The following is a 113,181-nucleotide window of genomic DNA, read 5'->3' on the forward strand; positions in this document are numbered from 1 at the left end:
TTCTGGAAGCTGGATGCGGCGCGCACCACCGCCTCCCGGCTCGCGGTCGCCGAGGAGCGGCTGCGGTTCGGCCGCGATCTGCACGATGTGATGGGACGGAACCTGGCGGTGATCGCGCTGAAGAGCGAGCTGGCCGTCCAGCTGGCGCGGCGGGAGCGACCGGAGGCGGTGGCGCAGATGACGGAGGTGCAGCGGATCGCCCAGGAGTCGCAGCGCGAGATACGAGAGGTGGTGCGCGGCTACCGGAAGGCCGATCTTCAGGCGGAGTTGGCCGGTGCCCGCTCGATACTGCGCGCGGCCGGGGTCGACTGCCGTTTCGAGGGCGAGGAGGGCGTACCGCTGTCGGCGGAGGTGGAGTCGGCGCTCGGCTGGGTCGTCCGCGAAGGCACCACCAACGTCCTCCGGCACGCCGCGGACGTCCGGACCTGTGCGCTGCGGACACGTATCGACCCGGAGCGCTCGGTGCTCGTCATGACCATGGAGAACGACGGAGTGGGCGGCACGGAAGCCGGGGAGGAAGGGACCGCGGCCGGCACCGCCGCCGGCAGCGGCCTGAAGGGCCTGCGGGAACGGCTCCAGCCGCTGGGCGGGACCCTGGCCTCGGGCCCGGTCCGCAAGGGCTCGTACCGGCTGACGGTCGAGCTGCCGATGACCACGGCGGGGGTGACGGGGTGAGCAACGCAGGAGGTGACGGAGTGATCCGGGTGCTGCTGGCGGACGACGAGCATCTGATCCGGGGAGCGCTGGCGGCGCTGCTCTCCCTGGAGGGCGATCTGCTGGTGGTCGCGGAGGCGGCGTCGGGGCCCGAGGCGCTGGCGATGGCCCGGGCTCACCGCCCGGATGTGGCGGTGCTGGATCTGCAGATGCCGGGCGCGGACGGTGTGGCGGTGGCCACATCCCTGCGGAAGGAGTTGCCCGAGTGCCGGGCCATGATCGTCACCAGTCATGGCCGGCCGGGGCATCTGAAAAGGGCGTTGGAGGCCGGGGTCCGGGGGTTTGTGCCGAAGACCGTGTCGGCGCAGCGGCTGGCGGAGATCATCCGTACCGTCCAGGCCGGAAACCGCTATGTGGACCAGGAGTTGGCGGCGGACGCGATCAGCGCCGGGGAGTCGCCGCTGACGGTCCGGGAGGCAGAGGTGCTGGAATTCGCCGAGGCCGGGGCACCGGTCACGGAGATCGCCGAGCGGGCCGCACTGTCGCCGGGGACAGTACGGAACTACCTCTCGTCGGCGACCGCGAAGCTGGGCGCGGAGAACCGTCATGCCGCGGCGCGTCTCGCACGCGAGCGAGGTTGGCTATAGTGGACCCCGCACCGCGCGGTGGCGCCTGATTCCAGGAGCCCGGAGCGGGGCAATGCGGACGTAGCTCAGTTGGTAGAGCGCAACCTTGCCAAGGTTGAGGTCGCGAGTTCGAGCCTCGTCGTCCGCTCAAGGTGAGAGGGACCCCGGTCGTCGACCGGGGTCCCTCTCGTTTCGCGGCCGGCTACGACCAGCTGATGCCGGTGAGGCGTTCATAGGCCTCGATGTACTTGGCACGGGTGCGCTCGACGATCTCCTGCGGGAGCGCGGGCGGCGGCAGCTCGCCCGTACGGTCCCAGGCGGCGGCCGGCGAGGTGAGCCAGTCGCGGACGAACTGCTTGTCGAAGGACGGCTGGGCGCGGCCCGGCTCCCACTGGTCGGCGGGCCAGAAGCGCGAGGAGTCCGGGGTGAGGACCTCGTCCGCCAGGGTCAGCACCTGGCCGTCGAAGCCGAACTCGAACTTGGTGTCCGCCAGGATGAGGCCGCGCTCCCGCGCGATGTCGCGGGCCCGCCCGTAGAGGGCGAGAGTGGTCTCCCGCAACTGTCCGGCGACATCGGCGCCGACCTGACGCGCGGCCTCCTCGTAGGAGACGTTCTCGTCATGGTCGCCGACGGCGGCCTTGGTGGCCGGGGTGAAGATCGGCGCGGGGAGTTCGGAACCGTCGGTGAGGCCCTCCGGGAGCGCCAGCCCGCAGACCGTACGGGACCGCCGGTACTCGACGAGGCCGGAGCCGGCGAGGTAGCCACGGGCCACGCACTCGACCGGCACCATCCGCAGCGACTTGCAGACCAGCGTGCGGCCCGCCCAGTCGGCGGGCGCCCCGGCCGGCACGTCGGTGGACAGGACGTGGTGGGGCGCGAGGTCGGCGAGCTGCTCGAACCACCACAGGGACAGCTGGGTGAGGACCCGCCCCTTGTCGGGGATCTCGGTGGGGAGCACCCAGTCGTACGCGGACATGCGGTCGCTGGCGACCATGATCAGGTCACCGGCGGCGTTCCGGTAGAGGTCGCGCACCTTGCCGGTGTGAAGGTGGGCGAGCCCCGGGACCTCCACAGGTTCAGGCTTTTCTACAAAACCAGACACGCTTCCTCCGCGTAGTTTGATCCAGGAGTTCCCCCGATTCTCCCCCATCCGGAATCCCCTTCACTTCGTGGGTCCTGCCGCAACGGCGATCAGCCACGACGACGAGGGTCCGGCAGCATCAACGACGGCAGGAGCGACGACTCCACCCACCACCCACGGGAGGGGCCGGACCGCAGGACGCCAGGCCAAACGGCGAGCAACCACCACGGCGGGAAAGCCAACAACGTGGGAGGCAAGCCAAGCGCAGCTAGGGCCTGTCCGATGGGTCCGCGTGGGCCCGCGGCGACCCATCGGACAGGCCCTAATCCCGCTTACAGATCCGGTCCAGCAGGTTCGCGGTAGCCCGCTGGATCCGCCCGTCGACATGTCCCGGCCGGTCCAGGGCCGGGGACCAGGCGAAGGTGCCGGAGGCGAAGACCAGGGCGCCGCTGGGGGCGCGGTAGAGAGAGGTCTCCTGATGGCGGAGGGAGCCCTCGCTGTCGCGGTACGGGGAGTGGGCGAGCAGGATGCGGCGGGTGTGCTCGGGAAGGCTGGTGCGCGGGAAGTAGCGGTCGGCCTCGCCGGCGACCAGGCCGGGGAGTTCATCGCCTTCGTGTGCGCCGGTGGCCTCCCACAGCCAGTGGCCGCCGTTGCGGACAACCATGGGGGCCGGCTCGGGGACGCGGCCGGCGTACTGGATGCCCATCAGGCGCTGCTCGGGATTGCCGAGCTCGCGCCAGAGCACGGGGCGGCCGGGGCCTTGGCGTTTACGGCAGTTGAGCAGGGAGTCCGGCCCCGAGGGCGAGGGGGAGAGCTCGACCTGCCAGTACATGGTGTTGGCGGAGAGGAAGACCAGGGAGGTGCCGGTGTCGCGGGCGAGCTCGACCGTCCGGCGCATGGGCACCGACCAGTACTCGTCGTGGCCGGGGAAGACCAGGCCCCGGTAGCGGGACGGATCGACCCGGCCGGCGTGCAGATCGCGGGCGTCGGCGTAGGCGAGGTCGTAGCCATAGCGTTCGGCCCAGCGGATGAAGTCGTAGGCGTGGCCGACGTGGAGGGGCAGGCCGGCTCCGGCGTAGGGGCGGTCGAAGGAGACCGTCGTGGCCGCGTCCTGTTCGCCGAGCAGGGCGCCCTTCTCGTCCCAGGCGTGGTAGAGGCTGGCGCCGGTGCGGCCGTCCTCCGGGTAGAGGTTGTAGGCCTGCCAGGTGATGTCGGGCAGCAGCAGGAGCAGGTCGGCGGGGTGGTCGTCGCGGACCGTGAAGGGGATGTGGGAGCGGTGGCCGTCGGCCGTGGTCAGGACCGCGACATAGGCGCCGAGTTGCCAGTACGTCGGGACCTGGAGGCGCCAGGACAGCCACCAGTGGTGGCAGGAGACCGTGCGGTCGACGGCCAGTGGCGGCGGCTGGACGATGCCGGACAGCCGCGGACTGGTGGTGATCTTGGCAGCTCCGGCGCCGGCGTAGTGGCCGATGCGGTAGATGTCGATGCTGAACGGCTGCGGCGGGTCGACCGATACCCGGAAGTCGATGGCGTCGCCGGGGGCCACCGCGCCGGTGCCGGCGAAGCCCTTGATCTGGCGGCGGACGTCATCGGCGGTGCGCGGGCCGTTGTGCTTGCGGGGGACGGGCGGCCGCGGATCTCCCTGCGCCGCCACGCCATCGACGTACCAGGGGACGACGCGGCCGGAGTCGAAGTAGCCCTCGCTGCCGCGCAGCCAGGGCAGCGGGCCCTGCCCGAACGGGTCCGTGACCGCGTGGGCGAGGGCGCCCGACTCCCAGCGCCTGATCCGTTCCGTCGCCACCTTCCGCTCCCCTCCCGCGTCCCCCATTGGTCGCGGCCGATCGGGCCGGTATCGCATCCGGCCGAGTGAACCCGGCCATCCCCCAGCACATCACATTACGCACTCAATCCGTCACCCTTCGTTGTGAATTTAGGCACCTCGACCCCCGAAAAGCGAACTGGAAGAGAACATTCAGCCGGGGAATCCAAGGGCGGCGGGTGGCCTGGCCGCACTTCTGTTCGCGCACCGGCGACGGCACCGGCGCTCCGCCGGGCGCGTGCCCCAGCGCGCGGCCCGGGCCATCACCCGGGTCATACCAGCCGGACCGGCTTCTCGGGGCGTACCCCGACCGTGGTCAGCCAGCCGCGGAGCGGTTCCGCGTCACCGTCGTCGACCAGGCTGAGCACAGGACTGCCCAGGTCGGCCCGGCGGGCGCCGTCGACCAGCAGTGCCGGGCCGTCCAGCCAGTCGAGACCGGGAACGGCGCCGGCGGTGTCGACGGCGGCGCAGCAGACCATGGCCGTGACATGGTCGGCGAGGAGTTCACGGCCCGTACGGGGCGGCTGCAGCGGGAACAGCGGGAGGCCGCCCTCGACCATGCCGTCACCCCAGGCCACGCCCAGCGCGGCGTCCTGCGCCGCGCGGCCGCCGCGGGCGGCCTGGCGCGCCGCCTCCTCCCGCTCGACCTCGGCGCCCAGCCGGGCGGCGACCAGGTCACCGGCGCTCTCGTCATGGGCGAGCCGGTCGATGACCCTGGCCAGGGTCGGACCCTGGGGCGACGCCAGGGGCTCGTCGGCGCGATGGTGGTCGGCGGGGGCGGCCGCGGGGCTCGCGGGGGCGGGGCTCGCGGGGGCGGCCGAAGGGCCGGTGGGGTGGCCGTCGCCGGGCGGACGGGCCACGGGCCGGCGGCCTGCGGGCGTCCCGGCCGCGCTGCCCGCGTACGAAAGGGGTGGGGCGGCCGGAGCGGGGTCCGGGGCCGCGGCGGGGGCGGCCTTGAGGGGCATCGCCGGAAGCTCGTCGAGAACGCGGTGGAGGCGGGCGGCCTCCAGGCGCCACTTGCGGTCCACGACCTCTTCCGGGTACTGGTGCCAGCCGACCGGCGACCATTCGGGACCCGGTTCGGCCGGGCCGCCGTGGAAGAGGCGGGCGGCCAGCAGGGAGGCCGCACGGTCGACGGCGCCCGGCTCCTCCAGGAGGTCGCAGGCGGGGCGCTCGCCCAGACGGGCGGTGAAGCCGTCGGCGAGGCGGTCGCGGCGGGAGAGCTCGGTGAGCGCGGAGACCACGCCGGCGTCCAGCCGGGACGGCCAGCGGCCCATCCGCCAGGCGGGCAGCGCGACCCGGGTCAGCAGCCGGTCCCAGCCCGCGTAGGCGAGGCCGACCTGCTCCTGGGCGACGATCCGCAGGCCGTAGTCGACGGTCTGAGCGCGCTCGGAGGCGGCGGCCGCAACACCCCGCTCCATGATCGTGGCGTGCTCGCGGCAGGCCCGCAGCAGCATCCGGGCGACCCGTCCGGCAAGGCGGAGCGCCGGGCCGCGCAGCAGGCCCCGGGCGCGGGCGGCGTCCGCAACGGCGGCGTCCAGGCCACGGATGAAGCGGCGGGCGGCGGCTATGTCGGGGTGGGCGGAGGGGCCGGTGCCGGCGACGACCGGGGCCAGCAGGGCGCGCAGTTCGGCGACCCGCATCCACCACAGGAACGGCGAGCCGATGACCAGGACCGGGGCCTCGCAGGCCGCCCGCCCGCCCCCGGCGGCCGGACCGCTCCGGCGGGCCTCGTCCGGGGTGCGCCGGTCGCGGTGGGGCGGGCGGTGGGCGCGGTGCGTACGGTCCTCCAGCCAGCTGTCGCAGTCCGGCGTGAGGGCTATCGCGGACGGCGCGGGCACCTCCAGCCGCTCGGCGAGATCACGTACCAGGCGGTAGAGGCCGGGGGCCGACTTCTCGGAGATCGGCACCGAGGGACTGAGCGCGGGCCGGGCGCGCGCGACGACGCCGGTGACCAGCGCCGCCAGCAGCAGGCTGACCACCGCGACCCCGCTGACGGCCCAACGGGCGAGGTCCCAGCCGCCGCCCGCGCCGAGATGGCCGGTCACCCGGCCGGCGTACAGCACCACCGCCGCGGCGGCGGGCAGCAGCGCCACCGCCAGCGCGGCACCGCGGATCCGCAGCACGGCGAGGGCGCGGGCGCGCGCCGCCAGGACGCCTGTTTCCGGACTTGCCACGAGCCTGTACACCCCCTGCTGTCCTGCTGGAGCCGGACGGAGAGAACACGGGACGGACGCCTTCGAACATTGCGCGGTGTGGCATCGCGCGTTGTTCTTCGCGCGTTGTGCGGTGCGAGCGAGCTCGCCCACCACCACTGTGGCACTGGCCACTGACATCGCAATGCCGGTGAGCCACTTGCCGGACGTCCCCGCGGCAGACGTGCCGCAGAACGGCACGGCGACCGCAGGACGCTTGCGCCGCACCCTAGTTGGGGGTGTTGGTCTCGTCAGCCGGAATCTGGTGTGGTCACTCGATGGAATGGCTTTGGGCAAAGCCGGGAACCCGTGTGCCCCGGAACCCGTTTGCCCGGGCCCCGGGAACCGTCTGCCCGGGCTTCCCGGCGGAGGGCCGGACAGCTGGGGGCGTGTGCCGGACCTCGCGACGGCCACGGAGATCCGCCGGAAGCGCCCCGGTACTACTCCAGCCGCATCAGGCGCCCGCCGCCACGTCCGCGACCTTGGCGGCGATGTCCGTACGGTGCTGGGACCCGTCCAGGGAGATCCGCTCCACCGCGCGGTAGGCGCGCCGGCGGGCGAGGGTGAGATCGGCACCGGTGGCGGTGACCGACAGCACCCGGCCGCCCGCACTGCGTACCGCCCCCGCCTCGTCCCGCTTGGTGCCGGCGTGCAGGACGTACGCCTCGGGCGCGTCCTGCGCGGCGACCTCGGCCAGGCCCTCGATGACATCGCCGGTACGCGGCGTCCCCGGGTAGTTGTGGGAGGCGATGACGACCGTCACGGCGGCGTCGTCGCTCCAGCGCAGCGGCGGCAGAGCGGCGAGGTCACCGGTGGCGGCGGCGCGCAGCAGACCGCCGAGCGGGGTCCTGAGCCGGGCGAGCACGACCTGGGTCTCCGGGTCGCCGAAGCGGGCGTTGAACTCGATCACCCGCACCCCGCGCGAGGTGATCGCCAGGCCCGCGTAGAGCAGCCCGGAGAACGGGGTGCCGCGGCGGCGCAGCTCGTCCACCGTAGGCTGCAGGACCTTGGCCATGACCTCCTCGACCAGGTGGGGGTCGGCCCAGGGCAGCGGGCTGTACGCGCCCATACCGCCGGTGTTCGGCCCCTCGTCGCCGTCGTAGGCGCGCTTGAAGTCCTGGGCCGGCTGCAGCGGGACGACGGTCTCCCCGTCGGTGACCGCGAAGAGCGAGACCTCCGGGCCGTCGAGGAACTCCTCGATCACCACGCGGTCGCAGGCCAGCGCATGGGCCCGGGCGGCCTCGAGGTCCTCGGTGACCACGACGCCCTTGCCGGCCGCCAGGCCGTCGTCCTTGACGACGTACGGCGCCCCGAAGGCGTCCAGGGCGCGGTCGATCTCCTCCGGGGTGGCACAGACGTAGCTACGCGCCGTGGGAACCGCCGCGGCGGCCATCACGTCCTTGGCGAAAGCCTTGGAGCCCTCCAGCTGGGCGGCCTGGGCCGAGGGGCCGAAGACCGGGATGCCACGTGCGCGTACCGCGTCCGCGACACCCGCCACCAGCGGAGCCTCGGGGCCGACGACGACCAGATCGGCCTCCAGGCCGGCGGCGAGGTCGGCGACGGCCTGGCCGTCGAGGGCGTCGACCCCATGCAATTCGGCCACCTCGCCGATGCCGGCGTTGCCGGGGGCGCAGTGCAGCGCGGTGACGTGGGGGTCGAGGGACAGAGAGCGGCACAGGGCGTGTTCGCGGGCGCCGCCGCCGATGACGAGGACCTTCACGGTGGCAGCCTAGACGAACGCACCAAGCGGCCGGACGTCGGCCGTACCCGGATCGCACAAAGGCGGCACGGAGGGGGCGTGGTGGCGGCACGAAGGCGGCATGGTGGCCGGAAATCCCCCGCCGGTGCCGCGCCGGGCCTTTCGGGCGCCCCTTCGGGGCAACTCTTTCGAGTGAGAGGGCGGGGTGCCCGCTACCGGATCCCGCACCGCCTATGGGCGCCTACGTCCACCTCACGCCCGCCCCTGCCGCGCACGCGCACGTACACGTACACGTACACGCATATCCATACCGCTTCATACCCCTGCACATCCGCGCATCCATGCGCATCTATATGTAACTGCGTGTATTCATACCCATGACCGGAAAGCCCAGAAAGCGCAGACGGCACAGAGAGGGAGTGCACGGGTGAATCAGCCGGAAATGCAGCCCGACGGGCCCCCTCGGGAGGGCTCCCGCCCCGCCCGGCGGTACGAGAGCCGACGCCGCGGCCGCCCGGATCTCGCGGGGCGGGCGTTCCCGCCCGGCGGCTGGGGGGAACCGGCCGACCGGCTGGACGCGCTGTACCTGTGGACCGAGCAGGGGGCCCTGCGCACCGCCGACTGGTACCTGCACGACCGGATCGGCAAACGACGCGGCGCACGGGCGCTGCGGCTGGGCGCCGCGGCCGGGGTCACGGTGGGCGGGGTGCTGCCGCTGCTGGATCTGGCCGGGGCCTGGGCGGGCGGGGCGCCCTGGGGCTGTCTGTCGCTGCTGCTGGCGGCGGTGTGCGTGGGCTGCGACCGGTACTTCGGGCTGACGACCGGCTGGATGCGGGATCTGGCGACCGCCCAGGCGATCCACCGGCGGCTCGAGGCGCTGCAGTTCGACTGGGCCGCGGAGAGCGTCCGCGAGGTGCTCGGGCCGGCCGAGGGCACGGCGAGCGAGGCGGCGGAGCGCTGCCTGGGGGCACTGCGGCTATTCAACGAGGATCTCGGGGAGCTGGTACGGGCCGAAACGGCCGACTGGATGGCGGAGTTCGGGGCCGCTCCGGCGCCGCCGGCCGCCCGGGCGGCGGCGCCCTCCGCGGCACCGCGGCCGGAGAACGCGGGCGCGCCGGGGCGGTTCGCGGTCCCGCACCGTCCCCGGCCGCACATGCCGCGGCAGCGGCCGCCGGAGCACGGACGATAGGCCGCTCCGGACCGGCCGCCGCGCCGAGCTCAGCTCACCAGCTCACCAGCTCTCCTGGAGCCGGGCTCAGCTGAAGACGATCATGGAGCCCTGCCCCAGACTCCTGGTGGCGGCCGCGTGCAGCCCGAGCCACACATGACGCTCCCGGGCGAACGGACCGCCGTCCAGCGGCACCGCGCCCACCCGCTCCTCCAGAGAGGTGGGGCCGGCCGGCGGCGCGGGGGCGGCCGGCGGATTGGCCGGATCGATGCCCAGGGACGGCGCGACCAGTTCGAGCTCGCGGAGCAGACCGTGCGAGGACCCCAGCGGGCCGCCGCCCTCCAGCAGTTCGTCGTTGCCGAGCGGATGCGGGAAGTCGACCGGGACGTAGGCGCCCGCGTGGTCGTAGTGCCACACCAGGTGGGACTGCCGCGCGGTGGCCTCGAACATCTCCAGCAACTGCTCGTAGTCGCCGCCCAGTTCGTCGACCGGGGTCACCTCCAGACCGCAGAGCCGCAGCAGGTAGGCGCGGCGCAGGAAGTGCAGCGCGTCGTAGTCGAAGCCGGCGACGGGGGCCACGTCGCCGGACAGCCCCGGCATATAGCTGAAGACCGGGACCGTGGGCAGTCCCGCCTCCGTCAGGGCCTTGTCGTAGGCGGCGATCTCTTCGGAGAACGGGTTGTCGGGGCTGTGGCACAGCACATCGACGAGGGGTACCAGCCACAGGTCACATGCCACGAGTGAAGACTCGCTTCCGGTCGGGGACGGGGGACACCGCGCACGTACGGTTACGGATACGGCCCGTTACGGCCGAGGCGGACAGCGTAGTGGCAGCCACGCCGCCCGACGAGAGCCAGTCGAACGCTGTCCGACACTGGCCGACACTGGCCGCCGCCCCCGTGCCGCTATTCCAAGATCGCGAGGGCGTGCTCGTTGTACTCGGCGATCAGCCGCTGGGCCGCATCGAGATCGTGCCGGAGCAGGGCGTCCGCCAGCGCGCTGTGGCCCTGCCACAGGTGGCCCCGCAGATCGGCTTCGCGGCGCAGCAGCGGGACCGCGAACATCCAGGTCTGGACGCGGATCCGGTCGAGGAAGTCGCTGATGTACGGGTTGTTCACGATGCTGCTCAGCTCGCGCCAGAACCGCAGGTCGTAGCCGATCAGTACGTCCAGGTCCCCGGCCCGCGCGGCCCGCTCGGCCTCCTCGGCGCGGCGCCGGATGGAGACCAGCACCGGTCCGGGGGCGGTACGCAGCGCCCCTTCGGCGTCACTGCGGAAGATCCCCTCGACGATCAGGGTGCGGGCCTGGACCATGGCCCGGAAGTCGTCCGCGGTGAAGGCGCGCACCTTGAAGCCACGGTGCTGTTCGACCTCGAGCAGTCCCTGGGCGCACAGGTCGAGCAGCGCCTCGCGCACCGGCGTCGCGGAGACGCCGTACTGGTCGGCGATCTCCTTGACGGTGAAGGGGTGACCGGACGGCAGCCGGGCGGCCAGCACCTCGTCGCGCAGCGCGTCGGCGATCTGCTCACGCAGGGTGCTGCGACGTATGACTGGGCGGTCTCCGCCGGCGGCCATTGTGTGCTGCGTCTCCTTCGACGTCCGACATCCTTGGCCGCGACGGTGGGCGCGGCACCCGCCCACGATAGGCGAGAGCCGCGAGGTGCTGCCGCCCCTGGGTGCCGCCGGGCCGGTGCTGCCGCCCCTGGTGCCGCCAGGCCGGTGGTGCCGCCCCCGTGGCACCGGGCGGTGGCACCGGGCGGTGGCACCGGGCGGGCTCAGCCGGTGTGCTCGTCCGCCGCCGTCAGTGCCTTGTCGAGCGCGGCCAGGCCCTCCTCCGCCTCGGCCGCGGTGACCGTGCAGGGCGGGACGGCGTGCGTCCGGTTCATGTTGACGAACGGCCACAGGCCGCCGCGCTTGCAGGCCGCGGCGAATTCCGCCATCGGAGCGTTGGCGGCGCCGGCGGCGTTGTAGGGCACCAGCGGCTCGCGGGTCTCCTGGCTCTTGACCAGCTCCAGCGCCCAGAAGACGCCCAGTCCGCGGACCTCTCCGACGGACGGATGCCGCTCGGCGATCGCCCGCAGCCCCGGCCCGAGGACCTTCTCGCCGATCTGCGCGGCGTTCTCCACGATCCGTTCCTCGGCCATCGCCCGGATCGTCGCGATGGCGGAGGCGCAGGCCAGCGGGTGCCCGGAGTACGTCAGACCGCCCGGGTACGGGCGCTGGTCGAAGGTCGCGGCGATCTCGGCACTGATCGCCACACCGCCGAGCGGGACATAGCCGGAGTTGACGCCCTTGGCGAAGGTCAGCAGGTCGGGCGTGACCCCGAAGTGGTCGGCGGCGAACCACGCGCCCGTCCGTCCGAAGCCCGCCATCACCTCGTCCAGGATGAAGACGATGCCGTACCGGTCGCAGATCTCGCGGACGCCGGCGAGGTAGCCCGGCGGCGGCACCATGATCCCGGCGGTGCCGGGGACGGTTTCGAGGATGAGAGCCGCGATGAACTGCGGTCCCTCGAAGGCGATGGTCTGCTCCAGGTGGGCCAGCGCACGCTCGCACTCCTCCTGCTCGCTCTCGGCGTGGAACGGCGAGCGGTACAGGAACGGGCCCCAGAAGTGGACGACACCCGCCGAGGCGGTGTCGGAGGGCCAGCGGCGGGGGTCGCCGGTCAGGTTGATCGCGGCGGCGGTGGCGCCGTGGTACGAGCGGTAGGCGGACAGCACCTTGGGACGGCCGGTGTGCAGCCGCGCCATCCGGACCGCGTTCTCCACGGCCTCCGCACCGCCGTTGGTGAAGAAGATCTTGTTCAGGTCGCCGGGTGTCCGCTCGGCGATCAGCCGCGCGGCCTCGGACCGTACGTCCACGGCGAAACCGGGCGCGACGGTGCAGAGCTTCGCCGCCTGCTCCTGGATCGCGGCGACGACCTTGGGGTGCTGGTGGCCGATGTTGGTGTTGACCAGCTGGGAGGAGAAGTCGAGGTAGCGGTTGCCGTCGTAGTCCCAGAAGTACGAGCCCTCGGCGCCGGCGACCGCCAGCGGATCGATCAGGCCCTGTGCGGACCAGGAGTGGAAGACATGCTCACGGTCGACGGCCTTCACGGCCGCGCCGGCCTGCGAATCAGCGTGCTGAGGGGTCATACAGCCAGCGTACGAAGCCACCGCCCGCCCGTGACACCGCCACTCTGTACGAGTTCCGCCACATCGCCCGGCAGTCTGTCGGGGCTCCGGCCCGGGGGTGAGCTGGTGCCGTCGTCGCGGCGCGGCCTTCATCGGCTCCGCCTCTCCCGGCGGCGGCGCTCGGCGGCCTCGATGATCTCCAGCGGATCCGGCGCCGACGGAACCAACGGCGCGCACCTCCAGCAGGCGTACACATTCCACCCCGGCCCGCTATTCGTATGCACCTCACCGACCAGTACAGGGTCATCAATGATCCGCTGACAACGCACACACATACGCAACGGCTTGGGCGTACGCGTTCCCTCGGAGCTCATCACGCCACCTCCACGCCGTGGATCACGTACGGGCCCGGGGCATCGACCCCGAACGTCGCCGGCAACAGCTCGTCGCGCCGCCGGCACTGCTCGTACGCAACGACGTACGGCCGTACGAGAGGAGACCGATCCCCGTCGATCATCTCCTCGCTCCACCGGCGACGCCCCATCGAGCAGCGCCTCGTTCGCGGATTGAGCAGAAACCTCACCCAAGCGAGGCAGCGAGCAATAGGCTCTGCCATGTCGGCGCTCCTTGTCAGCGTTGGCCACGCCCCCGGGCCGCCTGGATCGGCTGCGGGGGTCTTTGGCGTTCGGATACACAATTCCTTGCGCATTTCCAGCATTACGCTGCGAACAGGGGCGGCAACAGAGGAAGGTGTCCAACAACAACCACGAAAGAAGGGGGAGTTAATCCATGGCCAAAGGCGACAGCAATCGGAGCTACGGCCGACACAAGAATGGATGAGGTGGCCGTCCGGAAGCCACAGCTCGACATGGCCAAGCGACTGGACACGGAGCTCACAACAGACGGTCTGCTTGCTCGAATTTGCCAGGATCTGATCAATAACTCTCCGCTCCCCCACTACTTCACGGAGACGGTATCCCTCGAAGGTCTGGCCACCAGCTTGAGGGAATACGCACCGGTGTTCGTGCCCGGCTTGATCCAGACGCCCGCCTACGCCCGCGCCGTCATTCTGGCCGCCCAGCCCTTTGCCCCGGAGGAGGAGATCGAGGCACTGGCAACCGCCCGTCTGGACCGTGCTCGCATCCTTGCCCATCCAACAGAGCCCATGTTGTGGGTTGTTCTGGCCGAGAACATCCTGCGGTGCGTCGTCGGAAGCGCAGCAGTGATGCGGGAACAGCTCCAGCACATCGCCGACTTGACCAGGCGGCGGCGCATCGGTGTCCAGGTCCTCCCCTTCAGCGCCGGCGCTCCCGCGATGTGCGGCCTTCTGCGGCTCATGACGTTTGCCGACGCCCCACCTGTGGCGTATAGCGAAGGGCCCTACACGGATGGATTGTTGGACGATCCGGCCCTGGTCGCCCAGTGCGAGCGGGCCTACGATCTCGTCAGGGCCGCCGCATTGTCGCCGGAAGCGTCTCTGGCACTGATCGAGTCGGTGGCGGAGGAGTACACACATGAAGGCTGAGCCCGACCTGAGCGCCGCCGCCTGGCGCAAGAGCACGTACAGCGGTGGCGAGGGAGCCGAGTGCATCGAGGTCGCCGACGACCTCCCCGGCATCGTCCCCGTCCGGGACTCCAAGCCCCCCCACGGCCCCACCCTCACCTTCCGTCCAGGGTCCTGGGCCTCGTTCGTCGCAAACGTAAAGACCGACGGCTTCCCCACCGCCTGAGCAGCGGCGCCCACCCACACGTACAGCCCCGGAAGGAACGACCGCCCGGGGCTGCCGCATAGACCGCCACCAGCAGCGGAAACAGCGAGTGCGGCAAGGACGACTTTTCATCGAGAGCGGGAAGAGCACGCCGACGCTCGTTGACGTGGAGCTGATTCTTAGTTCCATCGATGCGCCGCCGTAGCTGGTATCCGAAGCGATGGCCTTGACCAAGCTGGCGAACAATGAGTGGCTGGATGTATGGTCATCGCGGCGTCGTGGACTGGAGAAGCGTCAAAATGAGCTAGCAGGGTTCGAGAAGTCGTCCACACAGTCCCGCTACTTTCTGCCCACGATGATTACGGGACTACTGGCTACGCCGGAATACGTGAGAGCCAGCATTGCCGACGTACCGGACGACCAGAGACGAAAGACTGCCGCGAATAAATTGGAGCGACAGGCCGTCCTGTACGACAGGGCCAAGCGGTTCACGTTCATTCTGACCGAGCAGGCGGTCCGCTGGCCGCTGATCTCGCCGGATGCCCTGTCCGTCCAGATCGAACACCTAGCGGCGTTGACGCGTCTACCCAACGTCCGGATCGGCATCATTCCCATCGGGCCACGTGTGATGCCAGGCTCTTTGAATGTCTTCACAGTCTACGACGCCCGTATCACGACCGTGGAAACGACAACCGAAATGATGGTATTCCGCGACCATCGGGATGTGTCGGCGTATCTGGATGAGTTCGCGAAGCACGAGGAACACGCACTTTTCGATGATGCGGCCAGAGACAAACTTGGCGAGTGGTCGACAGTCTGCCGATCGTGATCTTTACCCAACAACGGGAAGTGCGGGCGGAGTTCCCGGTCGTGGACCTGCCGCCGCTGGAAACGGCGTACTGGCTGATCAAGCCCAGGAATCTGGTGCGCGGGACCTGGGAAGAGCCGAAGGAAGCGGCGGAGTGGCTCGGGGAGCAACTGGTCGAGTATGCGCCCCGGTTCGCCTCCGGTTGTGATCGCGACAGTACTCATCTGACGTTACTCGTCACCTCCGCTGCCGGACGGCTCGGTTGGGGTGGGGACGTGTCGCACGGCTTCTATCTCGAACGGCCGTCATTCCTGTCCCTGGCCTTGGTGTGCTGTTCCCCGAATCGTGCCGTGCCGGAACTGGAGTGTCCGTTGCGGTAGACCCTCAGCAATGTCCGCGGTACTGCTCTCTCCGGACGCCGGGCTGCTGCGAAGGCCGGCCCCATAGGACCAATGCCCCCTGGTCGCCCTCGGAGCCGGACTCAACAGCACCAGGCACCCAGATGGCATACGCCAGCTGGTATCCACCGCACGCCGACGCATGATGTGGATATGGCTTCTCCCCAGCCGCACGCGGCTTGAGATGGTTCCGCCCCGTTCACAGGACGGACGAGAGCAACAGGCAGGCCCGCATGGCTCGGAGGGTTTTCGGTCCCGGCATGGAATGCCTGGGCTCTACGGAAGACCGAAGCCTAGCTCACCCCCGAAACAACCCAGAGGAAAGAGCACGCCATGATGCGTATCAAACTGGCCGTCGGAACAGTTGCCGCCGCAGCGCTGCTGACAATCTTCGGCGGAGGCATCGCCAGCGCCCAGGCAGCAGCACCCGCAGCACCCGCAGACAACTACGGCTCCAAGTTCGGGCACCAGCAGCCGGACAACGGGAACCTCTTCACAATGAACTACGGCACCCTCGCCTGATCTGCCCGGCAGACGCGTAGCCAAGCCGCTCGTGGTCGTCTTCACTTGCCGGTCTTGGCAGGTGAAGACGACCGTGCCGGGTGGGTACCACCCGGCGAGGACTTGAAGGACTACGTCCGCTGACGGCGCCCGTCAGGGGACGTAGTCCTTCAAGTCCTCGGTGTCGAGGGCGATCCCGACCACGTCGGGGAGGATGACTTCCTTGCCGAATGTGGCCTCGTGGATATCGAGATAGCGGCCCTGCTCTGGGGCGGGCTCCTTTCCGAGTGAAGGCCGGCGTTGCCCGGCGCAGGCCGACCCGTACGACGATCCGCAGCGGGCCACCCGTACGTGTGACCGACCACCCCTCGGTATCCTCGGCGCGGAGCATGGGGATAGCGGGAATAGCGGGGATAGCGGGAAAATCGGGGCAAAGGGCGACGGATCGTGGAACAGGCGGGGCAGGCAGGCCAGGCAGGTCGGGCGGGTCAGGTAGGGCAGGTAGGACACGTAGGAGGGGCGGCGGGGCTGAGGCCGTTGGGGCCCGGGGACCCGCAGCGGATCGGTGAGTACCGTCTGGTCGGGCGGCTGGGCGAGGGCGGGATGGGGCGGGTGTTCCTGGCTCGTTCCGACCGGGGGCGGACGGTCGCGGTCAAGCTCGTACGGGCGGAGCTGGCCGGCGAGGAGGAGTTCCGGGCGCGCTTCCGTCGGGAGGTGCGGGCCGCACAGCAGGTCGGCGGGGAGTGGACCGCGCCCGTCCTGGACGCGGACACCGAGGCCGAGACGCCCTGGCTCGCCACGGGCTATATCGCCGGGCCGTCCCTCCAGCAGGTCGTCGGCGGCAATGTCGGCAATGGCGACAGCAGTGGCAACAGCGGCGGTGGTGGTACGCCGTTGCCCGAGCGTTCGGTGCGGATACTGGCGGCCGGGCTGGCGCGTGCGCTGCGGTCGATCCACGCCGCGGGGATCATCCACCGCGATCTCAAGCCGTCCAATGTGCTGATCACCCTCGATGGGCCCCGGGTCATCGACTTCGGGATCGCGCGGGCCCTGGAGGGGATGACCGGCGCCGGGGTGACCCATACGGGCGCGGCGGTGGGCTCACCCGGCTTCATGGCGCCCGAGCAGGTACGCGGCGAACCCCTCACCCCGGCCTGCGACGTCTTCTCCCTCGGTTCGGTGCTGATGTACGCGGCGACCGGGCGGCAGCCGTTCGGGACGGCGGACAGTGCGGCGCATGCGCTGATGTACCGCGTGGCCCAGGAGGAGCCCGATCTCGCCGGGCTGCCCGAGGGGCTGCACGAGCTGATAGCCCGGTGCCTGGCCAAGGATCCCCGGCAGCGGCCCACCCCGGATGAACTGGTGGCGATGGCGGAGGGCGTGGACGGCCGGTGGGCCGGGGCCGGGTCCGGGGCCGGAGCCGGAGCCGGAGCGGCAGAAGCCGGGGCGGCGGGGCCGGATGACGAGCCGTGGCTGCCGGGAGCGCTGGTCGCCCGGCTGGGGCGGCACGCCGTCGAGCTGCTGGAGGCGGAGCAACCCGCCGCGCCCTCCGCCGAGGAGCCCGCTCCGTACGGTCCGGGTGCTGCATCCGGTCCCCCCGGTCCGCCCGCTCCACCCGGCGCGTACGGTCCGCCCGGTCCGTACGCACCGTCCACCGCCGCCGTCTCCGCCACCGGCCCCGCCCCGGTCCCCGCCCGCCGGCCGCCCGTCGCTCCGGCGGCCGGTCGCGTACCGCGCTCCCGCCGTCGGCGAGTCGGCACCAGGCTCCTGACCGTGGTCGCCCTCGCGCTCGCCGGGGCCGGTGCGGTCACCGCGTACACGCTGCTGGCCGACGGCAGCGGCGTGCGGACGGCGGGGGACGGCTCGGACGGCGGGGCGGGCGGCACGGGTGGCCAGGCGTCGGCCCAACCGGCCGCGGACGGCGGGATTCCGGCGGGCTACCTGGGGACCTGGGAGACGACCGTCGGCGACGACGGTACCGACGTACGGCGCCTCACCCTCACCCAGGGGAAGGCCGGGGACACCGTCCTCACGATGACGGCCACCGGCTCCACCTACCGCTGCGAATTCGCGGCCGCCCTGAAGAGCGCCGGTCCCCCGATCCGGCTCGGCCCGTCCACCGTCCTCTCCGGCCCGGCCGACACCTGCCGCCCCGGCGAGCCCAGCACCCTGGAGCTGATCGGCGGCACACTGCGCCGCACCACCGACGGCGGGAACGCACTGTCGTACCGCAAGGCGGAGTGAGGGAAGTAGTGAGGGGGAGTGGAGTGAGGAAGGCGGAGTGAAGAAGGCCCGCACACCGTGGGGTACCTACGGTGTGCGGGCCTCCGGGCCGTGGCCGACGTTCCCGGCCACGAACGGTCCTACGAGAGGAACGAGTTGATCTCGATCGTCTCGTCGCGGCCGGGGCCGACGCCGATCGCGGAGATCGGGGCGCCGGACATCTCCTCCAGTGCCTTGACGTACGCCTGGGCGTTCTTCGGCAGGTCGGAGAAGGACTTGGCCTGGGTGATGTCCTCGGACCAGCCGGGCAGCATCTCGTAGACCGGCTTCGCGTGGTGGAAGTCGGACTGCGAGTACGGCAGCTCCTCGACGCGCCGGCCGTCGATCTCGTAGGCGACGCAGACGGGGATCTGCTCCCAGCCGGTGAGGACGTCGAGCTTGGTGAGGAAGAAGTCGGTCAGGCCGTTCACGCGGGTGGCGTAACGGGCGATGACCGCGTCGAACCAGCCGCAGCGGCGGTCACGGCCGGTGGTGACACCGCGCTCGCCGCCGATGGTGCGCAGCGCCTCGCCGTCCGCGTCGAACAGCTCGGTCGGGAACGGGCCCGCGCCGACGCGCGTCGTGTAGGCCTTGAGGATGCCGATGACGCGGCTGATCTTCGTCGGACCGACGCCCGTGCCGGTGCAGGCGCCGCCGGCGGTCGGGTTCGAGGAGGTGACGAAGGGGTACGTGCCGTGGTCGATGTCGAGCAGGGTGCCCTGCCCGCCCTCGAAGAGCACGACCTTGTCGTCGTCGAGCGCGTTGTTGAGGATCAGGGTCGTGTCGGCGACGAACGGCTTGATCTTCTCGGCGTAGCCCAGCAGCTCCTCGATCACCTGGCCGGCCTCGATGGCACGGCGGTTGTAGAGCTTGGTGAGCAGCTGGTTCTTGACGTCGAGGGCCGCTTCGACCTTCTGGGCGAGGATCGACTCGTCGTAGAGGTCCTGGACGCGGATACCGACGCGGTTGATCTTGTCGGCGTAGGTCGGGCCGATGCCGCGTCCCGTGGTACCGATCTTCCGCTTGCCCAGGAAGCGTTCCGTCACCTTGTCGACGGTCGTGTGGTACGAGGTGATCAGGTGCGCGTTACCGCTGACCAGCAGCTTGGACGTGTCGACACCGCGTTCGTTGAGTCCGCTCAGCTCGGAGAGCAGGACCGCGGGGTCGACGACGACGCCGTTGCCGATGACCGGGGTGCACCCCGGCGAGAGGATTCCGGAAGGGAGGAGGTGGAGGGCGTACTTCTGATCGCCCACGACCACCGTGTGGCCGGCGTTGTTGCCGCCCTGGTAGCGCACCACGTAGTCCACGGATCCACCGAGCAGGTCGGTGGCCTTTCCCTTGCCCTCATCACCCCACTGAGCACCGAGCAGCACAAGTGCGGGCACAGGCGTACACCCCTTCCGGGCGGGGCATGTCCAACGTGCGTGGATGGCGTCGGCGTGCGTGTCCACGCGTCCGTCATCGTCAGATCCGTTGAACCGGTGCCCCGGAATAGACGAAGCCCCTGGCGCAATAGCGCAAGGGGCTCTTGCACCGAGATGCTACCTGAGGAAGGACCGAGGTGTCGGCGCAGCATTCTGGGCGCTCCCCCGTGGACTCCGCTGCGGGGTACCCCCTGCTTGTGGTCATCGATCCGCTGGCCCGCAGTACGGACGGCGAGTCCGTACGGATCGCGAAGGATGTCCTGTGTGCGGGCGCGGGGGCGAAAATCTGCCTCCCGGAGGGGCCCGAGGAATTCGCGCGGATCCTGGCACGGCGGGGGCAGCGGCGGCCGGTGGTGATCGGTGATGACCGGGCGCTGCTGCGGGTCGTGGGGCTGCTGCACAAGCAGCGGGAGCTGGCGGAGGTGCCGGTATCGGTGGTTCCGGTGGGCGCGCCGGCGTCGGTGGCGCTGAGCCGGGCGCTGGGGGTGCCGACGGACACCGTGGCCGCCGCGCGGGCCGTGCTGGACGGCGGGGCGCGGCCGATGGATCTGCTGGTGGACGACAGTGGCGGGATCGTGCTGGGCGGGCTGCGGATTCCGTGCGGGAGCGACGGGCGTGTCAGCGACGGCCGTGGCGGCGACGACCGTGGCAGCGGTCACGGAAGCGGCCGGAGCAACCGGGGCGGGGGGCGGCGGCCGCGGAACGGGGCGGTGGTGCCCGGGGCCGCGGGGCCGGCGGATGATCTGGACCCGGCGGGCCCGGTGGACCCAATGGACCCCGTGGGCCCGGCGGGCGGGGACGGCTCGGGATCCGCAGGGGGCGCGGGGAGCGCGGGGGATGTGTTCGCCGGGCGGGGTGGCCGCGAGGGAGCGGCGGCCGGTCTCGGCGGCGGGCATCAGCCGTGGTGGCGGCCGGCCGCACGGACCGCCCGTACGGCGCTGTCGCTGCTGGCCCCGGCGGCCGGGCGGTGGGGGTCTCCCCGCCAGAGCGGAGCCGAGGGCGGGGGCGGCCGGCGCGCGCGGGTGCGGGACCAGCGGCTGCGGATCGAGGCGGACGGAGTGGTGCTGGCGGATCTGGACCGGCCGGTGCGCGGGGTGTCGGTGGTCCCGGCCGGGGCCGACCGGGGCGGACGTGAGGGGCCGGAGGGACGCCATGGGCCGCAGGACGGACGTGATGGGCCGCCGGATGGGCAGGACGGACTGGACGGGCGGCTGGCCGAGGTCGTGGTGCACTGGCCGGGTGAGGGGCAGCCGGTACGGACCCGGGCGCGGGCGGTCACGGTCTCCGGCGCGGACTTCCACTACCGGGCGGACGCGGTGGTCGGCGGGCCGGTCAGGACCCGCACCTGGACCGTGCAGCCGGGGGCCTGGCACCTCCAGCTGCCTCGGGATCAGGGCTGAGACCGTGCGAGGCCGGGAGCCTCAGGTCGCCGCGGGGCCGTCGGCGTTCTCGTAACCGGCGCGCAGCCGGTCGCGGTGGTCGCGCCAGCGGTCGAGCAGCGCGGGCAGCTCCTCCTGGAGGAATTCGAGGAAGACCACGGTCTCGTTGAGCCTGCGCCCGGCCGGGGAGTCCTTGCCGAGGCTCTCCACACCCTCGCGCAGGGTGCTCTCCCAGCGGCTGATCACCATCTCGCGGCGGGTCAGGGCCTCGCACCACTGATCGCTGTGGACGCGGTAGCGGTCGCGGCGGGAGCCGGGCTCGCGCTCCCGGCTGACCATGTCGACCTGGGAGAGGTAGCGGATCGCGCCGGAGACCGCGGCGGGGCTGATCCGGAGGCGTTCCCCCAGCTCGGCCGAGGTCAGCACGCCGGAGTCGGAGGAGAGCAGACAGGCGAAGACCCGGGCCGGCATCCGGGCCATCCCGCCCTCGACCAGATGGGCGGCGAAGCGCTCGACGAAGGTCGAGACCGCCTCGGGATCGGGGTCGGTCGTGCCGTCCCGGCCGCGGGTGTTGTCGCCGCCGTGCTGTCGCTGCTCGTCCATAGCCGCCCAACTTCACAAATTTGTGAAACTAACGTACCGACAACAGCGTGACCGCGGCAAACACTCCGGAACTCCACTCCTGCCCCCCAAAAAACCCATCCACAGGCTGTGGACAACCATGCTCTCGGCAGCCCCGGAACCCCCGACCCCCTCACCCGCCGGGCGTCACCAGCCGCGCCTCGTAGGCGAACACCGCCGCCTGGGTCCGGTCCCGCAGGCCCAGCTTCACCAGGATGCGGCTGACATGCGTCTTCACCGTGGATTCGGCGACGACGAGATGCTCCGCGATCTCACCGTTCGACAGCCCCTGGGCCACCAGGACCAGGACCTCGGTCTCGCGTTCCGTGAGGTCGGCGATGCGTTCCTGGGCGGGCGCCCGAGGCGTGCCCAGCCGGGAGAACTCGACGATCAGCCGCTTGGTCACGGCCGGCGCGAGCAGCGCCTCCCCGGAGGCGACGACCCGGACGCCCTCGGCGAGCTGGCCCGCCGAGGCGTCCTTGAGCAGGAAGCCGCTGGCTCCGGCGCGCAGCGCCTGGTACACGTACTCGTCGAGATCGAAGGTGGTCAGCACCAGGACCTTGGCGTCCGCATCGGCCGCGACGATCTCCCGGGTCGCCTCCAGACCGTTCATCTCCGGCATCCGGATGTCCATCAGGACGACATCGGGCTTGAGCTCCGCGACCCTGCGTACCGCCTGGAGGCCGTCGACGGCCTCACCGACGACCTCGATGTCCGGCATGGCGTTGAGCAGGACGGAGAAGCCTTCACGGACCATGACCTGGTCGTCGACGATCAGTACCCGGATCACGGCCGGCTCCCCTTGGTAGTGGTCTCCCCGGCCGCGGACGACACGGGAATGAACGCGGCGACCTCGAAGCCGCCGTCCTCGGTGTGGTCGGCGGTGATCTCGCCGCCCAGCATCTGCACCCGCTCGCGCATCCCCAGCACACCGTGCCCCGCGCCCGGGGACGGCTTGGCCAGGCGGCTCGGCGCGCCGTTGACGATCCGCAGGCCGAGCCCGCCCAGCACATAGGAGACCTCCACGCGGGCGTCGGCGCCCGGCGCGTGCCGCAGCGTATTGCTCAGCGCCTCCTGGATGATCCGGTACGCGGAGAGCTCGACGCCCTGCGGCAGGGGCCGGGGCGAACCGGTGACCACGGCCTCGACGGTCAGTCCGGCCCCGCGGACGCTGCCCAGCAGCGAGTCGAGGCTGGCGAGCGTCGGCTGCGGCGCCTCCGGGTCGCCGTCGGCGAACGCGTCCGGGTCCTCGGAGCGGACCACGCCGAGGATGCGGCGCAGCTCGGTGAGCGCGGCGACGGCGTTCTCACGGATCGTCGCGAAGGACGTGGCGAGCTCGGGCGGGGTGTCCTTCACCCGGTACGGGGCGGCCTCGGCCTGGATGGCGATCACGGACATGTGGTGGGCGACCACATCGTGCAGTTCCCGGGCGATGGTGGCGCGCTCCTCCAGGAGCGTGCGCCGGGAACGCTCCTCGGCGGTGACGGTCTGCGTCTCGACGACGTGCTGACGCTCCTGGCGCCAGGCACGGACCGCGGCGGCGGAGATGAGCACGACGCCGGAGAAGAACGACACCGGCGCCAGATCGCCCGCGTCGCGCCCGGTGAGCCCGGTGAGCCCGGCCGCCACGGCGAAGGTGACCAGCCACATCTCCACCGCCAGCCGTGGCCGGGTGCGCAGCACCACCAGCGTCATCACGGCGAGAAGGGTGAGGAAGCCGGGTCCCCCGAAGATCGTGCCGTACCTGGAGAAGACCACGCTGACGGCGGCCGACGCCACGAACCCGGCCATCGACAGCCAGTAGGCGCCCACGGGGCGGAAGAGCGTGGCCATCGGCCCCGCGGCGACCAGCAGCGCGAAACCGGTGGTCAGGATGCCGAGCACCGGCCCCGGGCTGCTCATGGTGACCGTCGCCAGGAAAACGCACACCGAGAAGAAGCCGACGATGAAGTGCGGCAGCCACCGCGCCCAGTGCCGTAGCCGCTCCGGCAGCCAGGGCACCAACCGGGACACCTTGGCGTCCTCCAGCGGTGGCATCGGGCGGAAGGCGAAGGCGTCGACGAACAGGTCCTGGCGCAGCCGGTGCAGCGCGCCACGGGCCATCCGCGCCTCTTCTGTGCGCTGGGTGCTCCGCGTCTGGGTCGTCTGGTTCACGCCGTCAACGGTAAGCAGGGACCGGACCTCCGGCGTCCACACCAGTGAGGATCTGCCGGGGTCCGTCTCAAGTACTACTCGGCGGTATCGGGGGCACCCCTGCCGGACACAACAGGTCAAACAGGACATCACAGCTGGCCGTGCCAGGGGTGACCGGTGCGAAATGCCCCACTCCGGGCAGCTCCCGCAGCTCCGTCGTGGCGGGGCTCACAGCGGCGTAGCGGCGGGAGAGGTCGAGGGGGACGTCGGGGTCGGCGGTGCCATGCAGGATCGTGACGGGGACGCCGGCGGGCGGCGGGCGGCGGGCCGGGTCGGCCGCGGCGAGGCGTTCCGGCAGGCCGGGGGCGTCACCCAGGAGGTCGGCGACCGCGCCGTTGCCCAGGCCCAGTTCATGGGCCCGGGCCAGGTCGGCGACCGGCGAGACGGCGATCACCCGGGTCACGGGGGTGCCGGGACGGGCCGCGGCCAGCAGCGCGAGCTGACCGCCCGCCGAGTGGCCGACCAGGACCGGTCCCCCGGCGTCCGGCACCTCGCGCACCGCCGTGGCCGTCACGATCGCCGCCGCCACATCCTCGAAGGTCTGCGGTGCGCCCCCGCCCGCCCCGACCCTGCGGTACTCGGCGAGCGCCACCGGCAGCCCCCGCCCGGCCAGCAGGGCGGCCAGCGGCGACAGGTGCCGGCGGTCGTACGCGGCCCGCCAGAATCCGCCGTGCACCAGCACGACCAGCGGGGCAGGTGCCCCCGCCGACGGTCCGCATGGCCGGCACGGCCCGTGTGGCCCGTACAGATCGACGATCTGGTCCGGATGCGGCCCGTACGCCACCGTGCGGTCCGGTGCCACCGGGGGCAGCCCCAGCAGCGCCGTCTCCTCGTCCGCGGCGCTCATCCCCCGGCCCCCGATGCCCCCGGTGCTCCCAGCACCTCACCGAGCATCCATGCCGCGCGCTCGACGTCCGCGAAGGAGGTGTAGAGCGGGGTGAAGCCGAAGCGCAGCACGTCCGGGTGGCGGAAGTCGCCGACCACGCCGCGCCGGATCAGCTCGTCCATCACCTCCCCGGCGCCGGAGCACACCAGGGACACCTGGCTGCCCCGCCGCCGGTGATCCAGCGGCGTGACCGGCCGGACCCGCCCGGCGGGCACGTACGCGGCCACACACTCCAGGAAGAGGTCGGTCAGGGCCAGGCTCTTGGCCCGCACGTCCTCGACGGCGACCCCGTCCCAGGCCTCCAGCGCCGCCTCCAGCGCGAGGAGCGACAGGATGTCCGGGGTGCCGACGCGGCCGCGCAGTATGCCGTCCGCGGGGGCGTAGGCGGCGTCCATCGCGAACGGATCGGTGTGCGAGTTCCAGCCGGGCAGCGGCGATTCGAACCGCTCCTGGAGGCTCTCGCGGACGTACAGGTACGCGGGCGCCCCCGGGCCGCCGTTGAGGTACTTGTACGTGCAGCCGACGGCGAGGTCGACGTGGTGCGCGTCGAGGCCGACCGGCAGGGCGCCCGCGCTGTGGCACAGGTCCCAGACGGCGAGCGCCCCCGCGGAGTGCAGCGCCGTGGTGATACCGGGCAGGTCGTTGAGCTCGCCCGTGCGGTAGTCGACGTGGTTGACCAGCGCCAGCGCGGTGCGCTCGGTGACCTCCTCGGCGATCCCGGCCGGCTCCACCGGCCGCACCGCCAGGCCGGTCATCCGGGCCGCCGAGCGGGCGATATAGCCGTCGGTGGGGAAGGTCGCGGCGTCGACCAGGATCTCCGTGCAGCCCTTGCCGGCCATCCGTACGCCGCCGACCACGGCCTTGAAGATGTTGACGCTGGTCGAATCGCCGACCACCACCCGGCCGGGGGCCGCCCCGATCAGGGGGGCGATCTTGTCGCCGACCCGCTCGGGCGCGGTCCACCAGCCGGACTCGGTCCAGGAGCGGATCCGCAGCTCGCCCCACTCCCGGGCGATCACGTCGGCTATCCGGCCGGGGACCGCGCGGGGCAGCGCACCCAGCGAATTGCCGTCGAGGTAGACCGTGTCGTCGAGGACGAAGCGGTCCCGGAGCACGCCCAGCACATCCTCGGCGTCCAACTGCCGTGCACGCGCTGCCAGTTCGCGCCCCTCGCCACCCGGGGCGCCCTCGCGCGGGCCGGAGGGCCCCTGGTTCTCAGACATGGCTGCGCGCCGTCCACAGCTCCGGGAAAACGTTCTTGCGGGCCCGCTTCTCCAGCCAGGCCACACCGGCAGAACCGCCCGTTCCCATTTTCGCCCCCATGGCCCGCCGGGTCGCGACCAGATGGTCGTTCCGCCAGCGCCACACCAGCTCGGCGACGTCCGTCAGCGCCTCGCCCAGCCGGACCAGTTCGGACTCCCGCGGGCCGGCGTAGATCTCGGCCCAGGCCTCCTCCACGGCCGGATGCGGCTCGTAACGCAGTGACGGGTCCCGCCGGAGCACCTCCTCGGGGACGGCATGGCCGCGCCGCGCCAGCAGCCGCAGCACCTCGTCCCACAGGCTCGGCTCCTGAAGGGCCTTCTCCAGCTCGGCGTGCTCCCGGGGGGCGCCACGGTGCGGCACCAGCATCGACGCGGACTTCTCACCGAGCAGGAACTCCAGCCGCCGGTACATCGCGGACTGGAACCCGGAGCCCTCGCCGAGCGCACTTCGGTACGCGTTGAACTGCGCCGGCGTCAGCTTGGCCAGCGGCTTCCAGGCCGCGTTCAGCGCCTCCAGCTCGTACGTGGAGCGGTGCAGCGCCTCCATCGTCACCGTCAGGTCGTCGCGGCGCAGCGCCTCCGCGGCGGTACGCCACTCATGGACGATGACCGTGAACCACAGCTCCATCACCTGGGTGGTGACCAGGAAGACCATCTCGCCGGGGTCGTCGGAGAGCGGGTGCTGGAGGTGGGTGAGGACCTCGGCCTGGACATAGTCCTCGTACGGGGTCGTACCCGCGAAGTCGAGGTTCGGGGTCTCAGGGTCGTGCGCCCCGCCGGTTACCTCGTGGGACATCGCTGTCTCCTCGAAACGTACTCCGGGTAGCGGTCCGCCCCTGCCATGCCGGCACGGGGGCCCCGGTCCCCAACCGCATCTTCCGCAATGGTCCCCGAACAAGGCAAGGCCCGCCTGACCGGTGGGCCAGGCGGGCCAGAACCCGCATCCGGGCGCGAGCCGTCCGCTCACTCAGGAGAGGGTGTCCGCCGCGGTCGGCGAGGAGTCCCGCAGGAAGGTTGTGCAGCGCTCGTACTCGTCCTGCTCCCCGATCGCCTGGGCGGCGCGGGCGAGCGCGTGCAGCGCCCGCAGGAAACCGCGGTTGGGCTCGTGCTCCCACGGCACCGGGCCGTGTCCCTTCCAGCCGGCCCGGCGCAGCGAGTCCAGGCCCCGGTGATAGCCGGTACGGGCGTACGCGTAAGACTCGACGACCCGGCCCTGCGCGAACGCGTCGTCCGCGAGCTGCGCCCAGGCCAGGGAGGACGTCGGGTTCTTCGCGGCGACGTCGGACGGCGCGGTACCGGCGGCGAGCAGCTCACGCGGCTCCGGGTCGTCGGGGAGGTGGGTGGGGGGCGGTCCCCCCAGGAGGTTCTCGTGAATGGACATGCCGCAAGTATTCCTTCCGAAAAGCCGGTGGGGGTGTACGTAAGCGACCACCTACACGCAGTGGACCACTTACGCACACCCCCACCGAGGGGCTTCGCGCCGGGGATTACTTGATCTTGGTGCCCGTGGAACGGAGGTTGGCGCAGGCCTGCGTGACCCGCTCGGCCATACCGGCCTCGGCCAGCTTGCCCCAGCTGCGCGGGTCGTAGGTCTTCTTGTTGCCGACCTCGCCGTCGACCTTCAGGACACCGTCGTAGTTGCGGAACATGTGGTCCGCGACCGGCCGGGTGAAGGCGTACTGGGTGTCGGTGTCCAGGTTCATCTTGACCACGCCGTTCTCCAGCGCGGTGGCGATCTCCTGCTCGGTGGAGCCGGAGCCGCCGTGGAAGACGAAGTCGAACGGAGCGGCCTTGCCGTACTTGGCGCCGACGCCCTCCTGGAGGTCCTTCAGCAGCTCGGGGCGGAGCACGACGTTGCCCGGCTTGTAGACGCCGTGGACGTTGCCGAAGGAGGCGGCGAGCAGGTAGCGGCCCTTCTCGCCCAGGCCCAGCGCCTCGGCGGTACGGATCGCGTCGTCGACCGTGGTGTACAGCTCGTCGTTGATCTCGTGGGTGACACCGTCCTCCTCGCCGCCGGTCGGGGTGATCTCGACCTCGAGGATGATCTTGGCGGCGCGGGCCTTCTCGAGGAGTTCCTGGCCGATGGCGAGGTTGTCCGCGAGGGTCTCGGCGGAGCCGTCCCACATGTGGGACTGGAAGAGCGGGTTCTGGCCCTTGGCCACGCGCTCGGCGGAGATGTCGAGCAGCGGGCGGACGTAGCCGTCGAGCTTGTCCTTGGGGCAGTGGTCGGTGTGCAGCGCGACGGTGATGTCGTACTTCGCGGCGACGACGTGCGCGAACTCGGCGAGCGCGACCGCGCCGGTCACCATGTCCTTGTTGTACTGGCCGCCCAGGAACTCCGCACCACCGGTGGAGATCTGGATGATGCCGTCGCTCTCGGCCTCGGCGAAGCCCCGCAGCGCGGCGTGCAGCGTCTGCGTCGACGTGACGTTGATGGCCGGGTAGGCGAACTTGCCTGCCTTCGCCCGGTCCAGCATCTCGTTGTAGACGTCGGGGGTTGCGATGGGCATCTGTCCGCTCCTTGTGTATGCGGGTGTGCGTTCTTGGCCCTGACCAGGGGGCGAGGACTTCGCCGGGCCCATCTTCCCAGACTCGGCCTCCAGCTCCACATCGCCCGTGCGCCATACCGCGCCGAGGGGCGGCTGTTTCACGTGAAACCAGCCACCCCTCGACGAAGGAGCAGGTCAGGGCATTCCGTACGGACCGCCCCGGCCGCCGGGCAAGGCTCAGGCGAGGCCGAGGTCGCCGAGCTGGTAGCCCGTGATATAGGGCAGACCGGCCTCGGCGATCGCCGAGGCGGCGCCCCGGTCGACGATCGTCGCGACCGCGACGACCTCGGCACCCGCCTCACGCGCCGCCTCGACGGCGGTCAGCGGCGAGCCGCCGGTGGTGGAGGTGTCCTCGACGACCAGCACCCGGCGGCCCTTGATGTCCGCGCCCTCGATACGGCGCTGCATACCGTGGGCCTTCTGCGCCTTGCGGACGACGAAAGCGTCCAGCCGCCGACCGCGCGCGGCGGAGGCGTGCAGCATCGAGGTCGCGACCGGGTCGGCACCCAGCGTCAGGCCGCCCACCGCGTCGTAGTCCAGGTCGGCGGTGATGTCCAGCATCAGCTGCCCGACCAGCGGCGCGGCCACGCCGTCCAGGGTGATCCGGCGCAGGTCGATGTAGTAGTCGGCCTCCTTGCCGGAGGAAAGCGTCACCTTGCCGTGCACCACGGCCTTGTCCTTGATCTGCTGCAGCAGCTCGCCGCGCACGTCGTCACTCATGCCCCTGAGCTTAGGCGGTGGCTACGAGAGGCTCCGCCAGCTCCAGGTCGTGGAGATCTCCAGGGGGTCGATGGGGGTAACCAGACGCGGCAGGGTATTGAGGCCGTTCGGCGGGCCGGACTGCGGCTCGACACAGACCGCCGCCTCCTGCTCGTCGTAGACCACGACCCACTCGGCGCGGCTGGTGACCCTCAGCTCCAGGCGGCCCGGCCAGGTGAGGGTGACATCCACCCCGCGCGGCATACCGAAGCAGTCGTCCCAGGGGCCGGACTTCGGCGTGATCCGCCGGCCCGTCGGGAGGTGGTCGTCGCCCCGCTCCTCCTGCCACTCCGGTGCGAAGTCGATCTGTACGTCCGCACCGCCCTCGCCCAGGTTCCGCAGGAACCAGGGGTGCCAGCCGGCCTGCGCCGGGAACGAGTCGGTGAGGGTCTCCACGCCCATCGTGAGAGTGAGCGACCCGCCGTCCTCGGCCAGCTCGACGAGCTGGGTGACCCGTCCCGGATACGGCCACGGGGCCGCCGCCGGGTCGGTGAGGTCATAGGTGAACACCGCTTCCCTGGCGCCCGTACGCGCCGTGCGCCAGCGGAGGTCACGTCCGGTGCCGTGGATGGCGTGCGGTGGGGCGTTGACCGGCATCCGGTGCACTTCCCCGCCGTTGCGGAACTGCCCGTGTTCGATCCGGCCGCACCACGGGACCATCGGGAAACAGCCGTACCGGTCGCCCTGCCGGAGGACTTCCGTACCGCCGATCCGGAGGCTGCCGATCCGGCAGCCGTTGTCCGGCTCGACGGTCAATTCGGCGGGGCCTGCGGCGAGCCTTACGGCCTTGGTCGCCTGGGTGTCTCTGTGGGTGCTCACGGCCACGACGCTATCGCCCGTCCGCTGCGCTTGGCTGGCTTCCCACGTTGTCGGCCGTCCCGCCGTGCGGGTTCTCGCCGTTGCGCCCGTCGCGCCCCGTTTGTTTTGGCGTTTCTCGCCGTCCGCCTGCGGCGGGCTGTTGCCGCTGCGCGGGGCTCTACGTCACGGGGGCGGGTGGGAGGGAGGCTGGTGGGGGTGCGCGTAATCCCCTGACTACAGGTGATCCCCCAGCTAGCGGCGACGGCGGAGGACGCGTCCGACGACCACTGCGGACGCCAGGACCACCGCCGCTGCCGGGGCGGCCCAGCGGAGGGTGGCGGAGGTGGAGGCCGTCTGGGGAGCCGGGACCGGTGCGTAGCGGCCCCGGGGCGGGGCGTGGTCGACCTCCTCCGCGCTGCGGCCGATCATCGTCCGCCGGGCGTGGGCCGCCTCCGCGGGGGCGTCGCCGTCGGTGTCGTCCCCGTAGGCGGCGGACCCGTAGGCGTCCTCGTCGCTGAGCGGGTCCAGGGACGGCGGGGGGACGGAGGTGTCGTGGGCGGTGGACTCCCCGGGTGCCACGGTTTTCGCCGAGTCCTCGGACTCCCCGTGACGGTCCGGCTCCCCCGGGAGCACGGAGTCGTCGGCCGGTGGCTGCTCGCGGAGGTCGTCGGCCAGGTTCTCCGCGAAGCGGTCCAGCAGGCGGCGGCCCGCGGTCTCGGCGGACTGGTGTGGGGCCTCGGCGAGCCGGCCGTCGCTGAGGACCGTGCCGGCGCACGCCAGGGTCGTACCGGGGCCGGGCTCGGTGGCCGGGGAGAGGCGGACGGTGAGGGTCAGCGCGACCGATCCGTCGCCGCGCGACTCGGTGCCCTTCGCCTCGACGGTCACCGCGGCGTCCGCGGCGTCACTGACGGTCAGCGAGCCGCGGTAGGTGATGGTGGAGCTTCCGATGCGCAGCCGCAGCCGGCCCTCGGGGCAGTGCGGGGCCGCGTCGGCGTCGAGCTGGACTCCCGGGACACAGCGCGCCACCCGCTCCGGCTCGGCGAGCGCCTGCCGCACGGTCCCTACGGGGAACGGGACGTACACCTCATGCTCCATGGCATGGGAGCCTACCTAGCCGCCCCCGGGGCCGTGACGGTGCACGCACGACTTTCTGCGGGCGGGTCGGGAGCGTCAGTCCTGATAGCGCGGGTGCATGAGGGTGGACACCGGCAGTCCGGTCATCCGGGTGCGGGCCGCTCCGCGTCGGCCGGCCTGGAGTTCGTCGGCGGTGAGGGCGCTCAGCGGGGGTGTGTCGGGTGCCAGCCCGAAGCGCGGGCGGTGCCGGGCGGCCAGGACGAAACCCCCGTAGTGGCCCGGCAGCCGGTAGGGGACGGTGGTCAGGCCGACCGACCGCACCGTCGCGTCCACCGTCCAGTACGTCCGCGCCGCCGGTGGTTCGGCGTCCACCACCAGCCGCCCGCCGTCGGCCAGCAGCCGTGCCGCCAGGCCGTAGAACTCGTGCGAGTAGAGCTTGGTACTGGCGGTCAGGAACGGGCCGGGGAGGTCGCAGACGATGACGTCGTAGCGGGCCGGGGGCCGGTCCCGGCGGGCCTGCCGCCGCAGCCAGTCGAAGGCGTCGGCGGCGGTCACCCGCACCCGTGGATCGCCGAGCGAGTGACGGTTGAGGCGGGACAGGCCGGGGTCGGTGCGGGCCAACTGCACGATGCCGGGGTCGAGTTCGACGACCGTGACGGCGCGGACGGCGGGGTAGCGGAGGATCTCGCGTACGGCGAGGCCGTCGCCGCCGCCGAGGACCAGCACGCGTGCACGCGGGCGGTCGGCCATCGCCGGGTGCACGAGCGCCTCGTGGTAGCGGGATTCGGTGTCCGCGCTGACCCGCAGCCGGCCATCCAGGTAGAGCTCCAGCGGACGGCCGGAACCTTTCCTCCCGCGCTCCGCGCCACCGGTCATCACCACTTCCTGGACGCCGGTCTGCACCGCGACCCGCGCCGGCGAGCCGTACACCGCGCGCCGGGCGGCCCGTTCGAAGGGGGTGGCCAGCAGGACGCCCAGGGCCAGCAGGACGAGGACCAGGATGTTGACGGTGAGGAGGCAGCGGCGGGTGCGGACGGTCAGGTCGCGACGGAAGAGCCAGAGCACCAGGGCGCCGCCGGCGGTCGCGTTGACCGCGCCGGTGACCAGCGCGCCGGTCAGCTGGCCGAGGGCGGGGAGGAGAAGGAAGGGGAAGGCCAGGCCGCCGACGAGCGCGCCGACGTAGTCGGCGGCGAAGAGGTCGGCGACCGCGCCGCCCGCGTCCTGCCGGCGGACCCGCTGGATCAGTGTCATCAGGAGCGGCACCTCGGCGCCGATCAGCATGCCGATGGTCAGCGAGAAACCGACGAGCGCGGCGCGGGTCTGGCCGAACCAGGCGAAGCAGGCGTAGAGCGCCATCGCCGAGCAGCCGCCGACCAGCGCGAGTCCGGCCTCGACCACGCCGAAGCCGACCGCCGCCCGGCAGCGCAGCCGTTTGGCGAGCAGCGCGCCGACGCCCATCGCGAAGACCATCACGGACAGCACGACGGACGCCTGGGTGACCGAGTCGCCGACCAGGTACGTGGCCAGCGCGACCAGCTCGAGCTCGTACACCAGGCCGCAGGCGGCGCAGACGAAGACCACGGCGAGGACCAGCAGCCGGCCGAGCCCGGCCGGTACGGGCAGCCGCGCCGGCGTGCCGGCCTCCGGCGGCCCGAGGGCTCCGGTGAGAGCGGGCTCTGGCGGATCGATCATGCGAAGGAACGCTACGTGACGCTTCCGTTCCGCTTCGTCACCCACACGAGTGCACTCTGCTGGCTACACGCGTCAGTTGGAGCGATGTCGATGCGCATGGGGCGATGGTGACGGCCGCGCCGAGCGACCGGCGCGTAATCCGGTACGCGCGCGCCCCCACGTCCACCCGCCCCCCAGGCGCGCACTCTTCGCGCCCGCCACACCCCACGGCTCCCGCGCCCCTCCCTCCGGCCGGCACCACCGACCGGTCCGGCCTTTTCGGCCGGTTATCCCCTAGACGGCCGCGACCGCCGCGCGTACGCCCACTCGCGTACGGGTGGCCACCAGGCGGCCCTCCTGCGGATACGCATGCCAGGTCCGCCAGCGCACCTGCCCCTGCTGGCACTGGGCCAGCATCGCGGTGAACGCGTGCGGCGAGCCGGGGAAGGTTCCGGCCAGGCCGTACGGATGCTCGGCGACCAGGGCCAGCAACTCCTGCGCACGACCTGCGAACGAGCCGCGCGACAGGGTCTCGACATGCGCGGCGAACTCGTACTCCCAGTCGCCCAGCCGCTTCGCCACACCGAGCGGCAGCGGGGTGCTGCTGCCCGGCATGCAGGCGACCGTCTCGGAGCACGTGCCGTGCTCCTCCTCCAGAAGCACCTGATGGGAGGCGCCGAGCAGTCTCAACTGCACCTGTGCGCCGTGGAGTTGGAGATCGAGCACGGCCAGGGCCGGCAGGGGTTCCCTGCCCAGCGCCCAGGCCAGGTCGGATGCACGGGTATCGGTGTACGCCGTTTTCAGAGTGGTGAGCATGGGTCGGCTCCGCAAGCACGCAGTGGAATGGTGGGCCGGCCCGCCCGTAAAGGATCAGAAATGTTCGTCTGCCTGCCGGCTCGTGCCCACGTGGGATCGGAGAACGTGGGGGAATTCTCTGTTAAGAGGGAATCATGAAAGCCCGCTCACCAACAGCGTTTTTACCCAACTTCTCCGGGTTTCCTCCGCTAGAGGGCCGTGCAGCTCATCTGTTCAACCACCTTACGCCCGGCGGCTGTTGGCGATTCCGACCGGCCCGCCGGGCGCATATGCGGAGCGGCAAGAGCCAACCGCATGTGTGCAGTTGAGGAGGGTTACGGACGGACCTCGGGCCGGTTCCCGGCCCCGTTCGTCAGCTCCCGCCGCCGCAGCCCCCGCCGCCACCGCCACCACCACCGCAGCCCCCGCCACCGCCGCACGAGTGACCGCCGCCGCACGAGTGGCCCCCGTGGTGCCCGCCGTGGTGGCCGTCGCTCCCACCGGAGTCACCGCCACCACCGGCCCACCAACTGCCGCCACCGGAACCGGAACTGGAGCCGCGGTACTTGCTGCCGCCCCGTCCACGGCCCCCGCCGGAGCCGCCGCGCAAGGCCAGGGCCACCAGCCCGAGCACGCCCCCGCAGATCACCAGGAACACCACAATCCCCATCTGCCTCACACTCCTTCTCGTCCCCCGAAGCGTCCCCCCGAGAGGCACCGCCCCGTCCGGCGCCGCTGAAACCATGCGGCTCCGCCCTGTGTGCGGGGCTGATGCCCGAGCCCCCGAGTCTCAAAGCACAGTTGAGGAACTCCAGAGGTTCGGCGGAGGATGACAGGTATGGACCGACCGCTGCTCAATCGCCGCCTCGCCGAATTCGGCACCACGATCTTCGCCGAGATGTCGGCACTCGCCGTCCGCACCGGCGCCATCAACCTCGGCCAGGGCTTCCCCGACGCCGACGGTCCGGAGGAGGTCAGAGAGGCAGCGGTGCGCGCGCTGCGCGACGGCCGCGGCAACCAGTACCCGCCCGGCCCGGGCATCCCCGAACTGCGCACCGCCGTCGCCGCCCACCAGGAGCGTCACTACGGCCACCTCGGCCTCTCCTGCGACCCCGATACCGAGGTCCTGGTCACCGCGGGCGCCACCGAGGCCATCGCCGCCTCGATGCTGGCGCTGCTGGAGCCGGGCGACGAGGTCATCGCGCTGGAGCCGTACTACGACTCGTACGCCGCGACCATCGCGATGGCGGGCGGCCGCCGCGTCCCGGTGACCCTGCGCGCCCACCCGGAGTCCGGCAGCTACTGTCTCGACCTCGACGAACTGCGCGACGCCGTCACCGACGACACCCGGCTGATCCTCCTCAACACCCCGCACAACCCCACCGGCACCGTCCTCACCCGCGACGAACTGGCGGCCGTCGCCGAGCTGGCGGTGGAGCGCGACCTCCTCGTCATCACCGACGAGGTCTACGAACACCTGGTCTTCGAGGGCGAGCACCTGCCCCTCGCGTCCTTCCCGGGGATGCGCGAGCGCACCGTCACCATCAGCTCGGCGGGCAAGACGTTCTCCTTCACCGGCTGGAAGGTCGGCTGGGTCACCGGGCCGGCCGAGCTGGTCGGCGCCGTCCGCTCGGCCAAGCAGTTCCTGACCTATGTCTCCGCCGGCCCCTTCCAGTACGCCGTCGCCGAGGCGCTCGCCCTCCCCGACGCCTACTACGCCGGTCTCCGTGACGATCTGCGCACCAAGCGCGACGTCCTGGCCGCCGGGCTGACCGACGCCGGTCTGCGGGTCTTCCGCCCTTCCGGCACGTACTTCATCACCACCGACATCCGCCCCCTCGGGGAGAGCGACGGCTTCGCCTTCTGCCGCGCTCTGCCCGAGCGCGCCGGCGTCGTCGCCATCCCCAACGCGGTGTTCTACGACCACAAGGAGCAGGGCGCGCCCTTCGTCCGCTTCGCCTTCTGCAAGAGCGTGGCGGTGCTGGAGGAGGCGGCGGGACGGCTCAAGGCACTGACGGCGTGACGACAGGAGAACGCGGGCCCGCGGAGCCATCGCTCCAGGGGCCCGCGCAGCCGGGTGGGTGTGGGACGACCGGCCTCAGGCCTCGCCGTCACCCGGCTTCTCGTCGGAGTCGCCGTCGATCTCGGCCTCCAGACCGAGCTGCTCGACGATCCAGTTGTCGAATTCGATCGAGGCACGAACCCAGCTGACCGTGCTCGACACGAAGTGCTCGAGCGCGACACCGGTGCCGATCAGCATCGATGCCTCACCGATCAGACGGACCGTACCGTCGTCATGGGTGTGGGTGTAGGCCTTGGGCCACAGCGTCCGGCGGTTCCAGTCGTCGATCGCCTCCAGCAGCTTCGGCTTGTCGTCGATGCCGTGGGCGCGGTCGTAGAACGTGCGGACGGAGAAGATCTGCTGCTCCTCCTCGCCGCGGAACATGAAGTACGTGCGGAACTTCTCCCACGGGGCGGCGAGGTCACCCTCCTCGTCGACTACGTACTTCAGCTCCATCTGTTCGAGAAGCTGCTTGACCAGGTCCTGGTCGGGCAGGACGGGACCCTCAGGCCCCGACGGCTCGGGTTCGGGCTGGCCCCCGAAATTCGGAATCGAGGACGGGTCGATGCTCACCGTGGAATTCCCTTCGTATGGTCCCTGCCATCCTCCCCCACATCCGCCCCGTCCTGGCAAGCCCGGGGCGTCCCGCCCGCCGCCGCTCAGGCCGCCGCGCCCTCCCGGACCGCCTGTACGGACAGCCCTTCGCCGTCCCCGTCGACATCCACCCGTACGGTGTCCCCGTCCAGCACCGAGCCCGCCAGGATGGCGCGGGCGAGCTGGTCGCCGATGGCCGTCTGGACCAGGCGGCGCAGCGGGCGGGCACCGTAGGACAGGTCGGGCGCCGGGGCATCGGCGGCCGGCTCCTGACCGAGCCAGGCGAGCCAGGTCAGCGCGCGGTCGGTGACGTCCAGCGTCAGCCGGCGGTCGGCGAGGCGGCGCTGGAGGTGGTCCAGCTGGATACGGGCGATCCGCTGGAGCTGGTCGGTGCCGAGCGGGTGGAAGACCACCACGTCGTCGAGCCGGTTGAGGAACTCGGGCCGGAAGGACGCGCGGACCGTCTCCAGCACCTTCTCCCGCTTCTGGTCCTCCTTGAGGAGCGGGTCCATCAGGAAGGCCGAGCCGAGGTTGGAGGTCAGGATGAGGATGGTGTTGCGGAAGTCCACCGTCCGGCCCTGGCCGTCGGTGAGCCGGCCGTCGTCGAGGACCTGGAGAAGGATGTCGAAGACCTCGGTGTGCGCCTTCTCCACCTCGTCGAGCAGCACCACGCTGTACGGGCGGCGGCGGACCGCCTCCGTCAGCTGGCCGCCCTCCTCGTAGCCGACGTAGCCGGGCGGGGCGCCGACCAGCCGGGCGACGCTGTGCTTCTCGCCGTACTCCGACATGTCGATCCGGACCATGGCCCGCTCGTCGTCGAAGAGGAAGTCCGCCAGCGCCTTGGCCAGCTCGGTCTTGCCGACACCGGTCGGGCCGAGGAAGAGGAACGAGCCGGTGGGCCGGTCGGGGTCGGCGATCCCGGCGCGGGTACGCCGTACCGCGTCCGACACCGACCGCACGGCCTCGGTCTGGCCGATCAGCCGCTTGCCGAGCTCCTCCTCCATCCGCAGCAGCTTCTGGGTCTCCCCCTCCAGCAGCCGCCCGGCCGGGATCCCGGTCCAGGAGCCGACCACATCCGCGATGTCGTCCGGACCGACCTCCTCCTTGACCATCGACTCCTTCGACGCCTCCTGCTCGGCCTCGGCGGCGGCCGCCTCCTCGAGCTCCCGCTCGACGCCGGGGATCTCGCCGTAGAGCAGCTTGGAGGCGGCGTCGAAGTCGCCGTCGCGCTGGGCCCGCTCGGCCTGCCCGCGCAGCTCGTCGAGCCGCTCCTTCAGCTCGCCGACCCGGTTGAGGCCCTGCTTCTCCTTCTCCCACCGGGCGGTCAGGCCGCGCAGCTCCTCCTCCTTGTCGGCGAGGTCCTTGCGCAGCTTCTCCAGGCGCGCCACGGAGCCGGCGTCCGTCTCGTTCTTCAGCGCCAGCTCCTCCATCTTCAGACGGTCCACCGCCCGCTGGAGCTCGTCGATCTCGACGGGCGAGGAGTCGATCTCCATCCGCAGCCGGGACGCGGCCTCGTCGACCAGGTCGATGGCCTTGTCGGGCAGGAAGCGGGAGGTGATGTACCGGTCGGAGAGGGTGGCCGCGGCGACCAGCGCGGAGTCCGCGATCTGCACCTTGTGGTGGGCCTCGTAGCGGCCCTTGAGCCCGCGCAGGATCGCCACCGTGTCCTCCACGGTCGGCTCGGCGACCAGCACCTGCTGGAAGCGCCGCTCCAGCGCCGGGTCCTTCTCGATCCGCTCGCGGTACTCGTCCAGCGTCGTCGCGCCGACCATCCGCAGCTCACCGCGCGCCAGCATCGGCTTGAGCATGTTGCCCGCGTCCATGGCCGAGTCCCCGCCGGCGCCCGCGCCCACGACCGTGTGCAGCTCGTCGATGAACGTGATGATCTGGCCCTCGCTGGCCTTGATCTCCGCCAGGACGGTCTTCAGCCGCTCCTCGAACTCACCGCGGTACTTGGCGCCCGCGACCATCGCGCCCAGGTCGAGCGCGACCAGCCGCTTGTTCCGCAGCGACTCCGGGACGTCCCCCTTCACGATCCGCTGCGCGAGCCCTTCGACGACGGCCGTCTTGCCGACGCCCGGCTCGCCGATCAGCACCGGGTTGTTCTTCGTACGGCGGGACAGCACCTGCACCACCCGCCGGATCTCCTGGTCCCGCCCGATGACCGGGTCGAGCTTGCCCTCGCGGGCGGCCGCGGTGAAGTCCGTACCGAACTTCTCCAGCGCCTTGTACGTGCCTTCCGGGTCGGGGTTGGTCACCCGCTGCCCGCCGCGGCTCGCCTCGAAGGCGGCCAGCAGCTTCTTGGCGGAGGCGCCCTGCTCCGCCAGCAGCTCACCGGTGCGCCCGCCCTTGGCGGCGATCCCGATCAGCAGATGCTCGGTGGAGACGTAGGCGTCACCCAGCTCCTTGGCGCGCTGGGCGGCCTCCGCGATCGCGGCGAGCAGCTCGCGGTCCGGCTGGGGCGGGGCGACCGTGGAGCCCTGCACGCTGGGCAGCCCGGCGAGCTGGCGCTCGGCGCCGCTGCGCAGCGCGGCGGCGTCCGCCTCCACGGCGGCCAACAGGTCCATGATGTTCTCGTTGTCCTGCCCGGCCAGCAGGGCGAGCAGCAGATGCGCGGACGTCATGTCCGCGTGCCCGGCGGCGATCGCCCGCTCATTGGCGGCGCTGAGCGCCTCCCGGCTCTTGTTGGTCAGCTCGGCGTCCACGTCCTCGCGATCCTCCTCGTACCCGGCTCCTGTGCCTGGTGCTCGTGCCTGCGATCAGTCTGGCAAAACCTGCTCAAACCCTGCTCATGCCAACGTGCGATAAGTTGAGTCTATTCCACTCAAGCTGACTCGTTCGGGTGACCGACGCCGAACGGGGCTTCGCCCGCTTCGCCACCTGGTGACACTGGCCTTCGACCACAAGGAGGTGCAGCATGACGGCTATGGCACAAGAGCCCGTAGTGACGAACGAAGAGACCCTCCTGAACGGCTTCTTCGCGCTGGAGACCCCCGAGGGCTTCAAGGCGGAGCTGATCGAGGGGGAGATCGTCGTGACACCACCGCCGGACAACAACCATGAGCGGTTCTTCAGCAGGATCGTCAAGCAGGTTCTGACCAGGTCCTGTACCGACATGGACGTTTCCGGCAACAAGGGAATCGTGCTGTCACCTGGCGGCCTGTATCCCAAGAACTACGTAATCCCGGACGCCACCTTCGTGCCCAGCGACGCAGACCTCTTCGGTCTACCAGGCAACTGGATTCCCAGCGACGCTGTCGCCCTGGTCGTCGAGGTGACTTCAAGCAAGCCTTACCGGGACCGCGTCATCAAGCGCGACGCCTATGCCCGTGCGAACATCCCGCTCTACCTCCTCGTCGATCGTGAGAAGTCCACGGTCACGCTTTTCAGCGAGCCGGTGGACGGTGACTACCAAACAATCCGCACCGTCCCCATCGGCAAGCCGATCGCCCTCCCCGATCCCTTCTCCTTCGACCTCGACACCAGCGACTTCCTCTGACCAGCGGGGCCGGTCTCCGGCCCCGTCTACCCTTGCCCCCATGGCCCACGACCTCTCCGCCCTCGCCCCCGAGTACCTCGCCTTCTGGGGCGAGTACCTGATGCCGACGTTCACCACCCTGCGCGCGGACGGGACGCCGCACGTCGTGCCCGTGGGCGTCACGTACGACGCCGGGCAGCGGATCGCGCGGATCATCACCCGCAAGGACAGCGTCAAGGTCAAGAACATCCTCGCCGCCGGGGCGGACGGCGCCACCGTGGCCGTGTGCCAGGTCGACAAGGGGCGCTGGGCGACGCTGGAGGGCATCGCCCGGGTGCGTACGGACGCGGAGTCGGTGGCCGACGCGGTGCGGCGCTACGCCGAGCGCTACGGGCGGACGCCGTCGCCCAACCCCGACCGGGTCATGATCGAGATCGCGGTGACCAGGGCCCTGGGACGGGCCTGAAGCAGCTCTCCCCACAGCCGTCCCCACAGCCCTCCATTCAGCCCCTCCACCCGGGCCGTCCTCGGCGGTATCGTCGCCCCCACCGTCGCCACGCCCCGGAGGGCACGATGAACTCGGTCCGAGTGACGGCGATCGCCTGCCTGATGCCGCTGTCCGAGCTGGACGAGGATCCGTTCCTGGTAGATGACCGCAGCCAGCACGACATGTGCCAGCAGTGGGCGGCAGCCCGTGACTACCGCCTGACCTGCCGGCTCAGCCTGCACCGGCTGCCCGCCGGCCACGGCGCGCTGTGGGGTGATGTGGCGCGGGGCCTGGTGGATGTGTTCGTGGCGCCCAACCGCCGGGCGCTGGAGACCGCCATCGACGGCGCCGACGAGTTCACCGAGCGGTGCACGGCGGCCGGCGTCCGGCTGGCGACCGCCGACCTCGACGAACCGGTCTACACACTCGCGATGAAGTCCCAGGTGCACCGCCGGCTGTCGATGCCCACGGCCGGGTACAGCGGCCGCTGAGCGGGGTGCGCGCGGCCGCGGCCGCCGAGCCGGACGTACGGCGAAGGGCCGGGGTGCGTCACCCCGGCCCTTCGCCGTATGCCGTATGCCGTATGGCCACCGCGTACCGCTACTCCGGCCGCTTCGGCCGCCACACCACCAGCGCACTGCTCTGCTGGACGTCCTGATACGGCACCAGATCGCGCCGGTACGAGGCGTGCACCGCCGCCTCGCGCTGCCGCATCGTGCTGGCCGCGCCCTCCAGGGCGCCCTGGAGCTCGGCGATCCGCTGCTGTAGCGCCGCGACCTGGTTCTCCAGCTCGATGATGCGCTTGATGCCGGCGAGGTTGATGCCCTCTTCCTGCGACAACTGCTGCACCGTACGGAGCAGTTCGATGTCACGGGCCGAGTAGCGGCGGCCCCGGCCGGCCGTGCGGTCCGGGGAGACCAGGCCCAGGCGGTCGTACTGCCGCAGGGTCTGCGGATGCAGGCCGGAGAGCTGGGCCGCTACGGAGATGACGTACACCGGCGACTCATCGGTCAGTTCATATGGGTTACGACGCTGCCCGCCCCGGCTGTCCATCTCAAGCTCCCTTCGCGGCCTGGAACAGCTCCGCCCGCGGGTCCGGGCCCGCGGTCGCCTCGCGATAGGACTCCAGCGCCTGCTTCGCCTGGTCGCCGAGGTCCTTGGGAACGATCACCTCTATGGTGACCAGCAGGTCACCCCGGGTGCCGTCCTTACGGGCCGCGCCCTTGCCCCGGGCCCGCATCGTGCGTCCGTTGGGGGTACCGGCCGGCAGCTTCAGCGTCACCGGCGGACCGCCCAGCGTCGGCACCTTCACCTCGCCGCCCAGCGCGGCCTCCGGGAAGGTGACCGGCACCGTGATGGTGAGGTTGTCGCCCTTGCGGCCGAAGACCGGGTGGGCGTCGACGTGCACGACGACGTACAGATCACCGGCCGGGCCGCCCTGCTCGCCCGGAGCGCCCTTGCCGCGCAGCCGGATCCGCTGCCCGTCGGAGACGCCCGCGGGGATGCGGACCTGCATCGTGCGGGCGCTCGTCGCGCGGCCGCTGCCCTTGCAGACGTCGCACGGGTCCTGGGCGATCAGACCCCGGCCCTTGCAGTCCGCGCACGGGTCGGTCAGCGAGAAGCCGCCGCCCCCGCCCCGGCTGACCTGGCCGGTGCCGACGCAGGTCGGGCAGACCCGCGGCGTGCCGTTCTTGTCGCCGGTGCCCGAGCACGACTTGCACGGGGCCTGGCTGGACATCCGCAGCGGGACCGTGGCCCCGTCGACCGCCTCGGTGAAGCTGAGCGTCACCTCGGACTCGATGTCCTGGCCGCGGCGCGGGTGGGTACGCGTCCCGCCGCCGCGGTTGAACAGGCCGCCGAAGACGTCCCCGAGGCCGCCGCCGAAGCCGCCGCCACCCTGCCCGGCGCCCCCTCCGAAGAGGTCGCCGAGGTCGAAGTTGAAGCTCCCGCCCCCACCGGGGCCGGGCCGGAAGCCGCCGTTGCCGAACAGCGCCCGGGCCTCGTCGTACTCCTTGCGGCGCTTGGGGTCGCCCAGGACGTCATTGGCCTCGGAGATCTCCTTGAAGCGCTCCTCGGCCTTGGCGTCGCCCTTGTTGGCGTCGGGGTGGTTCTCCCGGGCCAGCTTGCGGTACGCCTTCTTGATCTCCGCTTCGGTGGCGTCCTTCGGGACGCCGAGGACCTTGTAGTAGTCCTTCTCGACGAAGTCCTTGGTGCTCATCCCCGACGTCCCTCCTTCCGTGCGGTCTTCCCGTTCGTGCTCACGTCAGCCCTCGTCCGGGCCACCGCTCTCCTCGTCGGACGCCTTGGCGCCCTTGGCACCCTTGGCGTCCTCGTCGGATGCGGACTTGGCTCCGGGCGCGCCCGGCTGCGGCTCGGCGACGGCGACCCGCGCGGGGCGGATCGTTCGCTCACCGATGCGATACCCGGGCTGCAGGATCGCGACGCACGTGGTCTCCGTGACGTCCGGCGCGTACGAGTGCATCAGCGCTTCGTGGATCGTCGGGTCGAAGGGCTCGCCCTCCTTGCCGAACTGCTGCAGACCGAGCTTGGCGACCACGGTCTCCAGCGACTCGGCCACCGACTTGAAGCCGCCGACCAGTTCGTCGTGCTCGCGCGCCCGGCCGATGTCGTCGAGGGTCGGCAGGAGCTCGGACAGGAGGTTCGCCGCGGCGATCTCCTTGACCTGGACCCGGTCCCGTTCCACCCGACGGCGGTAGTTCTGGTACTCCGCCTGGAGCCGCTGGAGGTCCGCGGTGCGCTCGTTGAGCGCCTTCTGCACCTGGTCCAGCTGCGCCTGGAGTCCTACGTCGGTCATGTCGTCCCCGGCCGGGGCCGGGCCCGCCTTGTCGGCGGGCCCGGCGCCCTGCGCCGCATCGTCTGCGGGCTTTGCGGCGTCAGAGGGGACGTCGGGCCTCTCCTCGAAGCCCGGGGTCTCCTCCGTCACGCGGCACCACCCTTGGCGTCCTTCGGCTTCTCGTCGTCGACGATCTCGGCGTCCACCACGTCGTCGGCGGCGTCGGCCTTGCCCTGCGCACCGGCGGCGGCACCCTCGGCACCACCCGCGGCGGCCTGCGCGCCCTGGGCGTCGGCGTACATGGCCTGGCCCAGCTTCTGGGAGATCGCGGCGACCTTCTCAGCGGCGGTGCGGATCTCGGCCGTGTCGTCGCCCTTGAGCTTCTCCTTCAGCTCGCCGACGGCGGTCTCGACCTCGGTCTTCACCTCGCCCGGGACCTTGTCCTCGTTGTCCTTGAGGAACTTCTCGGTCTGGTAGACGAGCTGCTCGCCCTGGTTACGGGCCTCGGCGGCCTCGCGGCGCTGGTGGTCCTCCTCCGCGTACTTCTCGGCCTCCTCGCGCATCCGGTTGACCTCGTCCTGCGGCAGCGAGGAGCCGCCGGTGACGGTCATCTTCTGCTCCTTGCCCGTGCCCAGGTCCTTGGCGGTCACGTGCATGATGCCGTTGGCGTCGATGTCGAAGGAGACCTCGATCTGCGGGACACCGCGCGGGGCCGGCGGCAGACCCGTCAGCTCGAACATCCCGAGCTTCTTGTTGTACGCCGCGATCTCGCGCTCGCCCTGGTAGACCTGGATCTGCACGGACGGCTGGTTGTCCTCGGCCGTGGTGAAGATCTCCGAGCGCTTGGTCGGGATGGTCGTGTTGCGCTCGATCAGCTTGGTCATGATGCCGCCCTTGGTCTCGATACCGAGGGACAGCGGGGTGACGTCCAGCAGGAGGACGTCCTTGACCTCGCCCTTGAGGACACCGGCCTGGAGGGTGGCGCCGATGGCGACGACCTCGTCCGGGTTGACGCCCTTGTTGGCGTCCTTGCCGCCGGTCAGCTCCTTGACGAGCTCGGCGACGGCCGGCATACGGGTCGAACCGCCGACCAGGACCACGTGGTCGATCTCGGACAGCTGGATGCCGGCGTCCTTGATGACGTTGTGGAACGGGGTCTTGCAGCGCTCCAGGAGGTCCGCGGTCAGCTGCTGGAACTGCGAGCGGGTGAGCTTCTCGTCCAGGTGCAGCGGGCCCTCGGCCGAGGCGGTGATGTACGGCAGGTTGATCGTGGTCTCGGTGGACGACGAGAGCTCGATCTTCGCCTTCTCCGCGGCCTCGCGCAGACGCTGCAGCGCCATCTTGTCCTTGGACAGGTCGACGCCGTGGCCGTTCTGGAACTGCTTGACCAGGTAGTCGACGACACGCTGGTCCCAGTCGTCACCACCGAGGTGGTTGTCACCGTTGGTGGCCTTCACCTCGACGACACCGTCGCCGATCTCCAGCAGCGAGACGTCGAAGGTGCCGCCACCGAGGTCGAAGACCAGGATGGTCTGGTCGTCCTTCTCCAGGCCGTAGGCCAGGGCGGCCGCGGTGGGCTCGTTGACGATGCGCAGGACGTTGAGGCCCGCGATCTCACCGGCCTCCTTGGTGGCCTGCCGCTCGGAGTCGTTGAAGTAGGCCGGGACGGTGATGACCGCGTCCGTGACCTTCTCGCCCAGGTACGCCTCGGCGTCCCGCTTCAGCTTCTGCAGGATGAACGCCGAGATCTGCTGCGGGTTGAAGTTCTTGTCGTCGATCCCCACCTTCCAGTCGGTGCCCATGTGGCGCTTGACCGACCGGATGGTCCTGTCGACGTTGGTGACCGCCTGACGCTTCGCGACCTCGCCGACGAGCACCTCACCGTTCTTGGCGAAGGCGACGACGGACGGCGTGGTCCTGGCGCCCTCGGCGTTGGTGATGACGGTGGGCTCGCCGCCCTCCAGAACGCTGACGACGGAGTTTGTCGTGCCCAGGTCGATGCCGACCGCACGTGCCATTTCGATTCCTCCAGCTGACTTGAGTGGAACAGGCTCAAGAGTGCAGTACCGAGGGAAACCTGTCAACAGACCTGAGTCATCCCCACTCAACTTTTATATCGCCCTTACCGTCACCCGGGCACAGCCGTAGACGTACAGGGGGCACTCAGGGTTGCCTTCGCGACACAGATCACCGGCCGCGCGGCTTCATGGCGCGGAGGAGAATGGGTAACCTCAGCGGCAGACCCAAAAGTTACTGCCTAGTAGTCTTGATAGTTCCGCTCTTCCCTCTCATTCCTTACCTCTCAGAATTCCCGCTCTCGCAGGTTCGAGGAGCCCCCAATGCAACTCGCCGCGATCATCGTGTCGCTGGTCCTCATGGCGGTCGGCATCGCGCTGTTCGGCCGTGCCATCCTGCAGATCTACCGCTTCATGCGGCTCGGCCAGTCCGTACCTGCCGGAACGCGGACCGACGAACCCGCGCAGCGCACCGTCACCGTGGTCAAGGAGTTCCTCGGCCACACGCGGATGAACCGCTGGGGCGTGGTCGGTGTGGCGCACTGGTTCGTGGCGGTGGGCTTCTTCTCCCTGCTGCTGACGATCGTCAACGCCATCGGGCAGCTCTTCAAGGCCGACTGGCTCCTGCCGGTCATCGGCGACTGGGCACCGTACAACGTCTTCGTCGAGTTCCTCGGCACGATGACGGCGCTCGGCATCCTGACCCTCATCGTCATCCGGCAGCTGAACCGCCCGGGCAAGCCGGGCCGCAAGTCCCGTTTCGCGGGCTCCAACATCGGCCAGGCGTACTTCGTCGAGGCCGTCATCCTCATCGTCGGCGTCTGCATCTTCATGCTGCACGCGCTGGAGGGCGCCCAGCACCACGTGGACGGCTACGAGGCCTCGTTCTTCATCTCGTACCCGGTCGTCTCCTGGCTGCAGGGGATGGACCTCGCCACGCTCCAGAACCTCACGTACTTCTTCGCCGGCCTGAAGATCGCGACCTCCTTCATCTGGATGATCACGGTTGCCCTGAAGACGGACATGGGCGTCGCCTGGCACCGCTTCCTGGCCTTCCCCAACATCTGGTTCAAGCGCGAGGCGGACGGCGACGTGGCGCTCGGCGCGCTGCAGCCGATGACCAGCGGCGGCAAGCCGATCGACTTCGAGGACCCGGGCGAGGACGACCAGTTCGGCGTCTCCAAGATCGAGGAGTTCTCCTGGAAGGGCCTGCTCGACTTCTCCACCTGCACCGAGTGCGGCCGCTGCCAGTCGCAGTGCCCCGCCTGGAACACCGGTAAGCCGCTCTCCCCGAAGCTGCTGATCATGTCGCTGCGCGACCACGCGCACGCCAAGGCCCCGTACCTGCTGGCCGGCGGCGGCAAGACCATGGAGGGCGAGGAGAAGGCGACCGCCGAGCAGCTCGCCGACGTCCCGGCATCAGCCCTCGCCGAGGCCGAGCGCCCGCTGATCGGCACTCTGGAAGCTGCATCCGACAGCGGCTTCGCCGCGGGTGGCGTCATCGACCCCGACGTCCTGTGGTCCTGCACCACCTGCGGCGCCTGCGTCGAGCAGTGCCCGGTGGACATCGAGCACATCGACCACATCGTCGACATGCGCCGCTACCAGGTCATGATCGAGTCCTCGTTCCCGTCCGAGGCGGGCACGATGCTCAAGAACCTGGAGAAGAAGGGCAACCCCTGGGGCCTGGCCAAGAAGCAGCGCCTCGCCTGGACCAAGGAGGTCGACTTCGAGGTCCCGGTCGTCGGCAAGGACGTCGAGGACCTCACCGAGGTCGACTACCTCTACTGGGTCGGCTGCGCCGGTGCCCTGGAGGACCGCGCCAAGAAGACCACCAAGGCCTTCGCGGAGCTGCTGCACATCGCCGGCGTCAAGTTCGCCATCATGGGCGGCGACGAGAAGTGCACCGGCGACTCCCCGCGCCGGCTGGGCAACGAGTTCCTGTTCCAGCAGCTCGGCGCCGAGAACGTGGCGACCCTCAACGCGGCCTTCGGCGAGGACGACGATGACGAGTCGACCAAGAAGCCGACGTCGTCGAAGAAGATCGTCGCGACCTGCCCGCACTGCTTCAACACGATCGCGAACGAGTACCCGCAGCTGGGCGGCCACTACGAGGTCATCCACCACACCCAGCTGCTCCAGCACCTCGTCGACGAGGGCAAGCTGATCCCGGTCACCCCGGTCGAGGGTCTGATCACCTACCACGACCCCTGCTACCTGGGCCGCCACAACAAGGTCTACACCCCGCCGCGCGAGATCATCGCCAAGGTGCCGGGCCTGCGGAACGAGGAGATGCACCGCCACAAGGAGCGCGGCTTCTGCTGCGGCGCCGGCGGCGCCCGGATGTGGATGGAAGAGCGCATCGGCAAGCGCATCAACAACGAGCGCGTCGACGAGGCCCTCTCCCTCAACCCGGACATCGTCTCGACGGCCTGCCCGTTCTGCCTCGTCATGCTGACGGACTCCGTCAACGGCAAGAAGAACGATGGCCAGGCGAAGGAGTCCATCCAGGTCGTCGACGTGGCCCAGCTGCTGCTGGACTCGGTCAAGACGCCGGCCGGCCCGTCGGGCGAGGAGGAGCCGGAGAGCGCTCCCGAGCCCGAGCCGGTGAAGTAGCCCTCTCCGAAGCGGCTCCTCCGAAGCAGCCCCCTCCACTCCGCGGTCCCGCAGCGCTCCCGCTGCGGGACCGCGGAGTGTCGCGGGCGCGCCGCGTGTCAGCCGAGTGTCGCGGGCAGGCCGAGGGTCAGCCGAGTGTCACAGGTAGGCAGCAAAGGCCCGCAGTCCCCCGCCTCCGGCCCCCCGTTCCCCACCGACCAGGTAGTTTCGAAGGCGTGGCTGGATTCAGGATGGGTCGCGGACGGGATGCCCGCCCCGCGCATAACGGACAGCAGGGGCACCAGGCGCAGCAGGCGCCGTACGGACAGCACGCACCGTACGGGCAGCACCAGCCCCCACCGCCGCACGGACAGTGGCAGCAGGCGCCACAGGGACATCCGCGGGCGTACGACGAGCCCGAGTACTTCAGCGACGGCGGCTACCAGCCCCCGCAGCAGTCCTACGCGCCGTACGCGCACGACAACAGCCCCGGCAGCACCCAGCAGTTCAGCGTCGGCGAGGCCCCGGACGCCCACGGCCCGCACCCCGGCCCGTACGGCGGCGGCCCCGACGGCAGCGACTACGCGCCCGGCGCCACCTACCGCGCCGGCGAGGCCTCCGCACCGCCGGCCGGCCCCCGGCTGCACTGGAAGCAGCTGCTCCCCGGCATCGCGCTGCGCCCGGACGCCACGTTCTGGCAGATGCGCGACCACGCCGTGTGGGGCCCGGCGCTGACCGTCACCTTCGTCTACGGCCTGCTCGCGGTCTTCGGCTTCGACAAGGCCCGCGAGGACGTGCTGAACGCCACGCTCTCCAACAGCATTCCGTGGGTACTGATCACGGCCGTGATGTTCATCATCGGCAGTCTGATCCTGGGCGCGGTCACCCACACCCTGGCCCGCCAGCTCGGCGGTGACGGCGCCTGGCAGCCGACCATCGGCCTGTCCATGCTGGTCATGAGCATCTCGGACGCGCCCCGACTGCTGTTCGCGATGTTCCTCGGCGGCGACTCCACCCTGGTCCAGGTCCTGGGCTGGCTGACCTGGCTCGCCTGCGGCTATCTGCTGACCTCCATGGTCGGCAAGTCGCACGACCTGCCGTGGCCCAAGGCCCTCGGCGCCTCCGCGATCCAGCTGGTCGCCCTGCTGGGCCTGCTCAAGCTCGGCACGCTGTAGGCCGCAGGCCGCCCGTACATCCGGCCGCACGTCCGGCCGTCCCGGCCACGCCGCGCGAAGGGGCCCGCTCCGGAGCACTTGCCTCCGGAGCGGGCCCCTTCGCCGTACGGCCTACGGGGGTTCCTGGGGCCGTGTTTCACGTGAAACACGGCCCCAGGAAAGGCCTCACCGGCCCCGGGAAGGCCTCGGCCTCTCGGACGAACCGCGACCCCCGCCCCTCACGCTCTCAGACGAACCGCTGCCCCGCCGACCCATCGCACCCCTGCAGCCTGAGCGGCTCCTTCGCCCCGCCCAGCGTCAGGCACAGCGACGGTGCGGCGGCCGGCCGGATCGCCCCGCCGTCGCCCCGTACGAACTGCTGGTTGGCCGCACCCGAGCAGTTCCACAGCACCAGCCCGGCACCGGCCCGGTACCGCCCGCCGGGCACGTCCAGGCACCGGTCCTGGGTCAGCCCGACGTGCAGCGACCGCTGGTCACCGTCGTACCACCAGTCCTGATGGCGCTGTCCGGTGCACTCCCAGCCGCCGACCGCCGTGCCGTTCCGGCTCGCGCCGCCGGTCGCGTCCACACAGCTGCCGGTACCGGCGTTCTTCAGCGGCCGATACACGTCGTCCCAGGCCCCCGGGTACAGCTTCGGCCGCCCGGTGCTCGCCGGATCGGCGCAGGACGCCTCCCGCAGACCCGTCGCCGCGTACAACTGCGTGAGACAGGACGCGAACGCGCCGTGGCCACGCCGGTTCGGGTGGAACGACTGCCGGACCGAATTCGCGTCCGGCGGGAAGGGGTTGGCGACGTTCACCCACAGCCCGCGGGCCCAGGTGTCCTCCATGCACACCTCATGCCCGTGGAACAGGCGCGACGCGTCGAGGTAGCTCGCCCCGGTGTCCCGCGCGGCCTTCCGTACGCCCCGCTCGAAGACCGGCACCGCGGCGTTGCGCCCCCACGCCGCATCGGAGGTGTAGCCCGTACAGCCACCCGGCAGCTTCCCGGGATAGCCGGGATTGTCCTCGATGTCCGGGCCGATCGGACTCGGATACGACATCACCACGAGCCGGTAGTCCCCGTCCGCGTACCCCGCGTCCCGCATCACGGTCCGCAGGTCGCGCACCGTCCGCTCGACCTTGGGCACCAGCCGGTCCACCCGCCCCTGCCACCCCGGCTCGTACCCGGGCCGGCACGCCCCCTGCAACAGGAACCAGCGCTTCACACAATCCGTCATCACCGGCCCGAACTGGAGATCGTCATTGGCGCCGACGACCAGCAGCACCATCTTCAGCCGTGTATTACGCGCCTTGATTGCCAGACTGTCGCTCTGCACCAGCTCATCGGCGTACTGTTTGCTGCCGCCGATCACGATGTTCTCGCTGTACGCCCCCGAGCAGGCGACGTTGTACGTCACCTCCGCCGCGATGCCGGTGCGGTGGATCGCCGAGTCCGGCGACCGGTGGCACCAGTTGCCGGGCCCGTCGGTCCCCGGCTCGTACGTCCCGACGCCCTCCCCCGAGATCTCACTGTCGCCCAGCGAGATCAGCGAGGTCTTCCGCTCCGCGAGCGGCCGCTCGGCCGGGTCCCCGTAGAGCGCGACAGCCTCCTCGGCCCGGACCTTCTCCAACTCGGACGACAGCGGCTTGCCTACCACCCCGGCCCCGGCGGCGCTCGGCATACCCACCCCGTCCGCCCCGCCCGTCCCGCCGGCCGCCGCCGTGAACACCACCGTCAGGCCGGCGGCCAGGGCCGCGATCCCCGCTCTCACCCGCCGCCCACGTCTCGTACCCGCCATGGCGCCTCCCGTCCGGCATGCCGTTACGTCTGTTAACGACGTCTGTTACCGCGGGTTTTACTCGCAAGTAAGCACAGGCGGAACACCAGCAACGCGATTGGCCGAAACACGCGTGAACCAGTCCACACAAAAGCGGTGAAACGCCCCCCAAAGCCGGAAGGGAGCCGGCCTCAAGAGGCCAACTCCCTTACCCCAAGCAGGCGTCGAGCCTCAGGCGTCGAGCACCTGGCCCTCACGGCGCACGACAGGCGGCTCAACCGACCACGGGAAGTTGATCCACTCGTCCGTGCGCTTCCAGACGTACTCGCACTTCACCAGCGAGTGCGACTTCTCATAGATCACCGCGCTGCGGACCTCGGCCACGGTCCCCACGCAGAAGTCGTGCACCAGCTTCAGCGTCTTGCCCGTGTCGGCGACGTCATCGGCGATCAGCACCTTCTTGTCGCTGAAATCGATCGCATTCGGCACCGGCGCCAGCATGACCGGCATCTCCAGCGTGGTCCCCACCCCGGTGTAGAACTCGACGTTCACCAGGTGGATGTTCTTGCAGTCCAGCGCGTACGCCAGCCCGCCCGCCACGAACACGCCGCCCCGCGCGATGCTCAGCACGATGTCGGGCTCATACCCGTCATCCGCGATCGTCTGCGCCAGCTCGCGGATCGCCCCGCCGAACCGCTCGTAGGTCAGGTTCTCCCGCACGTCACTCACGAATCTCTCAGACCTTCTCTGTCTTCACGCCCTGTACAGCCCCCTTGCCCGCACGCCCATCCGGACCGGAACGCGCGGCCTCTCACCCAGCCACGTCACGCCTACATAGGACTCACACCTGCGAACGGTGAAAATTCCGGAACGACCGGGACGGCGTCGGGCCCCGCTGCCCCTGGTAGCGAGACCCGTACCGCTCACTGCCGTACGGGTGCTCGGCCGGCGAGGTCAGCCGGAACATGCACAGCTGCCCGATCTTCATGCCCGGCCACAGCTTGATCGGCAGCGTGGCGACATTGCTCAGCTCCAGCGTCACATGCCCGCTGAACCCGGGGTCGATGAACCCGGCGGTCGAGTGCGTCAGCAGCCCCAGCCGCCCCAGCGAGCTCTTGCCCTCCAGCCGCGACGCGATGTCGTCCGGCAGGCTGATGACCTCGTACGTCGAGGCCAGCACGAACTCGCCCGGGTGCAGAATGAACGGCTCATCGCCCACCGGAACGACCTCACGGGTCAGATCGGGCTGCTCGACGGCGGGGTCGATGTGCGGGTAGCGGTGATTCTCGAACACCCGGAAGTACCGGTCGAGGCGCACGTCCACACTGGACGGCTGCACCATCGACTCGTCATAGGGGTCGATACGCACCCGACCAGCATTGATCTCGGCCCGGATGTCCTTGTCTGAGAGAAGCACGCACACGAGGATACGCGCCCGCGCCGCCCCCACCGCACGACAAGGCCCGGCCCACCAGGACCGGGCCACACCCGAAACCCCCCACTCCTCACTACTCCCGAACTACTTCCCAACCACTTCCAAGATCGCTACCGCTTCGCGCGCTCCACGGGCACCGCATGCCGAAGCCGAGCACAACGCGGGCAGCGCAGCAGCCGCCCCGGCCCGAGCCGGTCAGTGGTCTGCATAGGGAACGAAGCCGTGCTGAACACGTGGCCCTCGGCACAACGTACGACGGTGCGCTCCTTCAAGTCCCTCTCCCAACTACGTGACAACAAAAGCCACATTAGGGGATGAACTGGGCGCCACAACACGCGGCACTCCGACGCCCAACCGTACGCCCCAACTCCCGCCCCCCGCACCCACATCACCCCCGACCCCCACCCCCAAAGAGCCCCCCATCGGCACCCCGGCCCGGCCCCCCGGACGAGCACCCCAGGCACCCCCAGGCGCCCCCGGACATGCCAAATGCACCGCGGGGCGGCGATGGGGTAGAGTGTGCGACGATGTTCCGCTCTCGAACGAGGCGGGATTACGCGGGTGTAGTTTAATGGTAGAACATGAGCTTCCCAAGCTCAGAGCGCGGGTTCGATTCCCGTCACCCGCTCCACGCGAAAGCCCCAGGTCCGCGGCCTGGGGCTTATTTGTTGTCTAGACCACTTTGGGGCCGCGTGCCAATTCGCGTGCCATAACGTGCCGATTTCCGCACCGAGTCGGCACCCTTAAACCCTTCCGTGGCGACTCGGCGGCGGGCGTCTCGAATCGCGAGACGTGATATTCGTGGTCTGCGTCACACTCTGCTGAGTGACATGGGCGCTCCTTGCGGGCGCCGGGCGCGGGGCGGTGGACCGGGGCCGGGCGGGTCTTGGTGACCGAGACGCCCTTGGCCGAGGAGCCTTCGGACGTGCCGATGGTGAGTTCCACCGAGTCGTGCCTGGTGCGGCGAGGGTCAGGGCGGTCGGTGTCGCTGATGTCCGCCTGGATCTGGGCCGGTCCGGCGGCGACGGCATTGACGTGGACCTTGGCGGTGCGGGTGCCGGGGGTCCAGGCGAGTGTGCGGCTGGTGCGCTGACCGAAGCTGTCCGTCGTGGAGGCGGCGAGGCCGGAGTACGCGCCGGTTATCCGGAGTGCGGGCGGCAGTTGGAGGGACAGGCCGGCACGCTTGACGCCAGTCTGCGCCGTGATGTCCACGGTGAGGGTGGCCTGTTCGCCGACGGCGGGGAGGTGATCGAGGGAAGCGGTGACGCCGAGGCAGCTGAGCGGCGCCTCTACAGCCAGCCATCAGCCATTGGGCCATAGCAGCACCGTGGGTAACGGTGGCCGGAACCATATACCTCACGGCTTGCGCATGTCACCGCCTTCGGAGAAGCGCGCGAGCCACACCACGCACGCGCTTGACGAACGCCCGTCTGTCGGACTCCCTTTGACGACGGCACGACGTGCGGAGAACTCCCGTGCGTCGATCCAGCGTCGACGCGATCTGCCGTTGCGAGGTGGCCTGTTGGCATGCGGTAGCGACTGAGTCCTGTGACGCCTCAGGGGCATTTCTGCGATGTGGCTTTGACGCCCCACCTGTTCGTGACCTGCGGCGTTTCAGGGGCGATTGACGTGGCGGGTGCGGTGTCGGCTGAGCCGGGCCTCATGGTCCGTCGCGGTCAGTGGGCAGCTTCCCCGGCCGCCGGGCTTTCCTTTGGGCAGATCGTGGCCCACGCCTTCCCTTGGGCAGAGGAGTTGTGTTCCGTGAGGCATACCGCCGCGCCGCGGCTCTGCCTTTCGGCAGACCGCTGATCCAGTCCCTGAGAGTGACGGATCCAGCCACCTGCACAACCACGATTGAGGCGACTCCAGCAACCCCCTTCCAGGAGCACCCATGACGCAGGTTCCAGGAGCATCCATGTCGCAGGCAGTCCCCACCCCCTCAGCCCCCCAGGGCATCACCGCTTCCGCCATCACCCGTGTGCACAAGACGTCGCGCCGTAAGAGCAGTGTGATGGCCGGAGGGCTGGCCACCGCGTTCCTCACCGGCATATCCCTGATCGGCTACCAGACCCCCGCCTTCGCCGACGACGGCCAGCCCGCGAAGATCGCCGACGGCACCTACGAGTCCGACCAGGGCGTCATCGCCGCGATGGAGAAGACGGATCCGGTCAACTCCTCGGAATCCTCCATGGGGTATCCCGCCGGGGTGGACAAGGACAAGGACGGCAACGTCAAGCCATTCACCCTGGCGGACGTGCAGAGCACGTACGACCCCGAACAGGCCGTCAAGGACGCCCAGGCGGCAGCGACGCAGTACGCGGCCGACGAGAAGCACTCCGCGCCGCTGCGGGAGAGCGCCAAGCACCTGGTCGACGGATGGTCCGATACGACCAAGCCCAACGGCACTGAAATCCGCCAGAACACCAAGGACAACGTGCTGACCGGCGGGCAGAGCGCCGAGCAGTACTGCAACATGTCCAACAAGGACCCACAAAGCTCGGCTTACGGACAGGCGGCGCCCTGCATGTTCGTCGGGAAGCTCGACGAGAAGTACCCGCAGCGGGGCGCCAGCGACGGCCTCACGGGCGAGGGCAAGCTCACCTACAAGGTCTCGGCGTCCGTCGCCGACGAGAGCAGCACGACCGAAGGCTGGCAGGTGGGCGGCAAGATCACGCCCAAGATTGGTGACGGCGAGTCCGAGGTCGGCGGCGAGGCGAGCTTCACCTACAGCTACAGCTCCACCTCCACCACCAAGGTGCAGAACACCAAGGAAACGGACGTCGAGATCAACGTGCCGCAGGGCAAGAAGGGCTACCTCGAAGGCCGGGCCAACGGGGCTACCTACACCGGCTACATCGTCGTCCGCGACCTCGACACCAGCACCAACCAGGAACATGTCGTAGCCATTCCGGCCCGGGTCTTCATCCAGGCCCCTGGCAGCGGCAGCTCGGTCACCTGGGTCAAGCGCCTCAAGGCCGCGTAGCGGGTCCTCAGCCGGCGATCGGTCTGTGCGGCCGGCTGGTCCTCTGCCTTTGGGTAGAGGACCAGCTCCTCCGTGAGTCGCAGGGGACCGGCCCAGGTGAGACCCATAATCGGCGGTATGCCGTCCAGTGCCCCACCGACCGCCGCCCAGCGTCCGCCCACCCGGAGTCCCTTCACCGGGCCCGGGGAACAGGGGCGGCAGCTGTGGCGGGCGGCGGGTGAGACGGCCCTCGCCGGGCTGCTGGTACTGCTGACGTATCAGGCACTGGACTGGTACCAGGGACAGCCGTCGATGCTCGCTATGACGCTCGACGGCTCGGTCATGGTGGCGCTGGCGCTGGTCGGGATCGGGCTGGTGCTGGTGCGGCGCCGGTTCCCGGCGTGGAGTCTGCTCGGGCTGTCCGCGCTGATGGGGCTGTTCCCTGCCACGGGGCTGCTGACCGCGGTGGCCTCGTACACCGCGGCCCGGCAGACGGAGGCGCGGCGACGGCGCGGTGCGGTGCTGCTGGCGGGGCTTGCGTCGGCCATGCTGGCCGGTTTCGCGTCCGCGCCCGACACTGGGCTGGGCAGCAGGCCGTACGGGCTCGTACTCGGTGCTGTGCTGGCCGCGACCACCGTCCTGATTCCGGGCCTGGTCGGTACCGCGGGCGGGCAGCAGGACCGGCTGGTACGGGCGCTGCGGGAGCGTACGGCCGCCGCCGAGGAGGCACGGCGGCTGGCCGACAGCGAGGCACGGATGCACGAGCGCTCGCGCATCGCCGCGGAAATGCACGATCTGGTCGGGCACCGGCTCAGCCTGATCTCGCTGCACGCCGGCGGCCTGGAGATGGCGCTTCAGGAGCAGGCGCCGGAGCTGCGGGAGGAGGCCGCGCTGGTGCGCGGTGCCACCCGCGATGCGATGCGGGAACTGCGCGAGGCGCTGGGGGTGCTGGGCCCGCTGGGGCGGGACACCGGCACCGACGCGCTGACCGACGCGACCGGCACCCGTCCCGACATCGAGGCGCTGGTGGCGGAGTCACGCGGCGTGGGCGTGCCCGTCGAGTTCTCGTGGGACGGGGATGATCTGGATGCGCGGCCGGCGCGGGTGCGTAGGGCGGTGCACCGGGTGGTGCGCGAGGCGCTGACCAACGTCCACCGGTACGCGGCCGGGGCCCATGTGACCGTCGCCGTCACCCACACCGGGGAGCGGGTGAAAGTCCAGGCCCGCAACGGCGTTCCGCCCGTGCCACCCGCCGCCACCACGGGGCTGGGTTCCGGACGCGGGCTGACCGGCCTGCGGGAGCGGGTGGCGCTGCTCGGCGGCACCCTGGAGGCGGGCCCGACGCCGGGCGGCGGGTTCAGCGTGACGGCGGACATCCCCGCAGACCCCGCGTCCGGGGCGCAGGCGGAGGAAGCGGAGGACGGAGCGGCCGCGGCACCGCACGAGGAGCGGCCGCAGGGCAGCACGCCCGTCAGGGCGGACCGGCGCCTTCAGCGGGGCCTGACGAGTGCGGCCGTCGGGCTGCTCGGCCTGGCGGGCGTGGGGGCGATGATGCTGTTCGGGGTCATCCTGGTGAACGAGGCGCGGCCGAGCCGCCCTTACCACCCCTTCGAGCCCCGGGTGGGGATGACGCGGGAGCAGGTCCAGCGCGAGTGGATCACCGACAACGACATAGTGCGCGCGGCCGCCGCCGGCCGGGAACCGCACCGCCCGGCGTCCGCCACCGACTGCATGTACCCGTGGGTGGACACGAAAGCCAAGGGCGGGCGGCTGCCGATCGTCCGCTACTGTTTCCGCTCCGACATCCTGATCTCGATCGACCGTTTCACCGTGCCGGTGGTGACCGAACCTCAGCCGCCCCGTGGGAGCAGGACACATGACTGACCAAGCCGCCGACTCGACGGGTCCCGCGTCCGGCTCCGCGATCCGAGTGCTGCTCGCCGACGACGAGCAGATGATCCGGCACGGCGTACGGCTGATCCTCCGGCACGCCGACGGCATCGACGTGGTCGGCGAGGCAGCTAACGGCGCCGACGCCGTCCGCCTCGCCGCCGAGCGCCGGCCCGACGTCGTACTGCTCGACATCCGCATGCCGGTCCTCGACGGGCTCGCCGCCATCGAGCAGTTGCTCGCTCTCGATCCCGCCCCGCAGGTCGTCATGCTCACCACCTTCGGCGACGACGAGAACGTCCTGCGGGCCCTGGCGGCCGGCGCGACCGGCTTCCTTCTCAAGGACGAGGGCCCGCAGGAGCTGATCAGCGCGGTACGGGCGGCGGCCAACGGAGACGCGGTCCTCTCTCCCGGAGTCACCGGAACCGTCATCCAGCGGATGCTGCGCGGCGGCGCGGCCAGTGCCGTGACCACCGGACCGGACCAGCGGCTGGCCGGCCTGACGAACCGCGAACGCGAGGTCCTGGCCATGCTGGGCGAGGGCCTGTCCAACCTGGAGATCAGCGAACGGCTGGGCATCAGCGTGGGAACGGTCAAGTCACACGTCCGGTCGATCCTGGACAAGACCGACTCGGACAGCCGGGTACAGGCGGCACTGCTCGCGCATCAGGCAGGACTCATGCGCTAGGGCGACCCGAGGTACTTCCCGGACGAAGCCTCGGGGCGTACCACGCCTCTGCCTAAAGGAAGATCCGGCAGTGGGCGACGGCCGCAAGCTGCTGACCCTGAACTCGTGGTGGCCAGTTGTCCAGGCAGCCGTCGACAGGCGGCGATGGGAAGACCGTGCGAGGGGCGACCGCGGACGCGGATGACCGGGGGGGGACGCGGTTGTGCCCGGATCGCAGGGTCTTCCTTTAGGCAGAGGCGCCGTGGTCCACGCCTTCCTTTAGACAGAGGCGCTCTGTTCCACGAGGCATACCGACGTGCCGCGGCTCTGCCTTTGGGCAGGCCGCAGATTCAGGTCCTGAGGGCGACGGATCGAGGCCATCTGCGCGACCACGATGGAAGCGAGTCGAGCACCCCTTTTAGGAGCCCCGGGAGTCCCCCATGTCGCAGCCACCCCTGCCGTACGCAGGCACCGCCCCCGCAATCCCCCATCAGTCCACAACTTCCCACGGTCCGGCCCCCGTCGAGGCCGCCGCGTACGCCACCGGGCTGAGCAAGGTCTACGGCGAGGGCGAGGCCCGCGTCGTGGCGCTGGACTCGGTGGCCGTGGAGTTCGGGCGCGGCCGGTTCACCGCGATCATGGGTCCGTCCGGCTCCGGCAAGTCGACCCTGATGCACTGCATGGCGGGGCTCGACTCGATCTCCGGGGGCTCCGCCCGCATCGGTGACACCGAGCTCTCCCGCCTGAACGACCGGCAGCTCACCAGGCTCCGCCGGGACAAGATCGGCTTCATCTTCCAGGCGTTCAACCTGCTGCCGACGCTGACCGCCATCGAGAACATCACGCTGCCGATGGACATCGCCGGCCGCAAGCCCGACCAGCAGTGGCTGGACCTGGTCGTAGGGACCGTCGGCCTGGCCGGACGGCTCCAGCACCGTCCCTCGCAGCTCTCCGGAGGCCAACAGCAGCGGGTCGCCGTGGCCCGCGCGCTGGCCAGCCGCCCGGAGATCATCTTCGCGGACGAGCCGACCGGCAACCTCGACTCCCGCTCCGGCGCCGAAGTCCTGGGCTTCCTACGGGATTCCGTACGCGAGCTGGGGCAGACCGTCGTGATGGTCACCCACGACCCGGTGGCCGCCTCCTACGCCGACCGCGTCGTCTTCCTCGCCGACGGGCGCATCACCGACGAGCTACCCGCCCCCACCGCCGAGGCCGTCCTCGACCGGATGCGGCACTTCGAGGCCACAGGCCGGACGAGCTGACACCCGCGCCCGCGCATCCGCTCACGCATCCCACCACCGCATACCTCGGTCTCCCGCCGCGTACCTCCAGGACTGACACCACCCCCATGCTGCGTACCGCCCTGCGCAACGTCCTTGCGCACAAAGCCCGATTGCTCATGACCGCGCTCGCGGTCCTGCTCGGCGTCGCCTTCGTCTCCGGCACCCTCGTCTTCGGCGACACCACCGCGAACGCCTTCCGCAACGCCTCCGCCCAGAGCCTCAAGGACGTCGCCGTCTCCGTACAGGACGAGCAGGCGTCCGAGGCCGATCCCGCCGCCGTCAGCCCGGCCCAGGGAAGAGGCGACAGGACGACCACCGCGCTGGATGCCGCGCTGGCGAACAAGATCCGCGCGCTGCCCGGCGTCGCCTCGGTGCGCGCCACCGTCACCGGCCAAGCCACCCTGGCGGGCAAAGACGGCCGTCCCGTCAACGCAGACAGCAGCTGGCAGAACCTGGCCACCAACTACCTGCCCGGCAAGGACGGCAAGGACAGTCACTTCCCGCTGAAGGGAGGCCGCGGCCCGGCCAACGACGGCGAGCTGGTCCTGGACGCGAAGACCGCCCAGAAGGCCGGCTACCGGATCGGCGACACCGTCCGCTTCGCCACCGACGGCCCCGCCCTGACCAAGAAGCTGGTCGGCATCGTCACCACCGACGACCCGCGCATCACCGCCGGCGGCACACTCACGCTGTTCGACACCACCACTGCGCAGAAGCTGTTCCACACTCCCGGCCGCTTCCACGAGATCGCCGTCGCCGCGCAGCCCGGCACCGACGAGCACGCGCTGACCGCCCGGGTGCAGGCCCTGCTGCCCGAGAAAGGCGCCATGGCCACCAGCGGCGCCGACCTGGCCGCCCGGCAGTCGAAGCAGATCGCCGAGACCACCACGCGGTTGACCAAGTCGCTGCTGGCCTTCGCAGGCATCGCGCTGTTCGTCGGCGTATTCCTCATCGCCAACACCTTCACGATGCTGATCGCCCAACGCAGCCGCGAGATCGCGCTGCTGCGGGCAGTGGGCGCCTCCCGCCGTCAGGTCGTGCGCTCCGTCCTCATCGAGGCAGCCCTCGTCGGACTCGGCGCCTCCGCCGCCGGCTTCGCCCTCGGCCTGGGCATCGCCACCGCCCTGCACCCGCTGCTCAGCACCAACGGCGCCGAGCTGCCCGACGGCCCCCTGGTCATCTCGCCCACGGCCCCGCTGGCATCGCTGGCGGTCGGCGTCGTCGTCACCGTTCTGGCCGCCTGGCTGCCGTCCCGCAAGGCCGCCAAAATCGCGCCGGTCGCGGTGCTCAGCAGCGCCGGCCTGGTTCCCCCCGCCCGCTCCCTGAAGGTCCGCACCATCCTCGGCACGCTCCTGACCGGACTCGGTGTGGCGGTCATGCTGTACGTCTCCACGCTGAAGACCAGCAAAGAGACGAACCTTATGACCGCCATGCTCGGCGGCGCCCTCACCCTCTGCGGCATGATCGTGCTGGCTCCGCTGCTCTCCCGGCCGCTGATCACCCTGGCCGGCAAGGTCACCACCCGCTTCTTCGGCATCAGCGGCAAACTCGCCCAGCAGAACGCCCTGCGCAACCCGCGGCGCACCGCCGCCACCGCCTCGGCCCTCATGATCGGAATCGCCCTGATCACCGGCCTCACCGCCGGCGGGTACTCCACCCAGCAAGCCCTCGACAAGGAGGCGACCCAGGGCCTGGCCGCCGACTACAAGGTCTCCAACAGCGCCTACCGCGGCCTCGACGCCACCGCGGCCGACAAGATCTCCAAGCTGCCCGGCGTGGCGGCAGCCGCCCCCATCACCTCCACGAACCTCGACATCCAGGGCACCTTCGCCACGATCACGGGCACCGACCCGAGAGCGCTCGGCGCGGCAGCGGACCTGAACTTCCAGGCCGGCTCACTGCGCGACATCGGCCCGGGCAAGGTCGCCGTCTCCGACACGTTCGCGCAGCAGGCCGGGCTGCATGTCGGCGACAAGGTCGACGCCGACCTGAGCACCGGCCAGGGCGACAAGATCAGGAAGAAGCTGGCGGTCGTCGGCATCTACACCAAGACACGCGCCGTATACGACGCGTTGGGCGCAGTGGCCGATGTGCTCCCCTCCACCGCCACCCAGACACTCGACAACGTCCTGGTCAAGGCCGAACCCGGCAAGGCCGCAGGGCTGGAGCCCCAGATCCGCAAGGCCCTCGGCAACAGCCCCCTGCTGAAGGTCCAGAACCAGGAACAGCTCATCACAGCCGACAGCGGATCCCTCACCACCGTCCTCAACATGCTGTACGGACTGCTCGCCATGGCCGTCGTCATCGCCGTCCTCGGCGTCATCAACACACTCGCCATGTCCGTCTTCGAACGCACCCGGGAGATCGGAATGCTGCGCGCCATCGGCCTCGACCGCGCCGGCATCAGGCAAATGATCCGACTCGAATCGGTGGTCATCTCCGTCTTCGGCGCACTGCTCGGGATCGGCACGGGCATCTTCCTGGCCTGGGCGGCGGGCGGCATGACGACGTCGTCGATGCCCCTGTACGAAACGGCCCTGCCCTGGGCCAAGCTCGGACTCTTCGTCGCGCTGGCACTGCTGATCGGCGTCCTGGCAGCCATCTGGCCGGCCCACAGGGCCGCACGCCTGAACATGCTCCGGGCGATCGCGTCCCACTGAACACCGCATGGGCCGCATGGGCCGCATGGGCCGCATGGGCCGCAAACGAGCGTGAGGCGAGCCGGCGCGCCGGTCACGCGGAGCCGACCGCTCTACGGCCTCAACTCCCCCTGACGCGGCCGACCACGTCACCCCACCACTGACTGTCGGCCGCGTCATCACCAAGTGAGGAACATCGTGACGATCACCGAGCCTTCGTGGGGACACCCCCTCACCACACCACCACGGCCGACACTGGCCCTCGTTCATCTGCTGCGGCCTGCGGGGGACCCGGCATGAACGCGATCTATCTGCTGCCCATCGGTACAGCCGCGCTGATCTTCCCCGCACTGGCCTTCGTGACGTTCGTGCCGACGGCCATCGTTCTCTACCGGCGGCACGGCATCATGACCCGCTGGCGGGTGCTGTCGCTCTACGGCGGCGTGTACTACGCGCTCACCGCCTTCTGTATGACGATCGTGCCCCTCCCCAAACCCTCCGTGGACGTGTGCAAGGCATACCCGTCCTTCGCCCACCCCCAGCTCACCACCGGCGTCGCCCTCTCCGACATCTGGAAGGAGTCCCACCACCGCGCCACCCTCAGCGCCCTGATCGTGCACAACCCTGCCTTCTGGCAGACCGTGTTCAACCTGATCCTCTTGCTGCCGCTGGGGGCTTTCGTCCGCATCCATTTCCGCCGCGGCTTCCCCGCCGCCACAGCAGCCGGCTTCATCGCCTCGCTGTTCTTCGAACTCACCCAGTACACCGGACTCTGGGGCCTCTACGACTGCCCCTACCGTCTCTTCGCAGTCGACGACCTCATCGTCAACACTGCTGGCGCCGCCCTCGGCTGGGCCGTCGCCGGACCGCTAGCCCGGGTGCTGCCCGAGCTGGACGTCCTGGACGACCGCGCGCTCACCCCGCTCGCCGCCGGCAAGGTCCCCTTCGGCCGCCGACTCGTCGCACTCCTCCTGGACGCGACCGGCGTCACCGTACTGAGCTGGATCATCGCGGTCATTGCCTACTTCGGGCCCGGCACTGAGGCAATGCTGTTCGCGCCACCGTTCGCCTTCGCACTGTGGTTCGTCGTCTTCCCCTGGCTGACCGGCGCAACTCCGGGCAAACACGTACTGCTGCTGCGACTGGTCACACCGGATGGCAAGCGACCGAACCCCGCACGGCTAGCGCTACGCGCCCTGCTCCTGAGCCCGCCCCTGGTACTCACATGCCTCGCCACAGGTGTGCTCCTGGCTACCGTCGCCGACCCCTCCGTACCGATCCAGCTCGCCGACGAGGTCGTCTTCCGGAACCTCTCGGCAGCCCCGGCGTCCGGATTCGTCCTGCTGCTGCCCCCGGCCGCCTGCCTGACTCTGATCGGCGCATACGTGGCCGCCGTCCGCCGCCACCCCCAGGGCCTGGGCCCACACGAAGCCCGCTCCGGCGTCCGCAATCACGCCTGCCCCCACACACGAGCACGCAAGCCCGTCAACCCACCCAACCCAGTCGCCCCGCCCAGCCCGGTCGCCCCACCCGCGTCATGGCCGATGGCGGAGCCCGGCGGCCCCCAGACGACCTGGTGGCCATCTGCGCCCCTTCACCCCGCACCGCCCCCTGGCAACGGTGTGATGACGCAAGAACCGCCAGATCAGCCGTACTCCCGTGCGTGAGCGGGCGGCCCGACACGTGCCAGTGCCGTGCCAGACAGACCAGTAAACAGCGGTCACCGAGGGGCATAGATTCAGATGGGCGCCCCCACGCCCCTGCGGCGTCTTCGCTGATCAGACGGGCGTTCCCCCTCGAAAGCCCCCTGATTCCCAAGCTCAGAGCGCGGGTTCGATTCCCGTCACCCGCTCCAGAGTTGAGGCCCAGGTCGGAGACCTGGGCCTTGGTTGTGGTCTAGATCATTATTGGGTCGCGTGCCATTCGCGTGCCATAAGGGACCGACTAACGCGTGGAGTTGGCATCCACAAGACCCTCCTGAGCGATTCGATCGTCCGCCATATCGAGTCGTGAGACGCAACTCTCGTGGCCCCTCGGGGACGGCATCCGCAGGCTTGCCCGGCGACTCCTCTCCGCCCCTTTCGCCCAGTAGCCGGACGCCGTGGCGCAGCGGGCACCTATGGGTGGTAGAGGGCGCGGGCGCGCGTCAGGTCGGTATGCCCGGTCTGGCCGAGGTTGAAGAAGTAGTTCACCTGCCATGCCTGGGTGCTGCGGGCCTGCCGGTTGGTCGTGGTCACCCACGGTGGATAGACGCGGAATCCACGTTTCCCGCCGGAGCCGTTGCGGGAGACGATGTTGCGCTCGCACAACACCTCGCGCGGGAACACGAACTGTCCGAAGCCGTCGTCGTCGCGGCTGCTGATGACGAAGAGGTCCACCCCGTCGTCGGCGTCGAAAGGACGGATCGGCCCCTCCGCAGACCGCTGCCACACGGTGACGAACTGGCCCACCTTCGTCGGGGTGGTCTTGGCCACGCGGAACCGAACCGAGCGCCCATCGAGCGTGAACGCGCACGCCGCGTACTCGGCACTCTCCCGTTCGGGCACCGGTAGTGAGCAGGCGAAACCGCTCGGGTCGTACACCAACGCCTTCGCCGCCAGCAGGTCACCGTGAAACCCTGTCCACGGCTGATTCGTCACCATGCCGTCATCCTGTCATCGCGCCCGTGCGCACTGCTTTGGCCCCTCATGCCACCAGCCGCCGGGGCGCAGGTTCGGTTCCTGCGCTCCAGTCTCATTCTGACCAGCGTTGAAGACGCTCGCACCGCCACCCCCTGTATCCCTTGTCGTCGAAGGAGCGACGAAGCCTCGACGGCTTCCTCACCGCTCGCCGTGTTCGCGGCCCGTCCGAGGCTCTTCCGCCAGAACCGGGTGGGCGCGACGGGTACCGGTGTCGATGAGGATCTGCTCGGCCTGGGTGACGTTGCCGGCCTCCACGGACCTGGCCATCGCGGCGCGGGCGGCTTCAGGTGTCGCATGCGGCGGAACCACCAGCAGGGAGAAGTGGTCCTGGTCGCCTCGGGTGATCAGGACGGTGTCGTCACCGACCGGGAAGGAGTCGATGTGCACGACCCGGTCGCCGATGACCAGACGCGTCGGCAGTTCTTCCCAGGCATCGGCGTCCAGGCCGACGCGCAGGACGGGGCCGAGATGCTCGGTCAGCGCAGCGATCAGACCGGGGAGCTCGGCGTCGATGTTGCGCGAACGCGGCCACCACGCGCCGTCGAGAACCTGCTCGCGGGTGTGCGTGGTCACCAGCCGCAAGAGGGCCGTCCCGGGCCTGACGGCCTGGTGGACCGCGTCCGGCAGAAGCTGCGGGACGCGGGGAGTGTCGGAGTCGGCCATGTGTGTTCACCCGCCTTCCGGGGCAGTGCGTCCGCCCGCGGCGAGGTGCCCTCGTCACTTCACCGTACTCCGCGTGCCGGGGCAACGCGGGCGTGCCGCACGGCGGCGGAGCCAGACCCGCATTCGCCAGGAGAGTTCCTGGTCACACGCCCCCTTTACGGACGGTTGACCGGAGTAGAGTGAAGAGACCGGGAGTACTTCGCGCACCGGCCCCGACGCCGGTGTCGCTCTCGGTGAGCAACAACACCGGGACGTCGACGACGAGCCCCGGAGACAGGTCCGCGCCATGACCGCGACCACCGACCGTACGATCACCAGCGAGCGCGTACCTTCGTCACCGGCCCGCCTCTCCTTCACTCCGGCAGGATCGCCTCCGGGTCTCCTGGATGGCGCTTGGTGGCCACGCTCTCGCGATCTCTCCCGCGAAATTCCCGCTCTGACCGACGTGCTGGATGCGCGCTGGGGCCGGATCACCCATGTCACGGTGAACCCGACCCACTGGCCCGTGGTGCCGCGAAAGGTGCCGGCGACCGGGCACACGGTGCACGTGGGTTGGTTCGCCGAAGAGCAGGACCCGAACAAGCTGATCCTCCACTCCTACACCGCGGGCCGCTGGGACCTGCTGGTGATCCCTCCGGAGACCGGCGCTGCCGCCGCCGCCCGGCTGATGTCCGCCGCGGCCACCCCCGGCGGCCTCCACACCGCCAGCGCGCTGATGACGAGCGAGGACACCACCCGTCACGCGCAGGAGGAGCTGCAGGAGGAAGAAGAGTGGGAGACCGACGGCGGAGCCGCCTCGGCGGCAGAGAAACCGGCCGAGTTCCTGACCTCCGCCCGAGGGAGGTGAGGACGTGGAGACGATCATCACCGTAGCCGTGATCATCCTCATGATCGTCGCGGGCATGGCTCTGATCCATCTGCTCAACGCGCAGCATGACGAGCGGATCGCAGCGTTCCCCCACAGCGAAGCCCTGCGAGGATCCGGACGGCGGAGCTGCCCGAACCGACAGCCGACCGAGCCCACTGAACTGCCCGTAACCACCCACCACGAGCACCACACCGGGGGCCGCAGATGACACCGACCTTTTCCTGACCGGGGGCGGTGGGTGTGACGCGACGGCATCACACCCATCGACACGTCATCCTGCCGTCCCCGAAGGAACGAGGCCACCATGAAGCCACCAGAACTCCCCTCGGCCGGACGCGCCGACGTACGCATCGTCGCCGCGTCACCCGAAACCGCCCGTCAGGTCGCAGACGTTCTCCGTCGTCACTTCGCCGCCACCGAACAGCGCAGCTACCCCGTCGACGACTCAGGCGGAACCCGCCTCCACCTCACCGTCGACACCACCCACACACCAGAGCCGGCGCAGCCCTGGCTGGTGACCAGCCGATCCTCCGGGGACGCCCGCACACAGACGGACGAAATCTGAAGCCAGAGCCAGCAACGGACAGCGGGGCGGGCGTACTGCGTCGCCTGTCCCACAGGCTCCGAGTCGGCGCCGACACGAGTGGACAGCGATCATGGCAACACTGCAAGAGCGGAAACACTACCGCGATGCGATCATGAAAGCCCTGTACGAGACCACGGAAGGCAATCGCTTCCTCGGCGTCACCGGGGCAAAGCTGCGCGACGATCTTCAGATCCCCGAGCAGGATCTGGCCGCCGCCTGCGCATATCTGGTGGGCGAAGGGCTCGTCACCGTCGACTGGGCACAAGGGAACACACCTGTGATGGTCACGCTGACGCACCAGGGAATCCGGCTCATGGAAGCCGAAGAGGAGGAGCAGGGCTGACGCGAAGCGAAGGCTGTTCACCCATCCGGCCGTTAGCGCTCGGGCTCCGCGACGGGTACCGGTGAACCATGGCTGGCACCTTCACCACCCGCACGATCAACATCACCACCGGCTCCACGGAGACCCTGCACGACCTCACGAACGCATGCTCCGCGTTCCTCCGGGAGGCCGCTCACGGGCGAAACGGTCTGCTGAACATCTTCACCCCCCACGCGACGTCCGGCCTGGCCATCATCGAGACCGGCGCGGGCAGCGACGATGACCTGTTGGCGGCCCTCTACGACATTCTTCCGGCGGACGACCGCTGGCAAGACCGCCACGGCAGTCCAGGCCGCGGCAGCGCCCACATGCTCCCGGCTCTGGTCCCACCGCACGCCACATTGCCCGTAGTCGACGGTGAGCTGGAGCTGGGGGCGTCACAGTCCGTCGTACTGGTGAACACCGACCGCGACAACCCGGAACGCCAAGTCCGGCTGTCTTTCCTCAGCTGACCACACGACCCTGCACCTGGTCTCCCCGAAGACCGAGCCAGCCGTCCTCTGCCAGGACCGCACTCAGATCAGGCTGCCCTGTGAACTCATCGGAGACCGCCGGCTCGGCAGATGAAGCGAAATCAGGCTGGTGAGGCGAAAGGGCAAGGCTATGGCGGAGGGTGATCGGCAGCCGGGCAAGGACACGGTGGACCGGTCGGAGGGGTTCGGCGAGCGGCTGCTGGGGGTGCTGCTGGACCGGGCGCACGAGATGCCGCCGCAGCTGATCGCCCCGCTGGTCGCGGAAGAGGCGGCCAGGGTCGGTGGCCGGGATATCTCGATCCTCCTGCAGGACTATGCGCAGCTGCTGCTGGTGCCGCTGCCAGGTAGGCGGCTGGTCGTCGGCCGGCCCGAGCTGATCGGTGACTCGCACGCAGGCGCAGCCTTCCTGGCCGGGACCCCTGTCGAGGTACCGCAGGACGACGGCGTCCGGCTGTATCTGCCGCTACTGGACGGCAGCGACCAGGTGGGCGTGCTGGCTCTCACCCTGGACACCGTCGATGACGATGACCGGCGCTTGTTGCGCAGACTTGCCGGCCTCGTCGCCGACCTGCTGGTCACCAAGCACAGCTACACCGACCAGTTCTTCCTCGCCCGGCGCCGCGAACCGATGAGCTTGGCCGCGGAGATCCAGTGGTCCCTGCTACCGCCGCTGGCGATGTCCGTCCCGCAGGTCGCGGTGGCGGGAATCCTGGAGCCCGCCTACAACGTCGCCGGCGACAGCTTCGACTACGCCCTCAACGAGGACATCCTGCACGTGGCCATGATCGATGCGATGGGCCACGGCCCGGATGCCGCCACCATGGCGACCGTCGCCATCGGCGCCTACCGTCACGCCAGACGCGCCGCAGTCGGTCTGTCCGAGATCTACGCGTTCATGGACCGGGCCATCGCCGAGCAATTCGGGCCCGATCACTTCGTCACCGCGCAGATGATGCGCCTCAACATCACAACGGGCCACCTGCAGTGGGTCAACGCCGGCCACCCCGCACCACTGCTGATCCGCAACGGCCAGGTGGTCCGGCAGCTGGAGAGCCCGACCACCTTGCCCGTTGGCTTCGGTGGTGAAGAGCCCCAGATCAGCGAGCAGATGTTGCAACGCGGCGACCGGGTGCTGTGCTTCACCGACGGCCTGATCGAGGAGCACGAAGCCGGCGAAGAGCAGTTCGGCGAGGAACAACTCATCCACTGGGTCAACCGCATCGAGCACACAGAGAAGGGAGTGCGGGCGGTGGTGCGCTCGCTCTCCCACACCCTGAAACAGAAGCGGGGCGGGAGCACCAGCGACGACGCAACCCTCTTCCTGATCGAGTGGCGCGGGGGCGCCGCCGACCACCTCGCCGTCCTGGAGTGAGCCGACAGCCGCACCACCATGTGGCAGAGCCGGCTCTCCCGCTGCTTCTTCTCGCAGCGCTCGGGACTCGCGGAGCCCGCACGATCCCCTTCACGTCAGCAAACCACAGCCGTTCGGGCAGACTCGAACACCTGAAGAACCCTCACGCACGGCCCAGATCTGGCGACACCACAGCCTCGGCGAGCCACCGTGCCACTTCCGTGCCAGACGGAGCGGTAAACAGCGGTCGACAAGGGCCGGAGACGTGCCCGAGCGCACCTCCCCCACCAGCGGCGTCTCCCCTGGTCAGGAAGGCATTGGCCACCCGAAAACCCCCTGACTCCCAAGCTCAGAGCGCGGGTTCGATTCCCGACAGCCGCTCCATGCAGAAGCCCCAGGTCAGTGGCCTGGGGTTTGTTTGTTGTCTAGACCACTCTCAGATCGACCAGCCGTCCACCCGCCCCATCTGCTGACGGAGGGGCTGATTCCGCGAACTCCCGCACCGACTCAGGCGCCTTGGCGGTCCATCTCCTCGAATAGCGAGACACATCTCCTATGACTTGAGTACCTGCACCTGAGGGGGCGTGATATTACGGACGCAAAATGAGCCCTGGGGAAGGTAGTTCGTTTGGCACGGTCCGGTGCCGATGGGGCTGCGCCGCCGGGTGGGGGTGACCGGCAAGGTGAAGAGCGGCCTTCGGAGCGTGCGCCGAGGTTGTGAAGTCCTGCCTATCGTTTTCGATGGGCGGCGGTTCGGCCCGGCCGCCCATCGGATCCCGTACCCGTAGGTGTCCACAAGGTCTGGTTGTTGGGCATAGGCATGAGGTTTCAGCTCTCGTGGCTGTGTGAGGTGTACGGGGAGAGGAGGGGGCGGCGGCACTGGGCGGGTGCCGCCGCCTTGGGGAACTGGCTTACGCGGCCTGGCTCTTCGTGTGCTTGGGCAGGCAGAACATCAGGGCCCACATCAGGGTGAGGGCGCCGCCGACCCACCACAGCACCGTGATGAACGCGTCGCGGTTGAGTCCGGCGTCGGGCGAGCCGCCAGTGGTGGCGAAGAACACCAGGGCGGTCAGCGCGGTGCCGAGGGCGATGCCCAGGTGGATGGCGGTGTTGAACAGTCCGGAGGCGGCTCCGGCGTTCTCGTGCGGGACGCGGGCCAGCGACAGGTCGGCGAGCGGGCCGCTGACCATGCCGAGGCCGAACCCGATCAGTACCACCGGAGCGGTCATCGCCAGCAGGGTCAGGTCTGCCTGGCCTCCGGCGGCCTGGAGTCCGTAGGCGGCCATCGAAGCGGACGCGATGAGGGCTCCGGCCTGGGGAAGGCGGCGGGCGAAGCGCCCGCCGCTCTTCGCCGCGAGCGTCGCGCCGGCCAGCTCTCCGAGGGAGAGCAGTACGAAGGCCAGGGCCGCGTGGAAGGGGCTCATGCCCAGTCCGCGCTGGAGGTAGAGGGTCCAGGTCATGAAGAACAGCCCGCACAGCAGGCCGTGCATCAGCTGCGCGGCCATGCCGCCGGAGAACTGCCTGCCCCGGAAGAGGGACAGGGGCACGAGGGGCGCCTTGTCCTGCTTGCGCTGCTGGTGGCGCAGGAAGACGCCCAGCGCAAGGAGACCGGTGGCGAGCATGGCGAAGCACCACAGCGGCCAGTGATGGAGGTGCCCCTCGGAGAGCGGGAAGACGATCAGGACGATGGCCAGTGCGGACAGCAGCATCCCGGTGAGGTCGAGCCGGTTGGCCTTCTGGACGGTCGACTCGGGGATGAACCGGCGTCCCAGGAGGAGCACGGCGAGGCCGACGGGCACGTTGACCAGGAAGATCGGCCGCCAGGAGAGCCCGAACAGGTCGGCCTCGGTGAGCAGGCCGCCCAGCACCGGGCCCAGGACGTTGGCGAGAGAGAGGACCGCCCCGTAGAGACCGAACGTCTTGCTGCGGTTCTGTCCCTCGAAGGTGACGTGGAGGGTGGCCAGGATCTGCGGGATCATCAGGGCCACCGCGACGCCCTGGAGCAGGCGGGCACCGATCAGCACGACCGGCCCGGTGGCCAGACCGCACAGCAGCGAGGCCGCGGTGAACACGATGGTGCCGATGAGGAGGATCTTTCGCCGGCCGTAGAGGTCGCCGAGGCGCCCGCCGGTGATCAGCCCGACGGCTACGGGAAGCGAATAGCCGGTGGTCAGCCACTGCACCGCGGCCGGTCCGGCGCCGGTCGACTCCTGGATCGCGGGCAGGGCGGTCAGGACGACCGACTGGTCGATCATGTCCATCAGCTCGGCGCCCAGCAGCACCAAGAGGGCGATCCAGGCCCCCGAAGCCATCTTCGACGGTCCAGGTGTGGGGTGGGCTGGGGGCTGGGTGGTGTGCTGCGGCTCGTTGTCGAGCGCGGGGGAAGGCACTGTGGGGCTCCTGATTCAAGGAGTCGGGGAGCCCTGCCGTCAGCCGCGCCGGGGTGAGAGAATCACGAAACCCGGGGCAGCCGGCAGAGCTGCACCCGGAAAATGACAGGGAAATGCGGGGGTGGGTGACGCAACTCAGGCCAGCGCGACGTCCGCCCCCGGACACGTTCAACGCCTCAGAACGTGGGGAACTGCGGACGGCTACTTGGCCTGGGAGATAAGTCGTCACCTCGAAACACAGCGCCGGGCCCCGGAACGGGCACAGGCGGAACTCAAACAGGCTAAAAGCCCCTCCGGCGTCCGTGCAACGCGATAACTCACCCGCTACCCCGCCGCAGCCTGCCGGGCCCGCAAGGTCACTCTTCAGTCCGCAAGATCCCCCGCAGGCAAGATCACTCTCCGATCCTCATTCGGGACGAAGAGGTCGTGGGTTGAAATCCCGCCACCCCGACAGGTGAAATACCAGGTCAAGGGCCTGATCCGCTGAGTGGATGAGGCCCTTGATTCGTTTCCGCAGATCGTTTGGGAGAAATGCGGGAGAAGATCTTGGTCGGCTTCTCCCAGCGCGTGACCGCCGGGGACCCCGCCCGTGCCCGACCCGGCCAGGACCCGCGAGGTGTCGGGCGATTCCTACTGGGCCCCATCCTCGCCGCAGCCGAGCGCGCCACCGGCGGCGAGCCGTGCCGGATATGCGCCGAGCCCATATCCGCCAAGGCGCACTGGTCCTACCGGGACTCTTGGGGCACGTCTTCCGGGGTGTCTGCGAGCCGTCTGCCTTTGCCGTACGTCCGCCGAAACCGCGCAGGATGGGCAGCGCCGTTGGTGGGCTCCCTCACGGGTACGGGGGCAGGGTTCAGGTGTCCAGGCGGAGGGCGTTCTTGGCGTGTGTGAGGGATGCTTCGGCTGGGGGGCCGCCGGGGTTCTCGGTGGCCAGGGACTGGTTGAGGGTGACGAAGGGGCGCATCCGGTGCTCGTAGCGGGCGTACGCGGCGTGGTGGTCGCCGTGCGCCCGGGCGAGGCAGTCGGCCAGTACGTGGGCGCCGACGAGGGCCAGGCTGGTGCCCTGCCCGGAGAGCGGGGAAGGGCACCAGCCGGCGTCGCCGAGCAGGGCCACCCTGCCCAGCGACCAGCGGTCCATCCGGATCTGGGCCATGGCGTCGCAGTAGAAGTCGGGCGCGTTCCGGGCGGCCTCGGCCAGACGGGCCCCTTCCCACGTCAGGGCGGCGAGCCGGCCGGCGACGTGCTGCCGCAGGGCCCCGGTGTCGCGCAGGTGACCGGCGAGCGGCGGGGACTCGAAGCCGAAGGCGATCCTGAGCTCGGTGTTGTCGCGTACGGGCATGATGCAGAAACCCGCGTCGCCGTCCCGCAGCCACAGCTGCCAGTGGTCCAGTGAGAGGAAGTTGTCCGCGCTGAACACCGAGAGGTAGCTGCCCAGGTGGTGGGCGAAGTGATCCTCGGGGCCGAAGACCAGGCGCCGAACGGTCGAGCGCAGGCCGTCGGCCCCGATCACGAGGTCGAACGTGCGGGACGCCCCGTGGGCGAAGTCGACGTGCACGCCGTTCTCGTTCTCGTCCAGCGCGGTGATGCTGTTGCCGAAGAGGTACTCGACATCCGCGAGGGTGTGGTCGTACACCATCCGCACCAGGTCCTCACGCAGCAGCTCGATGTCGTCGGTGTCGAGCCGGCCGCTGCTCCAGGCCGTCTCGGTGGAGCGCTCGATCTCGTGGCCGTCGGGGGCGAGGACCGACATGCCGCGCATCCGGGTGCGTACGTGTTGCGCCGGTTCCAGCAGGCCCATCCGCTCGATGACGTCGAGTGCGACGCCGCGGATGTCCACGGCCTGACCGCCCGGCCGCGGGCCCGGGGCGCGTTCGACAACCGTGGGGGCGAAGCCGTGGCGGTGCAGCCAGTAGGCGAGCACGGGCCCGGCGATGCCGCCGCCGGAGATGAGGACGGCCTGCATGGGAAGCTCCTTCATTACGCTGTACGCAGATTGAACGTGATGGAACGTACGGCGTACGCGTGGGGCTCTCAACTGGGCATATTGGCGGGGTGTACTAGGGCAGTTGCCGAGATTTCGGGGTCTTTGCTGCTAGCCTCTGCACTAGTACAGGAGAGGAAGGCCGCACGACGTGACGAAACCCACGGGCGCATCCGGTCAGCCGCCCTATCTGCGCATCGTTGCCGGGATCCGCCAGCGCATCAGCGACGGCGAACTCGCCCCCGGGGACCGGGTTCCCTCAACTCGTCAGCTCGCCAGGCAATGGGGGGTCGCCCTCGCCACCGCCACCAAAGCCCTGACCACCCTGCGTCTTGAGGGACTTGTCGAGACCCGTCCTCGGGCCGGTACGGTCGTCGCCGGGACGGCCGATGCCGGGGCGGTTCCCGGCGCGCCATTGCGCAAGCGCTCGTCGCCCGCCGCGGCTGCTGAGCAGGAGTTGAGCCTCGAACGGATCGTCCGCGCCGCCATCGGCATCGCCGATGCCGAAGGGCTGTCCGCGCTGTCCATGCGCGGCGTCGCGGCCCGGCTCGGCGTCGCTGCCATGTCCCCCTACCGGTATGTCACAGGCAAGGACAACCTCGTCCTGCTCATGGCCGACGCCGCCTTCGGCGAGCCGTCCTACCCCACCGAAGCGCCCGAAGGGTGGCGCGCCCGCATCGAGTTGGGCTCCCGGACGCTGTGGGCCGTGTACCGCAGGCACCCGTGGCTGGCCCAGCTCGGCCCCCTCACCCGCCCGTTGCTCGTGCCCAATCTGATCGCCCACGGCGAATGGATGCTGCGTGCCCTCGACGGCCACGGCCTCGACCGCGCCACGCTGTTCGACGTCCACGTCCTGCTCTACAGCCATGTCCAGGGCCTGGCCGTGAACCTGGAGTGGGAGGCGCACGCCGAAGCCTCCACAGGCCAGTCGGAGGACCAGTGGATGGACAGCCGGGCCGCCACCCTCGAGGAACTGGTGGAATCCGGCCGATTCCCGACCTTCGCCAAGGTCCTCGGAGCCTTCGACGACGGCTATGACCTGCGGCTCGACGCGCTCTTCGAATCCGGCCTCAGGGCACTCCTCGACGGCCTGACCCCCCTCATCGAAGGCAGCGGAGCGACGGCGGTGAGGTGAGGGAACGCGGGGCGTGGAACCGCGGCTTGACCTTGACCTCGCCCCTCGGGGCAGGACCGACGCCAAGACCACCCGCCAAGTCGCCGCCGTCACCTGCGAAGTCGCCGCTCTCCCGGAGGCCCGTCAGAAGCGACCTACGACGCGTCGTGCGGGTACCAGCGGAGTTCGATGGTGTTGCCGTCCGGGTCGGTGACGTACAGGGACTGGCCCTCGCCGCGGGCGCCGAAGCGCGGTCCGGGGCCGTCGACCACCGTGAACTCGCCCGAGTCGATGACCTCCTGCCAGTCGAGGGGCTCGACGACCAGGCAGAGGTGGTCGACATTGGAGCCCTCGCGGGGTCCCTGGATGAGGTCGATGATGGTCGTCGGGCTCACGCGCACAGAGGGGAAGGGCACCTCGCCCGCGCGCCAGGCGTCCACGCGGACCGGCTCCAGACCGAGCGGTCCGCAGTAGAAGGCCAGCGATCGCTCGACGTCGGCGACGTTCAGAACCAGGTGGTCGAAGGCGGTGACACGCATGGAGCTCCTCCGGGGATGCCGGGCCCCGGCAGGGCCCGTCGAATTGGTTACGCGGGGAACGCGAATGGTTGTGCGGGGAACGTAGAGGAACGTATAAGCCGGGCCGGCGGGCGCGCGATCGGTCGTTGGTCCTGGTCCGCCGGTCCCCGGTACGGGTCCGCCGCCGGTAGTAGGCCGCCCGATGGAGGAGCGGGAGGGGCAGGAGGGGCAGGCGATGCGGGCGGCGGGCGGTCATGGTGCCGGCTCCGGCTCGTCCTCGATCGTGATGCCGCGCCCGAACGCCACATGGTCCTTGATCCGGCGGGCCAGGGGGCTCGGGTGCGGGTAGTACCAGGCCGCGTTCGGATGGGTGAGACCGTCCACGGTGACGTCGTAGTACCGGGCGAGCCCTTTCCAGAAGCACAGCGACCTCGACCGGCTCCGGGTGAAGTACTCCCGGTGCAGCGCCTCGGGCGGGAAGTAGTGATTGCCCTCCACGATCACGGTGTGCGGGGCTTGTGCGATCACCGTGCCGTTCCATACTGCCCGCAGCATGTTCCTGCTCCTCCGCATGTGCTGGATATGCCGGGATTCGGTTTCCCGGATATGACGACGCTAGGCGCGGGCGGAAGGCCGCTTCCGTAACGGCGCTCACCATTCACCGACGCGCTCACCGTTCGAGCGATCCCGTGCTCGCACAGCGCCGGACAAGGTCTCCGGACAAGGTCTACCGTCCAGACAGGCGGAGGACCGCGACCGGAAGCCAGAAAAACAGAAACCGGAAAGGGGCCCGCCATGAACCAGCCGGAGACGACGACACGGATCACGGTGCTGACAGTGCCGGGCTGCCCGAACGCCCCGCTCGTCCGCGTACGCATCGCCACCGCCCTCGCGGGCCGGACGGTGCCGGTGGACCGGGTCGAGGTGCCCGACGAGGAAGAGGCCGTCCGACGGGGGATGAACGGCTCACCCGCCGTCCTGGTGAACGGCACCGACCCGTTCGCCGAGCCGGGCGTCCGGCCCAGCCTGTCCTGCCGGCTCTACCGCCACGCCGACGGCACCACCGACGGGGCACCCACCGTCGCGGACCTGCGCCGGGCCCTGGCAGCGAGCGGTCCGGCCGGAACACCCGGGGAGGGGTGAGGGGCCAGGCGCGGCGGGCTGCCGGGCCCGCTCCTTGCCCCACGGATCCCCGTCAGAAGCACCCTGGTGGCTAGGGCCTGTGGCTAGTGGCTGCCGGTGAGTTCGCCGCTGAGCTTCCCGTGGAGGTGGGCGCTGGACTGGTTGAGGCCGGTGATCTCGACGGTCTTGCCGCGCTCCTTGTACTTCGTCTCGATGGCGTCGAGGGCGGCGACGGAGGAGGCGTCCCAGATATGGGCAGCGGTGAGGTCGATGACAACCTTGTCGGGGTCGGTGGCGTAGTGGAACCGGTTGACCAGGTCGTTGGAGGAGGCGAAGAAGAGTTCGCCGGTGACGGAGTAGACGACGCTGGTGCCGTCAGGGTCGGTGACCGAGGTGACACTGGCCAGGTGGGCGACGCGCTTGGCGAAGATGACCATGGCGGTGAGGGTGCCGACGACGACGCCGATGGCGAGGTTGTGCGTGGCCACCACGCAGGCGACGGTGATGACCATGACGGCGATCTCGCCGACGGGCAGGCGCGTGAGCGTCTTCGGTGCGAGGGAGTGCCAGTCGAAGGTCGCGAACGACACCATGATCATGACGGCGACGAGGGCGGCCATGGGGATGTCGGAGACGACCGGGCCGAAGACGATGCACAGCACCATCAGGAACGCGCCCGCCAGGAACGTGGAAAGGCGGGTACGGGCGCCGGAGACCCGTACGTTGATCATCGTCTGGCCGATCATGGCGCAGCCGCCCATGCCGCCGAAGAAGCCGGTGACGATGTTGGCGATGCCCTGGCCGATGGACTCCCGGGTCTTGGAGGAGCGGGTGTCGGTGATGTCGTCGACCAGCTTGGCCGTCATCAGCGACTCCATCAGGCCGACCAGCGCCATGGCGAGCGCGTAGGGGGCGATGGTGGTCAGGGTGTCCAGGGTGAACGGCACGTCCGGCAGACCCGGCACGGGCAGGGAGGAGGGCAGGTCTCCCTTGCCGCCGACGGTCGGTACCGCGATCCCGGCGGCGACCGTGATGGCGGTGAGGACGGCGATGGACACCAGCGGGGCCGGGATCACTCTGGTGACCTTCGGGAAGAAGATCATGAGCAGCAGGCCGCCCGCGATGAGCGGGTAGACGGGCCAGGGCACGTCCGTCATTTCCGGCACCTGGGCCATGAAGATCAGGATCGCGAGGGCGTTGACGAAGCCGACCATCACCGAGCGGGGCACGAACCGCATCAGCTTCGCGACACCGAGAGCGCCCAGGACGATCTGGAAGACGCCGGCGAGGATGACCGCGGCGACCAGGTAGCCGAGGCCGTGTTCGCGGTTGAGCGGGGCGATGACCAGGGCGACGGCGCCGGTGGCGGCGGAGATCATCGCCGGGCGCCCGCCGACGATCGCGATGGTCACGGCCATCGTGAAGGAGGCGAACAGGCCGATGGCCGGGTCGACTCCGGCGATGATCGAGAACGAGATCGCCTCGGGTATCAGCGCCAGGGCGACGACGAGGCCGGCCAGGACCTCGGTGCGCCAGACCTTGGGGTCGGACAGCCAGCTGGGACGCAGACCGCGCAGGCGCGCGGCGGGGGACGGTGCGGAAGTGGACAAGAGAGGACCTGTCGTGCTCGGGCACACCCGGCGTCACCTGGGGCGTGCGGGAAGAGCGGGGAGCCGGGGCGGCTCGCCGCGGCGTCCGCGAGCGGCGGACTGAAGTCACAGGGCGGAGCGGGCGGGAGCGGACGGGAACGGGCGGCAGCGGGCGGGAACGGGCGGGAGCCGGAACTCCGCCACGCCGCTCAGGGGCGAAGGGTCACGGCGGGCAGGCGGCGGCGCTGGGCATCATGGGCATGCGCACGCTCTCTCCTGCAGGCATCGGACTTCGCCGGGGGCGTCGTCGGCCCCGACACGGCAGAAAGGCGCGGGAGGCATCCCGCACCATGGAGCGGGGACGGCACCATGAGCCGACCCCGACATCAACGACTCTACCCTAACGTTACGGTAGAGATGGAAGGCGGTCGCCGCGACCGCCGCGCGAGGCGAGGAAGGCAGGCGCGTGGGCAGCGAGCACATGCAGATCGGCGAGGTTGCCGCACGGACCGAGCTGTCGCTGCGCACCATCCGGCACTACGAGGAGACCGGCCTGGTCATCCCCTCCGCCCGCTCACAGGGCGGCTTCCGCCTCTACGCCGAGGCCGACGTCGCCCGCCTGATGGTCATCCGCCGGATGAAACCACTCGGCTTCACCCTGGACGAGATGCGCGCCCTGCTCGCCGCCACCGACCGGCTCGACTCCGGCGAGGAGTTGTCCGCCACGGACCGCGAGGAGCTCCTGGAGCGGGTGCGCGGCTTCGAAGAGGCCGCGCAGCGACGCGTGGCGGATCTCCGTACGCAGCTGGCGCGGGCCGAGGAATTCGCGGCCACCCTGCACGCACGTCTCACCCAGGCCGCCACCGTCTGAACGCCGCCACCGTCTAGGGCCTTGTCCGTGCGCCTCCGGGCGCCTCCGTGCGCCCCATTCGTGGCCCCTCGGGGGCGTGCGCGTCGCGGCGGGCGGCGCGGCGGCCGCCGACCAGCAGCAGGATGCTCGCGAGCAGGGGGAGCGGCCAGGGCGTGGTGATGAGGATGACGGCGTCCACCACGCCCCAGATCCCCAGTGTCCAGGCGAGGAACGGCGGTGGCGTGATGCCGCGGCGGTCCAGCCACAGGACGATCAGGCCGACCACGACGAGCGGCGGGCCGAAGCTCTCCAGGGACAGCCAGAGCACGCTGTTGGCCGGGCTCATATCGGAGAAGCCCTCGCCCCACAGCGCCCCGCTGAACCACTCCCCGGCGTAGCGCGCCGCTCCCTCCAGCGTCAGGGCGAGCAGCGTATGCGCGGCTCCGAGGAACACGAGGAGCCAGCCGGCGCATTTGATCATCTGAGTTCTCCCGTTCGGAATTACGGAACCAACGGTTTCGATACTCTTGGTTTCATATGATGGCCCCATGTCTGCGCGAAGGCAAGCCGGAAGCCAGGGGGGCCGTCCCAGGGACAGCCGCGTCGACGAGGCCATCGCCTCCGCCGTTCGAGAGCTGCTGACCGAGGTGGGTTACCTGCGGCTCACGATGGCCGAGGTGGCCGCGCGAGCAGGCGTGGGCAAGGCGGCGATCTACCGGCGGCACGCCACCAAACAAGAAATGATCTTTGACGTCCTCCTGCCGGACCGGTTCCTGGCCGTGGCACCCGACCGCGGGTCCCTCCGCGCGGACCTGGCCGCCGTGCTCACCGAGATCGCGGACAGCATGGCCGCCCCGCCGCAGGGGACGGTCCCGGGCCTGCTGGCCGATATCCACGCCGACCCCGCACTACGCGAGCGGTTCGACGAGAGATACCTCGGCGCCCAGCGCCAGACCCTCACGGAGATCCTGGACCGGGCGGCCGCACGCGGCGAACTCACCGCCCGCCCCGACCCTGCCGCCCTCAACGCCCTGCTGGTCGGCCCCGTCTTCGCCTGGCTGTTCCTGCTGTCCGAATCCCCCGGCCGGCTCCCCGCCCTGACCTCCGCACTTCTCGACGCGGCACTCGCCCTCAGCGGCGGCAGCAGCGACAACGGTGGCAGCGGGCCAGAATCGGGGCATGTGCACGGAGCGACGGAGGAGAGTCCCCGCCGGGGTGGTCGCGGTGACGGGAAGTTCGGGCCGCGTCGGATCGGCCCTGGCGGCGGCGCTTGACGCGGCCGGCTGGACGGTCCGGGGTGTGGACCGGGCGTCCGGGCGGTGGACGGGTGTCGTCGGAGACCTGCGGGACCGGGCCGTGCGGCTGGCCGCGTTGCGGTCGGCCGATGTCCTGGTCCATGCCGCGGCGCTGCACGCGCCGCACGTCGGGCGGCTGACCGAGGACGAGTTCCGTGCCGTGAACGTGGGGGTGACCGCGGAGTTGCTCGCCGAGGCCGGCCGCGTCGGTGTGCGGCGGGTCCTCTACATCAGCAGTACGAGCGTCTACGGGCACGCCTTGGTGCCCGTGGACCGCGCGGTGTGGGTGGACGAGCAGCTCGCCCCGCTGCCGCGGGACATCTACGACGAGACCAAGCTGGCCGCCGAGGAGCTGACCGCCGCCTGCGCCGTCCCCTCGGTCACGCTGCGCGTAGCGCGCTGCTTCCCCGAGCCGTTGCCGGTGCTGGCCGCCCATCTCCTGCACCGGGCGGTCGACATGGCCGACGTGGCCGCGGCGGGAGTGCTCGCCGTGTCGCGCACCGACGTGACCGGGACGTTCAACATCTCCGGGCCGCACCCCTTCCGCCGGGCGGACTGCCCTTCCCTGCACCGCGATGCGGGCGCGGTACTCGCCGCCCGGGTCCCGGACATCTGCGCCGCGTTCCGCGACCGCGGATGGCCGGTGCCCGACCGCCTGGACCGGGTGTACGACTCGGCCGCCGCCACAAAAGCCTTCGGCTACCGTCCCGTTCGCGGGGTGCGGCACCTGCTGCGCACTGCCGCCGCCGGACCAACTCCGGGCCGACCTGACGGGACGTCGGCCGATCCCGAACGGTAGGCAGCGGTAGGCAGCAGACAGCCGCCCTGCCATGCGACCATCGACCGTCGCACATCGCACAACGAGCAACGAGCAACGACACCTTGCCCCAGGAACGAACTCCGCGTACCGAGGAGAGCGAACGTGACGAGGGAATTCGCCGACCGCATCCACTGGCTTTCGCAGGCAATGCCGGTCACCAAGCGTCTCGTCGGGGAGCTCGACGACCGCTCGTATCCCCGCCGGAGGTTCTGTTACCGCGGGCATCTGACGGCGAACTCGGCGCCCGTGCTCGACTGGCTGAGCGGCACCGGCGTCGACCTGACGGTATCCAGCTGCGACCCGAACACCGTCGACCCGCAGGTGGTGAACCGGCTGCGGGCGGCGGGCACGGCCGTACTGACCAGTGAGGAGGACCCGACCGGCGAGAAGGACCTCGACACGCTGGTGCGGTGGCGGCCCGAGCTGGTCTTCGACACGGGCGGCGACCTCACCACGGCCCTCGTCGAGCACGGCGATCCGCCGCTGGCGGCGGTGGAGTCGACGAGCACCGGCCTGTGGCGGCTGGGCCAGTTGGCCGGGCTTCCCCTGCCGGTGCTGGAGTGGGCCCGTATCCCGCTGAAGGAGAAGGTCGAGCACCGGTTCCACGTCGCCTCCGGGGTCTGGTCGGCCGTCAGCTGGCTGACCGGGCTGTCCGTCGAGGGCCGCCGGGTGCTGGTGGTGGGCTACGGGGAGGTGGGAAAGGGCGTCGCCGATCTGGCCCGTAGGCTCGGCTCCCGGGTCACCGTGGCCGAACCGGACCCGTCCCGGGCGCTGGACGCGCGGCTGCGGGGGCATGCGACCGTGTCCTCCGCGCTGGCCGCGGCGCATACCGCCGAGATCGTCGTCACCGCCACCGGACGGCCGGACGCCGTACCCGCCGCCTGCCTCGACCGGCTGCCCGACGGGGCCATCCTGGCGAACGCCGGGCACTCGCCGGAGGAGATCGACCTCGGCCATCTGGCCGCCCGGGGTCCCGGCCGGCCGGTGCGGCCCGGCGTCGTCGAGTACCGCGTCGCCGACCGCGCCGTCTACGTGCTGGGCGGTGCGAGCCCGGTCAATCTCGCGGCGGGTACCACCTTCGGCGACGACCTGTGGGACCTGTTCGCCGGTGTCACCGTGCTGAGTTGCGCCTGGCTGCTGAACGGCGACTGGTCCGGGGAGCCCGCCGGGATACACCCGATGCCACCCCGTATGGAGCGCCGCATCGCCGAGCTGTACCTGAGGCCGACGGGGCGGCCGGCGCACGTGGGCAGGATCGAGGAGGCGGACCCGGTGGCCGCCGGCGGCCATGTGCTCCAGGAGCTGGTCGGGCCGCAGTGCCACGGCTACCAGCAGCACCACAGCGTGGCCTGCTCGACACTGGCGCCCGGCGCCGTCATCCCCGTCCACCACCACGAGCGGAGCGAGGAGACGTACGTCGTGCTGTCCGGGGAGGCGACCGTATCGCTCGACGGCACCGATCACGTCGTACCGGCGGGCGGCACCGTCGCCATTCCGCCCCGTACCCGGCACGGTGTGGTCGCCGGGGCCCAGGGCGCCCTACTGCTCGCGGTGTCCACGCCGCCCTGGCAGCCGGACGACCATCACGAGGCCCCGCTCTGAGGGCACCGTGCCCCGGCACCCTCCACTTGGGGCGGCCGCGTCGCCCCTTGGGGCGGCCGCGCTGCCCGGCTCGTCCGGTCCGCCGGGAGCAGGCACGGCAGCAGCCGCTCGGCCAGTGTCCTGATGGCGGGCGAGGCGGCGGCCGCCGGAGCGCACACGAGCACCGCCTGCGACGAGATCAGCGGCGGGCCGACCGCCCGCAGTCCGTGCGCGGCCAGCGTGCGCCCGGACTCGACCACGTCCGCGACCGCGTCGGCGATGCCGAGGTGGACGGCGACCTCCACGGCGCCGGTCATCTCCACGATCTCGGCGGTCACTCCGTGCGCGGCCAGATCGCGGGCGGTCAGCCGCGGCAGCGCCGTGGCGATCCGCGCGCCCTGAAGCCCCGAGACGGTGCCGGAGCCATCGCGGGGAACGGCGTAGCGCACCTGCGCGTGGCCGAAGCCGAGCGTCAGCAGCTCGACCATCGGCAGGTCGGCGTCCGCGACGAAGTCCCGTCCGGTGATGCCCGCGTCCAAGTGCCCCTCGGCCACCAGCCGCGGCACGTCCCGGGCGCGCAGCTGGAGGAATTCGGTGTCGTTCTCGTGATCGAGCTGGTGCAGCCTTCCGTGTGCGGCACCGCACGCGTAGCCGGCGGCCGTGAGCAGCAGCCGGGCGCCCGCGGCCAGGGTGCCTTTGTTCGGTAGGGCGACGCGCTGTGGCCGCGCGGCGCCGGGCACGGCTAATCGGGGTTCCTGGGCCATGGGGAGTCGACTCCTTCAGCCGGGTGTGCCGCCGGCGCTCCGGCCTGATGCCGTGGTGCGACCGGGGGGATGAGAAGGCAGACAACGTGGCCGGTCACGGCACCGGGGTGCGTGAGGCGATGGGGACGATACGTGTCGCCTCGTCAACTGGCAACGGGCATTGATCATTTGACGCCCCATAGGAAGATCTTTTACGTTAACAGGGCTGGTCAGAGCGGCAGTTGGAGCAAGGTCAAATCTTTCGGTGCAGGGGACCGTTGCGCAGCCCATGAACGCGACTTACGCTGTAGGGGTTCAACATCAACGATCAAGAAAGGAGGGGCACTTGTGCGCTTCGCAGTAGTGGGAACCGGCTTCGGCGAACAGCACATCGGCTGGTTATTAGACGTGCCCGGCGTGACAGTCGAAGCACTGTGCTACCGAAGTGATCACTCCCGGGCGACGCGCATAGCGAATCGCTTCTCCGTTCCGGCCGTCGAGTCGGACCCCCTGTCCGTGATACGCAGCGGACGCGTCGACGCGGTGTCCGTGGTGACACCGCCGGAAACGCATGAGAAGTATCTGACGGCGGCCCTCGACGCCGGCCTGACCGCGGTCTCCGACAAGCCCCTCGCACGCAACAGCGACGAGGCGGACCGCCTCACCCGGTACTCCCAGGAGCGGGGCACACCGGGTTACGTCACCTTCCAGTGGCGCGCGAACCCGGCCCTGCGCGAAGTGGACCGGCTGCGCCGCAGCGGATTCCTCGGCCGTGTCCTCCAGGCCGAATTCGCCTTCCACCACGACTTCCTGGGCGAGCCCGAGACGCCGTGGCCCTGGCGCCACACCCGGCAGGCCGCGGGCGCCGGCACCCTCGCCGACCAGAGCGTCCACCTGCTCGATCTGCTCCGCTGGCTGACCGACGACGAGTGGACCGTGACGAGTGCCCGCTCCTCGGTGGCGTTCGCCCAGCGCTCGCACCAGGGCAGCACCCTCACCGCGGAGACCGAGGACCTGGCCGATGTCCAGCTCACCTCCGCATCCGGGACACCCGCCCGCGTCTTCACCTCCCGGGTCTCCGCCCACCGACAGCTACGAGCCGAGCTCCACGGCACCGAGGGCAGCGTCCTCGCCGTCCTCGACCCCGATGACGGCTCCGGCCTGCTGCACCTCAACCCGCGCCGCGCCGAGAGCCGCGTCAGGGAATTCCCCGCCGACGAGATGAACATCTACCGGCTACTCCTCGCCGCCGACGGCCCGCCCCCCGAAGCACCGACCTTCGCGGACGGCGCCCGGGCACAGAGCCTGCTGGACGAGGCCGTACGGCACACCCGCAAGACCGCATAACTCCAAGGGGAGAAACCGATCTCCGGTCTCTCTCCTGTCTCTCTCTTGCTGCAACTGAATGTCGTCATGTCGTCGGGCAGGGGCACCCTCGCGTGCCCCTGCTCCGGATAACAAACGATCGGTGGTGTAGTAATGGCTGAGCACATCCGTCTTGCCGTTGCCGGGGTCGGCAACAACATATCCGCGCTGTTCCAGGGTGCGGAGCTGTACCGCAAGTTGAGTGCCGAGGGCGTCAGCGAGAGCGACTTCCCGGGTGTCAAGCGCCCCCGCATCGGCGGGATTTCGGTGAGCGACCTCTCCTTCGTCGCCGCCTTCGACATCCATCCCAACAAGTCGGGCCGGCCGTTCAACGAGGCGGTGCTCGCCGAGCCCAACAACTACCCGAGGCTGGACGTCGAGCTGCCGCAGGTGCCGGTCACCGTGCAGCCCGGCTTGGCCCGCGAGGAGCACGCGGAGCCCACGTCGGAACAGTTCCGCACGGTGGTGGAGCAGCTCCGGGAGAGCCGTGCCGAGGTGCTGCTCTACTCGCTGCCGACCGGCTTACAGTGGGCCGCCGAGGCGTACGCCCGCGCGGCCCTGGAGGCCGGGGTGGCCTTCGTGAACTGCACGCCGGAGGTGGTCGCACGGTCTCCCCAGCTGCTGGCCGCCTACGAGGAGGCCAAGGTCCCGCTCGTCGGCGACGACCTGGCCAGCCACTTCGGCACCTCCGTGGTGCACCGCGCGCTGCTGGGCCTGCTCAGCGAGCGCGGCCTGACCCTCGACAGCTCCTACCAGCTGAACCTCGGGGGCAATGAGGACTTCCGCAACCTGCGCGAACAGGGCGGCAGCAAGCGGCAGTCGAAGCTCAACGCCCTGGCGCAGGAGGGGGTGGACACCTCGAACGTCGAGGTCATCCCGTCGGCCGGCTACGTCCCGCACCTGCGTGACCACAAGGTCGCCATGCTGAACATCGAAGGCCTCGGCTGGGCCGGCACCCCGGTCTCGCTCGACCTGAAGCTGAAGGTCCAGGACTCCAGCAACGCGGCCGGGGTGATCATCGATCTGATCCGGATCGCCGCCGCCAGCTCCCGGCTCAACCGCGGCGGCTTCCCGGTGGCCGCGGTGCGCGTCCTGAAGTCTCCCGCCGGCGGACACCCCAAGTACACCGCCGAGGACGTCGAGGAGGGCTTCCGCAAGCTGGACGGCCCCGGCGCCGCCCCGCAGGACGGGGTCCTGGAGGCTTCGTCGCGATGACCGGCACTCCTCCTGTCCCGTCGGCCGGCACGCTGATCGCGGTGCTGGCGTACCCCGGGGTGGACGAACTCGATCTCTTCGGCGGATACGCCCTGCTGGCCAAGGCCGGATCCGTCGCGGAGGAGACGGGCGCACCCCCCGTCACGGCGGTGATCACCGCCGAGGAACCCGAGGTCCGCGGCTCCGCCGGCGTGACGTTCCGGGCGCAGGAGGAGCTGTCGGTGGTCGAGCGCGCGCAGGCGGTCGTCGTCCCGGGCGGCCGGGGCGCCTCCGCGGCCGCGGAGACACCTCGGCTGCAACGCTTCCTGCGCCGGGCCGACGAGCGCGACGCCCGGCTGTACTCCGTCTGTTCCGGTGCCCTCGTGCTGGCCGGCGCCGGACTGGCGGAGGGCCGTGCGCTGGCCATCCACGCGGCGAAGCGGACGCAGCTGACGGAGCGGGGTGCGGTCCGGGCCGCCGACGGGCTCGTCCGGGACGGCCGGATCTGCTCGGTCGGCGGAGATGTACGGGACTCGGTGAAGTCGGTGGACCTGGCGTTCGCGCTGCTGGCGGACCTGCGGCCCGAACTCGTCGAACCGGTCACCCGGCGCACCGAGATCGGCCCGGGCCGAGAAGCCCGGCAGGCTCTGCGGGCGTCCGGTGCCTGAGCGCGGACGCTGGGTGCTGATCACCGGTGCCAGCCGGGGCATCGGCCGCGCCATCGCCCTGGCCCTGGCCGCCGACGGCTACCGACCGGTGCTGTGGGCCCGGTCCGGCGACGACCTGGCCGAGGTGGCGGCCGAGGTGCGCGCGCACGGCACCCCGGTCCGCAGCGCGGTGGTGGACATCGCGGATCCGGCGGCGGTGGCCTTCGCCGCCCGGACCTCGCTGGCCGGCCTGGACGGGCTCGCCGGCCTCGTACTCAACGCGGGGCAGGGGGTCTGGACCGCGCTGAGCGAGCTCGGCACCGACGAGTGGGACCGCACCGTGCGCACCAACCTGGACGGCGGCTTCCAGGTGCTCAGTGCGGCCCTGCCGCTGCTCACCGCGGTCCCCGGCGCGCTGGTGGTGGGCATGCTCTCCGACTCGGCCCGCTACCCGTTCCCGCAGCGGGCGGCGTACGCGGCCGCCAAGTCCGGGCTCGGGGCCCTGCTGGAGGTCACCCGCCGCGAGGTGCGCGAACAGCGGGTCCGGGTCTGCCAGGTGGTGCCGAGCCGGGTCGACACGTACTTCCGGGGCGCCCACGCGGACGCGGCCCCCGGCAGCCGCGAAGGAGCGCTCTCCGCCGAGGACGTGGCCGCCGTCGTCTCCGGGCTCTTCCGCCTGCCTCCGCACGTGGAGATCCGCGAGATCCAGATGTCCTCGCTGTCATCGACTTTCGGTCCCTTTCCGGAAAGGGCACAGCCATGACCGCACAGAAATCAGCCCTCGTCCCGCAGTCCCACTCCAAGCCGATCGGGCGCTACTCCCCCGGCGTCCGGGTGGCCCTCACGCCCGGCACCGAGTTCGTGTTCGTCACCGGTCAGGTGGCGACCGACGCGCAGGGCACCGTGCTCTCCCCCGGCCAGGCGGGCCCCCAGGCGCGGGTGGTCTTCGAGCGCATCGAGCAGGTACTGGCGGCGGCCGGGGGCTCCCTGGCCGACCTGGTGAACGTGACCATCTACCTCACCGACATCGAGCGGGACTTCGCCGCCGTCTCGGCGGTACGCGACGAGGTACTGGCCGTGCCGCCGCCCGCCAGCGTCCTGGTCGAGGTCTCCCGACTGGCCGAGAAGGGCTGTGTGGTGGAGATCAGCGGCATCGCGGCAGTGGAGGGTGGCAGATGACCGACGCCCTCGGGGCGCCGGAGGTGCCGGCCGACTGGCGATCGGCGCTGCGCGAGACGGCGGGCCGCAGCCGGGTCCTCGTCGTGGGGTCGCTCAACATGGACCTCATCGTGCACAGCGACCGCGAACCGGCGGACGACGGCGCGGTGATCGCCCGTTCCGTCACCACCGCACCGGGCGGCCATGCCGGGAACTGCGCGTCGGCGCTGGCCGCGCTCGGCGTACAGGTGGGCGTGGTGGGGGCGGTCGGCGCCGACCCCGAGGGCGAGAGTGTGCTGGCGGACCTGCGGGCGCGCGGCATCGACGTCTCGGCCGTGTACCGCCACCCCGACGCGCCCACCGGACAAGTGATCATCCCGGTCTTCCGGGACAAGCACTACATGCTCATGCACCGGGGCGCCAACGACCTGCTCCCCGCGGCGGCGGTGCGCGACGCGCTCACCGGACCGGTCGACGCGGTGGTCCTGTTCGACCCGAGCCGGGAGGCCCTGCGCGCGGCGGTCACGGCGGCCGCACGGCTGCCCCGACGGCCGCTGCTGTGCTGGTGTCCCGGGGGCCTCTACTGCGACGACGAGAGCACGGCCGAGCTCGCGCCCCGGTGTGACCTGCTCCTGCTGAACCGCGACGAGCACGCCCGGATCAGCCGTACGCCGAGCGGCGCCGCGCTCGGCCGGGCCGCCACCGAGGTGGTGACGACGCTGGGCGCCGAAGGAGCGCTGCTGCGCCGCGCCGACCAGGAGTGGCACGCCCCGGCGGAACCCGCGGTGGTGCGGGACCCGACCGGTGCCGGCGACGCGTTCGCCGCCGCCTACCTGCTGGCGGCACTGGCTGGGCTGCCGCCCCCGCAGCGGCTGCGGAGCGGCAACGTGGCCGGCGCGCTCGCCGTCGGCGCCGTCGGTGCCCGGGCCCAGCAGACCACGCTGCCCGACCTGATCTCCGCTCTGCCGTCGCCCGGGCACACCGCCCCGGCCGGAGCGGGACCGAATGAAAAAGGAATGGATTCTCCATGAGCATGGTTCGTGACCTTTCCCTCGCCGATGAGGGAAAGCTGAAGGTCGAGTTCGCCGGACGGCGTATGCCGGTGCTGTCCCAGCTGGTCGAGCGGTTCGCCGAGACGAAGCCCTTCCTCGGCCAGCGCATCGCGGCGTGCCTGCACGTCACCACGGAAACCGCGAACGCGTGCCGGGCGCTCGTCGCCGGCGGTGCCGAGCTGGCGCTGTGCGCCTCCAACCCGCTGTCCACCAAGGACGATGTCGCGGCGACCATCCAACGTGACATCGGCGCCGAGGTGTTCGCCATCTACGGCTGCGACCGCGACACGTACTACCAGCAGGTGCAGGGCGTGCTCGGGGTGCGGCCCACGATCGTGATCGACGACGGAGCCGATCTGACCACGACCATCCACAACGACTACCCGCACCTGCTCGACGACATCATCGGGGCCACCGAGGTCACCTCGACCGGGGTGCTGCGCCTGCGGAACATGGCCGAGGACGGGGCGCTGCGCTACCCGGTCCTGCCGACCAACGACGCTGCCACCAAGCACCTGTTCGACAACCGTTACGGCACCGGCCAGAACACCATCGACGGCATCCTGCGGGCCACGAACATGCTGCTCGCCGGTTCCGTGTTCGTGGTCGCCGGCTACGGCTGGTGCGGTCGCGGGGTGGCGATGCGGGCCCGCGGTATGGGCGCGAACGTCATCGTGACCGAGGTCGACCCGATCCGGGCGCTGGAGGCCAAGCTCGACGGCCTGGACGTCATGCCGATGGACCGCGCCGCGGAGATCGGCGACATCTTCGCCACCGTCACCGGCAACCGGGACGCCATCACGCTGGCCCACATGGAGCGCATGAAGGACGGCGCCGTGGTGTGCAACTCGGGCCACTTCGACGTGGAGATCCAGGTCACCGCCCTCCAGGAACGGGCCACCGAACGGCGCGAGCTGCGGCCCAACTGCGTGGAGTACACGCTGCCTTCGGGCCGCCACGTGATGCTGCTCGCCGAGGGCCGGCTCGTCGGCCAGTCCGCCGCCGAGGCGCACCCGGCCGAGGTGATGGACATGACCTTCTCCACCCAGGCCCTCGCCGTGCAGTACCTGATCGAGCAGCGGAGTGAACTGAAGCCGGGCATCGTCCCGATCACCCGCTCGATCGAGAACGACGTCGCGAGCGCCAAACTGCGCGCCTACGGCGTGGAGATCGACCAGCTGAGCGCGGACCAGCACGAGTACCTCACGGACTGGCGCGTAGGCACGTGACATGAAGGGCGGTGACCAGTGGTGGATCTGACCTCTGTCGCATCGAGCGCGGACGGCTGGCGCGGCGTCATCGACGAGAGTTTCACCCCGTCGTACGCAGCGCTGGTGACCCACTGTGTGATGCGGGCGCTCGCGGCGGACCGGGCGCCGGGGACGGTGCTGGTGACCCACGACGGCCGGCGGGGTGGCGAGCGGTGCGCGGCAGCGGCCGTGGCCGCCGCCGCCGACGCCGGCGCGGACCGGGTACGCCTGGTGCCGCACCTGCCCACCCCGGTCGTCTCGGCGGCGCTCCGGCGCGGCCGGGCGGACGTGGCGTTCCTGGTCACCGCGAGCCACAACCCGGGCAGCCACAACGGCCTCAAGGTCAAGGTGGCGCCCGGCCGTTCGCTTCCGGCGGCGGTCGAGCGCCGCGCCGAGCAGCTGATCGGGGAGGTGGGCGGCGTTCCGGTGGGGACGGCCGCCGAGCAGCCGGACCGCGACGCCGGCACCCGGTGGACCGACGAACACCTCGCCGACATCCTCGACCGCCTGCCGGCCGCCGTGGGCTCCGGGGCAACGGTCGTGGTGGACGGCGTGGGCGGGGTCGCGGGCGGGCCGATGGCCCGGCTGTGCGAGCGGCTCGGCTGGCGGGCCAGGCTGCTCGGCGGCACCCCCGACCCCGGCTTCGGGGGTCTGGTGCCCGATCCGACCCTCGCCGCCACCCGCCGGCGCGCGGAACGCGCGGTCCGGGAGGAGTCCGCCCGCCTGGGCATCGTGCTCGACGGCGACGGTGACCGGGTGTTCGTCATCGACGAGCGCGGCCGCACCGTCCAGCCGCACGAACTGCTCGCGCTGCTCCTCCAGGCCCGCTGGTCGCTGCGGCGCGGGGACCGTGACGGCGATATCGCCGTCACGGTCGCCACCGGCACGGCGGTGCGCACGGTCGCCCGCCGCCAGGGGCGCGGGGTGCGCGAGACCCGGATCGGCTTCAAGCACCTGTCCCCGCTGCTGGCCGACGGCCGCGCCGACCTGGCCGGCGGCAGCGTCGGCGACCTGGCCTTCGCCGACCACGGCATCGACCGCGACCCGTTCACGGCGGTGGCGTTGCTCGCCGAACTGCTCCACACCACCGGGCGCCCGCTCGGTGACCTGCTCGACGCGCTCGGCGACGAGGTCGGCCGCCACCGGTGGTTCGAGTCCCGGGTGCCCGGAACCGGCGGTGCGGACCTCCTCCGTACGGCCGGCTCGGCGGCCCTCGCCCGAGCCGGCCTGGCCGGTGCCGACCCCACGATCACCGAGACGGACGGCGTGAAGTTCTGGCTCGACGACGGCCAGTGGCTGCTGCTGCGGCGCTCCACCACCGAGGCCGGCGTCCGGGTCTACGGCGAGCTGCGGTCCGGCCCGGACAGTGCCCGCCGGGTCGATGAGCTCCTGCGGTCCGTCCGCGGCGTGCTCACCCCCTGAGTTCCCTTGATTTCCCTGTCAGCACCGCGCGCCGGTCTCCGACGGCCGGCGCCTCAGACTGGAGGAACCATGCCCATATCCGGAACAGAGGCCTCGGTCGCACTGATCGGAGGCACCGGCTTCTACCAGTTCCTCGACGGCGGCAAGGAGGTCGTCCTCGACACCCCCTACGGCAAGCCCAGCGCACCGATCACCATCGCCTCGGTCGAAGGCCGCGACGTCGCGTTCCTGCCCCGGCACGGCCGCAACCACGACCACCTCCCCTCCGATGTGCCCTACCAGGCCAACCTGTGGGCGCTGCGGGAGCTGGGCGTGCGTCAGGTGGTGGCCTTCAACACGGTGGGCAGTCTGCAACGCTCCTACCGCAAGGGGGACTTCGTACTGGTCGACCAGTTCGTCGACCGGACCCGGCGGCGCAAGGACACGTTCTTCTCCGGAGACCAGGCGGCGCACATCAGCTCGGCCACGCCGTACTGCGGCCGTATGCGGCAGCTGTCCGCCGAGGCGCTGTCGGACGCGGACGCGAACGTGCACCCCGGCGGCACCGTGGTCGTCATCGAGGGGCCGCGGTTCTCCACGGCGGCGGAGAGCCGGTGGTTCAGCAGCCAGGGCTGGCACCTGGTCAACATGACCCAGTACCCGGAGGTCGTGCTCGCCCGCGAGCTGGAACTCTGCTACATGAACCTGTCCTACATCACCGACTACGACGTGGCCGCCGCCGAGGTCGCCGGTGACGAGGACGCCGAGAAGGTGTCGCACGCCGGCGTCCTGGCCGCCTTCAGCGCGGACTCCGAGCGGGTCGCGGACATCGTGCGCCGCATCGTCGGTGAGCTGCCGACCGAGTTCGACTGCGCCTGCCAGCACGCCCTGTCGGGTGCGCGGACATGAGCTGGCGCGTCACCGGGCCCGATGCCGCCCTCGTCCGGCGCGGCCGGGCGGCGCTGGAGCTGGCCCGCAGTCAGATGCCGGTCCTGGAGGGCATCCGCCGGGAGGTGGCGGACGGCCGCCCGCTGGCCGGCCACCGCCTGGTGGGCTGCGTCCACCTGACCAAGGAGACCGGTGTCCTGGTGCAGCTGCTCGTGGCGGCGGGCGCCCAGGTCGCGTGGACCGGCGGGGACGAGGTGTCCACACAGGACGACGTGGCCGCCGCGCTGAGCGCCGAGGGCGTGCGGGTGTACGGCCGGCGCGGGATGACCACGGCGGAGGTGGACGAGGCGGCGGCCGAGGCGTTCGACGCCTTCCCCGACGGGCCCACCATGCTTCTGGACAACGGTGCCCGCCTGATCGAGCGGGCCGGCCGGTCGCTCGGCCGGCTGCCGCACCTGTGCGGCGCCACGGAGAAGACCTCGGAGGGCTCCCGCCGGATCCGCGAGCTGGGCGCCACCACGTCCTTCCCGTTCCCGGTGGTCTCGGTCAACGACGTGGTCACCAAGTGGGAGGTCGACAACACCTACGGCACCGGGCAGTCGACGCTGGACGGCATCCTGCGGGCGACCGGCACGTTCCTGGCGGGCAAGCGCTTCGTGGTGTGCGGGTACGGCCACGTCGGCCGGGGGGTCGCCCAGCGCGCCCGCGGGCTGGGCGCGCGCGTCGTGGTGGTGTGCCGCTCCGCGCGGACCGCCGTACGGGCGCGGGTGGCCGGCTTCGAGGTGCTGCCTCTGGAGCAGGCCGCCCGCCTCGCCGACATCGTCTGCACCGCGACCGGCCGTCCCGACGTGCTCACCGCCGGCCACCTGGACCTGCTGCCCTCGGGGGCGGTGCTCTGCAACACCGGGCACTCCACCACCGAGATCAACCTGGCGGACCTGGCGGCCCGGACCCGGTCGGTGACGCAGCCGCGGCCGCACGTACAGCGCCATCTGCTGCACGACGGCCGCTACCTGGACCTGCTGTCCGGCGGCGGGCTGGTCAACCTCGACGCGGCCGAGGGCAACCCGAGCGAGGTCATGGACGTCACCTTCGCCAACCAGGCGCTGGTCACCCTCGATTTCGCCCGTGCCCCCGGCCGGTACCCACCGGGCGTGCAGGACGTGGACCCCGCCCAGGACGAGGAGGTCGCCCGGCGCAAGCTGGCCACCATGGGTGTGCGATGCGACGAACCGGATGACGAAGCGCCGGCCGCGGCCGACGCCACTCGAGAGGAACAGTCTGCATGACACCGGATCCGACCGCGGCCCGGCTCACCCAGGCCACCGAGCAGATGTCCGTGCTGGCCCGCATCCGCGAGGACCACCAGGTGAGCAGGCCCCTGGCGGGCCAGCGGCTCGCGCTGTGCGGACACCTCACCGTCGAGACCGCCGTACAGGTGCAGACCCTCACCGCCCTGGGCGCCGAGGTGGCCTGCTGCGCGTCCAGCACGAGCACCACGGACGACCGGGTCGCGGCACTGATGCGGGACAAGGGCCTACGGGTGTCCGGCACGCGGGGCATGAGCGAGGCCGAACTGCGCGACGGCGTCGAAGCGGTGCTGCGCCACTGGCCGGACGGGCCCACCCTGGTGCTGGACGAGGGCGCCCTGCTGATCGACGCCCTGCACACCACGCTGGCGCGGGTGCCCCCACCGGTACTGGCCACCGAGAAGACGCCGGACGGGCTCCTGGAGCTGGACCGGCTCGCCCGCCGTACACCGCTGCGGTTCCCCGTGGTCAAGAGCGACGAGTCGTTCGGCAAGCACGTCATCGACAACCCGCACGGCACCGCCCAGTCCCTGCTGGAGGCCATTATGGCGGCCAGCGGCCGGATGCTGGCCGGCAAGGTGTTCGTGGTGGCCGGCTACGGGCGGGTCGGTTCCGGCGTCGCCGCCAAGGCGCGCGGCCTCGGTGCCCGGGTCGTGGTGACCGAGGTACGGCCCACCCGGGCGCTGATCGCGGCACTCGACGGGTTCGAGGTGCTGCCGATGGACGAGGCCGCCCGGATCGGCGACCTGATCTGCACCGTCACCGGCTCCTCCGACGTCCTGCGCGAGCGGCACTTCGGCCTGCTGAAGAACGGCGCGGTGCTGGCCAACGGCGGCCATCTGCCGCACGAGATCGACATCCCGGCGCTGGACCGGCTCGCCCTGGAGCGCGCCCCGGCCGCCCATCCGGGATCGGAGGTGCTCACCCTGCCGGGCGGCCGCCGGGTGTATCTGATCGGCGGGGGGAACATCGCCAATCTGACCGCCGGGCGGGGCAACGCCAGCGAGGTCATGGACGTCACCTTCGCCAGTCAGGTACTCGCACTGTGCCTGTCGCTGAAGGAGGCCGCCGGCTGGCCGCCCGGCCTGCACGACCTGCCCCCGGAGTGCGACGAGTACGTGGCGGCCGCACTGGCCCGCGCCATGGGCATCCCGCTCGGCGGCGGCCCGGATCCGGACGGCGGGGAGCGCCATGCCGGGTAGCCGTCCGGAGGCGGCCGGCCCGGGAGGGTGCCGCCTGGTGCTGATCCGCCACGGGCAGACCGAGTGCACGGTGGCCGGCCGCTTCTGCGGCGCCCACGAAGCCGAACTCACGCCCGCCGGCGAGGAGATGGCCCGGGCGGCCGGCACCCACCCCGCCCTGCACGGCGTCGAGGCGGTCGTCAGCAGCCCCGCGGCACGGGCCCGGCACACCGCCGAGGCCGTGGCGGGGCCGCACGGGGCCGGTGTCGTGGTCGACGACCGGCTGCGCGAACTGCGCTTCGGTGCCTGGGAGAACCTGCTGCCGGGCGAGGTGCCCGAGCCCGTGGAGCACCAGCGGTGGGAGCGGGACCCCGCGTACTTCTCGCCTCCCGGCGGGGAGACCGGCCTGGAGGTGATGGCGCGCTCCGTGGCGGCGGTGCGCGACGCGATGCACGGGCGGAAGGCGGTCGCCGTGGTGACGCACAAGGCCCCGATCCGCCTGGTGGTGGCCTTCTTCCTCGGCCTCCCGCCGTCCCGCTACCGCGACCTCGGCTGTGTGACGGTCGGGTCGGTCTCCTGGCTGACCGTCGCTCCCGGCGGAGCCACGCTGCACGGGCTGGGCGACTCCTCGCACCTGCCGGCCGCGTGGCGCCGCGACCCGGACCGTGCCCGGGCCGCCACGGACCTCCCCGCACACGCGCTACCGCGTTGACCCCGAGCGCAAGGAGAACCGGAACCTCATGACGACCTCCCGTACCACTCCCCTGGCCGACCCGACCGTCAAGACGCGGCCGCCCGACATCGAGGGGCGCAGCAAGCGGCTGTGGCTGCTCGACGACGGGACGTGCGTCGTCGAGCTGATCCCGAGCCTGCGCAGCTTCACCCACGAACGTGACGAGATCTTCCACGAGACCGGCCGGCAGCGCCTGGACTTCTACGAACTCGCCGCCGAGCGCCTGGCGCAGGCCGGGGTCCGGACCGCGTACCGGGGCCGGATCGACGAGCTCACCTACGTCGCGGACTATGTGCCGGCGCCGCCCTTCGAAGTGATCGTGAAGAACGTGGCGACCGGCTCGACGACACGCAAGTACCCGGGCCTGTTCCCCGAGGGGCACCGCTTCACCCCGCCGGTGGTCAAGTACGACTTCCGGGTCGACCCGGAGGACCAGCCCATCGCCGAGGACTACCTGCGCGCGGCGAACGTGCCGGTGGAGCGCTTCCACGAGACGGCGCTGCGGTGCAACGCCGTACTGACCGACTGGCTGTCGCCGCTCGACCTGTGGGACTTCTGCCTCGTCCTGGGCACCGGCCCGGACGGCGTGCCGGTGATCATCTCGGAGGTCTCCCCGGACTGCATGCGGCTGCGCGACGAGCACGGCAGCGCGCTGGACAAGGACCTGTTCCGGGCCGGCGCGAGCGAGGACGACATCGTCGCCCGGTGGGAGGTGCTGCTGCGCCATGTACGGCACCACGGATGACCCCACAGCGGGCCGGCTGCCGCCGGTGGCGATCGTCACGGGCGGCAACCGGGGCACCGGACACGCCATCACGGCCGAACTCGACCAGGCCGGCATGGAGGTGTGGCAGCTGAACCGCACCCCCTCCGGCCACCCCAGGGAGGTGGCCTGCGACCTGTCGAGCACCGCCGCGCTGGACGCCGCCGTCGACCAGGTGCTGGAGCGCACCGGCCGCCTGGACGCCCTGGTCACCAATGCGGTCGACCGGTACTTCGCGCCCGTCGCCGAACTCGACCCGGAGCGCTGGGCCGCGGCGCTGACCGTCAATCTGACGTCCGTCGTCACGCTGGTACGGCGCGCCCTGCCGATGCTGCGCCGCTCGCGCGGCACGATCGTGCTGATGGGAAGTCACGCCGGCAGCCGCTTCTTCGAGGGCGGCCTGGCGTACTGCGCGCCGAAGGCCGCGCTCAAGGCGCTGAGCGAGGTCCTGCTGCTGGAGGAGCGGCCGCACGGCGTGCGGACCTCCCTGGTCAGCCCGGGCGCGATCGCCAACGAGGACGGCGACACCTCGTCCCTGAAGATGACCACCCGCTCGGTCGCCCGGGTGGTGCGCGAACTCATCACGAACCCACCGGATGTGGCGGTGGGCGAGATCGAGCTGCGCCCGGCGGGGCTGGCTCCGCCGGTCGTCTCCGGCCTGGACCGGCTCCAGTCGGTGTAGCGCACGCATACCAGTCGCCACCTGGCGGAAGAAGGCGGCAGAAGGGGGTCTCGATGATCGGCCGAGCAGAGACCGGACGGGCACACAGTGCCGTGCTCGCGCGCTGGGATCCGGTCTCCGGCACCGCACACCTGCACTGGCGCGGACCGGAAACCGGAGCGCGGCACCGGACGGAGTTCGCCAGCCGGGTCCTGTTGTCGTTCGCCGGCGACCGGCTCACCGCGATCGACCTGTTCGACTGCCCCGACTCGCTGACCCGGGTGCGCGCCGACCACGCGGCGGCGCACGGGGTGCCGATCTTCGACGCCGGCTGGCTGTGGCTGCCGCTGGCCACCGGGCCGGTGACGAAACGGCTGGCCGGCCACGGCCGCATCGAGGTGGTGGTGGCCGGCGAGCGGCTGGCCGAGGTACGGGTGACCGCCCGCCTGCTCTGGAACCACCCGGGCCCCCAGCCGCCCCCCGTCGTCGCGCTGGACGGCACCGCGGCGCTGAGCGGCGTGCGGCTGGTCGCGATGGACCTGGACGGCACCCTGCTGGACTCCACCGGAACCGTGCCCTCACGGGTCCGGGCGGCGGTGCGGGCAGCGGCCCGCGGCGGTGTCCGGCCGGCCTTCGTGACCGGTCGCCCGCTGGCCGACACCGTGGCCCTGCTGCGCGCCGCGGACCTGCGCGGTCATGTGGCGTGCAGCAACGGTGCGGTCGTGCTGGACGAGACCGGGCGGGTGCTGCACCGGCGGGCGATCGACGGCGAGCGCGCGGCAGCGGTCCGGCGGATCCTGCGGGGCACGTTCCCCGAACTGACGCTGGGCGCGGTGGACGAGAGCCGGCTCTTCCTCGATCCGGGATTCCCGGCGGACCTCGCGCAGGACTGGCGGAGCCAGCTGTGCGCCGGGCCGGTGTCCGGGGCGCTCGACGACGGACGGGTCCTCAAGGTCCTGGCGGCCCACCCGGCTTCGACCGCGGAGGAGCTGGCCCCCGCGGTGTCCGGCGCACTCGGCGGCGCGTACCAGGTGACGTACTCGACGCAGCGGTTCCTGGAGATCTCCGACGCACGGGCCACGAAGGGCGCGGCGGTCGCCGCCGTCGCGGCCGCCACCGGAGTGCCGCTCACCGCCGTGGCGGCCGTCGGGGACATGCCGAACGACCTGCCGATGATGGAGCCTTCGGCCCTGGCGGTGGCGGTGGGCAACGCCCACCCCCGGGTGCTGGACGCCGCCGACCTGATCGTCCGGGGAAATGATCTCGACGGCGTGGCAGAGCTGCTGGACGCCGTGCTGGCCGCCCGGCGAGAATCCGGCCGGGCGGAAGCGGAAGAGGAAGACCAGAGAGGAACATCATGCAAGACCCGTTCGTGAGCCACATCGTCTGGGACTGGAACGGCACGATCTTCAACGACAGCCGGGCCCTGATCGACGCGACGCTCGACGCGTTCGACGCGTGCGCGATGCCGCCGATCACCATCGCCGACTACCAGCGCGAACACACCCAGCCGATACCCGAGTTCTACAACCGGCTGGCCGGGCGCACGCTCACCGACGACGAACAGGACCGGCTGAACCAGTCCTTCATGACCTCGTACCTACGCTACCGGGAGAAGGCCCGGCTCACCGATGACGCCGTCGCCGCCATGTCGCGGTGGCGGGCCGCGGACCGGCGGCAGTCGCTGCTGTCCATGCATCCGCACGAGCGGCTGATGCCCCTGGTCGAGCGGGCGGGCATCACGGAGTTCTTCACCCGCATCGACGGCACGGTGGGTGAACTCCCCTACAAGGCACCGCACCTGGCCGAGCACCTGGAGCGGCAGGGCATCGCCCCCGAACACGCCGTCGTGGTCGGCGACAGCGTCGACGACGCCCAGGCGGCACGGGAGTGCGGGGTGCGCTGCCTGCTCTACCACTCGGGCGAGGACGCGCTGCACGCGCGCGAGCACTTCGCGGAGTTGCGCGTTCCCGTGGTCGAGTCGCTGACCGGGGCGGTCTCCCAGCTGCTCGACCCGGATTCCGGCAGGCTCGGCCGGCCGCTGTCCCACGCCGCGGAAGCGGGCGTCGTCGGCGTGGTGCCCCCGTCCGAGGAGCGGGCATGACCGCTCCGACGGCCGTCCCACAGGGCACGCGGACGGAAGTGCCGAAGCTCGAACTCCACGTGCACCTGGAGGGCACGGTGGAGCCGGCGACGCTCCTCACGCTGGCCCGGCGCAACGGCCTGCGGCTCCCGGCCGAAACCGCCGACGGACTGGCCGAGCTGTACCGCTTCACGACCCTGCGCGAGTTCATCGACACCTGGATCCTCACCACCAACTGCCTGCGCACCGCCGACGACTTCCGCCGGATCACGGTCGACTACGCCGGCCGTGCCGCGGCGCTCGGGGCCGCCTACATCGAGGCGATCTTCTCGCCCGCCGAGCGGGCCCGGCGGGGGGTGGACTGGGACGAACTGTTCACCGGGTACTGCGAGGGCGCGGCGGAGGCCGAGGACCGCTTCGGCGTCACGGTACGGCTCACCCCCGACCTGTACCGGGGCGTCGACGTGGCGCTGGCCGAGGAGTGCGCACGGGTCGCGGTCCGCTACGCGGGGCGCGGCGTGGTCGGCCTCGGCCTGGGCGGAGCGCCGTCGGCCATGCCGCTGGCCGCCTACGACCGGGCGCTGAGGACCGCGGCGGACGGCGGCCTCGCGTTCCTGCCGCACGCCGGCGAGGCGGACGACGCGGAGTCGGTGCGCGAGGTGCTGCCGTACCGGCCCCGGCGCATCCGGCACGGGATCGGCGCCCGGCACCAGCCGGACCTGCTGGCCGAGATCGTCGAGCGGGGCATCGTGCTCGACGTGTGCCCGACCTCGAACGTGTGCACCGGCGCGGTGCCGGAGCTCGCCGCCCATCCGCTGCCCCAGCTGGTGGCAGCGGGGGTGCGGTGCACGATCGGCACCGACGACCCGGCCATGTTCGGCACCGACCTCCAGCGCGAGTACGACGCGGCCGCAGCCCTCGGGCTGAGCGCCACCGAGGCCTGGCGGGCCGGGCTGGCGGGGGCCGCGTGCGAGGAGCCCGTCCGCGCCCGGCTTGCCGCACTCCCCGGGCCCGGGCGCCCGGAGAGCCGTGCCCCCGCCCCCGCCACCCCGGTACGGGACTGATCCGATGGACAGCCCATGGCAGGGGAAACATGTTCTGGTCACCGGCGGACTGGGTTTTCTGGGCTCCCACTTCGTGACAGAGCTCCTGGCACACGGCGCGTATGTGTCGGCCGCGACCCGCCGGGCCGATCCGCGGCGGTGCACCTGGCTTCCGGTGAGCGGGAACCTGCGGGTCCTGGAGTTCGATCCGCTGGACGGCGTCCGCCTCCGGGCCGCCCTGTGCCGGGCGGTCCCGCGTCTCGATGCCGTCGTGCACTGCGCGGGGATGGACGGCAACGCGGAGTTCAAACGCCGGCACTCGACAGAGATCCTCAACGTCAACGTCAGCCTGGCGGCGAACGTCCTCAACGGGGCGCGGGACGCCGGGATCGCGACCGTGGTGCTGGCGAGTTCCGCGGAGACGGACGCCGGGCCCGCGCAGGTGCCGTTCGTACCGGGGCGGTCCCTGGACGGATACGCGCGGTCGAAGGCAGGCACCGAGTTCCTGGCGGAACTGCATCGCACGCAGTACGGCACCCGTACCTTCCTGCCCCGCTTCGCCAACCTCTACGGTCCCCGCGACCGCTTCGGCGACGCGGCCCGGGTGATTCCCGCCATGCTCACCCGGATCCTTTCGGGCGATGCGGTCGAGGTTTGGGGGGACGGACAGCAGCTCCGCAGCTTCATCCATGTGACCGACGCGGTCCGCGCCACGCTTCAGATCGCCGCCCAGGACCGCGAACACCTCGTCACGATCGGGACCGCGGAGGCGATTTCGATCGTGGACCTGGCCAGGCTCCTCTTCGGCCTGCTCGACGTCCCGGAGCGGATCAGCACGGTCGGCCCGGCCGGCCCGGAGCGGATCGGCACGGCCGGCGCCGGGGACCGGCGGCCGCAGGGCCGTGCCCTCGACGTCTCCGTCATGAACCGCCTGATCGACTTCACGCCCCGCACCCTGCGCGACGGCCTCGCCGGGACGATCCGGTGGTACCGCGCCGAACGCGGCGGCAGCCAGCCGCCGCCCTACGCCATCCGCGGCACGTAGTGCGCGCCGCCCTCCGCCCGGGCCTGCCGGGCCGCGTGCATACGGGCGTTGTTCCCGGGCCTGAGCAGCGTGCCGGTCTCCTCGGGCGGGACGAAGCGCCAGTCCTCGATCTCCTCCGGGGGCAGGGTGATGACCGCGTCCTCGCCGAGGATGCCGCAGTCGAAGACGTACAGCGCCATCGGGCGGGGCCGGATGCCGTCGGGCGGCGCCCAGTCGACGGCCAGCATGCGTCCCACGGGCAGCACGAGGCCGAGTTCCTCCCTGGCCTCCCGGGCGCAGGCGGCGTGCGGCTCCTCCCCCTCCTCCACCATCCCGCCCGGCAGGCTCCAGTCCGGCCGGTAGGACGGTTTCACGAGCAGCACGCGGCCGTGGGGATCCTCGACGAGCGCCTCGGCGGCCGCGTAATGCGTGGCAAGGCTGTCGAAATACCCCTCGGGCGGAAGATTCGACGAATCCGGCATGTACCCACCCTTCAAAATCCGAAATCCGAGATCGCTCGGCAGGCATTGCCCGGCAGCGTAACCCGCATACCACCCACGGGCAATCATCACCGGAACGTAATGATCTTGAATACGCTATTGAACCCAGGATGCCGCTTGCCTAGAATGATCTAGCCCGACACGGGCGGTAATTGCTCAGCCACAGCCGCCAAAGATGGCTCCATCGTTGGCCGTTAAAGGCGTCAGTCAGCAGAATTCGCGACCCCAAACTCCCACCATTCAGGAGTCACGCGTGATTGATCTGGGCATCATCGGAGGAACCGGTTTCTACAAGTTCTTCGAAAGCATCAAAGAAGAGAAAGTCGAAACTCCCTATGGCGACCCGAGCGCCCCGGTCACGTTAGCCGACTGGGAAGGAAAGCGGATCGGTTTCATTCCGCGCCACGGTCTGCATCACCAGTACTCCCCGCACCGTGTGCCCTATCCGGCCAACGTGGCGGCACTCAAGAAGCTGGGTGCGCGACAGATCCTCGGCTTCAACGTCGTGGGCAGTCTCTCGGCGGAGGTGTCCAAGGGCCACTTCCTGCTGATCGACCAGTTCATCGACCTGACCTGGGGCCGGCAGTGGACCACCCTCGACCGCCCCAACGGCGCGCACGCCGACCTCGCGGAGCCGTACTGCGGCCGACTGCGGTCGCTGGCGATCGACGCGCTGGCCGACTCGTCCGAGATCGTCCACCCCCGCGCCACCGCGCTGATCATCAACGGCCCGCGGTTCCAGACGAAGGCCGAGAGCCGCCTCTACAACTCCTGGGGCGCCGACGTCATCAACATGACCCAGTCGACCGAGGCGAGCGTCGCCCGCGAACTGGAGATGTGCTACGTCAACCTCTCCTTCTGCACCGACTACGGCGTCATCTCCGAGGACCTGGCGCCGGAGAGCGGTGACGCGCCGGTCCGGCACCAGGACGTGGTCAAGTACTTCGGCGAGAACGTCGACCGGGTGCAGCGCATGGTGCGCAAGACCGTCGCCGCCCTGGCCGACGACGCCGGCTGCGGCTGCCGCACCGCGCTGGAGCGGAGCTGGGGCAATCCGCACGCGGGAGATTCCAGGCCCGCCCTGGACTGAGCCGTGCGCGGCCGGCGGATCCGCCGTCACACCGTTCGGCGGTCCGCCGGCTCTCCCCCCTCCCCCGGCGCACCCACGTCCCGCCCAGCACCCCCCAGTACGCCCAGTACGCCCAGCACGCCCAGCACGCGTCACGGAGTTGAGAAGCTTGACCTTGTCTGAGGAGAAGCGGTCCCTGCGGGCGGCCCTGGTGCTCCCCGCAGGACTGGCGCTTCTGCACATGCCCAGCGGATTACCGGCCCCGCTCTATCCGCTGTACCAGTCGACGATGGGCATCGACTCCACCACCGTCAGCCTCCTGTTCGCGGCGTACGTGGCCGGCGTCATGATCGGCCTGATGCTGATGCCGCTGATCGCCGGTTACCGTTCGGTGCTGGTGTGGACGTGCGGCCTGTCCATCGTGGCCGACGTCCTCTTCCTGGTCGCCCATACGGAGTGGGAGCTCTACGGCGGACACCTCCTCCAGGGCATCGTGCTGGGCGTGTTCACCGGCGTCGTGCCGGTCGTGCTGGCCCAGTTCGAGCTGTCCGGCTCCAGCAAACTGGTGGGCCGCGCCACGACCTCGGCGAACGCCATCGGCCTTGCCGCGGGGCCGGCCTGGAGCGGTCTGCTGCTGGAGATCGCCCCGTGGCAGGGCCGGCTCGTCTGGGTCATCCAGATCATCGTCACGCTGGCCGTGATGCCGTTCATGCGCACGGGCGGGGGCGGTGGTGAGAAGGCCCGGCGCAAGGGCGAGGAGGCGCAGCCGGTCAGGCTGCGTGCCGTACTGGCGGGCATGTTCGGGGACTTGGCCTCGCGCGGTGCGATCCTCGCCGGCTTCGGCGCGTTCGTCGCCGGAGGTCTGATGTCCGCGCTCGGCACGCTCGTCATCCACCGTGTGGTCGGGGTGCAGAACAGCCTGGTCGAAGGCACGGTCGTGTCGATGTGCTTCGTCCTCTCGGCCGTCTTCGGCGCCCTGCGCATCAGGCGCAGCGACGTCTCCGTCACCGGTCAGGGGCTCGCCTGGCTGTTCCTGGGCTCGCTGGCCCTGGGCGTCACCTCGGTGTTCACCCATCTCAGCGTGATCGTGCTGGCCACCGTGCTCCTCGGTATCGGCCAGGGCCTGGGCCTCCAGGGTGCCACGCAGATCATCGCGGTCCACCAGCCCGAGGCGACCAGGGGTGCGGCCGTGTCGTTCTTCTTCATCCTCTGCTACTTCGGCACCACCGCCGCCAGCCTGGGCATCGGCGCCGTCATTCCGCACACCGGCCTGGGGCCGGCCTTCAGCTACTTCTCCGTCGCCAACGCCGCCCTCTGCCTCGCCGGCCTGATGCTCTGCGTCCTCGCGGGCCGCCGGATGCGCGCGGCCGCGGTGCGCGGCGAGCGGACCGAGGCCGCGCCGACGTCCTGAACGGCCCCGGCTCGCCCGGGAGCCGGCAGCAGGCCCCGCAGTGCCATGGAAGGTTGCCATGAAAGCCCTGGTGCTGGCGGGCGGGTCCGGAACCCGCTTACGCCCGATCACCCACACGTCCGCCAAGCAGCTGGTGCCGGTGGCCAACAAACCGGTGCTCTTCTACGGCCTCGAAGCCATCGCCGAGGCCGGTATCACCGACGTCGGCATCATCGTCGGCCGGACCGCGCCGGAGATCCGCGCCGCGGTGGGGGACGGCTCCGCCCTGGGGCTGACGGTGACCTACCTGCCGCAGGAGGCACCGCTCGGACTGGCCCATGCCGTACTGACGGCACAGGACTTCCTCGGGGACGACGACTTTGTGATGTACCTCGGCGACAACCTCGTCCTCGACGGCATCGCGCCGCTGGTCGAGAAGTTCCGCAGAGACCGCCCCGACGCCGACATCCTGCTCACCCGGGTGGCGAACCCGGAGGCGTTCGGGGTCGTCGAGCTGGACGAGGCCGGGCGGGTCGCCGGGCTGACCGAGAAACCCGAGTTCCCCAGGAGTGACCTGGCCCTGGTCGGCGTCTATGTGTTCACCTCCGCCGTCCATGCGGCCGTGCGCGCCATCACTCCTTCCACACGTGGCGAGTTGGAGATCACCGACGCCATCCGGTGGCTGATCGACCGCGGCTGCACGGTGCGCCCCACCGTGATCAGTGGCTACTGGAAGGACGCCGGCAACGTCACGGACCTGCTGGAGGCGAACCGCTGGGTCCTGGAACACACCAAACCGGCCGTGCACGGCACCGTGGACGCCGACAGCGAGCTCACCGGCCCGGTCAGGATCGAGCCCGGAGCCGAGGTCCGCGGCAGCCGCATCGTGGGGCCGGCCGTCATCGGTGCGGGCACCCGGATCCACCGTTCGCGGATCGGCCCGTTCACCTCCATCGCCGAGCACGTGACGGTGGAGGACAGCGACATCGAGTACTCCATCGTGCTGGCCGGCTCCTTCCTCACCGGAGTCCGCCCCGTCGAAGCCTCCCTCATCGGCCGCGACGTCAGGGTCACACCGGCCGCTCCCCGCCCCGCGGCGGCCCACCGGCTCGTCCTCGGCGACCACAGCGAGGTGCAGCTCCCCTCGGGACCACCCGCGTTCCCGGACCGCGTCCCGGACGTCCCCGCCGAACGGAGCTGAGCCCGTGCAACCCCTTCAGATCTCCGGCGCCTGGCTCTCCGTGCCCACCGTGCACACCGACCACCGCGGCAGCTTCCACGAGTGGTTCCAACTGCCCGCCTTCTCCTCGGCGGTCGGCCACCCCTTCCCCCTGGCCCAGGCCAACTGCTCGGTCTCGGCGCGGGGCGCGCTGCGCGGCATCCACTTCACCGATGTGCCGCCCGGCCAGGCCAAGTACGTGACGTGCGTACGCGGCGCGGTGCTCGATGTCGTGGTGGACGTCCGCATCGGCTCACCCACCCACGCCCGCTGGGAGGCGGTGCGTCTGGACGCCGCCTCCCCCCGCTCCCTCTATCTCGCGGAGGGCCTGGGCCACGCCTTCCTGGCACTGACGGACGATGCCACCGTCGTCTACCTCTGCTCCGAGGGCTACGACCCCCGGCACGAACGCGGCATCCACCCGCTCGATCCCGAACTGGCCATCGACTGGCCCGCGGGAGTGGACCTGCGGCTCTCCCCCAGGGACGCCCAGGCCCCGACCCTCGCCGAAGCACGGCGAGCGCGCCTGCTCCCCCACCACCGTGCCCCGGGAAGGGGCGTTCGCCCGGCCGGCGTCACGAACTCCGGAGGATGACGAGTTGCCGGGTCGCCCGGGTCATCGCGACATAGCGGTCGACCGCTCCCGCGATGCCCTCGCCGAACTCCTCCGGGTCGATGAGGACGACCAGGTCGAACTCCAGCCCCTTCGACAGCTCCGGGGTCAGCGACCGGACGCGGGGCGTCATCGGCCGGAACCCGCCCTCTTCCGTGTCACCGGCGCCGATGACGCAGGCGGTGCCGTCGGCATGGGCGGCGAGCCAGGTGTCCAGGATCGAGTGCAGGTCCGCGGTGGACCCGTGGACGACGGGGACGCCGCTGCTCCGGACGGAGGCCGGCACATTGGCGTCCGGGAGCTCGGCCCGGATGACCGGCTCGGCCTCCGCCATGACCTCTTCCGGCGTACGGTAGTTGATGTTCAGGGCGGCCACGCCGATCCGGTCGAGCCCGATCCGCCGGAGCCGTTCCTCCCAGGACTCGGTGAACCCGTGCCGGGCCTGGGCACGGTCCCCGACGATGGTGAAGCTCCGGGACGGGCAGCGCAGGAGCAGCATCTGCCACTCCGCGTCGGTCAGTTCCTGGGCCTCGTCCACCACGATGTGCGCGAACGGACCGGCGAGCACGTCGGGTTCAGCGGTGGGCAGTTCGCCCTCGTTGACCAGGCTGACCTGGGCGTCCGCCCCGCGCAGCATCGTCACCAGGCCTTCGCCGTCGTCACCATCGGCGCCGGAGTCGGCCGCGGCCGAGATCAAGTTGTCGACGACCTGCGCCATGTGCTCACGCTGCGCGGCGAGCGCAGCCGCGTGCCGCCGCTTGCGCCGTGCCGTCTCCGGGTCGCCGAGCCGCTGCCGTGCCGCGTCCAGGAGCGGCAGGTCGGACACCGTCCAGGCCTGGGGAGCGTGCTTGCGCTGCAGGGTGCGCACCTCGTCGGGGTCGAGCCAAGGAGCGCACATCCGCAGGTAGGCGCGGTTCGACCAGAGGTCGCCGACGAGGTCGGCCGCATCGATCATCGGCCACGCGCGGTTGAGGGTGGTGACCAGCTCCTCGTCGTGCCGTAGCTGCTGCTCGAAGAGTTCGGCGGGTACGTCGTCGTCGAGCTTCTCCCGCAGGATCGTGACGAGTTCCTCCCAGATCTGCTCACGCGCCTCGTTGTGCGGGGTGCCCGGTCCCGGGGCGTCGAAGGCGTCGGCCCAGTCGTCGGCGCTGAGCCGGATGTCGGCCCAGTCCGTCGAGACCGTCATGCCCTGGGCGGGCGGCTCCTCGTAGAACCGGACGGCCTTCTCGATCGCCTTCACCATGTCCGCGGACGATTTGAGCCGGGCCACCTCCGGGTCGGTCTCGGCTGGCGCATCGGCCCCTTCGGCGACGAGGTCGCGCACGGTGCAGGTCTGCACCCCCTCCTCACCGAGGCTGGGCAGGACGTCGGCGACGTAGTCCAGGTAGGGCCGGTGCGGGCCGACGAACAGCACGCCGCCCCGGCGCTGGTTGAGGCGCGGGTCGGAGTAGAGGAGGTAGGCGGAGCGGTGCAGGGCGACGACGGTCTTGCCGGTGCCCGGGCCGCCGTCCACGACGAGCGCGCCACGGGATCCCGCGCGGATGATGGCGTCCTGGTCGGCCTGGAGGGTGCCGAGCACGTCGCGCATCCGCGCCGACCGGCTGCCGCCCAGGCTGGCAATGAAGGCGGACTGGTCGTCGAGTGCGGCGTGCTGTTCCAGGCCGTCGGCGGTGAACACCTCGTCCCAGTAGTCGCTGATCAGGCCCCGGTTCCAGCGGTACCTGCGGCGGCTCGTCAGCCCCATGGGGTGGGCGTGGGTGGCTCCGAAGAACGGCTCGGCCGCGGGGGAGCGCCAGTCGACGAGGAGCCGACGGCCCGCGCTGTCGGTGAGGCCGAGCCGTCCGACGTACACGGGCTCGGAGTCGTCCGCACCGACCATGCGTCCGAGGCACAGGTCCAGGCCGAAGCGTCGCAGGGCGCGCAGGCGAGCGGTCAGCCGGTGGATCTCCGCGTCCCGGTCCATCGCCTGACGGCCCGTGCCGCCGGGCGCTCTGTGCTCGGCTTCGAGGCGGCCGGACAGTTCGGTGATCGCCTGGTCGAGGCTCGCCGCGATGGCCGCGAAGTGCCCCTCGTCACCGGATATCAGCGCCGGGTCGGCCTTGGGGGAAAGGTGGTCGGGAAGGTCGAACACGCTGGTGGTCAGCGGGTGCACGGCAGGGGCTCCGATCGAACGGCACGGCTGGGGCAGGAAAACGGCGGGGCGTTCGTGGATCACGCGGGCATCGGCGGCTGCTGCCCGGCGGCCGTGTCCAGCAGCAGCCGCGCGGCGACCGCCGCCCCGTCGGTGCGGATCGCGCCGGCCACGGCGGTCGCCCGTGCGCGGGTCTCCGGGGCCAGGGCCGTCCCGAGCGCGGCCGACAGGGACGCGACGGCCGGTGTGGGACCGTCGTGCGCCGCGCCGATGCCCAGCCGGGCTACCCGCCCGGCCCAGTACGGCTGGTCCACGATCTGGGGGACCACCACCTGTGGCGCGCCGGCCAGAGCGGCCGTCGTCGTGGTGCCCGCGCCACCGTGGTGCACGACGGCGGCGACCCGGCCGAACAGCGCCTGGTGGTTGACCTCGCCGACGGCGAAGCAGTCGTCCTGGCCGTCGACGAGGCCCAGGTCCGCCCAGCCGCGCCCGACGACCACACGGTGGCCCCGGGAACGGACCGCCTCGATCGCCACCCTGGCGACGTCCCCCGAGCCGCGCATCGGCATACTGCCGAAGCCCACGTACACCGGCGGTTCGCCGGCCTCCAGGAACGCCTCCAGCTCCGTCCGCAGCGGGCGTTCGTCCGGCAGCAGCCACGCGCCGGTCTGCACGACGTCCCGCCCGGTCAGCTCCCTTCCCGGCGCCAGGACCGGGTCCGCCGCCAGCCATGGCCGGCCGGTCAGGACGTGGTCGCGGACGTTGTCCACCGGTGGCAGCCCGATCGACGCCCGGTGGGTGTTGAGGGCCTCGCCGTACAGCGCGTTCACCTTCTCGGCGTCCAAGTCCCACAGCACCCGGTTGTCGGTCACGCCCGGCGGGAACGGCGGGCCGGGCCGCGGCCCCGGAGGGTAGTGCGGCGACGGCAGCGTCCACGGCTGGAAGACCGCGCACACATAGCGGGCGCCCAGCTTCTCGGCCACCGAGCGCATGCCTGCCGGCATCAAGCCGCTCGCCACCACCACGTCACACCCCTCGGCCGCCGCGGCCACCGTGCCGAAGTGCTCGGTCACCAGCTCGGCCGCGACCGCGGGCGCGCTCCTCGCGGGCGGCGCCGCCCCGGTCACCAGCGCACGCACCGACCGGCCGAACGGCACATGCGGCACGCCGACACCGGCCAGCAACTCCGCGAACTCCTCGTCCGGCGGGGCACACACCCGTACCTCCGCACCCAGCGCCCGCAACGCCACCGCGAGTCCCGCCATCGGTTCGACATCCCCGCGCGACCCATACCCCATCAACAGCACACGCACGTCGCGATTCCCCCCAATTCCGCAGCTTCCGGCTCTCGGCCGACGATTCTGCGGCATGACGGGGGCCTTGCCGCAAGGCCCCCTGTGCGCTATAAGTTAAGAGTGGCAAGGAGCGGACGACCTCCTTGCTTTTTTCTTTTTCCCGGCCTCCATCCCAGTTTCCGGCCGCCATCCCAGGTTTTCCGGCATCCGGGCGCCCGAGCCTTACCGCATTGTGTGCCCACCTCCGCACACCTGTTACGGACCCGACGACTCGCCGCAATACCCGACTTCTAGGTTTCTGGTGCCGCCGAAGCCTCAGCGGTGACCGCCGACCGATACCGGGCTCCGGGAGTTCTCGGCCATGGGCCTTACCAGCAAGACCGTGTTGTTCCTCGCCGTCTCCGTGATGGTCGCGCTGTTCGCGCTGGCCGTCTGGCTGTGGCCGCGTTTGTCACGGCAGGGCTGGCGCGCCACCGTCCAACGCGCGGGACTGGTGCTCGCGGGCCAGCTCGCCCTTCTCGCCGTGGGCGGCCTGACCGCCAACAACACCTTCCTCTTCTTCACCTCATGGACCGACCTGGCGAGCATCTTCCAAAGGAGTCAGGAGGACCAGCCCACCGGCCGGGCCGCCGCAGGGCTGAAGGTCCGGGGACACCAGAGCGTGAACGTCCCCGGAGGCTCGGTCCCCGAGAAAGGCGGGAGAATCGACCAAGTCGACGTGCACGGGGCCGGATCGAAGATATCCAGCTCCGCTTTCGTCTACCTTCCGCCGGAGTACTTCCAACCGGAATTCAAGAACACCACGTTCCCCACGTCCATCGTCCTGACCGGCTACCCGGGCACCGCCGAAGCCCTCATCAAGGGCCTGCGCTACCCGCAGACCGCCTGGAAGCTGGCGCGGCAGAAGAAGGCACAGCCCATGATCCTGATCATGCTGCGCCCCTCCGTCACCGGGCAGTGGGACACCGAGTGCATGAATGTCCCCGGCGGCCCGCAGGCCGCGTCCTTCTTCGCCCATGACCTGCCCAAAGAGATGCGCAGCCACTACCGCATCGGCCGACAGCGGGAAAACCTCGGCATCATCGGCAACTCGACCGGCGGCTTCTGTGCGCTCAAGCTCGCCATGGAGTACCCGCAGGTCTTCTCCGCCGCAGGATCGCTGTCCGGCTACTTCAAACCCGCCAAGGACCTCTCCACCGGGGATCTCTACAAGGGCGACAAAAGGCTGGAGCAGCGGAGCAACCTGCTATGGCGCCAGCAGCACGTGCCGGCACCGCCCACATCTTTCCTCGTCACCACCAGCAAACAGGGCGAGGGAAATTACCAGGACACCCTGAGATTCATCCAGCAGACCAAATCCCCCTCCCGCGTCTCCTCCATCATCCTCGACCGCGGCGGCCACAACTTCAACACCTGGCGCCGCGAGATACCCGGCACCCTCGCGTGGATCAGCAGCCGCCTGCAATCCCCGAAACCCTGACCCGTGCACCGGACCGCCCGCGCCCGAAGGGGGCCTCAGCGGTGGCGGATCAGCCACGTATCCGGGGGCATGTCCGCGGGAAAGGGCGGCGGGACCGGCCGTCGCTCCTCGCGCCATTCCGCCCCGCCGGTGGCAGCGGCGACATGCCGCCAGAACCGGGCGGCGCCCTTGTTGATTTCCTGGAAGCAGATGGCCCAGGGACCGGGCCACCGACGAAGAAGTTCCTGAGCGGCCCGGCTGCCGACCCCTCGTCGGCGCAGGGCCCGGACGACGAAGAACGAGTAGACCGATGCCGCGCCGTCGGCCAGCGTGTACGTCAGAGTGAAACCGGCGAGGTCCGTTCCGTAGCGGATCAGGTGGGCGCGGCGGCCCGGATCGCTGAAGAACAGCGGTAGTTGGTCGAACGCGAACAGGCCGTCAGGGCCGGGGACGTACCCGCGGAACTCCGACAGATCGTGTCGCTCGGCCTGAGCCAGCCGTTCCACGACGGGCCGGAGATCCTCGCCGGCCGCCTGCAGTGTCACTTTCGCGGCACCCACCGGTAAGTCCATCCGAGCATCGTGTCACCCCCGGGCCGCCGCCGACAGGGCACCCGATGCCCCGCGGGGACGCGTGTCCGGCGGTGTGTGGTTCCGTGAAGACCCTCACTCTGGTTTCTCCTGGCCGGTGTCGTCCGGGCACCCCCTCCCAGGCGTAAGCCTGGTGAAGCGAGAGATCCGGGAGTGGCTGTTGACCGTCGAGGAGTTCGAAGAGTTCTACGCCCAGACGGTCGCGCGGCTCACGGGGCAGTTGTACGTGATGGTCGGCGATCTGCACGAGGCGCAGGACGTGGTGCAGGAGGCGTTCGTCAGGGGCTGGAGCCGGCGGCGGCAGCTCGACCGGGACGGCCGGCCCGAGGCGTGGATCCGTACCGTCGCCTGGCGGCTGGCGGTGAGCCGGTGGCGTTTCCGGCGCCGGTCGGCCGACGCCTGGAAGCGCAGCGGCGCCCCGCCGCATGTCGAAGGGCCGGGGCCGGAGCAGGTGGCGCTGGTCGAGGCGCTGCGTGAGCTGCCGGCCCAGCAGCGTCGGATCATGAGCCTGCACTACCTCTGCGACCTCACGGTCGAGCAGATCGCCGGCGAGACGGGTCTTTCGGCGAGCACCGTCAAGACGCACCTGAGCCGCGGCCGGGCCGCCCTCGCTCTCCGCCTGCACGACCCGCGCATTGAGGAGGCCCCCGGTGCCTGAGCCCCAGGACCCGTTGCGGTCCCTGTTCCAGCAAGCGGCCGAGGCCGGGCGGAGCCGTACCGTCGCGGCGCCGGTCGCGTACATCACCCAGCGGGCCGAGCGAGGACGACGACGGCGTATCGCCGCCTTCGCCGCGGCGGTGTGCCTGGCCTTCGGCGGCGGGGTGGCCACCGCGGTCACGCTCCTGCCCGACCGGCCGGCCACCGACGCCCCGGCGACCAGCCCCTCGCCGCACAGCCCGTCGCCGAGCGCCCCCTCACCCACGGGCCCGTCGCCGAACAGTACGTCCCCGCCGAACAGTACGTCCGCGCCGGGCAGTACGTCCGTGCCGAGCAGTACGTCCGTGCCGAGCAGCAGCCGCTACCCGGAACGCACGGCGCCGCCCTCCGCGTCGGCCACCGCGCCCCCGTCCACCTCCGCGCCCCCGTCCACCACCACCGCACCCTGAGCGAAGCACCGCTGCCGCCATGACACGGTGGGTTGCCATCGGGTGATCACGCATGCCCACCCCCCACACCCCCGCACCCCGAGGAGTCCGATATGTCCGTAAAGCCGTCCTGTCTGCGAGAGCGCCCCTTCGACGCTCCCGGACGGCCATCCGGAACTCCCGGGCACCCACCCGACGTTCCCGGGTACCCACCCGATGCTCCGGCGCACCCTGCCGCGCCGCAGCCGCTCCCCCCGCCTCCGCCGCTGCGCGCGCGCCGGCGCCCGTCCACGGCGGTACGCCGTGTGCGCAGGACATGCCGCAGCCGGGCCGCCCCGCGTCTGGGCCCGGCCGACCGGGAGGTGCTCTGGCTGTACCTCCTGACCCGAATAAGCATCTGGGTCACCGCCTACAGCGCCCGGTGGCTGTTCCCTCCCGCCCCCGACACCCGTACCCCCGGACCGCTCCTCGCCCCCTTCGCGCACTGGGACTGGGACCACTTCCTCCACATAGCCCGCGACGGCTACTTCCCCGGAGGCTCGGGGCCCTGGCAGAGCGACTGGGACAACCGGGAGGCGTTCTTCCCCGGCTTTCCGCTCCTGCTCCGCGCCGTCCACGTCCTCGTACCGGACTGGACGACGGCCGGGCTGCTGATCTCCCTCGCCGCCGGCGCCGTCGCCGTGGTGGCCCTGGCGCGCATCACCCGGCTCCACCTGCCCGACACCGGCGCGGGACGGCGCGCCGTACTGTTCCTCCTGGTCTCGCCCTGCGCGATCTTCCTGGCCGTCGGCTACACGGAGGCCCTCTTCCTCGCCTTCGCGCTGCCCGCCTGGCTCGCGGCCCGGCACCACAACTGGCCGCTGGCCACCACGCTGGCCGCGCTGTCCACAGCGGTACGGGTGAGCGGACTGTTCCTCGCCGCCGCGCTCGCCCTGCAGTTCCTGCTCTCCGTCCGTACGCGCCGGGACCTGCGCCCACTGCCCTGGCTGGCCCTGCCCGCCCTGCCGGCCCTCCTCTACAGCGGGTACCTGTACGCCCACACCGGCGACTGGATGGCGTGGCAGCAGGCCCAGGAACGCGGCTGGTACCGCACCTTCCACACTCCCTGGGAAGCCTGGACCCACACCTGGCACAGCGCGTTCGACCACACCCTCAGCACGGGGTATGCCTTCATGTTCCAGGCCGAACTCGCCGCCATGCTCGTCGGTCTGCTCCTGCTCGGCCTCCTGCTACGCCAACGCCGCTGGCCCGAAGCGCTCTACATCGGTCTCAGCCTCTGCGCCCTGGGCACCTCGTACTGGTACATGTCCATCCCCCGCGCCACCCTTCTGTGGTGGCCGCTGTGGATCGCCCTGGCCGCCCGGAGCCTGCGCACCCCGCGCTTCCACTCCGCCTACCTCTGCCTCGCCATCCCGCTGACCGCCGTCTTCACCGTCACCTACCTGTCAGGACGCTGGGCCGGCTGACGATGGTCCGGCCGGGTGCCAGGGCGCTTCGGGGCGGGTCGGCCGCGCATCGGCGGCCAGCCGCAGTGCGTAGACCGCCCGGTTCGCTGCCCGGTTCGCCGCGTCGGGGACCGGACCGAGGTAGTGATGGCCGGTCATATGGCACCAGGCGGGCAGGTCCAGCGGGGCGGCCGGGTCGGTGGTGATGATGTGGACGACCGTGCCCGCCGGTGCGCCGTCGATCCGCTTGCGGAGACGGAGCAGGAGGGCGACGCAGAGCAGGCCGGTGCCGTCGACCGTGACGTCCGCGGCGGGTATCGGGGCGGACGTCACCGGGGCCGGGC

The 113,181-nt window shown here is 70.9% G+C and carries 108 protein-coding genes and 2 tRNA genes (1 of these 110 cut by a window edge); 62 read left to right on the forward strand and 48 right to left on the reverse strand.

The features are described 5' to 3' along the window. From AZE13_RS08435 to AZE13_RS08445, 3 genes are all read left to right on the forward strand, one after another. Positions 1-675: the 3' portion of a sensor histidine kinase gene (locus AZE13_RS08435; RefSeq protein ID WP_107288303.1), read on the forward strand. The gene continues 558 nt to the left of window position 1, outside the view; 675 of the gene's 1,233 nt are visible here — the last part of the coding sequence; its start codon lies beyond the left edge, outside the window; its stop codon occupies positions 673-675. 23 nt (positions 676-698) lie between these two features. Continuing rightward, positions 699-1,301, forward strand: coding sequence for a response regulator transcription factor (locus tag AZE13_RS08440; protein WP_066929484.1), 603 nt, complete (start codon positions 699-701; stop codon positions 1,299-1,301). A 54-nt stretch (positions 1,302-1,355) separates the two neighbouring features. Beyond that, positions 1,356-1,428 (forward strand) — tRNA-Gly (locus AZE13_RS08445). Between the two features lie 54 nt (positions 1,429-1,482). On the opposite strand, the gene AZE13_RS08450 is transcribed toward AZE13_RS08445, so the two are convergent. From AZE13_RS08450 to purD, 4 genes are all read right to left on the reverse strand, one after another. Next, positions 1,483-2,382, reverse strand: a complete 900-nt coding sequence (locus AZE13_RS08450; RefSeq protein WP_066928660.1) for a phosphoribosylaminoimidazolesuccinocarboxamide synthase — start codon at positions 2,380-2,382, stop codon at positions 1,483-1,485. A gap of 301 nt (positions 2,383-2,683) precedes the next feature. Next, entirely contained in the window at positions 2,684-4,162 is a 1,479-nt protein-coding gene (locus AZE13_RS08455; RefSeq protein ID WP_107288304.1) for a N,N-dimethylformamidase beta subunit family domain-containing protein, read from the reverse strand. A 290-nt stretch (positions 4,163-4,452) separates the two neighbouring features. Continuing rightward, entirely contained in the window at positions 4,453-6,357 is a 1,905-nt protein-coding gene (locus AZE13_RS36740) for a hypothetical protein (protein WP_258527657.1), read from the reverse strand. Positions 6,358-6,829: 472 nt separating this feature from the next. Then, positions 6,830-8,095, reverse strand: a complete 1,266-nt coding sequence (gene purD, locus AZE13_RS08465; RefSeq protein WP_066928664.1) for a phosphoribosylamine--glycine ligase — start codon at positions 8,093-8,095, stop codon at positions 6,830-6,832. Positions 8,096-8,501: 406 nt separating this feature from the next. Here purD and AZE13_RS08470 point away from each other — a divergent pair, with 406 nt between their 5' ends. Further along, positions 8,502-9,263, forward strand: coding sequence for an SLATT domain-containing protein (locus AZE13_RS08470; protein ID WP_066928666.1), 762 nt, complete (start codon positions 8,502-8,504; stop codon positions 9,261-9,263). A gap of 66 nt (positions 9,264-9,329) precedes the next feature. Here the strand turns inward: AZE13_RS08470 and AZE13_RS08475 are convergent, their stop codons facing one another. The 4 genes from AZE13_RS08475 to AZE13_RS37895 form a co-directional block, all read right to left on the reverse strand. Beyond that, positions 9,330-9,980 carry a hypothetical protein gene (locus tag AZE13_RS08475; RefSeq protein WP_066928668.1) on the reverse strand — a complete coding sequence of 217 codons (651 nt, stop codon included), beginning with the start codon at positions 9,978-9,980 and terminating at the stop codon, positions 9,330-9,332. 167 nt (positions 9,981-10,147) lie between these two features. Next, positions 10,148-10,816 carry a GntR family transcriptional regulator gene (locus AZE13_RS08480; RefSeq protein ID WP_066928669.1) on the reverse strand — a complete coding sequence of 223 codons (669 nt, stop codon included), beginning with the start codon at positions 10,814-10,816 and terminating at the stop codon, positions 10,148-10,150. A 200-nt stretch (positions 10,817-11,016) separates the two neighbouring features. Beyond that, positions 11,017-12,375, reverse strand: coding sequence for an aspartate aminotransferase family protein (locus tag AZE13_RS08485; RefSeq protein ID WP_066928671.1), 1,359 nt, complete (start codon positions 12,373-12,375; stop codon positions 11,017-11,019). A 352-nt stretch (positions 12,376-12,727) separates the two neighbouring features. Further along, a complete protein-coding gene (locus AZE13_RS37895) occupies positions 12,728-12,871 on the reverse strand; it encodes a hypothetical protein (RefSeq protein WP_258527658.1) in 144 nt (47 codons plus the stop codon). Between the two features lie 315 nt (positions 12,872-13,186). Between AZE13_RS37895 and AZE13_RS08495 the strand changes: the two genes are divergently transcribed. The 6 genes from AZE13_RS08495 to AZE13_RS08525 all read left to right on the forward strand — a co-directional run bounded on the left by AZE13_RS08495 (position 13,187) and on the right by AZE13_RS08525 (position 18,014). Further along, positions 13,187-13,879, forward strand: coding sequence for a DUF5753 domain-containing protein (locus tag AZE13_RS08495; RefSeq protein ID WP_147264622.1), 693 nt, complete (start codon positions 13,187-13,189; stop codon positions 13,877-13,879). After that, positions 13,869-14,084, forward strand: coding sequence for a DUF397 domain-containing protein (locus tag AZE13_RS08500; protein WP_066928677.1), 216 nt, complete (start codon positions 13,869-13,871; stop codon positions 14,082-14,084). Before AZE13_RS08495 ends, AZE13_RS08500 begins: the two co-directional genes overlap by 11 nt. 199 nt (positions 14,085-14,283) lie before the next feature. After that, on the forward strand, positions 14,284-14,892 hold the full coding sequence (locus tag AZE13_RS08505; RefSeq protein ID WP_398780123.1) for a Scr1 family TA system antitoxin-like transcriptional regulator: 609 nt from the start codon (positions 14,284-14,286) through the stop codon (positions 14,890-14,892). After that, a complete protein-coding gene (locus AZE13_RS08510) occupies positions 14,868-15,251 on the forward strand; it encodes a hypothetical protein (RefSeq protein WP_258527660.1) in 384 nt (127 codons plus the stop codon). The genes AZE13_RS08505 and AZE13_RS08510 overlap by 25 nt, the downstream gene beginning before the upstream one ends. A gap of 351 nt (positions 15,252-15,602) precedes the next feature. Continuing rightward, complete coding sequence (locus AZE13_RS08515) at positions 15,603-15,791, forward strand: hypothetical protein (RefSeq protein WP_066928679.1); 189 nt, start codon at positions 15,603-15,605, stop codon at positions 15,789-15,791. Positions 15,792-16,298: 507 nt separating this feature from the next. Then, on the forward strand, positions 16,299-18,014 hold the full coding sequence (locus tag AZE13_RS08525; RefSeq protein ID WP_066929487.1) for a serine/threonine-protein kinase: 1,716 nt from the start codon (positions 16,299-16,301) through the stop codon (positions 18,012-18,014). Positions 18,015-18,133: 119 nt separating this feature from the next. On the opposite strand, the gene AZE13_RS08530 is transcribed toward AZE13_RS08525, so the two are convergent. Continuing rightward, positions 18,134-19,420 (reverse strand): adenylosuccinate synthase, encoded by a 1,287-nt coding sequence (locus tag AZE13_RS08530; RefSeq protein WP_066928683.1) that lies wholly within the window; start codon positions 19,418-19,420, stop codon positions 18,134-18,136. Positions 19,421-19,656: 236 nt separating this feature from the next. Between AZE13_RS08530 and AZE13_RS36745 the strand changes: the two genes are divergently transcribed. Then, the gene (locus tag AZE13_RS36745) at positions 19,657-20,859 is read left to right on the forward strand and encodes a hypothetical protein (RefSeq protein ID WP_258527661.1); all 1,203 of its coding nucleotides are present in this window, start codon (positions 19,657-19,659) and stop codon (positions 20,857-20,859) included. 21 nt (positions 20,860-20,880) lie between these two features. Here AZE13_RS36745 and AZE13_RS08540 read toward each other — a convergent pair whose 3' ends face one another. The 14 genes from AZE13_RS08540 to AZE13_RS35505 form a co-directional block, all read right to left on the reverse strand. Next, entirely contained in the window at positions 20,881-21,441 is a 561-nt protein-coding gene (locus tag AZE13_RS08540; protein WP_066928687.1) for a GbsR/MarR family transcriptional regulator, read from the reverse strand. A gap of 151 nt (positions 21,442-21,592) precedes the next feature. Beyond that, positions 21,593-22,249: a response regulator gene (locus AZE13_RS08545; RefSeq protein WP_066928689.1), complete on the reverse strand. Its 657-nt coding sequence runs from the start codon at positions 22,247-22,249 to the stop codon at positions 21,593-21,595. Further along, a complete protein-coding gene (locus AZE13_RS08550; RefSeq protein WP_066928692.1) occupies positions 22,246-23,562 on the reverse strand; it encodes a sensor histidine kinase in 1,317 nt (438 codons plus the stop codon). Before AZE13_RS08550 ends, AZE13_RS08545 begins: the two co-directional genes overlap by 4 nt. A gap of 118 nt (positions 23,563-23,680) precedes the next feature. After that, positions 23,681-24,499: an alpha/beta hydrolase family protein gene (locus AZE13_RS08555; RefSeq protein ID WP_066928694.1), complete on the reverse strand. Its 819-nt coding sequence runs from the start codon at positions 24,497-24,499 to the stop codon at positions 23,681-23,683. Then, the gene (gene kynU, locus AZE13_RS08560; protein ID WP_066928696.1) at positions 24,496-25,761 is read right to left on the reverse strand and encodes a kynureninase; all 1,266 of its coding nucleotides are present in this window, start codon (positions 25,759-25,761) and stop codon (positions 24,496-24,498) included. Before kynU ends, AZE13_RS08555 begins: the two co-directional genes overlap by 4 nt. Beyond that, positions 25,754-26,596, reverse strand: a complete 843-nt coding sequence (locus AZE13_RS08565) for a tryptophan 2,3-dioxygenase family protein (protein WP_066928698.1) — start codon at positions 26,594-26,596, stop codon at positions 25,754-25,756. Before AZE13_RS08565 ends, kynU begins: the two co-directional genes overlap by 8 nt. A gap of 171 nt (positions 26,597-26,767) precedes the next feature. Next, a complete protein-coding gene (locus AZE13_RS08570) occupies positions 26,768-27,181 on the reverse strand; it encodes a DUF3151 domain-containing protein (RefSeq protein ID WP_066928700.1) in 414 nt (137 codons plus the stop codon). Between the two features lie 106 nt (positions 27,182-27,287). Continuing rightward, positions 27,288-28,310, reverse strand: coding sequence for a class II fructose-bisphosphate aldolase (fbaA, locus tag AZE13_RS08575; RefSeq protein ID WP_066928702.1), 1,023 nt, complete (start codon positions 28,308-28,310; stop codon positions 27,288-27,290). A 216-nt stretch (positions 28,311-28,526) separates the two neighbouring features. Beyond that, positions 28,527-29,069: an orotate phosphoribosyltransferase gene (gene pyrE / locus AZE13_RS08580; RefSeq protein ID WP_066928704.1), complete on the reverse strand. Its 543-nt coding sequence runs from the start codon at positions 29,067-29,069 to the stop codon at positions 28,527-28,529. A gap of 21 nt (positions 29,070-29,090) precedes the next feature. Continuing rightward, positions 29,091-29,927, reverse strand: a complete 837-nt coding sequence (locus AZE13_RS08585) for an aldose 1-epimerase (RefSeq protein ID WP_181690286.1) — start codon at positions 29,925-29,927, stop codon at positions 29,091-29,093. Positions 29,928-30,158: 231 nt separating this feature from the next. Continuing rightward, positions 30,159-31,001: an SRPBCC domain-containing protein gene (locus AZE13_RS08590; protein ID WP_066928707.1), complete on the reverse strand. Its 843-nt coding sequence runs from the start codon at positions 30,999-31,001 to the stop codon at positions 30,159-30,161. Positions 31,002-31,076: 75 nt separating this feature from the next. Continuing rightward, on the reverse strand, positions 31,077-32,672 hold the full coding sequence (locus AZE13_RS08595; RefSeq protein ID WP_066928709.1) for a polyamine aminopropyltransferase: 1,596 nt from the start codon (positions 32,670-32,672) through the stop codon (positions 31,077-31,079). A gap of 273 nt (positions 32,673-32,945) precedes the next feature. Then, positions 32,946-33,467 (reverse strand): DUF2617 family protein, encoded by a 522-nt coding sequence (locus AZE13_RS08600; RefSeq protein WP_066928712.1) that lies wholly within the window; start codon positions 33,465-33,467, stop codon positions 32,946-32,948. Between the two features lie 352 nt (positions 33,468-33,819). Beyond that, positions 33,820-34,116, reverse strand: coding sequence for a hypothetical protein (locus AZE13_RS35505; RefSeq protein WP_107288284.1), 297 nt, complete (start codon positions 34,114-34,116; stop codon positions 33,820-33,822). Positions 34,117-34,284: 168 nt separating this feature from the next. Between AZE13_RS35505 and AZE13_RS08605 the strand changes: the two genes are divergently transcribed. Next, a complete protein-coding gene (locus AZE13_RS08605; protein ID WP_066928714.1) occupies positions 34,285-35,469 on the forward strand; it encodes a pyridoxal phosphate-dependent aminotransferase in 1,185 nt (394 codons plus the stop codon). 75 nt (positions 35,470-35,544) lie between these two features. Here the strand turns inward: AZE13_RS08605 and AZE13_RS08610 are convergent, their stop codons facing one another. Both AZE13_RS08610 and clpB read right to left on the reverse strand, forming a co-directional pair. Beyond that, entirely contained in the window at positions 35,545-36,081 is a 537-nt protein-coding gene (locus AZE13_RS08610; protein ID WP_066928716.1) for a YbjN domain-containing protein, read from the reverse strand. Between the two features lie 86 nt (positions 36,082-36,167). Beyond that, positions 36,168-38,807, reverse strand: a complete 2,640-nt coding sequence (clpB, locus tag AZE13_RS08615; protein ID WP_066928718.1) for an ATP-dependent chaperone ClpB — start codon at positions 38,805-38,807, stop codon at positions 36,168-36,170. A 212-nt stretch (positions 38,808-39,019) separates the two neighbouring features. Here clpB and AZE13_RS08620 point away from each other — a divergent pair, with 212 nt between their 5' ends. From AZE13_RS08620 to AZE13_RS08630, 3 genes are all read left to right on the forward strand, one after another. Beyond that, positions 39,020-39,601 (forward strand): Uma2 family endonuclease, encoded by a 582-nt coding sequence (locus AZE13_RS08620; RefSeq protein WP_066928720.1) that lies wholly within the window; start codon positions 39,020-39,022, stop codon positions 39,599-39,601. Positions 39,602-39,641: 40 nt separating this feature from the next. After that, a complete protein-coding gene (locus AZE13_RS08625; RefSeq protein ID WP_066928721.1) occupies positions 39,642-40,046 on the forward strand; it encodes a pyridoxamine 5'-phosphate oxidase family protein in 405 nt (134 codons plus the stop codon). A gap of 107 nt (positions 40,047-40,153) precedes the next feature. After that, positions 40,154-40,558 (forward strand): hypothetical protein, encoded by a 405-nt coding sequence (locus AZE13_RS08630; protein WP_066928723.1) that lies wholly within the window; start codon positions 40,154-40,156, stop codon positions 40,556-40,558. A gap of 109 nt (positions 40,559-40,667) precedes the next feature. On the opposite strand, the gene AZE13_RS08635 is transcribed toward AZE13_RS08630, so the two are convergent. From AZE13_RS08635 to dnaK, 4 genes are read right to left on the reverse strand one after another with little or no spacing between them, the layout of a single operon-like run. Next, positions 40,668-41,120: a heat shock protein transcriptional repressor HspR gene (locus AZE13_RS08635; RefSeq protein WP_066928724.1), complete on the reverse strand. Its 453-nt coding sequence runs from the start codon at positions 41,118-41,120 to the stop codon at positions 40,668-40,670. Between the two features lies 1 nt (position 41,121). After that, complete coding sequence (gene dnaJ / locus AZE13_RS08640) at positions 41,122-42,285, reverse strand: molecular chaperone DnaJ (protein WP_066928726.1); 1,164 nt, start codon at positions 42,283-42,285, stop codon at positions 41,122-41,124. A 45-nt stretch (positions 42,286-42,330) separates the two neighbouring features. Beyond that, the gene (gene grpE / locus AZE13_RS08645; protein ID WP_066928728.1) at positions 42,331-43,011 is read right to left on the reverse strand and encodes a nucleotide exchange factor GrpE; all 681 of its coding nucleotides are present in this window, start codon (positions 43,009-43,011) and stop codon (positions 42,331-42,333) included. Continuing rightward, positions 43,008-44,879, reverse strand: a complete 1,872-nt coding sequence (gene dnaK, locus AZE13_RS08650) for a molecular chaperone DnaK (protein WP_066928729.1) — start codon at positions 44,877-44,879, stop codon at positions 43,008-43,010. The genes grpE and dnaK overlap by 4 nt, the downstream gene beginning before the upstream one ends. A gap of 321 nt (positions 44,880-45,200) precedes the next feature. Between dnaK and AZE13_RS08655 the strand changes: the two genes are divergently transcribed. Together AZE13_RS08655 and AZE13_RS08660 are read left to right on the forward strand one after the other, a co-directional pair. Beyond that, complete coding sequence (locus tag AZE13_RS08655) at positions 45,201-47,492, forward strand: (Fe-S)-binding protein (RefSeq protein ID WP_066928731.1); 2,292 nt, start codon at positions 45,201-45,203, stop codon at positions 47,490-47,492. Between the two features lie 230 nt (positions 47,493-47,722). After that, positions 47,723-48,646 carry a Yip1 family protein gene (locus tag AZE13_RS08660; RefSeq protein ID WP_066928733.1) on the forward strand — a complete coding sequence of 308 codons (924 nt, stop codon included), beginning with the start codon at positions 47,723-47,725 and terminating at the stop codon, positions 48,644-48,646. A 226-nt stretch (positions 48,647-48,872) separates the two neighbouring features. Here the strand turns inward: AZE13_RS08660 and AZE13_RS08665 are convergent, their stop codons facing one another. The 4 genes from AZE13_RS08665 to AZE13_RS37900 all read right to left on the reverse strand — a co-directional run bounded on the left by AZE13_RS08665 (position 48,873) and on the right by AZE13_RS37900 (position 52,148). Continuing rightward, positions 48,873-50,426 (reverse strand): ricin-type beta-trefoil lectin domain protein, encoded by a 1,554-nt coding sequence (locus AZE13_RS08665; RefSeq protein WP_066928735.1) that lies wholly within the window; start codon positions 50,424-50,426, stop codon positions 48,873-48,875. A 210-nt stretch (positions 50,427-50,636) separates the two neighbouring features. Then, the gene (locus tag AZE13_RS08670; RefSeq protein ID WP_066928737.1) at positions 50,637-51,134 is read right to left on the reverse strand and encodes a phosphoribosyltransferase; all 498 of its coding nucleotides are present in this window, start codon (positions 51,132-51,134) and stop codon (positions 50,637-50,639) included. Between the two features lie 112 nt (positions 51,135-51,246). Further along, positions 51,247-51,822 carry a dCTP deaminase gene (gene dcd, locus AZE13_RS08675; RefSeq protein ID WP_066928739.1) on the reverse strand — a complete coding sequence of 192 codons (576 nt, stop codon included), beginning with the start codon at positions 51,820-51,822 and terminating at the stop codon, positions 51,247-51,249. Between the two features lie 128 nt (positions 51,823-51,950). Continuing rightward, a complete protein-coding gene (locus tag AZE13_RS37900; RefSeq protein WP_079123828.1) occupies positions 51,951-52,148 on the reverse strand; it encodes a hypothetical protein in 198 nt (65 codons plus the stop codon). Positions 52,149-52,397: 249 nt separating this feature from the next. Here AZE13_RS37900 and AZE13_RS08680 point away from each other — a divergent pair. Then, positions 52,398-52,471 (forward strand) — tRNA-Gly (locus tag AZE13_RS08680). A 41-nt stretch (positions 52,472-52,512) separates the two neighbouring features. On the opposite strand, the gene AZE13_RS37905 is transcribed toward AZE13_RS08680, so the two are convergent. Next, positions 52,513-53,052: a hypothetical protein gene (locus AZE13_RS37905; protein ID WP_258527662.1), complete on the reverse strand. Its 540-nt coding sequence runs from the start codon at positions 53,050-53,052 to the stop codon at positions 52,513-52,515. Between the two features lie 703 nt (positions 53,053-53,755). Between AZE13_RS37905 and AZE13_RS08690 the strand changes: the two genes are divergently transcribed. The 6 genes from AZE13_RS08690 to AZE13_RS08715 all read left to right on the forward strand — a co-directional run bounded on the left by AZE13_RS08690 (position 53,756) and on the right by AZE13_RS08715 (position 62,948). Further along, a complete protein-coding gene (locus AZE13_RS08690; RefSeq protein WP_066928743.1) occupies positions 53,756-54,823 on the forward strand; it encodes a hypothetical protein in 1,068 nt (355 codons plus the stop codon). A 117-nt stretch (positions 54,824-54,940) separates the two neighbouring features. Further along, a complete protein-coding gene (locus AZE13_RS08695) occupies positions 54,941-56,686 on the forward strand; it encodes a sensor histidine kinase (protein WP_066928745.1) in 1,746 nt (581 codons plus the stop codon). Beyond that, positions 56,679-57,380 carry a response regulator gene (locus AZE13_RS08700; RefSeq protein WP_066928747.1) on the forward strand — a complete coding sequence of 234 codons (702 nt, stop codon included), beginning with the start codon at positions 56,679-56,681 and terminating at the stop codon, positions 57,378-57,380. Before AZE13_RS08695 ends, AZE13_RS08700 begins: the two co-directional genes overlap by 8 nt. 419 nt (positions 57,381-57,799) lie before the next feature. Continuing rightward, positions 57,800-58,621, forward strand: a complete 822-nt coding sequence (locus AZE13_RS08705; RefSeq protein ID WP_079123829.1) for an ABC transporter ATP-binding protein — start codon at positions 57,800-57,802, stop codon at positions 58,619-58,621. Between the two features lie 86 nt (positions 58,622-58,707). Next, positions 58,708-61,302 carry an ABC transporter permease gene (locus tag AZE13_RS08710; protein WP_066928748.1) on the forward strand — a complete coding sequence of 865 codons (2,595 nt, stop codon included), beginning with the start codon at positions 58,708-58,710 and terminating at the stop codon, positions 61,300-61,302. 275 nt (positions 61,303-61,577) lie between these two features. After that, positions 61,578-62,948 (forward strand): VanZ family protein, encoded by a 1,371-nt coding sequence (locus AZE13_RS08715; protein WP_066928750.1) that lies wholly within the window; start codon positions 61,578-61,580, stop codon positions 62,946-62,948. Between the two features lie 450 nt (positions 62,949-63,398). On the opposite strand, the gene AZE13_RS08720 is transcribed toward AZE13_RS08715, so the two are convergent. Together AZE13_RS08720 and AZE13_RS08725 are read right to left on the reverse strand one after the other, a co-directional pair. Then, positions 63,399-63,923 (reverse strand): MepB family protein, encoded by a 525-nt coding sequence (locus AZE13_RS08720; protein WP_066928752.1) that lies wholly within the window; start codon positions 63,921-63,923, stop codon positions 63,399-63,401. Between the two features lie 177 nt (positions 63,924-64,100). Further along, a complete protein-coding gene (locus AZE13_RS08725; protein ID WP_066928754.1) occupies positions 64,101-64,625 on the reverse strand; it encodes a DUF5994 family protein in 525 nt (174 codons plus the stop codon). A gap of 286 nt (positions 64,626-64,911) precedes the next feature. On the opposite strand from AZE13_RS08725, the gene AZE13_RS08730 reads away from it, so the two are divergent. The 6 genes from AZE13_RS08730 to AZE13_RS08755 all read left to right on the forward strand — a co-directional run bounded on the left by AZE13_RS08730 (position 64,912) and on the right by AZE13_RS08755 (position 68,306). Then, positions 64,912-65,472, forward strand: a complete 561-nt coding sequence (locus AZE13_RS08730) for a DUF5994 family protein (RefSeq protein WP_066928756.1) — start codon at positions 64,912-64,914, stop codon at positions 65,470-65,472. Positions 65,473-65,476: 4 nt separating this feature from the next. Continuing rightward, positions 65,477-65,701 carry a hypothetical protein gene (locus tag AZE13_RS08735; protein WP_066928758.1) on the forward strand — a complete coding sequence of 75 codons (225 nt, stop codon included), beginning with the start codon at positions 65,477-65,479 and terminating at the stop codon, positions 65,699-65,701. Positions 65,702-65,797: 96 nt separating this feature from the next. Further along, positions 65,798-66,058 carry a hypothetical protein gene (locus AZE13_RS08740; protein ID WP_066928760.1) on the forward strand — a complete coding sequence of 87 codons (261 nt, stop codon included), beginning with the start codon at positions 65,798-65,800 and terminating at the stop codon, positions 66,056-66,058. A 91-nt stretch (positions 66,059-66,149) separates the two neighbouring features. Further along, on the forward strand, positions 66,150-66,422 hold the full coding sequence (locus AZE13_RS08745; protein WP_066928762.1) for a hypothetical protein: 273 nt from the start codon (positions 66,150-66,152) through the stop codon (positions 66,420-66,422). 68 nt (positions 66,423-66,490) lie between these two features. Beyond that, positions 66,491-66,913 carry a YjbQ family protein gene (locus tag AZE13_RS08750; RefSeq protein WP_066928764.1) on the forward strand — a complete coding sequence of 141 codons (423 nt, stop codon included), beginning with the start codon at positions 66,491-66,493 and terminating at the stop codon, positions 66,911-66,913. Positions 66,914-67,064: 151 nt separating this feature from the next. Then, positions 67,065-68,306 carry a PP2C family protein-serine/threonine phosphatase gene (locus tag AZE13_RS08755; RefSeq protein ID WP_066928766.1) on the forward strand — a complete coding sequence of 414 codons (1,242 nt, stop codon included), beginning with the start codon at positions 67,065-67,067 and terminating at the stop codon, positions 68,304-68,306. Positions 68,307-69,196: 890 nt separating this feature from the next. Here AZE13_RS08755 and AZE13_RS08760 read toward each other — a convergent pair. Beyond that, positions 69,197-70,675: an MFS transporter gene (locus AZE13_RS08760; RefSeq protein ID WP_066928768.1), complete on the reverse strand. Its 1,479-nt coding sequence runs from the start codon at positions 70,673-70,675 to the stop codon at positions 69,197-69,199. A gap of 853 nt (positions 70,676-71,528) precedes the next feature. Then, positions 71,529-72,638 carry an FAD-dependent monooxygenase gene (locus tag AZE13_RS08765; protein ID WP_066928770.1) on the reverse strand — a complete coding sequence of 370 codons (1,110 nt, stop codon included), beginning with the start codon at positions 72,636-72,638 and terminating at the stop codon, positions 71,529-71,531. Positions 72,639-72,807: 169 nt separating this feature from the next. Between AZE13_RS08765 and AZE13_RS08770 the strand changes: the two genes are divergently transcribed. Next, positions 72,808-73,791 (forward strand): TetR/AcrR family transcriptional regulator C-terminal domain-containing protein, encoded by a 984-nt coding sequence (locus tag AZE13_RS08770; RefSeq protein WP_066928772.1) that lies wholly within the window; start codon positions 72,808-72,810, stop codon positions 73,789-73,791. A 134-nt stretch (positions 73,792-73,925) separates the two neighbouring features. Here AZE13_RS08770 and AZE13_RS08775 read toward each other — a convergent pair whose 3' ends face one another. Continuing rightward, a complete protein-coding gene (locus tag AZE13_RS08775) occupies positions 73,926-74,309 on the reverse strand; it encodes a VOC family protein (protein ID WP_066928774.1) in 384 nt (127 codons plus the stop codon). A gap of 231 nt (positions 74,310-74,540) precedes the next feature. Next, on the reverse strand, positions 74,541-74,843 hold the full coding sequence (locus tag AZE13_RS08780) for a DUF427 domain-containing protein (RefSeq protein ID WP_066928775.1): 303 nt from the start codon (positions 74,841-74,843) through the stop codon (positions 74,541-74,543). Positions 74,844-75,083: 240 nt separating this feature from the next. Here AZE13_RS08780 and AZE13_RS08785 point away from each other — a divergent pair, with 240 nt between their 5' ends. Then, positions 75,084-75,431 carry a hypothetical protein gene (locus AZE13_RS08785; protein ID WP_066928777.1) on the forward strand — a complete coding sequence of 116 codons (348 nt, stop codon included), beginning with the start codon at positions 75,084-75,086 and terminating at the stop codon, positions 75,429-75,431. Positions 75,432-75,514: 83 nt separating this feature from the next. On the opposite strand, the gene AZE13_RS08790 is transcribed toward AZE13_RS08785, so the two are convergent. Beyond that, positions 75,515-77,020: a SulP family inorganic anion transporter gene (locus AZE13_RS08790; RefSeq protein ID WP_066928779.1), complete on the reverse strand. Its 1,506-nt coding sequence runs from the start codon at positions 77,018-77,020 to the stop codon at positions 75,515-75,517. Between the two features lie 445 nt (positions 77,021-77,465). Between AZE13_RS08790 and AZE13_RS08795 the strand changes: the two genes are divergently transcribed. Further along, entirely contained in the window at positions 77,466-77,870 is a 405-nt protein-coding gene (locus AZE13_RS08795; RefSeq protein ID WP_066928781.1) for a MerR family transcriptional regulator, read from the forward strand. A 13-nt stretch (positions 77,871-77,883) separates the two neighbouring features. On the opposite strand, the gene AZE13_RS08800 is transcribed toward AZE13_RS08795, so the two are convergent. Then, entirely contained in the window at positions 77,884-78,330 is a 447-nt protein-coding gene (locus AZE13_RS08800) for a DUF6463 family protein (RefSeq protein WP_066928783.1), read from the reverse strand. Positions 78,331-78,397: 67 nt separating this feature from the next. On the opposite strand from AZE13_RS08800, the gene AZE13_RS08805 reads away from it, so the two are divergent. From AZE13_RS08805 to AZE13_RS08815, 3 genes are all read left to right on the forward strand, one after another. Beyond that, positions 78,398-79,123 (forward strand): TetR/AcrR family transcriptional regulator, encoded by a 726-nt coding sequence (locus tag AZE13_RS08805; protein WP_079123830.1) that lies wholly within the window; start codon positions 78,398-78,400, stop codon positions 79,121-79,123. Continuing rightward, positions 79,074-79,943: an NAD-dependent epimerase/dehydratase family protein gene (locus AZE13_RS08810; protein ID WP_066929491.1), complete on the forward strand. Its 870-nt coding sequence runs from the start codon at positions 79,074-79,076 to the stop codon at positions 79,941-79,943. Before AZE13_RS08805 ends, AZE13_RS08810 begins: the two co-directional genes overlap by 50 nt. 123 nt (positions 79,944-80,066) lie before the next feature. Continuing rightward, a complete protein-coding gene (locus AZE13_RS08815) occupies positions 80,067-81,566 on the forward strand; it encodes a dimethylsulfonioproprionate lyase family protein (protein ID WP_147264623.1) in 1,500 nt (499 codons plus the stop codon). Here AZE13_RS08815 and hisG read toward each other — a convergent pair. Beyond that, positions 81,548-82,309 carry an ATP phosphoribosyltransferase gene (gene hisG / locus AZE13_RS08820; RefSeq protein ID WP_079123832.1) on the reverse strand — a complete coding sequence of 254 codons (762 nt, stop codon included), beginning with the start codon at positions 82,307-82,309 and terminating at the stop codon, positions 81,548-81,550. The two genes, AZE13_RS08815 and hisG, sit on opposite strands and share 19 nt — an antisense overlap. A gap of 69 nt (positions 82,310-82,378) precedes the next feature. Between hisG and AZE13_RS33790 the strand changes: the two genes are divergently transcribed. The 18 genes from AZE13_RS33790 (at position 82,379) to AZE13_RS08910 (ending at position 100,062) form a co-directional block, all read left to right on the forward strand. After that, positions 82,379-83,635, forward strand: coding sequence for a Gfo/Idh/MocA family protein (locus tag AZE13_RS33790; protein WP_079123833.1), 1,257 nt, complete (start codon positions 82,379-82,381; stop codon positions 83,633-83,635). 132 nt (positions 83,636-83,767) lie between these two features. Beyond that, positions 83,768-84,868, forward strand: a complete 1,101-nt coding sequence (locus tag AZE13_RS08830) for an inositol-3-phosphate synthase (protein WP_066928793.1) — start codon at positions 83,768-83,770, stop codon at positions 84,866-84,868. Further along, complete coding sequence (locus tag AZE13_RS08835) at positions 84,865-85,515, forward strand: DJ-1/PfpI family protein (RefSeq protein ID WP_066928795.1); 651 nt, start codon at positions 84,865-84,867, stop codon at positions 85,513-85,515. Before AZE13_RS08830 ends, AZE13_RS08835 begins: the two co-directional genes overlap by 4 nt. After that, positions 85,508-86,257 carry an SDR family oxidoreductase gene (locus AZE13_RS08840; protein ID WP_066928797.1) on the forward strand — a complete coding sequence of 250 codons (750 nt, stop codon included), beginning with the start codon at positions 85,508-85,510 and terminating at the stop codon, positions 86,255-86,257. The genes AZE13_RS08835 and AZE13_RS08840 overlap by 8 nt, the downstream gene beginning before the upstream one ends. Further along, complete coding sequence (locus tag AZE13_RS08845; RefSeq protein ID WP_066928799.1) at positions 86,254-86,673, forward strand: RidA family protein; 420 nt, start codon at positions 86,254-86,256, stop codon at positions 86,671-86,673. The genes AZE13_RS08840 and AZE13_RS08845 overlap by 4 nt, the downstream gene beginning before the upstream one ends. Then, the gene (locus AZE13_RS08850; RefSeq protein ID WP_066928801.1) at positions 86,670-87,683 is read left to right on the forward strand and encodes a carbohydrate kinase family protein; all 1,014 of its coding nucleotides are present in this window, start codon (positions 86,670-86,672) and stop codon (positions 87,681-87,683) included. The genes AZE13_RS08845 and AZE13_RS08850 overlap by 4 nt, the downstream gene beginning before the upstream one ends. Continuing rightward, the gene (gene ahcY, locus AZE13_RS08855; protein ID WP_066928803.1) at positions 87,680-88,933 is read left to right on the forward strand and encodes an adenosylhomocysteinase; all 1,254 of its coding nucleotides are present in this window, start codon (positions 87,680-87,682) and stop codon (positions 88,931-88,933) included. The genes AZE13_RS08850 and ahcY overlap by 4 nt, the downstream gene beginning before the upstream one ends. 21 nt (positions 88,934-88,954) lie before the next feature. After that, positions 88,955-90,376, forward strand: a complete 1,422-nt coding sequence (locus AZE13_RS08860) for a phosphoglucomutase (protein ID WP_181690288.1) — start codon at positions 88,955-88,957, stop codon at positions 90,374-90,376. A gap of 69 nt (positions 90,377-90,445) precedes the next feature. After that, positions 90,446-91,264 (forward strand): S-methyl-5'-thioadenosine phosphorylase, encoded by an 819-nt coding sequence (locus AZE13_RS08865; protein WP_066928805.1) that lies wholly within the window; start codon positions 90,446-90,448, stop codon positions 91,262-91,264. Then, positions 91,261-92,532 (forward strand): adenosylhomocysteinase, encoded by a 1,272-nt coding sequence (locus tag AZE13_RS08870; RefSeq protein WP_066928807.1) that lies wholly within the window; start codon positions 91,261-91,263, stop codon positions 92,530-92,532. The genes AZE13_RS08865 and AZE13_RS08870 overlap by 4 nt, the downstream gene beginning before the upstream one ends. Further along, positions 92,529-93,755 carry an adenosylhomocysteinase gene (locus AZE13_RS08875; protein WP_066928809.1) on the forward strand — a complete coding sequence of 409 codons (1,227 nt, stop codon included), beginning with the start codon at positions 92,529-92,531 and terminating at the stop codon, positions 93,753-93,755. Before AZE13_RS08870 ends, AZE13_RS08875 begins: the two co-directional genes overlap by 4 nt. After that, positions 93,745-94,446 carry a histidine phosphatase family protein gene (locus AZE13_RS08880; RefSeq protein WP_079123834.1) on the forward strand — a complete coding sequence of 234 codons (702 nt, stop codon included), beginning with the start codon at positions 93,745-93,747 and terminating at the stop codon, positions 94,444-94,446. The genes AZE13_RS08875 and AZE13_RS08880 overlap by 11 nt, the downstream gene beginning before the upstream one ends. 28 nt (positions 94,447-94,474) lie before the next feature. After that, positions 94,475-95,212 carry a phosphoribosylaminoimidazolesuccinocarboxamide synthase gene (locus AZE13_RS08885; RefSeq protein ID WP_066928813.1) on the forward strand — a complete coding sequence of 246 codons (738 nt, stop codon included), beginning with the start codon at positions 94,475-94,477 and terminating at the stop codon, positions 95,210-95,212. Then, a complete protein-coding gene (locus AZE13_RS08890) occupies positions 95,193-95,912 on the forward strand; it encodes an SDR family oxidoreductase (protein ID WP_066928815.1) in 720 nt (239 codons plus the stop codon). Before AZE13_RS08885 ends, AZE13_RS08890 begins: the two co-directional genes overlap by 20 nt. Before the next feature lie 53 nt (positions 95,913-95,965). Then, on the forward strand, positions 95,966-97,267 hold the full coding sequence (locus tag AZE13_RS08895) for an HAD family hydrolase (RefSeq protein WP_079123835.1): 1,302 nt from the start codon (positions 95,966-95,968) through the stop codon (positions 97,265-97,267). Then, positions 97,249-97,995 (forward strand): HAD family hydrolase, encoded by a 747-nt coding sequence (locus AZE13_RS08900; RefSeq protein ID WP_079123836.1) that lies wholly within the window; start codon positions 97,249-97,251, stop codon positions 97,993-97,995. The genes AZE13_RS08895 and AZE13_RS08900 overlap by 19 nt, the downstream gene beginning before the upstream one ends. Further along, a complete protein-coding gene (gene add / locus AZE13_RS08905) occupies positions 97,992-99,038 on the forward strand; it encodes an adenosine deaminase (protein WP_066928820.1) in 1,047 nt (348 codons plus the stop codon). The genes AZE13_RS08900 and add overlap by 4 nt, the downstream gene beginning before the upstream one ends. A gap of 4 nt (positions 99,039-99,042) precedes the next feature. Further along, the gene (locus tag AZE13_RS08910) at positions 99,043-100,062 is read left to right on the forward strand and encodes an NAD-dependent epimerase/dehydratase family protein (protein ID WP_066928822.1); all 1,020 of its coding nucleotides are present in this window, start codon (positions 99,043-99,045) and stop codon (positions 100,060-100,062) included. Here AZE13_RS08910 and AZE13_RS08915 read toward each other — a convergent pair. After that, entirely contained in the window at positions 100,041-100,523 is a 483-nt protein-coding gene (locus AZE13_RS08915; RefSeq protein WP_066928824.1) for an NUDIX domain-containing protein, read from the reverse strand. The two genes, AZE13_RS08910 and AZE13_RS08915, sit on opposite strands and share 22 nt — an antisense overlap. A 271-nt stretch (positions 100,524-100,794) precedes the next feature. On the opposite strand from AZE13_RS08915, the gene AZE13_RS08920 reads away from it, so the two are divergent. From AZE13_RS08920 to AZE13_RS08935, 4 genes are all read left to right on the forward strand, one after another. Then, a complete protein-coding gene (locus tag AZE13_RS08920) occupies positions 100,795-101,631 on the forward strand; it encodes an MTAP family purine nucleoside phosphorylase (RefSeq protein WP_181690289.1) in 837 nt (278 codons plus the stop codon). 148 nt (positions 101,632-101,779) lie between these two features. Further along, positions 101,780-103,021: an MFS transporter gene (locus AZE13_RS08925; RefSeq protein WP_066928827.1), complete on the forward strand. Its 1,242-nt coding sequence runs from the start codon at positions 101,780-101,782 to the stop codon at positions 103,019-103,021. A 58-nt stretch (positions 103,022-103,079) separates the two neighbouring features. Beyond that, on the forward strand, positions 103,080-104,201 hold the full coding sequence (locus AZE13_RS08930; protein WP_066928829.1) for a glucose-1-phosphate thymidylyltransferase: 1,122 nt from the start codon (positions 103,080-103,082) through the stop codon (positions 104,199-104,201). 4 nt (positions 104,202-104,205) lie between these two features. Further along, positions 104,206-104,814, forward strand: a complete 609-nt coding sequence (locus AZE13_RS08935) for a dTDP-4-dehydrorhamnose 3,5-epimerase family protein (RefSeq protein ID WP_066928831.1) — start codon at positions 104,206-104,208, stop codon at positions 104,812-104,814. Here AZE13_RS08935 and helR read toward each other — a convergent pair. Next, positions 104,795-106,984, reverse strand: coding sequence for an RNA polymerase recycling motor ATPase HelR (gene helR, locus AZE13_RS08940; protein ID WP_066929507.1), 2,190 nt, complete (start codon positions 106,982-106,984; stop codon positions 104,795-104,797). The two genes, AZE13_RS08935 and helR, sit on opposite strands and share 20 nt — an antisense overlap. Positions 106,985-107,043: 59 nt before the next feature. After that, complete coding sequence (locus AZE13_RS08945) at positions 107,044-108,276, reverse strand: glycosyltransferase (RefSeq protein ID WP_066928833.1); 1,233 nt, start codon at positions 108,274-108,276, stop codon at positions 107,044-107,046. Positions 108,277-108,619: 343 nt separating this feature from the next. Between AZE13_RS08945 and AZE13_RS08950 the strand changes: the two genes are divergently transcribed. After that, positions 108,620-109,738 carry an alpha/beta hydrolase gene (locus tag AZE13_RS08950; RefSeq protein WP_066928835.1) on the forward strand — a complete coding sequence of 373 codons (1,119 nt, stop codon included), beginning with the start codon at positions 108,620-108,622 and terminating at the stop codon, positions 109,736-109,738. Between the two features lie 35 nt (positions 109,739-109,773). Here AZE13_RS08950 and AZE13_RS08955 read toward each other — a convergent pair whose 3' ends face one another. Beyond that, positions 109,774-110,289, reverse strand: coding sequence for a GNAT family N-acetyltransferase (locus AZE13_RS08955; RefSeq protein WP_066928836.1), 516 nt, complete (start codon positions 110,287-110,289; stop codon positions 109,774-109,776). Positions 110,290-110,467: 178 nt separating this feature from the next. On the opposite strand from AZE13_RS08955, the gene AZE13_RS08960 reads away from it, so the two are divergent. From AZE13_RS08960 to AZE13_RS08970, 3 genes are all read left to right on the forward strand, one after another. Further along, positions 110,468-110,965, forward strand: coding sequence for a SigE family RNA polymerase sigma factor (locus tag AZE13_RS08960; protein WP_066929509.1), 498 nt, complete (start codon positions 110,468-110,470; stop codon positions 110,963-110,965). Beyond that, entirely contained in the window at positions 110,958-111,413 is a 456-nt protein-coding gene (locus AZE13_RS08965; RefSeq protein ID WP_258527663.1) for a hypothetical protein, read from the forward strand. The genes AZE13_RS08960 and AZE13_RS08965 overlap by 8 nt, the downstream gene beginning before the upstream one ends. 92 nt (positions 111,414-111,505) lie before the next feature. Next, positions 111,506-112,858 carry a mannosyltransferase family protein gene (locus AZE13_RS08970; protein ID WP_398780124.1) on the forward strand — a complete coding sequence of 451 codons (1,353 nt, stop codon included), beginning with the start codon at positions 111,506-111,508 and terminating at the stop codon, positions 112,856-112,858. Here AZE13_RS08970 and AZE13_RS08975 read toward each other — a convergent pair. Then, positions 112,838-113,170 carry a sulfurtransferase TusA family protein gene (locus AZE13_RS08975; protein WP_066928840.1) on the reverse strand — a complete coding sequence of 111 codons (333 nt, stop codon included), beginning with the start codon at positions 113,168-113,170 and terminating at the stop codon, positions 112,838-112,840. The two genes, AZE13_RS08970 and AZE13_RS08975, sit on opposite strands and share 21 nt — an antisense overlap. Between the last annotated feature and the right edge of the window lie 11 nt (positions 113,171-113,181).

The organism is Streptomyces sp. NBRC 110611 (genome assembly GCF_001590865.1).
GTDB lineage: Bacteria > Actinomycetota > Actinomycetes > Streptomycetales > Streptomycetaceae > Streptomyces.

Bases quoted from the DNA above. Each gene is read 5' to 3' on its own strand.
- AZE13_RS08480 (WP_066928669.1), bottom strand. From the start codon at position 10,816: ATGGCCGCCGGCGGAGACCGCCCAGTCATACGTCGCAGCACCCTGCGT.
- AZE13_RS08485 (WP_066928671.1), bottom strand. From the start codon at position 12,375: ATGACCCCTCAGCACGCTGATTCGCAGGCCGGCGCGGCCGTGAAGGCC.
- AZE13_RS37895 (WP_258527658.1), bottom strand. From the start codon at position 12,871: ATGATCGACGGGGATCGGTCTCCTCTCGTACGGCCGTACGTCGTTGCG.
- AZE13_RS08495 (WP_147264622.1), top strand. From the start codon at position 13,187: ATGGATGAGGTGGCCGTCCGGAAGCCACAGCTCGACATGGCCAAGCGA.
- AZE13_RS08500 (WP_066928677.1), top strand. From the start codon at position 13,869: ATGAAGGCTGAGCCCGACCTGAGCGCCGCCGCCTGGCGCAAGAGCACG.
- AZE13_RS08505 (WP_398780123.1), top strand. From the start codon at position 14,284: ATGGCCTTGACCAAGCTGGCGAACAATGAGTGGCTGGATGTATGGTCA.
- AZE13_RS08515 (WP_066928679.1), top strand. From the start codon at position 15,603: ATGATGCGTATCAAACTGGCCGTCGGAACAGTTGCCGCCGCAGCGCTG.
- AZE13_RS08540 (WP_066928687.1), bottom strand. From the start codon at position 21,441: ATGGACGAGCAGCGACAGCACGGCGGCGACAACACCCGCGGCCGGGAC.
- AZE13_RS08550 (WP_066928692.1), bottom strand. From the start codon at position 23,562: ATGGCCCGTGGCGCGCTGCACCGGCTGCGCCAGGACCTGTTCGTCGAC.
- AZE13_RS08555 (WP_066928694.1), bottom strand. From the start codon at position 24,499: ATGAGCGCCGCGGACGAGGAGACGGCGCTGCTGGGGCTGCCCCCGGTG.
- kynU (WP_066928696.1), bottom strand. From the start codon at position 25,761: ATGTCTGAGAACCAGGGGCCCTCCGGCCCGCGCGAGGGCGCCCCGGGT.
- AZE13_RS08565 (WP_066928698.1), bottom strand. From the start codon at position 26,596: ATGTCCCACGAGGTAACCGGCGGGGCGCACGACCCTGAGACCCCGAAC.
- AZE13_RS08570 (WP_066928700.1), bottom strand. From the start codon at position 27,181: ATGTCCATTCACGAGAACCTCCTGGGGGGACCGCCCCCCACCCACCTC.
- fbaA (WP_066928702.1), bottom strand. From the start codon at position 28,310: ATGCCCATCGCAACCCCCGACGTCTACAACGAGATGCTGGACCGGGCG.
- pyrE (WP_066928704.1), bottom strand. From the start codon at position 29,069: ATGAGTGACGACGTGCGCGGCGAGCTGCTGCAGCAGATCAAGGACAAG.
- AZE13_RS08590 (WP_066928707.1), bottom strand. From the start codon at position 31,001: ATGGAGCATGAGGTGTACGTCCCGTTCCCCGTAGGGACCGTGCGGCAG.
- AZE13_RS08595 (WP_066928709.1), bottom strand. From the start codon at position 32,672: ATGATCGATCCGCCAGAGCCCGCTCTCACCGGAGCCCTCGGGCCGCCG.
- AZE13_RS08600 (WP_066928712.1), bottom strand. From the start codon at position 33,467: ATGCTCACCACTCTGAAAACGGCGTACACCGATACCCGTGCATCCGAC.
- AZE13_RS35505 (WP_107288284.1), bottom strand. From the start codon at position 34,116: ATGGGGATTGTGGTGTTCCTGGTGATCTGCGGGGGCGTGCTCGGGCTG.
- AZE13_RS08605 (WP_066928714.1), top strand. From the start codon at position 34,285: ATGGACCGACCGCTGCTCAATCGCCGCCTCGCCGAATTCGGCACCACG.
- AZE13_RS08620 (WP_066928720.1), top strand. From the start codon at position 39,020: ATGACGGCTATGGCACAAGAGCCCGTAGTGACGAACGAAGAGACCCTC.
- AZE13_RS08625 (WP_066928721.1), top strand. From the start codon at position 39,642: ATGGCCCACGACCTCTCCGCCCTCGCCCCCGAGTACCTCGCCTTCTGG.
- AZE13_RS08630 (WP_066928723.1), top strand. From the start codon at position 40,154: ATGAACTCGGTCCGAGTGACGGCGATCGCCTGCCTGATGCCGCTGTCC.
- AZE13_RS08635 (WP_066928724.1), bottom strand. From the start codon at position 41,120: ATGGACAGCCGGGGCGGGCAGCGTCGTAACCCATATGAACTGACCGAT.
- dnaJ (WP_066928726.1), bottom strand. From the start codon at position 42,285: ATGAGCACCAAGGACTTCGTCGAGAAGGACTACTACAAGGTCCTCGGC.
- dnaK (WP_066928729.1), bottom strand. From the start codon at position 44,879: ATGGCACGTGCGGTCGGCATCGACCTGGGCACGACAAACTCCGTCGTC.
- AZE13_RS08655 (WP_066928731.1), top strand. From the start codon at position 45,201: ATGCAACTCGCCGCGATCATCGTGTCGCTGGTCCTCATGGCGGTCGGC.
- AZE13_RS08660 (WP_066928733.1), top strand. From the start codon at position 47,723: ATGGGTCGCGGACGGGATGCCCGCCCCGCGCATAACGGACAGCAGGGG.
- AZE13_RS08665 (WP_066928735.1), bottom strand. From the start codon at position 50,426: ATGGCGGGTACGAGACGTGGGCGGCGGGTGAGAGCGGGGATCGCGGCC.
- AZE13_RS37900 (WP_079123828.1), bottom strand. From the start codon at position 52,148: ATGTGGCTTTTGTTGTCACGTAGTTGGGAGAGGGACTTGAAGGAGCGC.
- AZE13_RS08690 (WP_066928743.1), top strand. From the start codon at position 53,756: ATGTCGCAGGCAGTCCCCACCCCCTCAGCCCCCCAGGGCATCACCGCT.
- AZE13_RS08695 (WP_066928745.1), top strand. From the start codon at position 54,941: ATGCCGTCCAGTGCCCCACCGACCGCCGCCCAGCGTCCGCCCACCCGG.
- AZE13_RS08700 (WP_066928747.1), top strand. From the start codon at position 56,679: ATGACTGACCAAGCCGCCGACTCGACGGGTCCCGCGTCCGGCTCCGCG.
- AZE13_RS08705 (WP_079123829.1), top strand. From the start codon at position 57,800: ATGTCGCAGCCACCCCTGCCGTACGCAGGCACCGCCCCCGCAATCCCC.
- AZE13_RS08710 (WP_066928748.1), top strand. From the start codon at position 58,708: ATGCTGCGTACCGCCCTGCGCAACGTCCTTGCGCACAAAGCCCGATTG.
- AZE13_RS08715 (WP_066928750.1), top strand. From the start codon at position 61,578: ATGAACGCGATCTATCTGCTGCCCATCGGTACAGCCGCGCTGATCTTC.
- AZE13_RS08720 (WP_066928752.1), bottom strand. From the start codon at position 63,923: ATGGTGACGAATCAGCCGTGGACAGGGTTTCACGGTGACCTGCTGGCG.
- AZE13_RS08725 (WP_066928754.1), bottom strand. From the start codon at position 64,625: ATGGCCGACTCCGACACTCCCCGCGTCCCGCAGCTTCTGCCGGACGCG.
- AZE13_RS08730 (WP_066928756.1), top strand. From the start codon at position 64,912: ATGACCGCGACCACCGACCGTACGATCACCAGCGAGCGCGTACCTTCG.
- AZE13_RS08740 (WP_066928760.1), top strand. From the start codon at position 65,798: ATGAAGCCACCAGAACTCCCCTCGGCCGGACGCGCCGACGTACGCATC.
- AZE13_RS08745 (WP_066928762.1), top strand. From the start codon at position 66,150: ATGGCAACACTGCAAGAGCGGAAACACTACCGCGATGCGATCATGAAA.
- AZE13_RS08750 (WP_066928764.1), top strand. From the start codon at position 66,491: ATGGCTGGCACCTTCACCACCCGCACGATCAACATCACCACCGGCTCC.
- AZE13_RS08755 (WP_066928766.1), top strand. From the start codon at position 67,065: ATGGCGGAGGGTGATCGGCAGCCGGGCAAGGACACGGTGGACCGGTCG.
- AZE13_RS08765 (WP_066928770.1), bottom strand. From the start codon at position 72,638: ATGCAGGCCGTCCTCATCTCCGGCGGCGGCATCGCCGGGCCCGTGCTC.
- AZE13_RS08775 (WP_066928774.1), bottom strand. From the start codon at position 74,309: ATGCGTGTCACCGCCTTCGACCACCTGGTTCTGAACGTCGCCGACGTC.
- AZE13_RS08780 (WP_066928775.1), bottom strand. From the start codon at position 74,843: ATGCTGCGGGCAGTATGGAACGGCACGGTGATCGCACAAGCCCCGCAC.
- AZE13_RS08785 (WP_066928777.1), top strand. From the start codon at position 75,084: ATGAACCAGCCGGAGACGACGACACGGATCACGGTGCTGACAGTGCCG.
- AZE13_RS08800 (WP_066928783.1), bottom strand. From the start codon at position 78,330: ATGATCAAATGCGCCGGCTGGCTCCTCGTGTTCCTCGGAGCCGCGCAT.
- AZE13_RS08805 (WP_079123830.1), top strand. From the start codon at position 78,398: ATGTCTGCGCGAAGGCAAGCCGGAAGCCAGGGGGGCCGTCCCAGGGAC.
- hisG (WP_079123832.1), bottom strand. From the start codon at position 82,309: ATGGCCCAGGAACCCCGATTAGCCGTGCCCGGCGCCGCGCGGCCACAG.
- AZE13_RS33790 (WP_079123833.1), top strand. From the start codon at position 82,379: ATGAGAAGGCAGACAACGTGGCCGGTCACGGCACCGGGGTGCGTGAGG.
- AZE13_RS08830 (WP_066928793.1), top strand. From the start codon at position 83,768: ATGGCTGAGCACATCCGTCTTGCCGTTGCCGGGGTCGGCAACAACATA.
- AZE13_RS08835 (WP_066928795.1), top strand. From the start codon at position 84,865: ATGACCGGCACTCCTCCTGTCCCGTCGGCCGGCACGCTGATCGCGGTG.
- AZE13_RS08845 (WP_066928799.1), top strand. From the start codon at position 86,254: ATGACCGCACAGAAATCAGCCCTCGTCCCGCAGTCCCACTCCAAGCCG.
- AZE13_RS08850 (WP_066928801.1), top strand. From the start codon at position 86,670: ATGACCGACGCCCTCGGGGCGCCGGAGGTGCCGGCCGACTGGCGATCG.
- ahcY (WP_066928803.1), top strand. From the start codon at position 87,680: ATGAGCATGGTTCGTGACCTTTCCCTCGCCGATGAGGGAAAGCTGAAG.
- AZE13_RS08865 (WP_066928805.1), top strand. From the start codon at position 90,446: ATGCCCATATCCGGAACAGAGGCCTCGGTCGCACTGATCGGAGGCACC.
- AZE13_RS08870 (WP_066928807.1), top strand. From the start codon at position 91,261: ATGAGCTGGCGCGTCACCGGGCCCGATGCCGCCCTCGTCCGGCGCGGC.
- AZE13_RS08875 (WP_066928809.1), top strand. From the start codon at position 92,529: ATGACACCGGATCCGACCGCGGCCCGGCTCACCCAGGCCACCGAGCAG.
- AZE13_RS08880 (WP_079123834.1), top strand. From the start codon at position 93,745: ATGCCGGGTAGCCGTCCGGAGGCGGCCGGCCCGGGAGGGTGCCGCCTG.
- AZE13_RS08885 (WP_066928813.1), top strand. From the start codon at position 94,475: ATGACGACCTCCCGTACCACTCCCCTGGCCGACCCGACCGTCAAGACG.
- AZE13_RS08890 (WP_066928815.1), top strand. From the start codon at position 95,193: ATGTACGGCACCACGGATGACCCCACAGCGGGCCGGCTGCCGCCGGTG.
- AZE13_RS08895 (WP_079123835.1), top strand. From the start codon at position 95,966: ATGATCGGCCGAGCAGAGACCGGACGGGCACACAGTGCCGTGCTCGCG.
- AZE13_RS08900 (WP_079123836.1), top strand. From the start codon at position 97,249: ATGCAAGACCCGTTCGTGAGCCACATCGTCTGGGACTGGAACGGCACG.
- add (WP_066928820.1), top strand. From the start codon at position 97,992: ATGACCGCTCCGACGGCCGTCCCACAGGGCACGCGGACGGAAGTGCCG.
- AZE13_RS08910 (WP_066928822.1), top strand. From the start codon at position 99,043: ATGGACAGCCCATGGCAGGGGAAACATGTTCTGGTCACCGGCGGACTG.
- AZE13_RS08915 (WP_066928824.1), bottom strand. From the start codon at position 100,523: ATGCCGGATTCGTCGAATCTTCCGCCCGAGGGGTATTTCGACAGCCTT.
- AZE13_RS08930 (WP_066928829.1), top strand. From the start codon at position 103,080: ATGAAAGCCCTGGTGCTGGCGGGCGGGTCCGGAACCCGCTTACGCCCG.
- AZE13_RS08950 (WP_066928835.1), top strand. From the start codon at position 108,620: ATGGGCCTTACCAGCAAGACCGTGTTGTTCCTCGCCGTCTCCGTGATG.
- AZE13_RS08955 (WP_066928836.1), bottom strand. From the start codon at position 110,289: ATGGACTTACCGGTGGGTGCCGCGAAAGTGACACTGCAGGCGGCCGGC.
- AZE13_RS08970 (WP_398780124.1), top strand. From the start codon at position 111,506: ATGTCCGTAAAGCCGTCCTGTCTGCGAGAGCGCCCCTTCGACGCTCCC.